This window comes from Aminomonas paucivorans DSM 12260, assembly GCF_000165795.1.
GTDB classification, from domain to species: Bacteria; Synergistota; Synergistia; order Synergistales; family Synergistaceae; genus Aminomonas; species Aminomonas paucivorans.
The window spans coordinates 1397812-1512287 of the sequence record NZ_CM001022.1; the positions used below are offsets into that span (position 1 = coordinate 1397812).

The window sequence follows — 114476 nt, forward strand, 5'->3', positions numbered from 1 at the left end:
AGCCGGGCAAGTGCAAGTCTCACCCGGAGCACGAGATCTACCCCTACCTGCTTCGCAGTGTCTCCATTGACAGGCCGAACCAGGTATGGAGCACGGACATCACCTACCTTCCCATGAACAGCGGCTTCCTGTACCTTGTGGCGGTGATCGACTGGCACAGCCGGTACGTCCTGTCCTGGGGACTGTCCAACACCCTGGACGCGACCTTCTGCATCGAAGCTCTGGAAGAGGCCCTGTCCCAGGGGACACCGGAGGGCGCCTCTAGAAATCCGACCATCTGCGACTGAAGGAGCCCCATCAAGGGTAGTACACTGAACCAATCGGGAGTCTCCCGGGAGAAGAAACACCGAAGCCCACCAGGAGAGGTGGTCCTGAGAAGATGCGCCAGGGGAAACTGTTCTTCGAAGAGATGGCCTATCAGCGACTGGACAAGGGTAAGGATCCCTTGGTGACCCTTGCGGAGACGGTGGACTGGCGTATTTTCGAAGAACCCCTTCGGGCCTTCCGGGAGAGCCTGCGGACCACCGACTCCCCTGCGGGTCGCAAACCCTTCGACCCCCTGTTGATGTTCAAGATCCTGGTGCTCCAGTCCTTGTACAACCTGTCGGACGACGCCATGGAATACCAGATTCGAGACCGCCTCTCCTTCCAGCGCTTCTGCGATCTTTCCCTGGAGGACCGGGTCCCCGACGCCAAGACGCTGTGGCTGTTTCGGGAACAGTTGACCCCAAGCGGGTCTGGTGGAACTCCTCTTCGCCCGGTTCGATGAAGCCCTTCGCCAGATGGGGTTGGAGGCCCGGAAGGGACAGATCGTGGATGCCTCCCTGGTCAGCGTCCCCATCCAGAGAAACAGCCGGGAGGAGAACCGACAGATTCGGGAAGGCAACCCACCCCAGGAATGGAGCGAAGCCAAGTCTCGCCAGAAGGACACCGAAGCGAGATGGACTGTGAAGAACGGCAAGAGCACCTTCGGGTACAAGAACCACATCGAGGCGGACGTCTCCTGCAAACTCATTCGGCGTTATGCCGTCACCCCCGCCTCGGTGCACGACAGCCAGGTTTTCAAGGAATTGCTGGATCCCGGGAACACCAGCAAAGACGTCTGGGCAGATGCGGCCTACCGTTCCGCTTCCCACCTGGAGTACCTGCGCCAGGAGGGGTACCGGGAGCACATCCAGAGGAAGGGGACCTCGGGGCACCCCCTGACCGGATGGGAGAAACAGGGCAACCGCACCCGATCTCGAACCCGCAGCCGGGTGGAACACATCTTTGCGGCCCAGAAACAGCAGGCGGGGACCCTTCTGCTGCGCAGCATCGGCCTGGCCCGAGCAAAGGCCCGCATCGGCCTTCGCAACCTGATCTACAACCTCCAGCGCTTCACCTACTTGGTGACGCAGGTCTACGTATGGGCCTGAGGGGCAAGAGTGGCCCCTGATCCCTGGGAAAAGCCCTCCAGGGGGAGAGCCGAGCCCCAGCAGAGCCTACATGGGGGTGCACCCCGTCTGTTGCACGCAAAAGCGGTTCGAAAAACGGGTTTTGTAGAGGTTCCCCGGAGATATTCAATACCGACCAGGGCAGCCAGTTCACCAGCAAGGCCTTCCTGGGGCCACTGAAGGACCGGGAGATCCGCATCAGCATGGATGGCCGAGGGCGAGCGTTGGACAACATCTTCGTGGAACGTTTCTGGAGGACCTTGAAGTACGAATGGCTCTACCTGAACGACTACCAGGAGGTTCGAGAGCTCAAGTTGGGACTTAGAGAGTATATGAAGTTCTACAACGAGCAACGGCTTCATTCATCGCTGCGCTACCGGACTCCACAGGAAGTGCACTTCACCACCCCGGGTTCCATGGCGGTCTGACCTTAACAAACCTTGCCGCTCCCGTGGTCTTGACATTGGGGTCCACCATATCGTGGCCCCAGCGTGGGCGGATCCGGACATCCAGGTGAAGAAGATCGAACTGGAAATGCGGGAGCGGTACGTCCCGTACAAGGGAATCTTCGCTGGGGAATTCCCCAAGGGCTTTCCCATGGGGATCGGGTCAGGGCTCTGTTATGTCGGTTCCGAAGCCGACGGATCCTCCCTCTTTGTCATGTTGACTGATCGGGGACCCAACGCGGATGCCCCTTCCTGGAAACAGGAGAAAGACACGTCGGTACAGCCCACGAAGCTCTTCCCCGCCCCTCGGTTTGTCCCTTCCCTTGCCACGGTGCGCCTGTCGGGCAACTCTCTTACTCTCCAGGGCGTGTCGGGACTTCGGGACCAAAAGGGCAAGGAGATTTCGGGTCTGCCCCTGCCCCAGGGAGCGGTGGGAAGCACCGGGGAATTGGGTCTGGACGACGCTCTTCGTCCCCTGCCCTCTGACCCGGCGGGACTCGACCCGGAAGGGGTTGTCCTGGACCCGAAGCGCAACACCCTCTGGATATGCGATGAATACGGTCCCTTCCTCCTGGAGATGGACCGGAAGGGGCGGGAGCTGCGTCGCTTCGCCCCGGGCAACGGCCTGCCGGAGATTCTGGCGAAGCGCCAGCCCAACCGGGGTTTTGAGGGCGTCGCCCTCACCCCCCAGGGGCGCATCCTGGCGGCGGTGCAGAGCATCCTCGACGTGGACGGAAACGTCAAGAAGAGCACCGCTCCCTTCACGCGCATCGTGGAGCTGGATCCGGACACGAAGGGGGTGCGCCAGTTCGCTTACCCCCTGGACCGAGAGGCTTACGCCAAGTGCGCCGACGCGAAGGTGGGGGACATCGTCTCGGTGGGGGAAAACCGCTTTCTCCTGGTGGAGCAGGGAGAGGGCAAGGACGGAAACATGCGGAACCGGATCTACCTGGTGGATACCTCGAAGGCCTCCGATCTCGGCGCTCTCGTCGTCCCGGGAAAGGACCTGGAGGCGGCCACAGACGGAGAACGGGAGACGGCGGGGTTGAAGATGGCCCGCAAAGTCCTGGTGGCGGACCTGCGCGCCCTGGGCTGGAATGTGGAGAAGGCGGAAGGACTGACGGTCCTTCCGGACGGGCGCTCCCTGGCGGTCTGTTCGGACAACGACTTCGGCCTCAAGCAGGTCCTTCTGGATCCCGCGCAGGACGAGAAGGGAAAGGAAGTCAGGAAGGCCCCCAGCTACACCGTGGACGGGTCGGGACAGTGGCGTCTCCGCGGCAAGCCCGTGGACACGAAGCTCGCCCTGGCGCCCAATGGAGAATCCTCGGTGTTCTGGGTCCTGACCTTGCCCAAGAAATTAGTCTCGTACTGACACGGGGAAGGGGGGCTTCTCTTTTCCTGTCTGCTCCTGTCTGCCGGAGGCAGGAAAGCCCTCCAAAGCCTGCGGATGTCCCGGTGACCTCTTCATGGGACCTCCTGGGGAATCGCTCTCAGGAAGAGGCCTTGGCAGCGTTCTGCCCAGGTTTCCCCGGAGCGGAGGTTCTTCCTGCCCCCCGAATCCCACCCCAGGCTCCGTCGCCAAGCCCCTGTCTTTTCCCTTTGAGCCCCTTCCCTGTGCCCAAGGGGGCAGGGGCTTTTTCTGGTGCACGATTCCGAAATTGTTTGTTCTGGTGCTTCGGTCCTGTGACGAGAGGCTCGGTTTCCCCTATACTCAATCCAGCTGCAATCTCACGTCCGGCCGAGTGGGCCGAAGGAGGAGACGCCCTTGTCCTGGAACCGTCTTGTTCGCACCCTGATGTTCGCCCTTCTGGGGGCGGCTCTTTGTTGCGCCCCCGCCCTTGGGACTCCCGCCGCCCCGGACGAGCCCTACCCGGCGGATGGAGCTTCCTCCGTGAGCCCTTATTCCCAGCTTCGCTGGGCCTGCGAGAGCGCCGACCAGTACGAGGTCTACCTTGGGACGACCCCGGACTTCCTCGACCCCGTGGGCACCGTAGCCACCAAGGCCTTCAAGCCCGTACCCATCTTTGCCCCGGGACACACCTACTACTGGAGGATCGTGGCGCTGGAGACCGGAACGGGGAAAAGTGCTCCGGGCCCCGTCTGGTCCTTCACCACGGGAACCGCCACGAACCTGCCCTCCAACCCCAACCCTCAGGACGGGGCCACGGAGGTCCGCCTTCACCCCACCATGACCTGGGACAGCGATGCCGCCCAATGGGTCGTCCGTTTCGGCACCTCCGAGACGGGGCTAAGCCAGACCCTGACCACCGCAGTGCGATCCTATTCTCTCAGCGAAGACCTGAAACCCGGCGTCCAGTACTTCTGGCAGGTGACGGCGATCTACCCGGGGGGCATCCTCCGGGACGGCCCCGTCTGGACCTTCACCGCCACCCGGACGGTCCCCCCGTCTCCGGGAGATCTCACCTGGGACAGCGGCGGCGGCTGCTCCGTCTGGGGTTCCGGCCTCTCCGGCGTGGGGGTCTTCCTGGCCGCAACGGGGGTTCTCCTGGCGTCCCGGCGCCGCAGGTAGAGGCGGGCCCCATGGCGGAAGTCCAGCGCCACCTTCGGCTGGGAGACCTGTTGGTTCAGGCGGGGGCCATCTCCGAGGTCAACCTGGAGTCGGCCCTGCAGGAGCAGAAGGGCTCCTTTCTGCGCCTGGGGGAGATCCTCCTCAAGAACGGCTGGCTCACGGAAAAGCAGCTTGCGGAGGCCCTGAGCCGCCAGATGAAAATTCCCCTGGTCTCGCTGGCCCGGTACCGCCCCAGTCCGGAGGCCCTCAAGATCATCCCCGAATCCCTGGCCCGAAGGCTGGAAGTGGTTCCTCTGAGCATTCTGGAGACCGAAGCCGTGTCCGTGGCCATGTCGGACCCCCTGAACGTTCTGGCTCTGGACGAGTTGCGCATGGTGACGGGCCGGAACATCGAACTCAGCGTCGCCACCGCCTCGGACATCCGTCGGGCCTTCGACCAGTTCTACCGCGTCCAGGCCAGCCTGGAGGAGGCCATGGTGGAGGTGATGGAGGACCGTAAATCCTCCGGGATCGGGACGGACGGCGGGCTGAACCTCCTGGACATCAGCGTGGACGACGCGCCGGTGGTGAAGCTGGTGAACAACATCCTGGAGCAGGCGGTGCGGGAGGGGGCCTCGGACATCCACATCGAGGGGTTCGAGCGGAACTCCCGGGTGCGTTTCCGCATCGACGGGACCCTCTTCGACGCCCTGGAGTACCCCAAGAACCTGCACCCCGCGGTGTGCTCCCGCATCAAGATCATGAGCGGCATGGACATTTCCGAGCGTCGTCGTCCCCAGGACGGCCGCCTGCTGGTGAAGATCCTCTCCCGTAAGGTGGACCTGCGCGTTTCGTCCCTTCCCGCCCTCTACGGCGAGAAGATCGTCATGCGTCTCCTGGATCAGGAGAACGCCATGGTGGGTTTGGAAAAGCTGGGCCTGGAACCCCAAGAGCGGGGGCTGGTGGAGGACATGATCGCCTACCCCTACGGCATCGTTCTGGTCACGGGGCCCACGGGAAGCGGAAAATCCACCAGCCTCTACTCCCTCCTGGAGATGCTCAACACCCCCCAGGTGAACATCATCACCGTGGAGGACCCGGTGGAGTACACCATCCAGGGGGTCAACCAGGTGCAGGTGAACGAAAAGGCGGGGCTGACCTTCAGCGAGACCCTCCGTTCCATCCTGCGCCAGGACCCGGACAAGATCATGGTGGGGGAGATCCGGGACCAGGAGACCGCCCAGCTCGCCATCCGGGCGGCCCTCACGGGACACCTGGTGCTCTCCACCCTGCACACCAACGATGCCCCCAGCGCCGTGGCCCGGCTGGTGGACATGGGCATCCAGCCCTTCATGGTGGCCTCCTCCCTGGTGGCGGTGGTGGCCCAGCGACTGGTCCGCCGCCTCTGCCCGGCCTGCAAGAAGGAACAGGTCCTCCCCCCGCAGGTGCTCAAGGGCTTCGGACTGCCGGAGGACGCGGTGACCTACCTTCCCGTGGGGTGCGAAGAGTGCCGAGGCACGGGGTACAAGGGCCGGACGGCCATTTTTGAAATCCTCCTGGTGGACGAGGACGTCCGCCGGGCCATCGTGGAGGAGCTTCCCTCCCACGCCCTCCGGCAGCTGGCGGTGAGCAAGGGCATGACCACCCTCCGTCAGGCGGGGATCCGCAAGATCCTGGCGGGGATCACCAGCGTGGAGGAAATGATGAGCGAGACCATGCAATAGGAGGCGTGGACATGGCGACCCCGGGTTTCCGTTCTCTGCTCTACGAACTCATCCGGCGCAGCGGCAGCGACCTGCACCTGGGAGTGGGCACCAGCCCCGCCGTCCGCGTGGACGGCACGCTGGTCTACCTCAACACCCCCGCCCTGACCCATGCGGACCTCCTGGAGCACCTGGGGGAACTGCTTCCTCCAGGGAAGGGGGAAGTGTTGGAACGAGAAAAGGAGTTGGACTTCAGCTTCTCCTACCTGGAGGGGAGCGAGTCCGCCCGGTTTCGGGTAAACTGCTCCTTCGAGCGGGGCAACCCGGCCGTGGCGCTGCGCATGATCCCCACCAACGTGCGCACCACCCGTCAGCTGTGCCTCCCCCCCTCGGTGGACCAGGTGGCAGAGCGGCTGCGGGGACTCTTCCTCGTCACGGGCCCCACGGGTTCGGGGAAGAGCACCACCCTGGCGGCCCTGGTGCAGCAGGTGAACATGACCCGGCCCTGCCACGTGGTGACCGTGGAGGACCCGGTGGAGTATCTGTTCCGCTCCGAGCGGGCCATGATCCACCAGCGGGAGGTGGGGACGGACACCCACTCCTTCGCCGAGGCCTTAAAGCGCGTGCTTCGCCAGGACCCGGACGTCATCATGATCGGGGAGATGCGGGATCTGGAGACGGTTTCCGCGGCGGTCACCGCCGCCGAGACGGGACACCTGGTGTTGGCCACCCTTCATACCCCCGACGCCCCCCAGACGGTGGACCGGATCGTGGACGTCTTCCCGTCCTACCAGCAGCCCCAGGTGCGGATGCAGCTTGCCAACATCCTGGTGGGCATCTGCTCCCAGCAACTCATCCCCCTTCCCGGAGGGGGCCGCACCGTGGCCACGGAGCTTCTCTGGGCCACCCCGGCGGTGCGCAACTGCATCCGGGAGGGCAAGACCTCCCAGATCAAGAGCCTCCTCCAGACGGGAGCCGCCCAGGGCATGCACACCATGGACCAGGACCTGGCCCGGCAGTATCGGGAGGGGGTCCTTCCCCGAGACCTGCTCCCCCAGTTCGCCTTCGACCCCAAGGAACTGGAAAGGCTCCTCCTCCCGGGGGGAGAGGGGGCGTTCTCTGGGTCCAGAGGCCCGTTGCGCAATTCCGAGACAACGCTATAATTATGTAGAGGATGATTATTTCAATAACCATCATCTTGTTTGAGGTGGTGCGGTGAACTTCCAATATCGAGCCCGAGGAGCAGGCGGCGTCGTGCAGACCGGCACGGTGGAGTTTGCCAACCAGGACGGGGCGGTGGACTGGATCCGCAAGCAGGGGTGGGTGCCCATCTCCGTCACCGAGGCGGGAGAGAGGGGCAGCAGCAAGAGCCGGCAGGGAACAGCCCGACGTTCCCTCTTCGCCCCGAGGATCCGCCTCAAGGACAAGGCCCTGGCCTTCCGGCAGATGTCCACCATGGTGGCCGCAGGCATCACCGTGGCCGGGGCGCTCAACATCCTGGAGGACCAGATCCAGAACAAGGCCCTGGCGGCGGCCTTCACCCGAGTGGGAAAGGGGGTGGCGGCGGGATTCTCCCTGGGGACATCCCTGCGCAGGGAAGCGGCCTTTTCTCCCCTCATGGTGGCGCTGATCCAGGCGGGGGAGGAAGGGGGCGTGCTGGACCTGAGCCTCCAGCGCCTCTCGGACTTCCTGGAAAAACAGGAAGCCCTTCGGCGCAAAGTCCTCTCCGCGGTCACCTACCCCCTGGTGGTGCTTCTGGTGTGCGCCCTGGTGATGGTGCTGCTGGTGTTCGTGGTGATCCCCAAGTTCTCCGCCGTCTTCAGCCATCTGGGGGTCCCCCTGCCCTGGGTTACGCGAGCCATGTTCGGCAGCGCCCTGTGGCTGAAAGACCACCTGCCCCATATAGGCGTCGCCCTTGCCCTGTCCACCCTGGGTCTCCTGGGGCTGCGTCGCCTGGAGAGCTTTCGCAACGCCTGGGACAAATGGAAGCTCCGCATGCCCCTCTTCGGGGACATCCTGTACAAAAGCGTCCTGGCCCGCAGCTTTCGCACCTTCGGAACCCTGGTGGCCTCGGGAGTGCCGCTGCTTCAGTGCCTGGAGATGTCCTCCCAGGTGGCGGACAACCACCACGTGGCCCGCTCGTACCTGACCCTGCGGGACGCGGCGGAGAAGGGCGTTCCCCTTCACGCGGTGGCCAAGAAGAACAAGCTCTTTCCCCCCATGGTGTGCCACATGATGGCCATCGGGGAGGAGACGGGAAAGCTGGAGGAGATGCTGGGGAAGATCGCCGACTGGTACGAGATGGAGCTGGAGGAGAAGGTCAAGCAGCTCACCTCCATCCTGGAGCCGGTGCTCATCCTCTTCGTGGGGGGCGTGGTGGCCCTGGTGGCCCTGGCCATCTTCCTGCCCATCACCCAGGCGATCCAAAGCATGATGTGAGCAAGAGAACCACAACACATAGAGGAGGTCGTTATCATGCGGAATGGTGCCCTGAAGAACCTGAGGGAACGGAAGCGCAAGGGATTCACCCTGGTGGAGCTGCTCATCGTCATCATCATCATCGGGATCCTTGCAGGAGCGATGTTGCTGGTGGCGGGGGCGGGAACGGATAAGGCGGAAGCCACGAAGATCGTCAGCGACCTGAGGTCTTTGAAGAGTGCATCGTTGATGTACTATGCTGATAAGAATTCATGGCCGTCTAAGATTGACGATATTAAGGATTATATGGATCGCGAGATTGGAGCAAATTTTACAATTACAAGTAAAGATGGAAACCCTTACGTACAGAGGACTGATATAGACAAGAAGGTTATTGTTAAGCTGAATGACATGGCAACTGCTTCGGGTATCAGCGTAGATGCTACCGCAGCTGCCATGAGGATTAAATAGGAACTGAAGGCCCTGTAATCGATTGACGCGCAGACATGCCTTTGCCCTGGTGGAATCCCTGATCGCCCTGGTGATTCTGACGATCGTCCTCTTTTCCCTGGCCGCGTCGGTGCTGTTTTCTCATGTCATGGCGCTGCACACGCTGCAGAAGGAGGGGGCCTACCGGGTGGGGCTGGAGGCGTTGGAGACGCTGGAGGCGGGGTCGATCCCCGTCTCCGGCGTCCTTCCCTACCAGGTCACGTTGGCCTCCGCAGACCTGGCGGAGGGACGAAGCCACACCGCCCGGGTCACCTGGCAATCCCCCCTGGGACCTCGGGAGACGACGTTGCAGAGGGTGGTGCCCCGAAATGCCTCCCTGGTCCCTTAGAACCCCCTCCCGTCCCAACCTTAGGGCCTTCACCCTGGTGGAGCTTCTGGTGACCCTTCTGCTGGCCGCCCTGGTCATGGGGGCCACCCTCTCCTTGCTTGCGGTCTACGTGCGCCACTTCCAGCGGGTGGACGCCCTGGCCTCGGCGCAGATGCGGGGGGAGATGGTGGCGGCCATCCTGCGCAACCCGATCCAGCACGCGGGTTTGGGGCTGTCCGACGACGTGCCCTCCCAGGTCTTTCCAGGCCTCGGGGAGGTCCAGACCTGGGGGCGGACCCTGGAGGCGACAAGCAACGACACGGCGCTCCGTGCGGTGTACGGGGTGCCCAGCGGACTGGTCCTGGTGGTGTCGGACAGCGTGACCCTCAAGGCTTCCGGCTCCAGCGGCGACACCGTCGCCCTGACCCTTTCCGCCCCCGTGCCTGCGGACATGGCGGAGGTCGACGGGACCCGCACCAAAGGGTGGGTGTTCTTCGCCGCCTCGGAGAAACCCCTGAGGGTGCAGGCCCTTGCGGGGGCCACCCTGACCCTGCGCAACCCCCAGAGCACCGACGTCACCCTGGCGCCTTACGACGAACTGCTTTGGGTGCGGGCCCTGCGGGCCACCCGGCAGGGGGACACCCTCTACACGGAGGACGTGACCCTGTCGCCCCCCGCTCCCCGTCTGGAGGAGGGCAGTCTCTCGGACCTGCGTTTCCAGGTGCAGGGGGGAACCTGTACGGTCCACGTCCTGGCATGCGGCCAGGGGGGAGAGGGGACCCCGGGCATCCCGCCGGGCTGGCCCGCCTCCTTCGGCACGGTCCTTCCCGCGGCCAAAGCCCAGGCCCCCCACGCCTACGTCCGGGCCGCCTGGAGGGTGCGCAATTGAGGCGTCCGGGATTTTCCCTGGCCCTGGTCATGCTGGTGCTGCTGGCGGGGATCGCCCTGGTGGGGGCGGCCTTCACCGTGGGGACGAACCTGTTCTCCACGACCCAGGGGGGGATCCAGCAGGAACAGCTCTACAACGCCGCCCAGGCGGGGATCACCCGGGGGGAGGCGTGGATTCTGGCCCAGACCTCCGCAGGAAAGTTCCCCCGTTACCAGGCCTCCGCGGACCTCTCCCCGGCGGGCATGGGGGCCAACAAGGACCTGGGGGGACGGACGGTCCCCTTCGGCAACCTGGTGGCCCACGGGGACAACGGGACGGGGGCTCCGGGGGTCTTCGCCTTCTCTCAGGAGGGATGCGAGGTGTTCTGCGTGGTCTACCAGACCAACTACCCCGTGACGCCGAACTACGTGCCGGGCATCCCCCCGAAGCTGGGAGCCATCGCCGCCCTCTCCGCCCAAAGCGGTGACGTGTCCCTGCAGCCCTCCAACCCCACCAGCGCCGGAGGCATGGGGAGCACGGGGTCGGCGGCGCAGGTGGGGGACCTGCCTGCGTACTTCCTCCGCAGCACCGCCACGAGGAAGAGCTTCCTCCACGGGGAGAATCTGTCCGTGACCCTGGAGGAAGCCCTGGAAGGAAGGGGGACGGCGCCATGAAAAAGCCCCACCTGTTAGGGTGTATCCTTGCGGCGGCTCTTGCCGCACTGGGGGCCCTCGCCTCCGGCAGCTTCGGCGACGACCCCTTGGAGCTGCACCCCTTCACCAAGGAGGCCCCCCCGGGGGTGGGGAACAACGAGCCCCCCAACGTCTTCATCCTGGTGGACACCAGCGGGTCCATGCTGTGGACCACTTCCGGGGACGTGAACGACGTGCCCGCACCGACGGGTCAGTATTCCGGTCCTCCGGGCAGTTATCCCATGCCTTACCTACTCCCGGATCCGGTAGAACATGAAAACCCTGTGTCTGGGGACAAATACTATTTTTACGAGTCCTCCGAGACCTGGTGTACCTACGGAGACGGATCGCAACCCTATTCTGGCCAGGCCTATTGGGGGAGGGACCTGGACCCGTCCAATAACATATGGAACAATGAGAACTGCTATGCCCAGGACAACGATCATTTGCGATACCAGAGCGGCAACACCGCCCGCCTTGTGCCCAACGATAGCCGAGCTTTCAAAATGAAGCTGGTGTTGTGGCGTCTGCTGCGTGACCGAGAGATCATTCGAAATGCTCGTGTAGGATTGGCAACCTACAAACAAACCCCAAAATGGGGGCCCGTAGCGGATTGGTACCGTGGAAAGGGAACTCCGTTGACTTACCGAGACAAATCCTGGCCCAACGGTCTTTTTGATAATAATTCGCACAGTGGTTTTTATACCTACACGTATAGCGTGCAAATTAGCAGGGGTGTCGATATTAGCGAGAACGAATCAAGCAAACGAGCCATGTTCCTCCAGGAGCCAGCGCCGCTTTATTCTGACGATTTGACCTTGCCTGCACGAAACCTAGTCACTCGCTGGTTTGACGGGATGGAGAGCGACAACAACCCGGAGTTTCGGTTCGATGGGAAACGTCCCCTTGTACAAGCTATTACCTATTCAGATGTTGACTACGAACACATATGGGTTTGGAATAAACACCTTGGTAAATGGGAAAAGAACATGAAGTATATCGAAATCTGCTACCCAACAGAGGGCTCATTGGCAGATCTCTTTGCTGCCCGCAAAGGTACACCAACGGAGAAGGGTACCTATGATCGTGCGGATAAGCTGAAGGACAGAAAGCCCCTCTACATCCAGCAGTGGTGTCAGGGGAACTACGCCATCGTTCTCACAGCGGGGGGACAGAATCGGGACAACCTGGACCCGGTGGCGGCGGTGAAAGCGCTTCACGATACCCGGCTCACCTACACAGGGTGGGGAAACGACCCGGAGGGGAAGCCCTACCGCTCCCAGCCCGTGAAGGTCTTCATCGTGGCCTTCGCCAATCCCGATCCCACCTCCCCCAAGGGACTGGCCCTGAAGCGGACTCTGGAGCGCATGGCGGACGTGGGGGACGACGGGGAGGAGAACGGCTCCGCCGTGCCCTTTTACGGCAACGACGTGAAGTCCCTGTTGGATTCCTTCAAGAGCATCTTCCGGATCATCCAGAACGCCAGCGGCACCGGGGGAGCCCCCCTGGTGAGCCCCCAGCAGGACGGCTCGGCGGAGGTGTTCTTCAACAGCTTCCTCCCCCAGGACCGGCGCCAGTGGGTGGGGGAGGTCACCTGCTGCACCCACGGGGTGACGGGAAACCTTCTGGAGAAGTGGCGGGCCTCCCAGAAGCTCAACGCCCGGTCCTACTCCACCCGGACCGCCTATGTGCCCGACTATGTCCAATCGGGCAATCGTGGTCTGTTGCCGGTGCAGTTCTCCGGGACTCCCCCCGTCCTGGCTCACGGGGCGGCTCTGGGGGAGAAACTGGGGCTTGCCCCGGTGACCCAGGGGGGGAAGACCGTCTCCGTGGGGGAGCAGGCGACCCTCTTCCTGCGGTGGCTGTTGGGGGACAAGACGGTGTCCCAGGGAGATCTGGGCATCCTGTGGAACGAGGACTACCCGGAGGACTATCCGGGAAAGAACGACCGGGAACGATACAAGCTCACCGACGCCTACCACGGGGGCATGGTGGAGGTGGGGAAGGGGACCCTGGCCTTTCCCGACCGGCCTTCCACTCTGTACGCCCAGACCAACCAGGGAATGCTTCACGCCTTCAAGGTGTCCGATGGGACGGAGCGTTGGGCCTTCATCCCCCCGCAGGTGATGGAGGGCAAGAGGCTGTTGGGACTCAAGCGGAACAACAATGCCTGGCTGCGCTCCGAATCCCTCCCCCGGTACCTGCTGGACGGGCCCATCGCCGTGGAGGACGCAACCTTCTCCGACGGCACCGTCCACACGGTGCTTCTGGGGCTCACGGGGCGTGGCGGGGCGGGGCTCTATGCCCTGGATGTCTCCGATCCTGATTCCCCCACGTTCCTCTGGGCGGTGGAGAACGACTTGTTCGCGTACGAGGCCTCCTCCGGCTCACCGAAACTGAAACCAAAGGAAGAAAGACAGGTGCTCCGCTGGTCTCGGGGTTCCACAGGGGTGACCCGGACGGCCTATGCCCACGCAGGTCTTCCCTTCTCCTGGAACTACCGAGAGCTGCTCTGGACGGTGGCCTACCCCCCCGTGGGCTGGGTGGAGGACGGCACGGGGAGGCGATACGTCTTTCTCCTGAGCAACGGGGCCAACCCCACCAACCTGCAGGGACCGGGGAACGCCAACGGGGCGGTCTACCTGGGGGATCTGCAGACCGGGGCGGTGATCGGGCGATATGATGAGGGTAAAGAAGCGGGAAAGGACAAAGGGGCCAGCGTCAGTCCCGGGAACTTCCTGGCTTCCCCCCTGGTTCTCAAAGAGGGGGATTCCCGCAAGCTGGGGACGTTCCTGGTGGGGGACGACCAGGGGGGAGTCTGGAGAGGAGTCTCAAGCTTTACCTCCACAGGGCGCTCCTTTACGAGGATTTTGTCTCCCAGCGTGTTCCCCGGTTCCCTGGGGATCGCCTATTCCCTGGCAGCGGGGGGACAATGGGGCGGGGTGTGGCTCTGCGGGGTGACGGGGGACGCGGAGGGGTTGGTCTCCGGCTCCAACACCCAGGGAGTGTTCTTCAGCGTCCGTCTGAGGGAGGCGGAAGCGGGGAACATTAAATCTCACACCGACCTGGACGAGGTTCTCCAGGGGGATCAGTCGGCCTCCGATTCCCCCAAGGGGTTCTTCCTTCGTTTCGAGCACGCCGCGGGTTTTGAGGAGCTGCCCACCACCCCGCCGGTGGTGAAGAACGGGCATGTGGTCTTCGCCACCTTCAAGCCCGACATGAGACCCTGCAAGGCGGGAAGCGCCCGCCTCTACTCCCTCAACCTGGCGACGGGACGGGGGGACTGGGAGGGGGAGCAGAAGTACCGGGAAGTGGAGAACGTGAAGATCTCCGGCCTGACGGTGCACGGAAACAAGATCTACGCGGGGGTGACGGCCCTGCTGGGAAACCCGGACGCGCAGCTCAAGGCGGCTTTCGGGGGCAGTGCCACCCGGAATCCCGGGTCGGGAAACCAGAACCTCCTGGTGCTGGACACCCCGCCGGGTTTCCCCAAGGATCCATCGTCCGCCAACGTGGGTCGGTACCATCGCCTTTTCTGGAAAAAACGTTTTTAGGTCGGGGGGATTCGTGTTGGGTTTCTTCCGCAAGAGGCGCAGGTCCGGAGCAGGGCTGTTCGCCTTCGGCACCACGATGCAGTACCTATCCCTGGGGGGGACGAAGGGCTCTTTCTCCGTGGAGAAATGCGTCGATCTGCCCCAGGAGCTTCCCCCTTCCCAGGGGGATCTGTTCGCCGATGCCGACACCCTGGAGGCCAACCTGCTCCGGCTGAAGGAACGGCTGGGCGGGAAGTGGGGGCCTCCCGTCTCCGTGGGCATCCAGGCCAAGGACGTGCTGGTGCGCATCGTGGAGATGCCCCGCCTGGAACCGGAAGACCTGCGGGACGCTTTCCGGTTCGAGTTCGACAAGTATTTTCCCTTCCCTGCCCAGGAGGCCTGTTTCGACATCGCCCCCATCGACCATCCTTCCGCCAGGGAAGGGGGAGACCAGGTCCATGCGGTGGTGGCGGCCTGCCGTCTTCACCCCATGGAGCTGTTCCTGACCGCAGCGGACCGCCTGGGCCTGGAAGTGGAGGCGGTGGAGCCCAGCATGTTGTCCCTCTTCCGCTGCCTTCAGGGACCGAACCTGCCTCCTGAAGAGGGGAACCTCTACGTCATGGCGGGGCTCCATTCGTCCCTCCTGGTGGTGGGGTACCGGGACCACGGCATCCTCTTCCGCAACGTGGCCCACGGGTTTCAGGAAAAGGAGCTGGAGGAGGGGCGGCTGCAGGCCTTCGCCCGAGAGGTCTACTCCACGGCGAACTTCTCGAACAGCCAGTTCCGCAACCTGCCCATCCGAAAGATCTATCTGGGAGGATACGGCAGCCGGTACGGCGAGGTCTTGAGGGAGGGGATCGAGAGCATGTCGGGGATTCCCGTCACCCTGGTGGACCCCTGGGACCTGTGGAACGTCCAGCGGCGCCCGGACCCGCCCCTCGGGTGGGAAGTCGTCCTGGGCCTGGCGCTTCGGAGCCAGGACCGGCCATGAGGGTTCTGCTGGATCTGCGGCCCCCGAAGCTGATCAAGCGGCCCGCATCCCAGGTCTCCTGGGTGCGGGTGCTTTTGGGGCTTCTGGGGGGAGGAGTGCTTTTCCTGGCCCTGGTAAACCTTGGGTACGGGACGTTCCGGGTGGTCCAGTTCCACCGGGAGGCGGCCCGGCTGGAACAGGAACGGCAACAGTTGGAGGCCCAGGCGGGAAAGCTGGGTTCGGAGGCGGAGCGATTGAAAAAACGCCAGGCCGACCTGGAGGGACAGCTTGCCTTTCTGCAGGAGGACCTGCCCTCCCTGGAGCTTCTGTCCGCCCTGGACGTGCTGACCCCCCAGGGGGTGTCCCTGGCGGGGCTCCAGCTTAAGGGAAAGGCCCTGACCCTTCGAGGGAGCGCGGAGAACCAGGACCAGATCGTGGCGTTCACCACGGCCCTTTCGGGACATCCCCTCTTCGCCAAGGTCCTGCTGCCCACTGCCGATCCCCCGGGGGAAGGGGAGACGACGGGGAGGCTTTCCTTCTCCCTGGAATGCGTGCTGCAGGACTGGAGCGCCTACCTGACGAAGCTGCGAAGCGGAGGGCCCTGAGGATGCGAAGAATCCAGATCCAACCTCTCTGGCTGCTGGCGATGCTGCTGCTCCTCCTGGTGGGGGGCGCCCAAGGGCTTCTCCTCCGGGAAGCCCGATCCTCCCAGACCCAGGTGGCGGAGCTGAACCTCCAGTGTTCCGCCCTGAACTACGCCAACGAGCAGCAGACCCTGCGCGTGGCGGGGCTGAAGGAGGCCCAGACGGTCCTTTCGGGAGTGCGCTACCGTCCCTTCGAGAACGCCGTGGGGCTGTACTCCTTTCTGGACGAACTCATCAAGGTCCACGGTCTGGAGCGGGGCAACGTGATCCCCGTGCCTGCCTCTCCCGGGCGGTTTTCCGTGCAGGTGGAGGTCACGGGGGACTACTATGGGTTGGTGAAGACCCTGGGGGCCCTGCGACAGGAGGAACGGGCGCTACGGGTGGAGGCCCTGAACGTGGACGCCCTTTCGGGGGATCGGGTGAAGGGAACCTTGACGCTGGGGACCCTGATGAAGGAGGTTCCCGCCCCATGAGCCGCAGAGAAGCCCTGGCAAACGACTGGAGAGACCTGAGTTTCCGCTTTCGGCAGACCACCCCGGCGGGAAGGCGCCTGAGGTTCGGGCTGTTTCTGCTGTTGTTCGCCTTGGTGGGACTGGAGGCGGGGGTCCTTCGGGAGCTTTGGAGGCTCAAGGCCGAGGAGCCCCGGGTCCTGCGGGGGAACCCCGCGGCGGAGGAAATGAAGGCTTTCCAGGAACGGCTGCCTCAGCAGAGGGCCTTCCTGGAGCACCGGGGCCGCTCCCTCCAGACCGCCCAGCTCGCCGAGGCGGTGGGGAGACGCCCCTTTGACGGAGGGGTGACGGTGCCCCTTCCCGCGCCGGAGATCCCGCCGGAGCCCGCCTGGGCCAATCAGCCCCCGCCTCCTCCCCCGGAGCCCCTGCCCCCCATGATCACCCTGAAGGCGGTGATGGTGCTGGGCAACAAGGCGGCGGCGGTGGCGGACATCGAGGGAGAGGCCCCGGCCCGGATCCTGAGGGTGGGTACGGAGTTCGGAAGCGGCCAGGGTCGGGTGGTGCGCATCACCCCGGAGGGGGTACGCATCAAGTGGCGGAGCCGCATCGAAGACATCGGGCTGCAGCCGTATTAGCCTCACACCTTCGGAGGAAAAGAGGGATGACCTTGCGGACATGGCGACGTACCATTCTCCTCCCTTTCCTGTGGGGGTGTTTGCTTGTAGGTGGTTTCCCCGGGGTTTCCGGGGCCGCGCCGGTTTCCGGAGACCAGGGACCGCTCATCCGGGACGTGTACGTGAATCAGGCGGGTTCGAACCTTTGCGTCCTGGAGATCGACGGGCTGGACCTGCCCGCACCGCAGCCTCAGAAGCAGCCTTCCTCGGACAAGGGGTTGCGCTTCCTCCTGGAGGCTCCCATGGACGACCAGGGTATGAAGAAGGACTTCTCCCTTCCCCTGGTTCGCTGGGTGTCCCTGGAGAAGGTGCCCCAGGGGACCTTGCTGACCGTTCGGGGGGACTATCCCCTAGACTGCACCTCCGTGACCGGCCAGGGGACCACCCGTCTGGTGTTCCAGCTTGCCCGACGGGAAGAGGCTGTCCCGACCCCCACGGAGGCGCCGCCGCGAAAGACCGTTTCGGGGCTGGACCCCCTTTCCTTATCCAACCCCGTTACCCTGTCCCTGCGGGACGCGGAGCTGCGGGACGTGTTCCGCATGCTGGCGGACCTTACGGGGTACAACATCCTCTGCGATCCCTCCGTGCCCCCGGGGAACGTCACCCTCACGGTGAAGGCGGTGCCCCTGCGGGAGGTGTTCGCCTACCTCATGCGGACCTATGACGTCACCTACGCGATGATGGGCAAAACGATCCTGGTGGGCAAGGCGGACCCCCTGGCCAAGGCACTGGGTCGGGAGGAGACCCAGGCCTTCCAGATCGCCTACGGGGACCTGAAGCAGATTCCCGGCCAGATCCAGACCCTCTTCGCCCTGGCCAAGCCGGTGGTGGTGGACGAGCGGCTGCGTACCATCTATGTGTCCGCCCGGAAGGACCAGATGGAGTCGATCCGCAAGTTCCTGGACAAGGCGGACCATCCGGGACAGCAGGTGATGCTCCAGGCCCGGATCGTGGAGATCGGGGACGACGGCAAGGAGGAGTTGGAATCCCTCATCAGCCGGGTCTACAAGAACTGGTGGTTCGCCTTCGACAACAACGGGGGGATGATCGGCTACACCCGCATCAACAAGCCGGACCTCTACGACGACGACGCCAACGACAACCGCATCGTCAAGCCCGGGGGACTGGACCTGAGCGTGGTGGCCCAGAACCCGGACCTGAACTTTCTGGACGCGGGGCTTCGCGCCCTGGAGACGGCCAACAAGGGGCGGATGCTGGCCAGCCCCTCCGTGGTGGTCCACGACGGGAAGAAGGCCAAGATCGCCCTTACGGAGAACGTGAAGTACATCTCCGCCCGGGATCAGGCGGGGAATCCCACCTATTCGGAAGAGCGGGTGGGCCCCACCATCGAGTTCACCCCCACGGTGGGTCGGGATCGGGTAATCACCATGGAGATGACCCTCAAGACGGGGGAGGTCACCAAGTACATCCGGGGCGGCATGGGGGAGCAGGTGCCCCAGACCAGCACCCGGGAAGTGAACTCCACCGTGCGCATCCGCAACGGGGAGCCCTTCGTGGTCGGGGGGCTCTTCCGGGACGGACAGACCCACTCGGAAAACAAGATCCCCATCCTGGGGGACATCCCTCTCCTGGGGGAACTCTTCCGAAACCGGACCACCCAGAAGATCCACACGGAGGTGGCTATGATCGTGATCCCCTACCTCCTGGACGTTCCCGCCTCGGGGGTGTCCAGCCGGAGCATTCTCCTGACGCCCTAAGCTGGCGGGGATGGGCACGATGCGCTATGCTACGGGGGAACGGAAACGATACGAGTTCATTCGGGAGGTTCGTGTATGGCACAAATCGTGGACACCAGCGACCTGCGTCCGGGCATGAAGATCAAGTGGGAGGGGGGCATGTGGACCATCCTGGAGTGCTCCCACCACAAGATGGGCCGGGGCGGCGCCATCGTGCGGGGAAAGCTGCGGAACCTGGAGACCGGGTCCGGGGTGGAGCAGTCCTTCAAGTCCGGCGAGCGGTTCGAGCGCATCATCTTCGATGAGAAGCCCGCGCAGTTCCAGTACCGGGACGGGGACCACTACGTCTTCATGGACATGGAGAGCTTCGATCAGGTCTTCCTTTCCGCCGAGTCCCTGGGGGACGCGGTGAAGTACCTGGTGGACAATCTGGAAGTGCAGTTCGAGATGTACGAGGGCAAGGTCATGGGGGTCGAGCTTCCCAACTCCATCACCATGAAGATCGTGGAAACCCCTCCCGGCTTCAAGGGGGACACCGCCTCGGGGAGCGGCAAGCCCGCCACCCTGGAGACGGGGTTGGTGGTCATGGTCCCCTTCTTCATCGAGAACGGCGAGGTGATCGTGGTGGACAGCCGCACCGGGGAGTACCTGGAGCGGTCCAAGAAATAGGGACGAGAGAGCCGAAAGGGGAGAGTGCCATGGCCGCAAGGGAGAAGATCGCCTATCTCAAGGGATTGATCGACGGGCAGAAGCCCGCAGACCCGGATACCGCGAAGCTGCTCGGGGCGGTGGTGGACGCTCTGGACGGCCTGGCGGACGATCTGGAGAACCAGGGGATCCGCCTGGAGGAGCACCGAGAGATCCTGGACGAGGTTTCCGAGTATCTGGACCAGATCGACGAAGACCTCTGTGCCTTGGAGGACCGCATCGAGTCCTGCGAGGACGAGGAAGAGGGGGAAGACGAAGAGGAGGACTACATCTCCGTCTGCTGCCCCCACTGCCGGAAGGACTTCTTCTACGACCCCACGGCCTACGAGGAGGACGAGGATCTCCTCTGCCCGCACTGCGGCGAACCTTTCAAACAGCCCGAAATCTAGGGCACGGGACGACACATCACGAAGGGGGATTCCAGCATGAGCGAATCGAACGAGCACATCGAGCCGAACATGCAGTACGACCCTGAGGCGGGGGGAGACCCCATGGTGGACCAGTCCGGTCTGGAGGGAAAGATCCGCATCTCCGAGGACGTCATCGCCCAGCTTGCGGTGAAGGCCCTTTCCACCATCGAAGGAGTGCAGCCCGCGAGCCCCGGCCTGATGGCGAACCTGCGTCTGGGCAGGAAGACCACCAACGGGGTGCGCATCTCCGTGGGGGACGGGGAGACTCCGGAGATCCAGGTGGATACCTACATTGCGGTAAAGTACGGCCTTCGCATTCCCGATGTGTGCTGGGACGTGCAGGAGGTCATCAAGGAGCAGGTGGAGCGGTTCACCGGCTACGGGGTGAAGGCGGTGAACGTCTTCGTCCAGGGAATCACCTTCCAGGACCGCAAGACCTCGGAGTACGCGGAGGTCGGTCCGGTGGATTCCTCCTTCGGCGACGAGGCGTAAGAGCCCCGTCTCGTTTCGGGCCGGCTACTCCCCCCCACGGAGGAGGGCCGGCCTTTGTGTTCGCAAGGGAGGGATGGTGCGATGCTCTTCCTCTGGAAGACCACTCGACTGGGCAAGATCTGGCTGGACGGGGAGTCCCTGCGTCGGCTGGTGACCCAGCGTCTGCCCGAGGGGTATGTGTGCCAGGAAGCCTCTTTCGTGGGGGACCAGGCGCTACTGCACCTCTTCGTCAGCCTGCCCGAGGGGGAGGACCCTCAAAAGCGCCTCCTCTGCTCTCAAAGGGTGGAGTCCTGGTTCCACCCTTCGGGGATCAAGGTACAGATCCACTGGACGGAAAGACGCCCCGAAGAACCCGCAAGCCCCGCAAAGGGGATCTGGAAGACCCCTCTTTTCTGGGCGGCGGCAGGTGCGGCGGTGGTGGCCCTGAGCCAGCTTGGTTTCAAGGGGATCCTCCGCTCCGTCCTCGCAGGGGTGTTCGCCTATGGAGCCGCCTGGGTCTGCCTGACCGAGGACGGGAAAAAGCTGGTCCAATCCATCACCAAGGAATTTCGGAGGTAACCGTTGAATCGACAGCTGATGCCGCAGAAGCGGCGACGTTCCCGAGAGATCGCCCTGCAACTGGGCTATGAAATGGACGTGCGCGAACGCCTCTCCGTGGAGGACGTTCTGGCCGCCTTCCCCTTGGAGGAAGAGGACCCGGAGATTCGGGACTACGCCTGCGCCCTGGTTTCCGCCCTTGACCGCCACAAGGGGGCCATCGACGAGCTGCTGCGGGAGCAGCTGGTGGGGTGGCGCCCGGAGCGCATGGTGGCGGTGGACCGGGCGGCCATCCGCCTGGCCCTCCTGGAGGGGGTCTTTGAGAAACTGGTTCCCCTGGCGGTGGCCATCTCCGAGGCGGTGGAGCTGGCCAAAACCTTCGGCACGGAGGACTCGGGGCGCTTCGTGAACGGCGTTCTGGGGCGCATCGTGCGTTCCCTGGAGCCCAAGGCGGGCTCGGATGCCCCCGGCGACTCCCCGTCTTCTGGATGTTGACGAGCTGACCGAACGGATCCGGGAACAGCTATCCACCCCGGAGTTCGGTCAGCTTTTCGTCAAGGGAGAGATCCAGGGGCTCAAGCACCATCCCAGCGGCCATGTCTACTTCACCCTCCTGGGGAAGAACGCCCGGGTTGCCTGTGCCCTCTTCCGATCCCAAGCGGAGCGGGTCCTTCTCTGGCCGAAGGAGGGGGACGAGACGGCGGTGCAGGGACGTCTGGACGTGTACCCACCCCGAGGCTCCTACCAGCTCCTGGCTTCCCGGATCTGGCCCCTGGGGGTGGGGGAACAGGCCCGGGCCAAGGAGCTGCTTCGGGAAAAGCTGAACCAGGAAGGCCTCTTCGACCCTCGCCTGAAACGCCCCTTCCCGCAGTACCCCCTCCGGGTGGGCGTGATCACCTCCCGTTCCGGAGCGGCGTTTCACGACGTCCGCCGCGTGGCGGCCCTCCGGTTTCCCCCCGCTCGGCTTCTCTGGATTCCCTCTCAGGTACAGGGCGTGGAGGCGGCGGACAGCCTGGTCCGCGCCTTTCGAAGGCTCCAGGGGGAGGAAGAGCTGGACTGCGTCCTCCTGGTGCGGGGGGGCGGCTCCCGGGACGACCTGAACCCCTTCGACGACGAAGGGGTGGTGCGGGCAATCCGGCAGTGTCCTTTCCCCGTGGCCGTGGGGGTAGGGCACGAGGTGGACCGGACGCTTTCGGACCTGGCGGCGGACCTCTCCGCACCGACCCCTTCCGGAGCGGCGGAGAGGGTGTTGCCCGACCGGGAGGAGTGCCTCCGCCGGATCCGTAGGGAACAGGAATCCCTTCGCGGACCGGTGGCTCGGAAGGTCCGCAGCCTGGGGGAGCGACTTCGCCTCTGTTCCTTCGCCCTGGAAAGGCCGCTTCGACGGCGCTTCCTGGACCCGAGGGTGGGGGATCTCTCCCGGAATCTGTCCCGTCTGCGCGAGGCGGCGAGGGCATGTCTGCGCGTCCAGCAGGACCGGCTTCGGTCGGAAATGGCAGCCCTGGACGCCCTGTCCCCCCTGGCTCCCCTGCGGCGCGGGTATGCCCTGGTGTCGTCCCCTTCGGGACGGCGGATTTCCCGGATCGCCTCGTGGGAGGGGGAGACGGAACTTCGAGTCCGCTGGCTGGATGGGGAGGCCCGTGTGCGGGTGCTTCAGGTGGAACGGGAGGAGGAAGGGCCATGATGCCCGAAACGCTGCGGTACCATCGGAAAGAAGAAGCGCTGGAGGTGTTGGACCAGAGGGCCCTGCCCTTCCAGGTGCGCCACCTTCGCTGCCGCAGGGCCTCGCAGGTGGCGGAGGCCATCGAATCCATGGCGGTGCGGGGGGCTCCCGCCATCGGCTTGGCGGCGGCCTTCGGTCTGGCCCTGGAGGCCCTCCACGCGCCGGAAGGGCTTCCCGAGGCCGCAGAGAGGCTGGCTCGTTCCCGCCCCACGGCGGTGAACCTCTTCTGGGCCCTGGAGCGGATGAGGCCCCTCTTCCCCCTGCCTCCCGAAGAACGGGCGGAGAAAATGCTCGCGGAGGCGGAAACCATGCTGGAGGAGGACCGGGAACGGAATCGCCGCATGGGCGCCTTCGGCGCCTCCCTTCTGCCCCAGACGGCTCGGGTGATCACCCACTGCAACGCCGGAGCCCTGGCCACGGGGGGATTCGGGACCGCCCTGGGGGTCCTGCGCGCGGCACGGGAGCAGGGGAAAGAGCTGGTGGTCTATGCGGACGAGACCCGCCCCCGGCTTCAAGGGGCCAGGCTGACGGCCTTCGAACTGTTCGAGGAGGGGTTCTCGTTTCAGGTGCTCTGCGACGGCATGGCCGCGGCGCTGATGCGGACCCGTGGGGTGGACGCGGTGATCACCGGAGCGGACCGCATCGCCCGCAACGGGGACTGCGCCAACAAGATCGGGACCTACGGCCTGGCGATCTGCGCCCGCCACCACCGCATCCCCTTCTACGTCGCCGCTCCCTGGTCCACGGTGGATCCTGCGACCCCCACGGGCGACCAGATTCCCATCGAGGAACGGGACGCCTCGGAGGTCCGTCGCATGGGGGAGGAACGCCTCTTCCCCGACGCCTACCCCGTGTGGAACCCCGCCTTCGACGTCACCCCGGCGGAGCTGGTCACCGCCATCGTCACGGAGACGGGGATCCTGCGACCGCCCTACGAGGAATCCATCGCCGGGTACGGGAAGAACCACTAAAATGGACATCCCTCCCCCACGACTCGGGGGAGAAGGGAACGACCTGAGGAGGGGACGGCAGTGGAAGAGTACCGCGTCGCGAACCGGGAACTGGCCCCCATGGGCTTCAAGAAGATCGACTGGGCATGGCACGCCATGCCCGTCTTGCGTTTCTTGGAGGAACGGGAAAAGGAACGGCTTCCCCTCCAGGGGGTCACCGTGGCCTGCTGCCTCCACCTGGAGGCGAAGACCGCCTGCCTGCTTCAGGTGCTTCATCGCCTGGGGGCCACTGTGGCCGCGGCGGGAAGCAACCCCCTTTCCACCCAGGATGACGTGTGCGCCGCCCTGGCCTCTTCGGGAGTCCACGTGTTCAGCCACCATGGCATGTCCGCGGCGGAGTATGGGGAAAACCTGCGCCGTTGCCTGGCGTGGAACCCCCAGGTGCTCATCGACGATGGGGGAGACCTGGTGGCCCTGATCCACGAGGAACGGCGGGACCTGATTCCCCGGCTTCGGGGCGGCTGCGAGGAGACCACCACGGGGATCAAGCGTCTGAAGGCCATGGAGGCGGAGGGAGCCCTGCAGTTCCCCATGCTGGCGGTGAACGACGGTCTGAGCAAGCACCTGTTCGACAACCGCTACGGCACGGGGCAGTCCGTCTGGGACGCCATCCTCCGCACCACCAACCTCCTGGTGGCGGGGCGGGTGGTCGTGGTGGTGGGCTACGGCTGGTGCGGCAAAGGCGTGGCCAAGCGGGCCTCCGGCCTGGGCGCCCGGGTGGCGGTGGTGGAGATCGACCCGCACCGCGCCCTGGAGGCCTTCATGGACGGATTCGAGGTCCTGGACCTGCGTCAGGCCGCTGCGGTGGGGGACGTCTTCGTCACCGTCACGGGAAACACCCAGGTGCTTCGGGAGGAGCACTTCCGTCTGATGAAGGACGGAGCGCTTCTGGCCAACGCGGGGCACTTCGACGTGGAGGTGTGCATCCCCCACCTGAAAGCCCTTTCCGTGGAGGTTTGGGACAGCCGCCCCCAGATCCGCTCCTACCGCATGGAGGATGGGCGGACCCTTCACCTTCTGGGGGAGGGACGCCTGGTGAACCTGGCGGCGGGGGACGGGCACCCCGTGGAGATCATGGACCTCAGCTTCGCCCTGCAGCTTCTCTCGGCGCTCCACGTGCACCAGAACGATCTGACCCCGGGGGTCCACAAGGTCCCGGAGGAACTGGACCGCCGGGTGGCCCGCGCCAAGTTGGACGCCATGGGGCTGCGTCTGGAGACGCTTACCCCGGAGCAGGAGACCTACCTGGCCTCCTGGAGGGAGTAGAGGGGGGAGTTCGTCATGGGGACCCTGATCCGCGACGTGGTGGCGTGGGATTGTCGCGAGGTGGCGGCGAAGCGGGCGGACCTGGTCCTGGAGGAGGGACGCATCGCGACGATCCTGCCTCCCGGAGAAGGGGAGGGGGAAATCCTCCTGGACGGGAAGGGACAGACGGCGCTTCTGCCCGGGTTCGTCAACGCCCACACCCATGCCGCCATGAGTCTGCTCCGTGGCCTGGGGGAGGAGCTTCCCCTGATGGACTGGCTCGAGAAGCGCATCTGGCCGGTGGAGAACAACCTCAAAGCGGAGCACGTCCGGGCGGGGACCATGTCGGCCATCCTGGAGATGCTCGCCACGGGGACCACCGCCTTTGCGGACATGTACTTCTTCATGGACCAGGTGGCGGACGGGGTGGAGGAATCGGGTATCCGGGCAAACCTCGCTCGGGGGCTGATCGGGGATGACCCGTGCAAGCTCAAGGACGGTCTGGCTCTGGCAGACCGTTTCCCCTCCGACCATCGTCAGGTGCGGGTCGATTTGGGACCCCATGCCCCCTACACCGTCCCGGCGGAGGTCCTGTCGAGGATCGGGGCCCTGGCGGTGGATCGGGGGCTGGGGGTCCATTCCCATTGGCTGGAGACCCAGTGGGAGTCGGGTTACTTCGCGGAGGAACTGAAGTGCGACCCCGTGGACCTTCTGGAACGCAGCGGCTTCTTCGAAGCCCCGCAGCTGGTGCTGGCCCACGGCGTGTGGTTCCGGCCGGAACACCTTCCTCGCCTTGCCCGGCAGAACGTGACGGTGGTCCACAACCCCTGCAGCAACCTCAAGCTGGGAAGCGGTCTGGCCCCGGTGGCGGAGATGCTGGCCCAGGGGGTGCGGGTGGCCTTGGGTACCGACGGGGCGGCCAGCAACAATCGTCTGGACATCTGGGGAGAGATCCGGGCCGCCGCGCTGGTGCACAAGGGATGGAAGCAGGACCCCACCCTGGTGACGGCCCAGCAGGTCCTCACTATGGCCACCCGAAACGGTTCCCTGGCCCTAGGTTTCGGGCGTTGCGGCCTTCTGGAGCCGGGCTTCGAGGCGGACTTCGTGGCGGTGGACCTGCGGCGCCCTCACTATGTGGGATGGGATGAGGAGAATCTGGCGGGCTACCTGGTGTACGCCGGGTCCTCCGCAGACGTGTGCGCCACCCTGGTGGGGGGGCGAGTGCTGTACCAAGGGGGATCCTATCCGAACCTCGACGCCCCGCGCATCCTGGAGAGCGCCCGGAAGGTGCGGCAAGAGCTGATCGAAGGCAAGTAAAACGCCCCCCGTCTGGCTGAGGGGGATCTGGAGGGAAGAACCCATGCAATGGCAACCTGCGGCAAAGCTCAGAGAACAGTTCCTTTCCTACTTCGAGGAGAAGGGAAGCAGGCGATATCCAAGTTTCTCCCTGGTCCCCGACGACCCGACGCTCCTGTTCACCATCGCCGGGATGGTGCCCTTCAAGCCTTACTTCCTGGGGCTGAAGACTCCGGAGGTGACCCGGGCCACCACGGCGCAAAAGTGCGTGCGCACCAACGACATCGACAACGTGGGCCGCACGGCCCGACACCACACCTTTTTCGAGATGTTGGGAAACTTCAGCTTCGGGGACTACTTCAAGGCGGAGGTCATCCCCTGGGCCTGGACCTTCCTGACGGAGCGGGTGGGGCTGGATCCGAACCGGATGTACGCCACGGTCTACCGGGACGACGACGAGGCGGCGGACATCTGGCGGAACTCCGTGGGCCTCGCTGCGGATCGGGTGATCCGCCTGGGGGAGGAGGACAACTTCTGGGCCGCTGGCCCCGTGGGGCCTTGCGGCCCCTGTTCGGAGCTGCTCTACGACCAGGGACCGGCGTTCTCCTGCGGTTCTCCGGACTGCGCCCCCGGGTGCAGCTGCGATCGATACCTGGAGATCTGGAACCTGGTGTTCATGCAGTTCAACCGGGACGAAGCTGGCGTCCTCACCCCCCTGCCCAAGAAGAACATCGACACGGGCATGGGGCTGGAGCGCCTCTCCTCGGTGGTGCAGCAGGTGAAAAGCGATTTTGAGACGGACCTTTTCCGCCCCCTGGTGGACAAGGCCTGCTCCCTTGCGGGGGTCTCCTACGGGGCGGGTCCGGGAAGCGATCTGGCGGTGCGGGTCATTGCGGACCACCTTCGGGCCACGGCGTTCATGATCGCCGACGGCATCCTTCCCTCCAACGAGGGGACGGGGTACGTGCTGCGCCGACTGCTGCGCCGGGCGGTGCGTTTCGGCCGTCTCCTGGACCTGCGGGAACCCTTCCTCCTGGAGCTGCTCCCCCAGGTGGAGGCCACCCTGGCGGATCCCTACCAGGAGCTGCTGAGGTACCGCTCCACCATCGCCCAGGTGGTGGACCTGGAGGAGCGCCGCTTCGGCCGTACCCTGGAGCAGGGAAGCGACCTTCTGGAACAGGAGATCGGGTGCACCAAGCGCTCCGGGGGGAAGGAGCTTTCCGGTGAGGTGGCCTTCGAACTCTACGACACCTACGGCTTCCCCGTGGAGCTGACGGAGGAGATGTGCTCCGAGGCGGGACTTTCGGTGGACCAGAAGGGCTTCGCCCAGGCCATGGAACGCCAGAAGGAGCGCGCTCGGGCTTCCAGCAAGCAGACCTGCGCCACCATGGGTTCCAACGCCTACACGGAGCTGGCGGACCGACAGGGCCCCACGGTCTTCCTGGGATACGAGATGGAGGAGGCTCGGGGAACGGTTCTGGCGCTCCTTCGGGACGGGGTCCTTCTGGATCGTGCCGAGGAAGGGGAAACGGCGGAGGTGGTGTTGGACCGGACGCCGTTCTATGCGGAGCGGGGCGGCCAGGTGGGAGACCAAGGAACTCTTTCCGGCGAAGGGCTGGAGGCGGAGGTGGAGGACACGGTCCACCCCTGCGGGGACCTGGTGGCCCATCGGGTTCGGATCCGAAAGGGCGTCCTGCTGCCCGGGGCGACCCTGGAGGCTCGGGTGGACGGTGCGCGGCGGGGGGACATCCGGCGGCACCACACCACCACCCACCTGCTCCACGAGGCCCTGACCCAGGTGCTGGGGGATCACGTGCGCCAGGCGGGCTCCCTGGTCTCCCCGGAGGGACTCCGCTTCGACTACAACCACTTCGCCCCCCTGACGCCGGAACAGATCCAGGAGGTGGAGGACCGGGTCAACGAGCAGGTCCTGAAGAACCTCCCCGTGACCACCCGGGAGACGGATCTGGAGACCGCCAAGGCTCTGGGGGCCAAGGCCCTCTTCGAGGAGAAGTACGGGGAACGGGTCCGGGTGGTCTCGGTGGAGGGGTATTCCACGGAGCTTTGCGGGGGCACCCACGTGTGCGCCACCGGGGAGATCGGCCTGGTGAAGGTTCACAAGGACGAGGGCATCGGGGCGGGGCTGCGGCGCATCCAGGCCACGTCGGGGCGAGCGTCCCTTCGCTGGTCTCAGGAAGTATCCACGGTCCTGCGGGACGTCACGTCCCTGCTGACGGTGGACCCGGACGCGCTCTGCGAGAAGACCGCCTCCCTCCTGGAGGAGCACAAGGCCCTGGAACGCAAGTGGAGACAGGCGCTGCTCCAGACGGAACTGATGCGTCTCGACGCGGTGGTGATGGGACGCAAGCGGGTGGGGGACGTGGAGGTGGTCATCTCCTTCTACGAGGACCTGGACACGGACCTGCTCCGGCAGATCGGGGACCAGGTGAAGGGACGCTTCCCCTCCTCCGTCTCCGTCCTGGCCACGAAGAACGCGGAGAAGTTCCTGGTGGTCATCATGGCCACCGACGAGGCGGTGGCCAAAGGGGTGCACGCGGGCAAGCTGGCCAAGTCCCTGGGAGCCCTCCTGGGGTGCAACGGAGGCGGCAAACCCCAGATGGCCCAGGTGGGCGGCAAGTTCACCACCCCCCTCAAGGGCCCCCTGGAGTCGGTTCCCCAGATGGTGGCGGAGCAGATGAAGGGATGACGCGCCGGTGACGGAGGGTCGGGTTCTCGCCCTGGACTTGGGGACGGTTCGGGTGGGGGTCGCCTTGAGCGACCCCACCCGCCGGTTCGCTCAACCCCTGGACGTCCTCCCCGCGCAGGAGAACTGGATCCAGAGGGTTCGGGAACTGGTGGTCACGCATCAGGTGACCCTGGTGCTGGTGGGATTGCCCACACGCACCGACGGGACCGCCGGGCCGGAGGTGGAACGGGTGCGAGGGTGGACGGAGGAGCTGCGCCAGGGGATCCCCCAGGTGCCCATCCAGTTCTACGACGAACGCTTCACCACCCGCATCGCCCAGCAGGCCCTCCTGGCGGGGGACGTCTCCCGCAAGGGGCGGAAGCAACGGGTGGACAAGGTGGCGGCGGCGGTGCTGCTGCAGGGGTTTCTGGACGGAGGCTGCACGGGTGGAAGGTCTTCCTGAAGGCGTCAAGCTGACCCCCATGCTGGAGCAGTACCTCCACTGGAAGAGACAGTACCCCGGGTACCTCCTCTTCTTCCGCATGGGGGACTTCTTCGAACTCTTCTTCGACGACGCCGTGGCGGCCTCGGAACTCCTGGATCTCACCCTCACCGCCCGGGACGCCGAAAAGGCCATCCCCATGGCGGGGGTGCCCCACCACGCCGTGGACGGATACCTGGCTCGGCTGGTGGAGGCGGGGCGTCGGGTGGCCCTGTGCGATCAGGTGACGGAACCCGACGGCAAGACCCTGGTGGAGCGGCGGGTGGTCCGGCTGGTCACCCCCGGGACCTTCGTGCCCCCCGAATCGGGACAGGAGGGGCTGCTGGCCGCCTGCATCCCCGGCAAGCCCTGCTGGGCCCTGGCCCTTCTGTCCATGTCCACGGGACGGTTCGAGGCGGGAAACCTGCCGGAGCAGGAGGCCCGGTCCTACCTTCTTTCCTTTTCCCCCCAGGAGACCCTCGTCCCTCGGGGGCTGGAGGGTTTCTCCCTGGAGGGTCCCCTGGTGGAGCGGGAGAGGGACCTGTTCTCCGTGACCGCAGCGGAGGCCCTCCTGAAGCACCGCCACGGAGTCCTTTCCCTGGAGGGGTTCGGCTTCGAGCCCCGGGACGCCGCCCTGGGAGCGGCGGGGGCAGTGCTTCGGTACGTGGAGGAGACCCAGTTCGGCAGGACGGGACACCTGCAGACCCTCCGGCGCATCCAACCCCGATCGGGGCTTCTGCTGGACCCTTCCTCCCAATGCAACCTGGAACTGGTGGAGGGGCGGGGCGGATCCCTCTACGGCATCCTCAACCGCTGCAAGACCCCTCTGGGGAGGCGGCTCCTTCGGGAGTGGATCCTCCATCCCCTGAACGACCCCGAGGCCATCGAGCTGCGCCAGGAGGCCGTGCAGGCCCTGGTGGACACCCCGTCCCTTCGGGAATCCCTTCGACGGGTCCTCGAAGGGCTCCCGGACGTGGAGAGGGCCCTGTCCCGCCTGCACCTGAACACCGGGGGACCCCGCGATCTGGGGGCCTGCCGGGATTTTCTCAGCCGCCTTCCGCGCCTGGAGTCCTTTCGGGACCGGCCCCCCCTTCTCCCCTGGCTGCCCGAACCCTGTCCGGGGAGGGAGGAACTGGGGGAGTCTCTGTCACGAGCCCTGGAGGAGACCCTTCCCCGCAACCTCCGGGAGGGAGGGGTCATCCGTCCCGGACACGATGGAGAGCTGGACTCCCTGCGCCAGTGCCTGGGAGACGCGAAGGGATGGCTTCGGTCCTACGAGGAGGGGGAGCGGGCCCGCACGGGGATCCGCAACCTCAAGGTGGGGTTCAACCGGGTGTTCGGCCACTACATCGAGGTGGGGAAGGCGGCGGCGGACCGGGTCCCTGGGGAATACCAGCGCCGGCAGACCCTGGTGAACTGCGAACGCTACGTTACCGAGGAGCTGCGCACCTTCGAGGATCGGCGCTGCGGCGCCGAAGGCGCCCTGGCGGAGCGGGAGGAACGTCTTTGGAACGACCTGCTGACCCGGACCCTCTCCCGAACCGCGGATCTGCAGGCCGCAGCCCGCAAGGTGGCGGAGCTGGACGTGCTGCACGGCTTTGCCGAGGTGGCCGCCGCCCGGGGCTACTGCCGCCCCCTGGTGGACGAGGGGGAGACCCTGTCCATCCGGGGGGGACGTCACCCCGTGGTGGAAGCCGCCCTGACCCCGGAACCCTTCACTCCCAACGACCTGGAGCTGGACGGAGACCAGCGGAGGATGATCCTCCTCACGGGGCCCAACATGGCGGGGAAGTCCACCTTCCTGCGCATGGGAGCGCTGCTCGTCCTCATGGCTCAGATGGGCTCCTTCGTCCCGGCGGAAGAGGCCCGGATCGGGCGCATCGACCGCCTCTTCACCCGCATCGGGGCCCGGGACGACCTCAACCGAGGGAAAAGCACCTTCATGGTGGAAATGATGGAGACCGCCCAGATCCTCAACGGCCTGGGACCAAGAAGCCTGGTGATCCTCGACGAGATCGGTCGGGGGACCTCCACGGACGACGGCATGAGCATCGCCTGGGCGGTGATGGAGTTCCTTCAGGAGGAAACGGAGCTTCGTCCCAAGGTCCTCTTCGCCACCCATTACCACGAACTCACCGCCCTGGCGGAAAAACTGCCGGGGGTCCGCAACTGCAGCGTGGCGGTGGAGGAGACCCCCCGGGGGCTGGCCTTCCTCCATCACGTGGTGCCCCGCCCCGCCAGCCGCTCCTACGGAGTGGACGTGGCCCGGCTGGCGGGGTTGCCCGAATCGGTGCTCCTGCGCTCCCGGGAACTCCTGTCCCGATTCGAGGCTCGCCGTAGGGAAGGGACGGAGCTGCTTCCCCAGGAGGAACGCCCCCGGAGCGGGGAAACGGGACAGCGCCGCCTGTTCGACGTGGACCTGGAGGCCCTGCTGGAGGAACTATCGCTCTGCGACCCGGATCGCATGACCCCCCTTCAGGGTCTGGAGACCCTGTACCGTCTCCGGGAGAAGGGACGCATGATCTGGGGGAGGGACAAGGCATGACCATACGCAGGCTCTCGGAGGACGTGTTCCAGCGCATCGCCGCGGGGGAGGTGATCGAACGCCCCGTTTCGGTGTGCAAGGAGCTTCTGGAGAACGCCCTGGACGCGGGGGCTTCCCGGATCTCCGTGACCCTCCTGCAGGGAGGAAAGACCTCCCTGATCGTGGAGGACGACGGCTGCGGCATCCCCTTCGACGAACTCCCCTTGGCGCTGGAACGCCATGCCACCAGCAAAATCTTCTCCCTGGAGGACCTGGACCGGATCGGCACCCTGGGCTTTCGCGGGGAGGCCCTGGCGAGCATCGCCACCGTGAGCCTGCTGGAGATTCGCAGCCGGGCGACGGGGGAGGATCGGGGCGGGATGATCCGAAGCGAGGGGGGATCGGTGGTGCTCCACCAGCCCCTGCCGTGCCCTGAGGGAACCCGCATCCAGGTGGAGGAGCTGTTCTTCAACCTTCCCGCCCGCCGCAAGTTCCTCCGCGCCCCAGGAGCGGAGACCCGCAGGGTGGGGCAACTGATCCAGGAGATGGGGCTGATCCACCCGGAGGTCCGGCTGACTCTGCGGTCCGAGGGACGGGTGCTCTTCGACACCGAACCGGGGAGGGACACGGAACGGGCCCTGCGGGACCACTGGGGCTGTGGAGCCGCCCGCTCCCTCTCCGTCTCGTCGGGGGGGGTGGAGGCGGAACTGTGGTGGAGCGGTCCCAAGGAGGGACGAACCCCTCTGGTCCTCTTCGCCAACGGCCGCCGGATTCAGGATTCGTCGGTGAGGGGAGCCCTGCTCGCCGGAGCGGGAACCTGCGGGGGGGATTGGCTGGTGGTCCTGCGTCTGCCCCCGGAGGATCTGGACGTGAACGTCCACCCCGCCAAGACGGAGGTCCGCTTCCGCCGTCCCGGGGAGGTCTTCGACCTGGTGCGTCGCGGCGTGGCGAAGCTGGTGGAGGGGGGGACCTTCGGGGATCACTGGGTTCTCCCGGGCGTCCCTGACCTCTCGTCGCCCCCGTCGTCCGGAGAACCCTACCGGGAAAGGACTTTCCCCTCTTCCCCCGCCCCGAACCCGCCCTCCTGGGATCGGGCCTTCCCCCAGCGGGTGGCGGAGGCTCGGACATTCGGCGCCCCCCGCTTGGGGTCCCTGTTTCCCCCCCTGGAAAGGGGCGAGGGAGCCCCTTCCTCCCGAGCCCCGTCGCTTGAACCCGAAGCGGTCTACCTGGGGCAGGCCCAGAGAGGGTATCTGCTCTTCGACGGCCCCTCGGGGCTGTGGGTGCTGGACCCCCACGCGGCGCAGGAACGGATTCTTTACGAGCGCCTGCGAAGCTCCTGGGGACGGGGGACCGTACAGAGCCTCGCGGTTCCCGTGGACCTTCCCGGTTCCCTGGCCCCCACGGTGGAATCCTGTCGCCCGGACCTGGAGGGTCTGGGTTTCCGCTTTCAAGCCCCATCGCAGGAGACCCCGGAGGGTTGGAAGGTGACGGGGATTCCCCACCTCCTGGCGCTGTACCCCCTGGCCCCCCTGGACTGGCTTCGCCTGGCCCTGGCGGAGGAGGGCGTCGCGGACCCCGCGACGCTGGTGAAGCGCATGGCCGACCGGGCCTGCAAGGCCTCCTTGAAGTTGGGCGAGAGGCTCCAGGAAGAGGAAGCCCGGACGCTGCTCCGGGACCTGCGGGCCTGCGAGACCCCCTATGCCTGTCCCCACGGAAGACCCACCCTCTTCACCCTTTCCTGGGAGGAGATCGCCTCTCGCCTGGGAAGGTCCTCCTCATGACTCGGCCTCAGGAGACCACCCTGGCCCTGATCGGCCCCACCGCCGTGGGGAAGACGGAATTGAGCCTCCATCTGGCGGAGGAGGTGGGGGGAGAGATCCTGTCGGTGGACTCCCGCCAGGTGTATCGGTACCTGGACGTGGGGACCGACAAGGTCTCACCGGAGACCAGGAAACGGGTCCTCCACCACGCCATCGACGTGGCGGATCCCGACGACCCCTTCTCCGTGGCGGATTTTCTGGCCCTGGCCCGAGACGCGATCCGGCGCATCCGGGCCCGAGGGCGCATCCCCCTGTTGGTAGGGGGGACCCCTTTTTACTACAGGGCCCTGGAGGGCGGCCTGCTCTCCCAGTCGCTGCCCTCGGACGCGCAGGTCCGCAGCCGTCTGGAGGAGGAGGCCCGAGAACGGGGCAGAGAGATCCTCCACGGGGAGCTGGCCGCCCTGGACCCGGAAGCGGCGCGGCGCATCCACCCCCGGGACGTGCACCGTACCGTCCGTGCCCTGGAGATCTTCCGGTGCAGCGGACAGACCCCCAGCTGGTGGTATGCCCAGGGCAAGACCCTGGGGGGAGAGTTCCGCATCCGTTACGTGGGCCTGATCCGGCCCCGAGAGGAGCTTTGGCGGCGCATCGAAGAGCGGGTTCGCTTCCAGTTCTCCCACGGGTACCCCGAGGAGGTCCGGTGGCTTCTGGACCAAGGTTACGACCCGCGTCTGCCGTCCCTCCAGGGGTTCGGGTACCGGGAACTGACCGCATGGTGCCGGGGGACGATGACCCTGGAGGAGGCGCTGGAGGGGGACATCCGCGCCACCAAGGCCTTCTCCCGAAGACAGATGACCTGGTTCCGGCGATTTACTCCCTGCGTGTGGTATGATCTTTCAGAAAGATCCCGCGAGGATGTCCAACAATCCCTGCGGGAGGCGGTCATTCCGTAACCTGGGAGGCAACCACGGACGACGTGAAACTGATCGTAGCCAACCCCACGGGGCTCTGTTTCGGCGTGCGCAGGGCCATCGAGCAGCTGGAAACCACCCTTCAGGACAACCGGGAAGTGTTCGCCCTCGGCAGTCCCATCCATAACCCCCAGGAAGTGGAGCGACTGGAAAAAAAGGGCCTTCACGTGGTGGAGACGCCCGAGGAAGTCCCGGAGGGGGCCGTGGCCTTCATTCGGGCTCATGGCGTCTGTCCCGAGACCCACCGGAGGTTGGAGGCCCGCTGCCGCGTCGTGGTGGACGGGACGTGCCCCTTCGTGCGCAACGCCCAGGCTCGGGCACGCTCCCTGGCGGAAGAGGGGTACCCGGTGCTGATCCTGGGAGACCGCAACCACCCCGAGGTCCAGGGGATTCTGGGGTACGTGAACGGGACGGCCCTGGTGGTCTCGGAAACCGAAGAGCCCGAGGGGATCCTGCAATCCCTCCCCAAGGAACGGATCGGTGTTCTGAGCCAGACCACCCAGAAGGTGGCGGCCCTTTCGGATCTTGTGGGGCGCCTGGTCTCGTGGATTCCGGAGGTTCGAGTATATAATACGATCTGCCGAGCCACGTTGGCCCGCCAGGAGTCGGTCTGTCGTCTGGCCGCCACGGTGGACGGCATCCTCATCATCGGAGGACGCAACAGCGCCAACACGCGGAAGCTGGCGGAAATCGCCCGGGATGCGGGAGCACCGACCCTGTGGATCGAGCACGCCGGAGAACTGGACCGCAGTTGGCTGGAACAAATGGGTTCCGTCGGAGTGGCCGCCGGGGGAAGCACCCCCGACTGGTTGATCCGGGAATTGATCGAAACGCTAGAGAAACTGTAGGTCGCGAGGAGGATGGAGAGGTTATGGTGGACGAGTTGATCAGGGAAGGTTCCGAAGCGTACGAACCCGAGACGGAAACGATGGAGAGCATCATGGAGCAGTTCGACTCCGTGGATATCCATCGCGGGAAGGTTGTCGAGGGGACCATCGTCGATGCACGGGAAGACGGCTGGCTCGTGGACGTGGGCTACAAGTGCGAGGGTTTCCTGCCCCGCCGGGAGTGGACCCACCGGGTCCTCGTGGAGACGGTGGGAGAACCCCAGGTGGGTGACCGGGTTCGCGTTCAGGTCACCAACGTGGGGCAGGGCGAGGATGCCCAGCTCAGTCTGAGCCGGTGGCGGTGCGAGTTCGACGAACGCTGGACGAACCTCGAAGAGAAGCTCGCCGAGAGCGAAATCCTCCAGGTCCAGGGGATCCGCAAGGTCAAGGGCGGGCTCATCGTGGACTGCTGCGGCATCGAGGGCTTCATCCCCATCTCCCACCTGGCGGAGGAAGGGCGGGGCATCAACCCCTCCCGGCTGCTGGAGCAGGCCTTCCCGGTGAAGATGATCGAGAAGGACCGGCGTAAGCGGCGCCTGGTGCTCTCCCGGCGGAGCATGCTGGAGGAGGAGCTTTCCTCCCTGCGGGAGGACTTCTACGCCAACGTGCACGAAGGCGACGTGCTGGAGGGCGACGTGAGCAGCATCACCTCCTTCGGGGTCTTCGTGAACCTGGGAGCCCTGGAGGGTCTCGTCCACATCAGCGAGCTCTCCTGGCAGCGGAACGCCAAGGCCCGGGACCTGGTGAACAAGGGAGACCACGTGAAGGTCAAGGTCATCGGCATCGACCGGGAGACCAACCGCATCTCCCTGAGCATCAAGCAGACCCTGGACGATCCCTGGTTCACGGTGCACGAACGGTGGCAGAAGGATGCCCGCACCGAGGGCACCGTGACCAACCTCACCGACTTCGGCGCCTTCGTGGAGATCGAGCCCGGGGTGGAGGGGCTCGTCCATATCGGCGACCTGAGCTGGAGCCGCATCAAGCATCCCCGGGAGGTCCTGAAGAAGGGCCAGAAGATCGACGTGGTGGTGCTGGACGTGGACACGGACCGCAAGCGCATCAGCCTGGGCTTCAAGCAGCTTCACGACCCCTGGCGGGACGTGGAGGAGCGCTACGGCAAGGACCAGATGGTCAACGTGAAGGTGGTCCGCCTGGCGGACTTCGGCGCCTTCGTGGAGCTGGAAGAAGGGGTGGAGGGACTGATCCACATCTCCCAACTGAGCCGCCAGCGGGTGGACAAGCCCCAGGACGTGCTTCAGGAAGGACAGGAAGTGGAGGCCCGCATCCTGGAGGTCAACCCTGCGGAGCGGCGCATCCGCCTGAGCCTGCGCCCCCAGTCGGAGGAGCCCGCGGAGGAACCCCGCCGGCGGGACGACGACCGCAAGAAACGTCGCAGCGACGGCGACCACGGCTCTTCCTCCCCCAAGAACTACTTCCCCCAGGAAGAAGCCTCCGTCACCATCGGGGACTTCCTGAAGTTCAACCAGTAAACCCAGAGCAGAAGAAAGGTTGCGGGCCGATTCGGCAGAATCGGCCCGCACATTCGAGAACATGGCAAAACTATTGGACATCTGCGTCTTTCCCGATCCCGTCCTCCGTGTTCCCACGGAAAAGGTGGCGGACTTCGGTCCGTCCTTTCAGTCTTTTCTGGAGGACCTCTGGAACACCATGTACCTGCGGGACGGTGTAGGGCTGGCGGCCCCTCAGGTGGGCATCTCCCGGAAGGTCACGGTGGTGGACGCGCAGGGTCAGAAGTTCGTCCTGGCCAATCCGGAGATCCTGGAGCGGGAGGGCGAGACGGTCGCCGAAGAGGGATGTCTCAGCTTCCCGGGGATCTTCGTCCCCGTGCTCCGACCCACCCGGATCCGCCTCCGTTACCAGAACGAACGGGGCGAGCCCGTGGAGAGGGAGGTCGTGGATTTCCTGGCCCGGGTCTTCTCGCACGAGATCGACCACCTGAACGGACGCCTCCTGATCGACCACGTTTCCCCCCTGCGGAGACAGTTCATCCAGCGCAAGCTCAGAAAAGCGGCGAGCGAGGCGGATCTGCCGTGACGATCCCCGCTTCCTGGGCTGTGGTCAGCTCCGGCCCCTTCGGAGCCCTTTGGCTGGAGGAACTGCTTCGCCTGGGCGCGACCCCCCTCTGGGTGGTCTGCGGCGCACCGAAGCCCTCCGGCCGGGGCCTCAAGATGCACCCGCTGCCCGTGGAAGAGGTCGCCAGGAAAGGAAACCTGCCCCTGTTCTCCTCCCCCCGGCCGGAGGAGGAGGCTTTGCGGCTTTGCTCCGAGCCCCAAGGGAGCGATCCCGGGGCGTCCCTCCCCCAGGTGCTCTTCGTGGTGGACTGCGGCAGGGTGATCCGCGAACCCCTGCTCTCTCTCCCCCCTCAGGGCTGTGTGAACCTTCACCCCTCCCTCCTTCCGGACCTGCGCGGCGCCGCTCCCATCCCGCGCTCCCTGCTCCGGGGCGACCAGACGACGGGGACCACCCTCTTCCGCCTGGTGGAGGGCATGGATGCAGGTCCCGTCTTCGCCCAGCAGACCCTGACCGTGGACTCCGAGGACGACGCGGAAACCCTCTCCAAACGCCTGGCGGCTCTGTCCGCCCGCCTGGCCTGGGATTTCCTGCAGAATCCTCCCGCTTCCCCCACCCCCCAGGACGAATCGAAGGCCACCCAAGCCCCGAAGATCCTTCCCCACGAGACCCGCCTTTCCTGGGGGCGCCCAGCTTGTGAGATCGGCTGGGCCATCCGGGCCTTCTCTCCTAGACCAGGGGCTTGGACCCTTCATCGGGGCAAACGGCTTCGGATCCTCCGCGCGACCCCCCTGGCACCCGAGGAGCTGCCCGTTTCGCTTCTCCCCGGGCAAATCCATCTTGCCCCCAAGGCCCCGGTGGTCTTCTGCGGAAGCGGGGCGCTGGCCCTCCTCTCGGTGCAGCCGGAGGGCAAAGCCCCCATGTCGGCACAGGACTGGATTCACGGGGGGCGCCTTCGGGAGGGGGAGGGATTTGACGAGGAAGGGGAGTCCACGTCATGATCCACAAGCTCGGGGAAACGCCGGGAATCGAGACCTTCGAGGAACGGAAGGTCCTCTACCGAGGACGCATCCTGACCCTGGCGGTGGATCGGGTGCGCCTGCCCTCCGGGGCGCCTCGGGATCGGGAAGTGGTGACCCATGCCCCGGCGGCGGCGGTGCTTCCCCTACCGGACGAGCGCACGGTCCTGCTGATCCGCCAGTACCGTCACCCTGCCCGCCAGGTCCTCTGGGAGATTCCCGCAGGATTGGTGGAGGAGGGGGAGTCTCCGGAGGAGACCGCCGCTCGGGAGCTTCAGGAGGAGACGGGATTCGCCGCCCGCCGCTGGGAGACGGGGCCGCGGTTCTTCACCTCTCCCGGCTTCAGCGACGAGGTCATCCACCTGTTCGTGGCCCGGGACCTGACCCCTTCCCCCCTGCCAGGGGACGAGGACGAGTGGATTGCCCCGGTCGCCGTCCCCGTGCAGGATCTGGAGCAGATGATCCGTTCCGGCGCCTTCGTGGACGGCAAGACCCTTTTGGCGCTCTCCTGGTACCTCGGCCAGTGCCGCACCCGGGAAGGCTGAAGACCGCCGCTCCTTCCGGGGGGACGTCCCTCTGCCTCCCCTTCGAATCCTTCCTGACGTACCTTGCCCTGGAGCGAGGGGCCAGCGAACACACCCTGCGGGCGTACCGCTCCGACCTGACCCATTTCGAGGATTTCTGCGCCCGCCGGGGAAAACCCCCTTGTCCTCCCGAGGAGAACGAACTGACCCTCTTCCTGCGGGAACTGCAGCGACAGGGGTTGGCTGCAAGCAGCGTCCAGCGCCGGGCAGCCTGCCTTCGTTCCTTTCTCCGCTTCCTTCAGGAACAGGGGGAACCCGCAGCATCGCGGGAACCCCTCTCCCTTCCCGACCGCCCCGCTCCCCTGCCTCAGATCCTGACGGAGGGGGAAGTGGGGCGTCTGCTGGAAACGTGTGACGGCAGCGCCTCCCTGGACCTGCGGGACCGGGCCCTCTTCGAACTGATCTACGGCTGCGGCCTGAGAGCCTCCGAGGCCTGCTCCCTGCGACTGCGCGACGTGGACTTCACCGGGGGAACCCTCCGGGTTCAGGGGAAGGGCAACAAGACCCGCATCGTCCCCCTGTTGGGGGAGGTGCGCAAGGCGGTGGAGCGCTATCTCGCGGCGGGTCGGGGGGAAGCCCCGGGGGATCCGGAAGCCCTCCTCCTTTCCCGAAACCGCCGTCCCCTCCGAAGAGAGGACCTCTGGCGCATCGTGCGCCGTCGGGGCGTCCAGGCAGGCATCCCCTCCAGCCGCCTCCACCCGCACATCCTCCGCCACTCCTTCGCCACCCATCTGCTCCGGCACGGCATGGACCTCCGCACCCTGCAGAGCCTGTTGGGACACGCCTCGCTGGGGACTACCGAAAAATACACCCACTTTGACCAGGAGCTGCGGGATGTGTACGATCGAGCACATCCCCGGGCATGAGAGAGGAGAGAGAAGATGACCCCTCGAGAAAAGGTTCTAGAGGCGCTGGAGAGCCTGCGCCGTCACAGGACGTCCGGACCGGAGGCGATCCTCGTCCTGGGTTCCGGCCTGGGAGGTTTCGTGGATTCCCTGCAGCGCCCTCAGTGCGTTCCCTACGAGGACATCCCCTGGTGGCCTCGCTCCACTGCCCCGGGACACCAGGGCAAGCTGCTCCTGGGGGAGTTCGAGGGGCTGCGACTCGCGGTCCTTCAAGGGCGGGTTCACTACTACGAAGGCTACTCCCTGGAGGAGGTGACCTTCCCCATCCGGGTGCTGGGGGAGTGGGGAGCCCGGGTCCTCTTCGCCACCAACGCGGCAGGGGGCATCGATCCCACCTACCCAGCGGGGCAGTGGGTCACCCTGGAGGACCACATCAACCTCCTGGGGACCAATCCCCTCATCGGTCCCAATGAGGACGCCTGGGGACCTCGCTTCCCGGACATGACCGAGGCCTATGACCGGGAACTGCTCTCGGTCCTCCAGAAGGCCTCCGAACAGACAGGGGTCTCCCTGCGCCGGGGGGTCTACGTGGCCTTCCCCGGCCCCTCCTTCGAGACCCCCGCGGAGATCCGCATGGCCCGGACCCTGGGGGCATCCCTGGTGGGCATGTCCACGGTGCCCGAGGTCATCGTGGCCCGCCACATGGGCATGCGGGTCTGCGCCCTGTCCTGCGTGGCCAACCCCGCGGCGGGCATGGGAGACCAGAAACCCCTGAGCCACGAGGAGGTCCTGGAGGAAGTGGGCAGAGCCTCGGGGCAGCTGGAACCGCTCCTTAAGGCCTTTTTCCGGGAGCTGCGCCATGTCCTTTGACGTCCTCCCCTTCATCGAGACCAAGCGGGACGGGGGAGAGCACGCCCCCGGGGAGATGAAGGCCTTTGTGGAAGCTCTCCAGACGGGGAAGGTGAAGGACTACCAAGTTTCGGCGTGGCTGATGGCGGCGTTCCTGCGGGGGCTGTCCTCGGAGGAGCGCCGCTGCCTCACGGAATGTCTGGCCGATTCGGGGCGACGCATGGAGCTGCCCCCCTCCATGGCCTCCGTGGACAAACACAGCACCGGAGGGGTGGGAGACAAGACCACCCTGGTGCTGGTCCCCCTGGTGGCCTCCTGCGGGGTTCCGGTGGCCAAGCTCAGCGGCCGGGGCCTGGGTTTTACGGGAGGCACGGTGGACAAGCTGGAGGCCATCCCGGGGATGAGGACCCACCTGGAGATGTCCGTCTTCCGCAGCCAGGTGGAGCGCATCGGCTGTGCCGTGAGCGGCCATTCGGCGGAACTGGCCCCCGCGGAGGGAAAGCTCTACGCCCTGCGGGACGTGACCGGGACCGTCCCCTCCAAGGACCTCATCACCACCAGCATTGTGAGCAAGAAGATCGCCGGAGGTGCCCGATCCTTTGTCTACGACGTGAAGTGGGGCAACGGAGCCCTGATGGAGCGGTTCGAAGAAGCGGAGCAGCTGGCCCGGCTCCTGGTGGACCTCTCGCGTTCCCTGGGCCACCCCAGCCGCGCCCTCCTCACCAGCATGGAGCAGCCCCTGGGGCAGTGGGTGGGCAACGCGGCGGAGGTCCGGGAGGCCGTGACGATCCTTCAGGGAGGCGGGCCTGCCTCCACCCGGGAGGTGTGCCTCGCCCTGGGAGGGGAGATGCTCTGCCTGGCGGGAGCCGTTTCCACCCCCGAGGAGGGGGAGAAGCTCTGCGCGGCAAGCATCGGGAAGGGGAAGGCCCTGGAGAAGTTTCGCCAGCTCCTGGAGGCCCAGGGGGGCGATCCGAGGGTGCCCGATGCCCCCGAGGCCCTGTTGCCCCTGGCGGAGGACTCCCTTTCCCTTGCGGCCGTCGGAGAGGGCTGGCTGGCCTCCGTCCCCACCCGCAGGCTGGGAGAGGCGGTGCGTCGCCTGGGAGGGGGGCGCCTGACCCAGACGGACACGGTGGATCCCGGGGTGGCCCTCCGGCTCCACAGGAACATCGGGGACCCCGTTTCCCCGGGCGAACCGCTGGCGACCCTGTACGGCCGGGACAAGGCGCGCCTGGAGGAGACCCGGAGGGCCCTGGAGGGGACCTTCGTGATCTCCCCGCGTCCCGTGGAACCGGTCCGGTGGGTGCGTCGCAGGCTGGGATGAGCCGAAGGGAGAACCCTCTTTCCCCTGACTCGGGGGCCCTGCGCGATCGGGACAGGGAAAACCACCTGATCGCCTTCCTCCCGCTGGTCCGTTCCTGGGCCCGCAGGCTCTGCGGAGGGGACGAGGCCTTCCGGGAGGACCTGATCCAGGAAGGCCTCGTGGCGATTCTGAAGGGTCTGGACGCCTTCTCTCCCGAACGGGGCCCCCTGCCTCCGTTTTTGGGAGCCTGCGTGCGCAATCGCCTCCTCTCCGTCCTGCGACGCTACCGCCGGGAGCGGCGGGTTCTGCTGTTCGGGGAGGTCCCCCCGGAGGTGGAACGAAACGCTTCGGAGGACGCGCCGGGGACGTGGGAGTGGGAAGGAGACCTGGAGCGCCTCCGAACCCGCCTCTCCGAAAAGGAGACGGTGGTCCTGGCTGCCTACCTGGAAGGGGGCAGCGTGGCGAAAGCCGCGGGTCTGCTTCGTTGGCCCCGCAAAGAGGTGGACAACGCCCTTCAGCGGGTACGCCGGAAGGCGCGCCTCCTGGAGAGTCCCCCGGTCTCCTCGGGACGCCTTGAAAGGGATGGAAGAAACGGGTAGGATGTCTGCGGCACCCATGCAGTTTCGGAGGCGAGTCGTGGCTGGTGCTGCGTCCGGGCTTCAAACCCGGTGGGAGTCGGTTCAGCCGGCTCCGGTGGGTTCGATTCCCACACGCCTCCGCCATTCTGCCCCTTTTGCGCCAGGTAGCGGCGCGAAAGGGTTCTTTTTTGTGGCGGGAGAGAGTCGAGGGAATGATGGAGACGACGAAGGAAGGCCTTTTCCTGACGCTGGAGGGCATCGACGGTTGCGGAAAGAGCACCCAGGCCGGGAGGCTGGCCTCCTGGCTGCGGGAGCGTGACCCTCGGCGCCCCGTCCTCTGGACCCGGGAGCCCGGAGGGTGGCCGGGGGGAGCGGACTTTCGCGAACGGATCCTTCGGGGACAGTGGGAACACCCCTGGAGCGAGGTCTTCCTGTTTCTGGCGGATCGGTGCGAGCACGTCCTGCGGGAAATCCTTCCCGCCCTCGCAAGGGGAGAGCAGGTCCTGTGCGAGCGCTACCACGATTCCACCCTGGCCTACCAGAGCTTCGGACGAGGTCTTCCCCTGGAGGCGCTGCGCCGCTTCTCCCGGGACTGCCGTTTCCCCCTGCCCCACCGCACCCTCCTTCTGGATCTCCCCGTGGAGGATGCCCTGCGGCGTCTTCAGCAGCGCGAAGGGGCAGCGGACCGTCTGGAAGGGGAGGGCAGACCTTTCCTGGAACGGGTTCGTCGGGGGTTTCTGTGCCTTGCGGAGGCGGAACCGGAGCGGTACGCCGTGGTGGATGCCCGGGGAGACGAAGAACAGGTGTTCGCCCGATTGTGCCGCGCCGTGGAAGAGAGGACCCTCCCATGAAGGTAGAGGGGCCGAGGAAGCCGCGAAGCGACGCCGCAGGCGCCGCCTCCGGGGATGCCAAGGGGAGACAGGGATCTCCCGGGGCGACCACGGCGGGACAGGAATCGGCCTTCCAGAGCACCTTCGAGGAGATGGAGGCGGTCCGGCTCATCGAAGAGCTGGAGCAGGTGGGAGACCGCCTTTCCCGCTATCCTTCCCTTTCCCTCATGGCCCGGTATCGGGGGCTGGTGCGTCTGCTGCTTCGCAAGGCCCAGGAGGGCATTCGGGTGCGAAGGGATTTTCGCTGGCGCAGAACGGAACGGACCCTCTACGTCCTGATCCAGCGGACCGATTCGGCCCTTGAGGAGATGGAGGAGATCCTCCGGAGGGAAGGCGACAGGACGCGCCTCCTGGACCTGGTGGAGGAGGTCAAGGGATGCCTGATCTCGATGCTCTCCTGAAAGCCAGTCCGGATTGGGCGCGCCTTGACCGAAGGATCGCGGGGAAAAACCTTCCTCAGACCCTGGGGTGTTTTCTTCCCGCGACCCACTGGGAGAGTTTTCTGGGACGGGTAGCGGCAAGGGTGCTAGCGGGTGAGGAGGCGGTTGCGGCCTTCTCCGAAGGGGAGGCAGCTCATCCGGACCTTCTCCGCTACGGGACTCCGGACCAGCCCCCGGGCATCGAACAGTGCCGCCCCTTGGGGGGAGACCTGTCTCTGGCCCCGGTGACGGCATCCTTTCGCCTGGGAGTGGTCTTCTGCGCCGACCGGCTCTCCCTGCCGGCAGCCAACAGCCTCCTGAAGGTGGCAGAGGAACCGCCGGAACACGGAAGGCTCCTGCTCCTGGCGGAACGGGACGCCCTGATCCCCACCCTTCGAAGCCGCCTCACCCCGTTTTTCTTCTCCGCCCCAGAGGAGATCCCCGCCGCGCCTTATCCTGACTCGGAAGAAGCATGGCTCGCCTTCCTGGAAAGGCACAGCGCCCCCGAGTCGAACCGCCGCAGCGCCTCGGCGGACCTGCGGGAAGAGCTGCAGGCCTGGACGAGGTACTGCCTGGAGAAGGGCGCCTACTCCCAGGCGGACACGCTGAACCATCTTTCGGAAATCCTGTCCGGGATCCCTCTCGCCTCTTCCATGGCGACGGATCTCGTGGCCTTGACCCTAGGGGAGGGATTGCAGCTTGATTCGTTCTTTGGCCCTGTTCGGGAAGCCTAGGTACCTGGGAATGCTCTCCCTGCCGGACGACGCGGACATACCCCGGGGGGAGACGCTGCTGGTCCAGTCTCCCCGGGGGGAGGAAATGGCCGTTCTGGTGGGGACCCTGACGGCGGATCGGGAGAAGGCCCTCCGGTCCATGCGGGTCCACCAGGATCCTTCGGAGGGCAAAAGCTCCGAGCCTGCAGCCTTCGACCTCCAGTTCCTCTCCGTGGCGGGAGAGGAGGAGGTGAACCGCATGGAGGAGCTGCGAGCGGAGGAGGGGCCCATCCTCCTCCGCGCTCGGGAGATCCTCAAGGGACACCAGCTCTCCATGAAGCTCATCGACGTGGAGTACCTGGTGGACCGGAAAAAGCTGTTCTTCTACTTCACCTCGGAGCAGCGGGTGGACTTTCGGGCCTTCGTGCGGGATCTGGCCAAGGAACACCGCACGCGGATCGAAATGCGCCAGGTGGGGGTCCGGGACGAGGCGAAGATCATCCGCGGCCTGTCTCCCTGCGGGCGCCCCTGCTGCTGCAGCTACTGGCTCCAGCAGTTCGCCCCCATCTGCATCCGCATGGTGAAGGAGCAGAACCTGGCCCTTAACCCCACGAAGATCTCCGGAATCTGCGGCCGTCTCATGTGCTGCATGAGCTACGAACATCCGGTCTACCGGGAACTCTGGTCCGGATTGCCCAACCCGGGCTCCAAGATCAAGACCCCCATGGGAAACTACGTCCTCCAGGGGGTGGACCTGCGCACCCGCTCGGTGCGCTGCAGCGCCCCCATGGGGGGAGACCGGACCGTGCCGGTGGATCGCTTCCAGGAGTTCCGGGAGGCGGTGCTGGCAGGTCAGGACTGGGATCTGGCCCCGAAGGGGGAGGGGGCTCGGCAGAACGGAGAATCTTCCCGTCCCGGCCGCAGGGAGGAAGGGGGACGCCCCCGGCGTTTCGAGAAAGGCGACTCCCCCCGCCCCCGCAAGGGTGCGGCGTCCCAGCCGGAGGCCCCCTCCCAACCCCCTGTTTCGGCAGGTTCGGGCGGGGCCGCTCCGGGGCAGGACGAGACGGCGGCTCCGTCGAAAAAGCGCTCCCGCAGAAAGCGCAAGCGCCCCTCGGGCAACAAGGAGCTTGCGGCCGTCGGGACAACCCCGGGGCTTCAGGAAGGGACTTCTCAGGAAGCCCGTCCTCCCCGCCCTCCCAAACCGAGGCAACCGGGAGAGGGGAAAGGCGAAGGGAAACCGCGCCCGCAAGAGGGGACGGGCTCCACCCCGCCCCAGGGGGAGGAAGGGAAGAAACCCTCCCGCAAGCGGCGCAGGCGTTCCCGCAGCAACCGCCCCAAGGAGGGAGCCCCGGGAGCGGAAGCGGGGACTCCCCCGAGGGGCAGCGACGGAGGTGAAGGGCAATGAAGGGACTCTGGAAGGGGTTCTGGGATAAGGTCAAGGACATCCGGTCCCGGTGGGAGTACGGCGTGGCGGGGCTCTTCTCCGACGACCCGGTGAGCGAGGAGTTCTTCGAGAAGCTGGAAGAACACCTCCTGGCGGGGGACGTGGGGCTGGAGCTGACGGAGTCCCTGCTGGAAGACCTTCGTTCCTTCGCCAAGAGGGAGAAGGTGGGCAAGGCCTCGGACCTGAAGCAGCACTTCGCCCAGGAGATCAAGGACACCCTGCAGCGGGTCCCCAAAATGGGGGAACCCCTTTCTTTCGACGGCCCCCTGGGGGTGATCCTCCTCGTGGGGGTCAACGGCAGCGGGAAGACCACCACCGCCGCCAAGCTGGCCGCGTCCTTCCGGAAACGGGGGGAGACGGTGGTGCTGGCCGCCGCGGACACCTTCCGGGCGGCGGCTATCGACCAGCTCCGCATCTGGGGAGAGCGCACGGGGACCCGGGTCATCGCCCAATCCCCGGGGAGCGACGCGGCGGCGGTGGTGTTTGACGCCCTCCAGGCGGTGAAGTCCGTCGGCCGGGGCGTGGTGGTGGTGGACACGGCGGGGCGCCTGCACACCAAGCACAACCTCATGGAGGAACTGACGAAGATCCACCGGGTGGCCCGCCGGGAGGTGGACCCCTCCTGCATCGAAACTCTCCTGGTGCTGGACGCGGTGACGGGGCAGAACGGCCTCGTCCAGGCGGAGACCTTCCACGCCGCCTTCCCCCTGACGGGCTTCGTGCTCACCAAATTCGACCACACTGCCCGGGGGGGAATCCTCCTCTCCCTGGCCTCCCGTCTGGCCCTTCCGGTTCGATACGTGGGGCTGGGGGAAAAGGAGGAGGACCTGGATTCCTTCGACGTGGACTCCTTCGTGGAGGGGCTGCTTTCTCTGAAACAGGAGGTCCCCTCGGATGCTTGAGGTGGATGGATCGCCCCTCCTGGAAGCCCGCCTTCAGGAGGTACTGCGGCATCTGTTCCGCAGCGGGGCGGATTGCCTGGTGCATCGAAACGCCCAGGGGATCCTGACCCTTCACAAGGACGAACTGATTTCCTCCATGGAACGGGACGGTGCCCTGCGCCTTTGTGACCTCCTGGCCCGATTGGAGGACCGAAGGGGGGAGCTGCTGCCGGATATGGGATCCCCGGAGCGCCTTTTGCTCCTGGAGGGGGAGACCCTGTCCCTCCTCATGGCGGAGGAGCTGCGTCAACCCCACCGAACCGCCTCGGACCTCCCCGAATGGTGGAGTGTCCCCCTGCCCCTGATCCGTCTCCGGAAAGACAGGGCGGAGCGGAACGAAACGGCGGAAGCCCATTTCCCCGACGGGGAATCCCTGGCCCGGGAAGTGCGCGGGGCCCTCTCGTCGCAGGACCTTCTCTGCCACCTGCCCGCCCGGGGGGGGGAGGAGCGCACCCTGGCGCTGCACCCCCTGACGGAGGACGTGGTCCTTCTGGAGGACATCACCGCGGACTGCACCGCCGCAGAGGAACTGGCCTGGTGGGCGGCGGTGGGACACTCCCTGGTGGAACGGCTGCGGCAGAACGGCATCCGGACGGGACGGTTCTCCCCGGAGGACGACCTGCCCCAGGACGGAGAGGTGATCTCCTGCCTCTGGGAGGGGGACCTGCTGGGATACCTCCACATCCCTTGCCCGGAGCCGGAGAAGCCCGAGGAGGCTGCCCCCGGTGGGACCAAGAGGAAGACTGCTCGTCGGCGTCCTGCTGCCGGCCAGTGATCCCGAATGGGAGGCTTGGGTCCGGGCGGGGATCCGCCGGACCTGGGGACCTCCCCAGGAGGAAGCGGGACCGTTCCCCTTCCCCTGGACGGATTACTACGGGGAGATCGCTCCTCGGCTGGAGCGGCGTTTCTGGGCCTTCCCGGGGCTTCGGCCTCAGGAGCACCTGGCGGATTGGAAGCTTCAGGCCCAGGCCCTGGAACGGGAAAGCGGCAACCCGAGGAGGATCAACGTGGACCCGGGGTATCTGGAGGGGGCGAAACTCCTCCTGGCCTCGCGAAAGAACCACGCCCACCGGATCTACCTCCGGGACGGGATCTACGGGGAGGTCACCCTGACGTGCCGGGGAGGCCGTTTCACCCCCTTTCCCTACACCTTTCCAGATTATCGAAGCGGCCTGTACGATCCCTTCCTGCGGGCCCTGCAGCGTGAATGGAGACGCCTTCTCCGGACCGAAGGGGCCGAGAGAGCGGAGAAACAGAGAAAGGAGCCGTCGGCATGATCGAACGCTATGAGACCCAAGAGATGCGCCGGATCTGGTCCGAGGAGAAGCGGTTTGACCTGTGGCTTCAGGTGGAGCTGGCGGTCTGCCGGGCCTGGGCCCGGGACGGGGTCATCCCCCAGGAGGCCTTGGGGGAGATCGAGGCCAAGGCGGGCTTCGACATCCCCCGCATCCGGGAGATCGAGGCGGTGACCCAGCACGACGTGATCGCCTTCGTCAGCTCCGTGGCGGAGAAGATCGGCGAGGCGGGACGATACGTGCACCTGGGCCTCACCAGCAGCGACGTCATCGACACCGCCTCCTCCCTACAGCTCTGCCAGGCCGCAGATGTGCTCCTGGAGGAGCTGCAGTCCCTCCGCAGGAGCGTCGGGGCGCTGGCATCGACCCATCGCCTCACCCCCTGCGCGGGGCGGACCCACGGCATCCATGCGGAACCCACCACCTTCGGACTGAAGCTCCTCAACCACTACGCGGAGCTGGGGCGGGACCACGCCCGCATCGCCGCCGCGACGGAGGAGATGCGGGTGGGAAAGATCTCCGGGGCCGTGGGCACCTACGGTAACTGTCCCCCCCACATCGAAGCCCGGGTCTGCGAGGAACTGGGTCTTCGGGCGGACCCTGTATCCACACAGATCATCCAGCGGGACCGCCACGCGGCGCTGGTGGGTGCCCTCGCGGTGATGGGCGGCTCCCTGGAGCGCCTGGCCCTGGAGATCCGCCACCTCCAGCGCACCGAGGTCCTGGAGGCCCTGGAACCCTTCGGCAAGGGCCAGAAGGGCTCCTCCGCCATGCCCCACAAGAAGAACCCCATCCTCTGCGAGCGGATCTGCGGCATGGCACGCCTCCTGCGGGGCTACGCGGGCACGGCCCTGGAGAACATCGCTCTCTGGCACGAACGGGACATCAGTCACTCCTCCGTGGAACGCATCCTCTGGCCCGACGCCTTCCACCTGGGCCATTACATGCTCCGCACGCTGAAGAAGGTCCTGGACGGGCTGACCGTGGACCGGGAACGCATGAGCCGGAACCTGGACCTCACCCACGGCCTTCTCTTCAGCGGACGGGTGCTCCTGGAACTCATCGACCGTCTGGGAATCTCCCGGGAAGCGGCCTACGCCCTGGTGCAGGAACAGGCACTCCGGTGCTGGGAAGAGGGCAGACCCCTCCTGGAACTTCTGCGGGAGGACCCGCGTCTCCAGGGTGTCCGGCGGGAGGACCTGGAAGCCCTCTTCCAGATGGACCACTTTACGAGGTATGTCGGGGAGATCTTCTCCCGTTTTCCCGAGCTGGGTTGAAGTTCCCCGGCACAATCAAAGGAGGTGCTGCACGTGTCTGTCCCGGAACGCAACATGGCCCTCGAGCTGGTTCGGGCCACCGAGTCCGCAGCCATTGCCGCAGGGCGATGGATGGGTCGAGGAGACAAGAACGGAGCGGATGGGGCTGCGGTGAACGCCATGAGGTACATGCTGAACACCATCCACATGGACGGGGTGGTGGTGATCGGCGAGGGGGAGAAGGACGAGGCCCCCATGCTCTTCAACGGCGAAAAGCTGGGCACGGGAGACGCTCCCCAGGTGGACATCGCCGTGGATCCCATCGACGGCACGAGGTTGTGCGCGGAGGGGCAGCCCAACGCGGTAAGCGTGGTGGCGCTGGCGGAGAAGGGGACCATGTACAACCCCCAGCACATCTTCTACATGGACAAAATCGCCACGGGCCCTCAGGCCGCCGACGCCATCGACATCGAAGCCCCGGTGGAGGAGAACATCCGCCGGGTGGCCAAGGCTTGCCACAAGGCGGTGGAGGACGTGACGGTGGTGGTTCTGGACCGGCCGCGCCACGAACACCTGATCCGCTCCATCCGCAACGTCCGCGCCCGAATCCGTCTGATCCGGGACGGAGACGTGGCGGGAGCCCTCATGACCTGCAAGGCGGAAAGCGGCATCGACCTGCTGGTGGGGGTCGGCGGTTCCCCCGAAGCGGTCATCACCGCCTGCGCCATCAAGTGCGTGGGGGGAAACATGCAGTGCAAGCTCTGGCCCCGCAACGAGGACGAGGCCGCCCTGTGCCGGGAGAAGGGCATGGACCTGAACCAGGTCCTCACGCTTCAGGACCTGGTCTCCAGCGACAACGTGTTCTTCGCCGCCACGGGGGTCACGGACGGGGAGTTCCTCAAGGGCGTCCAGTACCAGGGGGACATGATCAAGACCACCTCCCTGGTGATGCGCTCCAAGAGCGGCACCCTCCGTTACGTGGAGGCGCTGCACCAGCTCCGCAAGCTGGAGAAGATCAGCGGCATCGACTACGCCCCGAAGAGCTGACACGAGGCGACAGACAAAGGGGAGGGCGGGCCGTTGCGGCCCGCCCTCCCCTTTGTCCTAACCTGCGATTCGTGTCCCTAGACCCGCTTCCACCTCGGCCCCTGGGGGGTATCCTCCAGCAGGATGCCCCGCGCGAGAAGCTCGTCCCGGATGGCGTCCGCCCGGGCGAAGTCCCGTCCCTTTCGGGCGGCCTGCCGTTCCTGGATCAGCCGGTCCACGTCCTCCTCCAGGCTCTCCTCCGGGGCAACCCCCAGGATTCCCAGAATGTCCTCCACTTCGAGGAAGAAGGTCTTTGCCTGTCCCAGGGCCTCCAGGTCCGCATCGGGGCGCTCTCCCAGGGAGGAGTTCACCCCCTTGACCACGTCGAACACCACCCCGATGGCCCCTGCGGTGTTCAGGTCGTCGTCCAGGGCGGCGAGGAAGCGCTCCCGTCCCTCTCGGAGCATCCGACGAAGGGCACCGTCCGGTTCGGCAGAGGCGCTGCGGTGTCCCAGGGCGAACTCCAGCTCCGTCCACCCGTTCCGCAGCCGCTCCTGGGCCGCCGTGGCCTGCATCAACCCCTCCTCGGAGAAGTTGATGGGGGAGCGATAGTGGGCGGAGAGCATGAACAGGCGGATCGCCAAGGGAGGAAAACGCTTCCGGGCCTCCCGGGCGGTGAGGAAGTTCCCCAGGGACTTGGACATCTTCTCCTTGTCGATCATGAGGTAGCCGTTGTGCACCCAGTAGCGGACGAAGGGCTTCCCCGTGGCGGCCTCAGACTGGGCGATCTCGTTCTCGTGATGGGGGAAGATGAGGTCGCAGCCCCCGCCGTGGAAGTCCAGGGTCTCCCCCAGGTGCCGGCGGGACATGGCGCTGCACTCGACGTGCCACCCCGGACGCCCCATCCCCCAGGGGCTCTTCCAGGCGGGTTCTCCGGGCTTTTGGGCCTTCCAGAGGGCGAAGTCCAGGGGGTGGCGCTTGCGCGGGTCCACCTCCACCCGGGCGCCGGACTGAAGCTCCTCCAGGCTCTGTTTCGAGAGGACCCCGTAGGCGGGATAGCTCTTCACGTCGAAGTACACGTCCCCCTCCACCGCGTAGGCATGACCCCGGTCCAGGATGGCCTGGATCAGCTCGAGAATGGCGGGGATCTCCTCCGTGGCCCGGGGATGGACTGTGGCCCGGCGAACTCCCAGGGCGTCGGCGTCCTCGAAGTACGCGGCGATGAAGCGTTCCGCCAGCTCGGGCACCGAAATGCCCAGCTCCGCCGCCCGGCGGATCATCTTGTCGTCCACGTCCGTGAAGTTCTGCACGTAGGTCACCGTGTATCCCTGATGCTCCAGATACCGCCGCAGGACGTCGAAGACGATGAAGGGACGGGCGTTCCCGATGTGGAAGAAATCGTACACCGTGGGGCCGCACACGTAGAACCGCACCTCCCCGGGGTTCTGGGGAACGAAGACTTCCTTCCTGCGGGTCAGATCGTTGTAGACTGCAAAGGCCACGAGGGCACCTCCTCGGATGAGCTGTTCCGTTGTGCTATCCTATATCACGTTTCGTGGCCCTGCAAAGGACCGGAGCTACTCGGGGAGAGAGGCCGCCCGCGACAAGCGGGCTTTGGGGGCGGGAGAGGAGCCAGGGTGTCCAGGGAGAGGGTTCTCGAACAGGTTCGGCAGCTGCCTGACCGACCGGGAGTGTATCTGATGCACGACCGGGAGGGCCGGGTGATCTACGTGGGCAAGGCGAAGTCCCTGCGCAAGAGGGTGTCCTCCTATTTCCGACACGGGGGGTTCGCCTCCCCCAGGCTTCGCAAGCTGGTGGAGTCCATCGAGGACCTGTCCACCATCCGCACCGGTTCGGAGGCGGAGGCCCTGATCCTTGAGGCCCGGCTGATCAAGCAGTACCAGCCCTTCTTCAACGTGGAGCTGAAGCTGGGGGAGCGCTACCCCTACCTCAAGATCACCGACGAACCTTTTCCGCGCCTCGTGGTCACCCGCTATCGCGGCCAGGACGGGGCGCTTTATCTGGGACCCTACGTGCGGGTCTCGGAGCTGCGGACCCTCCTGCGGTTCATCGAACGCTTCTTCCCCCTGCGCACCTGCAAGGCTCCCTGCGATCCGAACCCGAGCCGAAGGCCCTGCATGAACCACGCCCTGGGACGGTGCCTTGCCCCCTGCGCGGGCCTCTGTACCGAACAGGAGTACCGGGAGCGGGTGGCGGACGTGGCCCTGCTGCTTCAGGGGAAGGGGACGGACCTGGTGGAGCGCCTTCGATGTCGGATGAACCAGGCGGCCCGCAACCTGGCCTTCGAGGAGGCTGCCCGGCTTCGGGACACCATCCGGGCCATCTGGCGCATCGGGCGACAACAACCCCGCGTGGCGGCCCCGGGGGAAGACGAACCCTGGCAGGCCCTGCTTCGGGTGCAGGAGGCCCTGGGACTGCCCACCCTGCCCTGGCGCATCGAAGGCTACGACATCTCCCACACCGCGGGGGGACAGGAGGTAGGGGTTCGGGTGGTCTTCGAGCAGGGAAGGCCCAACCCTTCCCTCTATCGGCGATTCCACTTGGACGAGTCTCTGGGGGGGGACGACTTTCGGGCCCTGCGGGAAACCCTGAGCCGCCGTTTCCGGAAAAACCCGGGTGGGAAACCCGCCTTGGGGGAGGACGACCCCAGGCCGCAACTGGTGCTCATCGACGGGGGACCGATCCAGTTGGAATTCGCCCGGGAAACCCTGGAGGGGCAAGGCGTCTTCACGCCCCTGGTGGCCCTGGCGAAGCGGGAGGAGGAGCTGTTTCTGCCCGGAAGGGCAAACCCCCTTCGCCTCCCCCGGGAGGATCTGGCGCTGCGCCTTCTCCAGCAGGTGCGGGACGAGGCCCATCGGTTCGCCGTCACCTCCCACCGCTCCCGCAGGGACAGGCTGCTCCGGGCGAGCAGGCTGGAAAGCATCCCCGGAATCGGAAAGGGAAAGGCTGCCCAGCTGCTTTCGCGCTTCGGGAGCACCAAGGCCATCGCAAGGATGGCCCCGGAGGACTTGGCCCGGACACCGGGGATCGGAACCGTACTGGCCCAAAGGATCCTGACGGCTTTGAAGGAGGAACAGCGTTGACCCAGTGCACGAAGACAGAGACCCTGCCCCTTTCGGAAAGACGGGAACACCAGTACTTCATGCACATGGCCCTGAGCCTGGCGCTCCGGGGCACCGGCTTCGTGAGCCCGAACCCCCGGGTCGGGTGTGTGGTGGTTCGGGAAGGGAAAGTGGTGGGATGGGGGTACCATCGTCGCTACGGCGGCCCCCACGCGGAAGTGGAGGCCCTCCGCCGCGCCGGAACGTTGGCGGAAGGGTCCACGGTCTACGTGAACCTGGAACCTTGCAGCCACCAGGGCAAGACTCCTCCCTGCGCCCCTCAGCTCGTGGAGGCGCGGGTGGCACGGGCGGTGGTGGGGATGAGGGATCCCAACCCCCGGGTGGACGGGCGGGGCATCGACCTGCTCCGGGACGCGGGGATCGAGGTGTTGGAATCGGTCCTTCCGGAGGAGGCCCGTTGGATCAACCGAGGTTTCATCCGACGCATGACCCGGGGACGTCCCTGGGTCACCCTGAAAGGGGCCCTGTCCCTGGACGGCACCACGGCCCTGGAATCGGGGGAAAGCCGCTGGATCACCGGCCCTCTGGCCCGGGATAAGGCCCATCTCCTGCGGGGGGAACACGACGCGATCCTGGTGGGAGTGGGAACGGTGCTCCTGGACGATCCGGAGCTGACGGTTCGAAGCGTGGAGGGGGTCTGTCCCCGCCGCGTGGTCCTGGACGGGGCCCTGCGGACCCCACAGACCGCCAAGGTGCTCGCCTCCGGAGGCTGCACCTTCTTCACGGAGCAGGATATGCCCCAGGGGGCGGGCCAGAGGTTGGAGGAGCGAGGGGCGGAGATCTGCCGGGTGCCCCGGGGACCGGAGGGGGGGCTATCCTTGGTCCCCGTGCTGGAACACCTGGCCTCCGCGGGGATCAACACCCTCCTGGTGGAGGGTGGCGCCCGGGTCGCCGGGTCCTTCCTCCGGGAGAAGCTGGTGGACGAGGTCTCGTTGTTTCTTGCCCCCAAACTCCTCGGCCGGGGGCTCCAGTTGGGAGAAAGCTGGGGGTTGGAGCATCTGGACCAGGGCTTTGACCTGCGCTCCTGTCGGATCCGTCAGGCGGGAGAGGACCTGTGGCTTGAAGGAGTCCCCACGTGTTCACCGGCCTTGTAGAGGCCACGGGACGGGTCCGGAACCTGCGCCCGGAGGCCCGGGGACTGTGGAGCCTTGCCCTGGAGACGGAGACGGCCTTCTGCGAGTCCCTGAAGGCGGGGGATTCGGTCTGTGTCTCCGGCGCCTGCCTCACCGTGGTGGGGATGGGCAAGGGGATCTTCCAAGCCCAGATGATGGCCGAAACCCACAGGAGGACCACCCTGGGAACCCTGCGTCCCGGGGATCGGGTGAATCTGGAGCGGGCCCTTGCCTTGGGAGGTCGGTTGGACGGCCACCTGGTGCAGGGACACGTGGAGGGGGTCGGCACCCTGGAGCGGGGGGAAGACGAAGGGCCGACCCGGTTACTGACCTTTTCCCTCCCGCCGGAACTGGTCCCATTCTTGGTTTCCAAGGGCTCCGTGGCGGTGGACGGCGTCAGCCTCACGGTGATCGAAGCGGGGCGGGAGCGCTTCTCCGTAGGCCTGATCCCCACCACCCTGCAGGGGACGACCCTGCAGGGCCTGAAACGGGGAGACCGAGTCAACCTGGAGACAGACCTCGTGGGGCGCTACCTCTACCGTTTCTGGGAGTGTCGGAACCTGGAACCCTCGACGTCCGGAAAAAGGGAACCCTCCGGGCTGAACTGGGATAAACTACAGCAATATGGCTGGGACCAGGGGGGGAAACGATCATGAGCACGGAAACGATGGACGGGGTGCTGAGCAGCGTCGATGTGGCCTTGGAGGCCCTCCGGCGGGGGAACATGGTCATCGTGGTGGACGACGCCCAGCGGGAGAACGAGGGAGACCTGGTCATGGCGGCGGAGCACTGCCGGGCCGAGGACATCAACTTCATGGCCCGGTTCGCCCGGGGGCTCATCTGCGCTCCCGTGGACGAAGAGACCGCACGGCGACTCGCCTTGGACCCCATGGTGGAACACAACACGGACCTGCACTGCACCGCCTTCACGGTGAGCGTGGACGCGAAGGACCGGACCACCACGGGAATCTCCGCGGCGGAACGAGCCATCACCGCCCGGCTCCTGGCGGACCCGGAGGCCCAGTCGGAGGACCTCCGGCGCCCGGGACACCTCTTCCCCCTGATCGCCCGTCGCGGCGGGGTGCTGAAGCGGGCGGGGCACACGGAGGCGGCGGTGGATCTGGCCAAGCACGCGGGGCTGCGCCCCGCGGGGGTCATCTGCGAGATCATGAACGAGGACGGCACCATGGCCCGACTCCCCCAGCTGGTGGAGTTCGCTCGGGTCCACGAGCTGCCCATCATCTCCATCGAGGATCTGATCCGCTTCCGTCGCCGGGAGGACCGACTGGTGCGCCGGGAGGTGGAGATCCATCTGCCCACCGCCTACGGCGACTTCCGCCTGGCGGCCTACCGGTTCCTCCTGGACGAGAACCCCGAGCGGGTGCACCTGGCCCTGATCAAGGGGGACATCCGCAGCCGGGAGGACGTGCTGGTGCGGGTCCACTCCGAATGCCTCACCGGAGACCTCTTGGGCTCCCTGAGGTGCGACTGTGGCCCCCAGCTCCACCGGGCGCTGGAGCGCATCGAGGAGGAGGGCGTGGGGGTGCTCCTCTACATGCGCCAGGAGGGCCGGGGCATCGGCCTGCTGGCCAAGCTGAAGGCCTACGAACTCCAGGAAAAGGGGATGGACACGGTGGAGGCCAACGAGGCCCTGGGATTCGATGCGGACCTGAGGGACTACGGCGAGGGAGCCCAGATCCTGGCGGACCTGGGGCTGCGGCGCATCCGTCTCCTCACCAACAACCCCCGGAAAATCATCGGCCTGGAGGGCTACGGCCTGGAGGTCTCCGAGCGGGTTCCCCTGGAGATCGCCCCCAACCCCCACAACGAACGGTATCTCAAGACCAAGTCCTGCAAACTGGGACACTACCTGCACGTCTAGAGGAGGCTTGGATCATGCGCGTGGTTTCTGGCAAGCTGGTCGGGTCGGGACTTCGATTCGGCATCGTCGTCTCCCGTTTCAACGAACTCATCTCCGGAAAGCTCCTGGAGGGGGCCAAGGACATCCTGGTGCGCCACGAGGTGCGCCATCAGGACATCGACGTCTTCTGGGTCCCCGGGGCCTGGGAGATCCCCCTGGCGGTGAAGGAACTGGCCCTTTCGGGGCGCTACGACGCCCTTCTGGCCTTGGGGGCGGTGATCCGAGGGGACACCCCCCACTTCGACTACGTGGCCGCGGAGACCAGCAAGGGGCTGGCCCACGTGGGGCTGGAGCATCGGATGCCCGTGGCCTTCGGGGTACTCACCTGCGACGATCTGGAACAGGCGCTGCTGCGGGCGGGAAGCAAGGCGGGCAACAAGGGGGTCGATGCGGCTCTGGCGGCCCTGGAGATGGCCCAGCTCCTCAGGCAGATCCGTACCCCGGAAGAGGCCCAGTGACATGTTGGACCTGAAGTGGGTCCGGGACCATCTGGAGGAGACCCGGACCTTCCTGAAGAACCGAAACCATAGCTTCGACCTGGACGGACTGATGCAGGTGGAGGAACGGCGCCGATCCGTGCTGGGGGAGGCGGAAACCCTCCAGGCCCGGCGGAACGAGGGATCCCGACGGGTCGGGGCCCTTCGCGGGCGCGGCGAGGACTCCTCCGCGGCCATGGAGGAGATGCGCCTCCTGGGGGAACGGGTCAAGGAGCTGGAGACGGAACAGAAACGGCTGGACGAGGCGCTGGTGGACCGGATGCTCCAGATCCCCAACCGACCCCACGAAAGCGTCCCCGTGGGAGCCAGCGAGGAGGACAACCCGGAGGTGCGCCGCTGGGGAATCCCTCGCTCCTTCCCCTTCGAACCGAAACCCCACTGGGAGCTGGGCGAGGCCCTGGGAATCCTGGACTTCGAGCGAGGGGTGCGCCTGGCGGAAAGCCGCTTCGTGGTCCTCAAGGGCTGGGGAGCCAGGCTGGAGAGGGCCCTGACCCAGTTCATGCTGGATCGGCACACCCAAAACCACGGCTTCCTGGAAATCGCCCCTCCCTACCTGGTGAACTCCAAGACCATGAGGGGAACGGGACAGCTTCCCAAGTTCGCCGAGGACCTCTACCGGTGCAGCAACGACGACCTCTGGCTCATCCCCACCGCGGAGGTGCCCATGACGAACCTCCACGCCGGGGAGATCCTGCAGGAGAAGGAGCTTCCCCTGTACTACACCGCCTACACCCCCTGCTTCCGCCGGGAGGCGGGGACCTACGGTCGGGACATGAAGGGGATGCTGCGGGTCCACCAGTTCGACAAGGTGGAGCTGGTGAAGCTCTGCCGCCCCGAGGACAGCTACGAGGAGCTGGAGAGCCTCACCCGGTGCGCCGAAAGCATCCTCCAGGACCTGGAACTTCCCTTCCGGACCATCTGCCTGTGCACCGGGGACATGGGCTTCTCTGCCGCCAAGACCTACGATCTGGAGGTCTGGATTCCCTCCCAGAACTGCTACCGGGAGATCAGCTCCTGCAGCAACTGCGAGGATTTCCAGTCCCGCCGCATGGACACCCGATACCGTCCCGAGGGAGGGGGAAAGCCCCGTTTCGTCCACACCCTCAACGGATCGGGCATCGCCGTGGGGCGTTGCCTCATTGCCCTCCTGGAGAACTACCAGGAGGAGGACGGGGCCGTGAGGATCCCCCAGGCTCTGGTTCCCTATCTGGGAGGGAAGGAACGTCTCGTCCCTTGAAGGAAGCGGGTCAGTCGCAAGCAATTCTCTGGGGATCAGGGAACGACGCGCTCCGCCGCACCCTGATCCCCCACGAACCCTCCGAGGGGAGGTGCGCCGCGCCGTGTTCTCTCTAGCTCCCGAGGAGATCCACCTGCTCACCGTCCTGGGGGCCCTGGCGGTGGTGTGCCTTCTGGTCCAGCGGTTCTTCAAACCCTATCTGGAGAGGGACCAGTATTACTACCTCAAGGACATCACCCTCATCGGCGCCTGGGCACTGTGCGGCATTTGGTCCCAAAGCCCCCTGCTGCGAGCCACCATCACCGCAGGGGTGGCGGCGGCCCTGCTGGGCTTCTGCCAGCGGGTCCAGAAGAAGTGGGATCTTCGTCCGGGCTTCTGGCTCATCGGCCTGGGCCTCGCCCTGTGGGGCCCGCGCATCACCTTCTTCGGCCTCCCCCAGGGGGCCTTCCACTACCTGTCCGAAATCCCCTCCCTGCTGGTGAGCGCCTTCTGGATCGGCCTCTTCCCGTGCCTGTTCCAGGAGATCGACGAGGTCCCCGGCCTGGGGGGAACCCTGCTTGCCGCAGGGTGGACCCTCATGCTGGCGGTGACCCTGTTGGCCTCGGGGGGGTGGAACGACGCGGTCTTCGCGTCCCTTACGGGCTTCGTCTTCATCCTGGTTTTCTGGAGTCGCCACATCCACGTCTACCGCCGTCTGGGGGAACCTCTGGCCGCCCTGTGGGGAACCCTCATGGCGGGCACCGCCATCCTGGGAGTCACCAAGGGGCTGACCTTCTCCACCCTCCTGGTTCTCCCCCTGGGGCTCTTCGCCCTGCCACTGCTGGAGGCGTCCATCCACCTTCTGAGCACCGCCTTCGCCTCCCGCAGGACGGGCAACCTGGTGCTCTACCGGCTCCTCATCAATCAGGGGGTGGACCACCCCACGGCGGTGCACACGGTGACGGCCCTGTGCACCCTCCTGGGTCTCTTCGTGGTCTCCGGACAGATGGGGTTTTCCTCCGTCCCCTTCGTCCTGGCGGGACTCCTTTTCCTCTGCGTCTCTTCGGTGGTACTCTGGGCCTTCCTCTTCCGGAGGAATCCCCATCCGGAAAGGCGACCCCGAATCTGGGGAGCGGTGGTGGACAACGTGTCCCTCCACTATGCTCTGGGGAAGGTCCGCAGTTGGGTGGGAGGGGGCGAACCCCACCGCATCTTCACCGTGGACGCCCTGGCGGCCCTGCGAAGCCGCTCCGATGAGGCCTATCGGGAAGCGGTGGGGGAGGCGGACCTGGTGCTCCCCGACGGCAAGGGGCTGATCTGGGCGTTCCGCTTTCTGGGAACCCCCATCCAGGAGCGCCTGCCGGGGGTGGAGTTCGTGGAACACCTCTGCCGCCAGGCCTCCGGGGAGGGGTGGCCGGTCTTCTTCCTGGGAGGCAAGCCGGGGATTGCGGAGAAGGCCGCCCGTGCCCTGGGCGAACGACATCGGGACCTGGTCGTGGCGGGCTGTCGGGACGGCTACTTTCGACCTTCCGAAGAACCGGAAGTCCTGGAGGCCATCCGCAACAGCGGGGCTCGCGTCCTTTTTCTGGGACTGGGGGTCCCTCGGCAGGAGCTCTGGCTGCACCTCCATGCCCGCACGGCGCCGGGAAGCCCCGCGGCCCTTCCGGGGATCGTGGGGATGGGAATCGGGGGAAGCATGGATGTCCTCTCCGGGGAGCTGCGTCGAGCCCCCGCGCTATGGCAACGGTGGGGGATGGAATGGCTCTACCGCACCCTGCAGGAGCCTTGGCGGTGGAAACGGGTGATCCGCCTGCCCCTGTTCGTCCTGCTGGTCCTCTGGACCCGACTGGTGGGGGATTCGCTTGCTAAGGAACAAGAAGATTCGGGCTCGAACCGACAAGGAGGTTTCTGATCGTGAAGATGGACAAACTGCTGAAGCAGGCACAGCGCATGCAGGCCCAGATGGCCTCTCTCCAGGAGGAATTGGCGAAGGTCACCGTGGAGGGGACCTCCGGGGGCGGTATGGTGCGAGCCTCCGTCAACGGGCATGGAGACCTGCTGTCCCTGAAGATCGCCCCGGAAGTGATCGACCCCCAGGACCCGGAGATGTTGGAGGACCTGGTCCTGTCGGCGGTGAACGAAGCCATCCGGAAGAGCAAGGATCAGGCCAACGGCCAGGTGAACCAGCTCACCGGGGGGATGAGCTTCCCGGGCTTCTGAGCCCTAGCCTCCCATGGATTCCCTTCCGTATCTGGACCAGCTCATCGAACGGTTTCGGGCCTTCCCGGGGGTGGGGGAGAAGAGCGCCCGCCGGATGGCGTTCTTCCTTCTCCAACAGCCCACCCCGTGGGTGGAGTCCCTGGCGGAGATCCTGCGCGGGGCCCGGGAACACATCCACCCCTGCCCGATCTGCGGGGCGTTGACGGACCGGGACCCCTGCCCCCTCTGCTCCGATCCGGGACGCAGGTCGGAGCTGCTCTGCGTGGTGGAGACCCCGGAGGATTGCATCGCCCTGGAGCAATCCGGCGTGTTTCGGGGCCGCTACCACGTGTTGGGGGGGCGGGTCTCCCCCCTAGAGGGGGAGCAGATCCCCCCGGAGCGTCTGGACGCTCTTCGGCAGCGCATCCAGGACGGAGGGATCGGGGAGGTCATCCTCGCCATGAACCCCCGCGTGGAGGGAGACCTGACCGCGTTCACCGTACAGGAAAGCCTGGCGGGGCTCCCCGTGAAGCTGAGCCGCCTGGCCTGCGGCCTCCCGGTGGGGGGAAGCATCGGATTTGCCGACCGGGTCACGCTTCACGTGGCCATGGAGGCGCGACAACCCTTCTCCTCCGAGGAAATCTGAGAGAGGCCGCACGATAAAACAAGGCAACAGAACCATCGAAAGGAGTGGTCAAATGGCAGAGTCAGGAATGGTTCGGATCGTCCGCGGCACCTTGCGTTCCTTGTTAACTCTCCTGGGCGGGGTTGCGGGGTACCAGATCGCCCAGTTCATCATTCGGGAAAGCTGGTGGCCCCAGATCACCCAGCCCCACCCTGTGGGTTGGATTAGCCTCTGCGTGGTCCTGTTCGGCCTGTTCGGCTTCATACTTTCTCCTCTTTTCTGGCTTGGGCTGGGCAAGTTCGGCCAGCTGTTCGAAACACACCTGCAGACCGTGGGCCTCCCGGAGATCTTCGTGTCCCTGTTGGGCCTCATCCTGGGACTCCTGGTGGCCAACCTCATCGCCCTCCCCATGGCGGACATTCCGGGGGTAGGGGTCTACGTGGCGGTGCTTCTGAACGTCTCCCTTGGGTACCTGGGGGTGCGCCTCTGCGTACGCCGGCGCGAGGACATCTGGACCTTCCTTTCCTCCGTGGGGGGCATTCGGGAACGTCTTCCCTTCAAGGGACGGAGGCGGGAAAAGGGAACGACGAAGGAGGACCCGCGGGAGGACGGGGAAATAGAAGCCCCGGAAAGGCAGGTCCCCAAGATCCTCGACACCAGCGTCATCATCGACGGCCGTCTCCTGGACGTGGCGACCACAGGCTTCCTGGAGGGGCCGCTTCTGCTGCCCCGGTTTGTCCTTTCGGAACTGCAGGCGGTGGCGGACAGCACCGACCCGGTTCGACGCACCCGGGGCCGCCGGGGGCTGGACGTGGTGAACGACCTCCAGAAGATTCCCGGACTGGTCCTGGAGATCCGGGAGGTCACCCTGAAATCCCTGGGACGGGACGTGGTGGACGAGGCCCTGGTGGTCCTGGCCAAGAGGCTTCAGGGAAAGGTCCTGACCACGGACTACAACCTGAACAAGATCGCCCAGATCGACGGGGTCCCGGTCTTGAATGTCAACGACCTGGCCAACGCCCTCAAGCCCATGCTGCTGCCCGGCGAGGCAGTGAGCGTGGACATCATCCGGGAGGGCAAGGAACCCCATCAGGGGGTCGGGTACCTGGACGACGGGACCATGATCGTGGTGGAGGAGGGAGAGCGCTTCATCGGGAGAAGGGTGGATGTGGTGGTCACCTCCATGCTTCAGACCTCCGCCGGAAGGATGGTGTTCGGCCGCCTGAGAAGGGAACGCCCATGACCTCTTCCTGGAGCTTCGTGGTCGTGGCCGCCGGTCGGGGTTCGCGCCTCGGGGGCCTTCCGAAGCAGCTTCGCCCCTTGGGCGGACGCCCCCTCTGGGCCTGGAGCGTGGAGACCGCAAGGACTCTCCGGAAGGAGGGACACCTGCGGGAATGCGTCCTCGTGGTCCCGGGGGATCTCGCCGAGACCCCGGCCTTTCGAGACCTTCCCCGCCCGGGAGAGGGCGATCTGCCCCTTCGGATCGTCCCGGGAGGGGAACTGCGGGGAGACTCCGTTCTGGCGGGGCTGGATGCCTGCACGGGAGATTGGGTCCTGATCCACGATGCGGCACGCCCCTTTCTGTCCCCGGCCCTCTGCCGAAACCTCATGGCGGCGGCGGAAGAGACAGGAGCCGCCGTTCCGGTGCTCCCCTGCGCCGACGCCCTCAAGGCGGTGGACCCGGCCACCGGAGCCATCCTGGGCCCGGTGGACCGGGGAGGTCTCCGCCGCACCCAGACCCCCCAGGCCTTCCCCCGCCTGCCCCTGCTGCGGACCCTCCGGGAAGCGGGCGGAGAGGTGCTGGATGAGGCCCAGGCGTGGTTGGACGCGGGGCGTCCCCTGACCCCCGTGGAGGGAGATCCGAGGACGTTCAAGATCACCGATGCCTGGGATTGGGAGGTGGCGGTCCAGATGGCGGAAAAGACCCGGTCGCACCGCTGCGGCCACGGTTTCGACGTGCACCCCCTCGTTCCGGGGCGCCCCCTGATCCTGGGGGGCGTGAGGCTGGAGGGGGCCCCCCTGGGACTGGACGGGCACTCGGATGCCGACGTGATCTGCCATGCCGTGGCGGACGCCCTTCTGGGAGCGGCGGGGGAACCGGACATCGGTCTGCTCTTTCCCGCCACGGAGGAGCGCTACCGGGGGGCCGACAGCCTGGAGCTGCTCCGGCAGGTGGTCGCTCGGGTGCAGGGCAAGGGGGAAATCCAGTGGGTGGATGTGACCCTGCAGGCCCAGATCCCGCGCCTGAAACCCCATCTGGAGCGGATCCGCGCAAACCTGGAAGGGGTCTTTGCGTTCCGGGATGGAGACGTTTTCCCTGGACAGGATCGTAGGATCGTGAACCTTAAGGTAAAATCGGGGGAATCTGTAGGATCCGTGGGGAGGGGAGAATGCATGGTCTGCCACGCCATCGCCACCTTGGTCCTGGATTCCCGATGAGACGCCGCGCCCTTTGGCGAGTTCCCCTCCTTCTTCTGGCGGCCGTGGCATACCTGTCAGCCGGGGGAAGGGCTTCGGCGGACACCGCCTCGGAAGCGATCCCCGACGAGAACTCCGTGGTCTGGACCGTGGAGGGGGAGGAGATCTGGCGTTTCCCCACGACCTTCCAGTCGGAGGTCCAGGAGGGGGCAGATCGGCTCCGCGAGCGGGTGGATCGGGGTTTCCCCCTGTCCTCCCTGCGCGTCGTGGAAAGGGATCGCCAATGGTCCCTGGTTCTGGGGAAGGAGACCATTCTCCAGGCCCGCAGCGAGCACTCGGGACTTCTCCGTCTGCCTTCCAGAGCCGTGGCTCTCTTCTGGCTTTCCCGCCTTTACGAGGCCTTGGGAAAGGAACATGCGGACCCCCTGACGGCGAAGCACACCCTGAGGGGTGCCCACGTCGCCCGGGGGACCGTCTCCTGGTACGGAGGGGATTCCTTCGTGGGGCGGCGGTTCGCCAACGGGGAACGCTACCAGGGGTCGGAACTGGTGGCGGCGGCCAAGAGCCTCCCCTTCGGGACGTTGGTCCGGATCCGCAACCTGGAATCGGGCAGGACCGTGGTGGTTCGGATCGTGGATCGTTTCATGGAGCATCGAGGTCGAATCCTGGACGTCTCCAAGACCGCTGCGGAGGTCTTGGGCTTCAAGAATCGAGGAGTGGCCCAGGTGGCCGTGGAGGTCATCGGGTGCGTGAAGAAAGTCGGCGGTCATTGACGGAGTCGCGGTTTCCCGAAAAGGGAAGCCGCTTTTTTCAAGAACCCGGAGGTGTTTTCATGTCTTGGGAGAATCGCTTTGCGCCCTATGACGGTTTTACGTTCGACGATGTGCTTCTTGAGCCCGGATTCAGCGAGGTGCTGCCTTCCCGGGTGGACGTGCGCAGTCGCCTGACCCCGCAGATCGACCTGAACATCCCCATCTGCAGCGCCGCCATGGACACGGTGACGGAGGGACGGCTGGCCATCGCCATGGCCCGCGAGGGGGGCATCGGAATCCTCCACCGAAACCTGCCCATCGAGCGCCAGGCGGCGGAGGTGGACAAGGTCAAACGATCCGAATCGGGGGTCATCGTGGATCCCTTCTTCCTACACCCGGAGGATCAAGTCCAGGACGCGGTCAACCTCATGGAGCACTACCACATCTCCGGAGTCCCCATCGTGGACGAACGGGTCCGTCTGGTGGGGATCATCACGAACCGGGACCTGCGGTTTGTCACGGATTACCAGCAGCCCATCTCCGCGGTGATGACCCGGGACAACCTCATCACCGCCTCCCTGGGCACCACGCTTGAGGACGCGAAGAACATCCTCATGCACCACAAGGTGGAAAAACTTCCCATCGTGGACCCGGAGGGCAAGCTGAAGGGTCTCATCACCATCAAGGACATCCAGAAGGCCAAGGAATTCCCCAGCGCCGCCAAGGACGAGCACGGGAGGCTGCGCGTGGGGGCCGCCATCGGGGTGGGACAGGACGCCTTCGCCCGCGCGGAAGCTCTGGTAAGGGGAGGCGTGGACGTGCTGGTGGTGGACACCGCCCACGGACATTCCGCGTCGGTCATCGAAACGGTCCGCAAGCTTCGGGGGCTCTACCCGGACCTGCCCCTCATCGGCGGCAACATCGCCACGGGGGCCGCCGCTGAAGCCCTCATCGACGCGGGAGCCGACGCGGTCAAGGTGGGCATCGGCCCCGGATCCATCTGCACCACCCGCATCGTGGCGGGCATCGGGGTTCCTCAGGTGGCGGCGGTCCTGAACGTGGCACGGGTGGCTCACGAGCGGGGGCGCATGGTGGTGGCGGACGGAGGCATCCGCTACTCCGGGGACATCGTGAAGGCCCTGGCCGCGGGGGCGGACGTGGTGATGATCGGCTCCCTCCTCGCAGGAACGGAGGAAAGCCCCGGAGAGGTGGTCATCTCCCGAGGTCGCTCCTTCAAGAGCTACCGGGGCATGGGCTCCCTGGGGGCCATGCGGGAAGGGTGCAGCAAGGACCGATACTTCCAGGAGGGAACGGTGGAGGACAAACTGGTTCCCGAGGGCATCGAAGGCCTGGTGCCCCACAAGGGGTCCCTGTCCTCGGTTCTCTACCAGATGGTGGGGGGGATTCGATCGGGCATGGGCTACGTGGGAGCCGGCACGGTGCAGGCCCTCCAGACGGAGAGCCGTTTCGTCCGCATCACCGCCGCCTCGGTGAAGGAAAGCCACCCGCACGACATCACCATCACCAAGGAGGCGCCGAATTACTGGGTCGAATAGGGGGGGGTTCGATGCGGGTCTTTCACCTCGATGCGGAAAGGCTGAACGTGTACCGGGAGGGGGTCCTCCTCCTCCCGGACCTGGAACTGGACGTCCTGGGAGATTCGCTGCTGGAGACGGATTTGGAGACCACCTTCTTCCTGGGCATGGACGACTGGTGGGATGACTTCGTCGCTGAGGAGTGTCTCTGAGTCTGCTCTTGTTCTCTTTCTCGAATTGTGGTAGGCTGTCCCGGGTTTCGGAGAAACGTGCGCGACGTCCTGAAGAGTGGGGAAACCCCACTCTTTTTTTCGTTTCGGAGAGGAAGTGCTGGCTTTGACGAGTCCTCTTCGACCTCCCCTGGAGGCCGAATTCAGGAAGCTGGTGGGTGGATTGGGCTACCAGTGCCTTGCCCTGGAGAAGGTGCGCGAGGGGGGACGCCTGGTCCTCCGCCTGACGCTGGACGTCGAGGGGGGAATCTCCCTTCAGGACTGCGAGACCGCGGCGAGAGAGGTCAATGCCTTCCTGGACGAACACGACGAGGCCTTTTCGGAACCCTTCTTCCTTGAGGTCAGCTCCCCCGGTCCGGAGCGCCCCCTGGTCCGCCTGGAGGATTACCGCCGCTTCCGGGGCGAGTGGATCCGCATCTCCTGGAAGAACGGAAAGAAACGGGTCCTGTGCATCGACGACGTGGGGGAGGACGGGGTGGTCACCCTCCGTTCCCGGGAAGGGGAGGTTCTCCAGCTCCCTTGGACGGAAATCCGTCGCCCGCGCCTGCATCCGGAGGTCTAGACCCGGAGCCCCCTCGGGCTCCTTTTGGCTCTGCCAACCGCACCGGCAAAGGAGGTAGGTAGCCATGCAGCTCGGAAGGGATTTTGTCCGCGCGCTGCGCCAGATCGAAAGCGAAAAGGGACTCTCCGAGGAGATCATCGCCTCCAGTCTCGAAGCGGCCCTGGTATCCGCCTACAAGAAGTTCAAGGGTGGCAACCAGACCGTGGAGGTGTTCCTGGACTTTGAAAACGGTGAGATCTCCCTCTGCGAGGTTCGCCAGGTGGTGGGGGAAATCGAGAACCCCGATCAGGAAGTGACCCTCGACGAGGCTCACGCCATGGGCTTTGCGGATGTGGAGTCGGGCGACGTGATCCGCATCGAGGTCTTCCCGGAGAACTTCGGGCGCATCGCCGCCCAGACGGCTCGCCAGGTGATCATCCAGCGTCTGAAGGACGCGGAGCGGCAGGTGATCTTCGAGGAATTCGCCGACCGGATCGGCGACCTGGTCACCGGATCGATCTTCAAGACCGAAGGGGACCAGATCCTGGTCCGGGTCAACGAGCGAACCGAAGCGATCTTGCCCCGGGAGGAACGGATCGTGGGGGAGGCGTACCACCCCGGCGACCGCCTCAAGTTCTTCCTCCTGGACGTGCGCCAGACCACCCGAGGTCCCCGCATCGTGGTCTCCCGGACCCATCCGGGACTCCTTCGTCGCCTTCTGGAGCTGGAAATCCCGGAAATCCAGGAAGGGACCATCGAGATCCGGAACATCGTGCGGGAGGCGGGTGCCCGAGCCAAGGTGGCGGTAGCCTCCCTGGATACCAACGTGGATCCCGTGGGGGCCTGCGTGGGAAGCCGGGGAACCCGCATCAAATCCATCAGCGGGGAACTGGGAGGGGAACGCATCGACGTCATCGTCTGGAGCAGCGACCCCCTGGCCTACGTGCGCAACGCCCTCTCCCCGGCGAAGATCGCCAAGATCGAACCCATTCTGGAGCAGGAGAAGGCACTGAGGGTCTTCGTGCGCCCGGATCAGCTCTCCCTGTCCATCGGGAAGGCGGGGCAGAACGTCCGGTTGGCGGCCCGCCTGACCGGCTGGAAGATCGACATCAAGGTCCTGGAGCCGGAGCGCCTGCCGACGCTCAAGGACCTCTTTGAAGATATAATCACGGATACCGGAGACTCCCTATGGGAGGACCCGAAAAAGGACTGACCCGGCGAAAGCGTCCCCGTACCTGCGTGGGTTGCGGGGCCGAATCGCCGAAGAGGGGGCTGCTTCGGGTGGTGCGTGGTCCGGATGGCAAGGTGGCCTACGACCCCACGGGCAAAGCTCCCGGCAGAGGAGCCTACATCTGTCCCGACGCGGAGTGCCTGCGCCGGGCGAAGAAACGGAACGCCCTTGCACGAACCCTGAAGGTGCCTGTCCCCGAATCGGTGTACGAAGAACTGAAGCCCTTCTGCCCCGAGAAGACGGAGGATGACCCCTGATGGAAGGCGGACCGAAGAGGGAAGAGCGGATCCTCGGGTGCCTGGGAATCCTACGCCGGATGGGCGCGTTGGTCCCCGGGCAGGACCGGGTGGAAAGAGCCCTCCGCTCCTCCGGCAAGTGGCTGGTGCTCTTCGCGGAAGACACCAACGGTGCGGTCCTGCGGCGCCTCGGCGCCCTGGCTGCGCGTCAAGGAGCGACGATCCGCCCATTGAAGGGAATCGACCGGAGACTTCTCGGCGAGAGGTTGGGGCTTCGCCCCGTGCAGGTGCTTGCGCTCCCTGCGGACGAACCTCTCGCGGAACGGCTCTCCGGGTGGTGCGACGAGGGGAGCGATGTGCATGAGCAAAATCAGGGTGTATGAACTGGCCAAAATGCTGGACAAGACCAACAACGAACTGGTGGACCTCCTGAAGGAGCTGGGAGTGGAGGTCAAGACCCACATGAGTTCCATCGAAGCGGACGTGGCGCAGCTGGTGGAGGATGCCGTCAGGGGGACGAAATCCCCTGCGGCAACCCCCGCCGCGGGGGCACCCAAGCCTTCGGAGGTCCCCGTGGTTCCCCTGCCCGAAGGTGCCTCCGTGGGGGATGTGGCCAAGCTTCTGGGGCAGGCTCCCGGAGCGGTGGTGAAGGTTCTGGTGGAAAAGGGCCTGATGACCCCCGCAAGCGCTCCTGCGGATGAGAAAGTCCAGGAAATCCTCGGGGCCCACTTCGGGGTGACCTTCCACCGGGGGCCCGTGGCGGCCTCGGCGGAAGCCCCTCGTCCCCAGGAAGGGGAGGCTCCTGCGAAGGAAGAAACCCCTCGTCCCGTCTCCCCCGTCAAGAAGCCTCAAGGCACGAGCGAAGCTTCCCGGGCCGGTCGTGTGCCCCGCCCCCCCATCGTCACCGTGATGGGGCACGTGGACCACGGGAAGACCACCCTCCTGGACTTCATCCGCAAGACCCGGGTGACGGAGAAGGAAGCGGGGGGCATCACGCAGCACATCGGCGCCTCGGTGGTGGACTACAACGGGAACCCCATCGTCTTCCTGGACACGCCGGGACACGAGGCGTTCACGGCCATGCGGGCCCGGGGAGCCCAGGCCACGGACATCGCCATCCTGGTGGTGGCGGCGGACGACGGCGTCATGCCCCAGACCCTGGAGGCTTTGAACCATGCCAAGGCAGCTGGGGTCCCCATCATCGTGGCAGTCAACAAGGTGGACAAACCCGACGCCAGGCCGGATCGCGTCCGGCAGCAGCTCTCCGACTACGGACTCGCGCCGGAGGAGTGGGGTGGCGATACGGTGATGGTGGACGTGGCAGCCAAGTCCGGCATCGGGGTGGACCAGCTTCTGGAGATGGTCCTCCTGGTGGCGGAGATGGGGGAGCTGAAGGCGGACCCCGGGGACGAACCCCAGGGAACGGTCATCGAGGCCAATCTGGACAAGGGCAAAGGTCCCGTGGCCACGGTGATCGTCCAGGAAGGCACCCTTAGGAGGGGACACGTGATCCGCACCGCCTCCACCTGGGGAAAAATCCGCGCCATGCTGGACGCCAACGGTCGCTTCATCGACGCCGCCGGCCCCAGCACCCCCGTGGAGATCCTGGGCCTAGAAGGGGTTCCCCAGCCGGGCGAGGTGTTCTACAAGGCGGAGGGAGAGCGGGAAGCCCGGGACTATCAGTCCCTCCAGGTGCAGGAGAAACGGGAACAGGAGGCTCGCAAGAGCAGTCGCCTCACCCTGGAGCAGCTCTACGAGAAGATGCAGCAGGGGGATACCCCTCAGCTGAGCCTGGTGCTCAAGTGCGACGTGCAGGGTTCCGTGGAGGCCTTTCGCTCCTCCCTGCAGAAGATGGCCACGGAAGACGTGGGGATCAGCATCGTCCACGAAGGGGTGGGACGCATCTCCGAATCCGACGTGATGCTCGCCTCCGCATCCAACGCCGTCATCATCGGATTCAACGTCCGCCCTGACGCGAACGCAAAGAAGATCGCAGAGAGCGAAGGGGTTCAGATCCGCCTGTACCGGGTGATCTACGACGTGTTGGACGACGTGAAAGCGGCCCTGGAAGGGCTCCTGGCCCCCACGATCCGGGAAAAGATCCTGGGTCAGGCGGAAATCCGCGCGGTCTTCAAGGTACCCAAGATCGGCAAGATCGCCGGTTGCTACGTCCTGGAGGGGTTGCTCCGCCGCAACGCCAAGGTCCGCCTCATTCGGGACGGCGTGGTGTTCTGGGAAGGCGCCCTCACCAGCCTGAAGCGCTTCAAGGACGACGCCCGGGAAGTGGCGGCGGGGTACGAATGCGGACTGAGCTTCGCCAACTTCCAGGACTTCCGGGAAGGCGACGTCATCGAAGACTACGAGCTGGTGAAAGAAAAGAAGCACCTCGACTGAGGGGCGCGGTTTCATGGCCCGCCCCCGGTGTTGGATGGGGCTCTGCCGGGTGGACCTGTTCATCCCCGGAGCCTCCAGTCTCAAGGACCGGCGTTCCGTGGTCCGATCCCTTTTGGAACAGTGTCGCCGCCGCTTCAACCTTTCCGCGGCGGAACTCGGCCCGGATGGAAGCCACCAAGAAGCCTCCCTCGCCTTCTCCCTTGTCGCCTCCTGCTCCTCGGAGGCACAGGGGAGAATGGCAGCCCTGGAATCGTTCCTTTTACGGAGCGAAGAGGTGGGGCCTTTCGAAATCCTCCACCGGGAACAAGAGGTTTGGTGTGATGACGACTTTTCGCCTGGAACGGCTGAATCGTGAATTTCTTCGGGAGATCTCCCTTCTCCTCCAGTCTCGGATCAAGAACGCCCAGGTCCACGCGGCGGTGCTTACCCAGGTGGATTGCTCCAAGGACCTGAGCCACGCCAAGGTCTTCTTCACCACCTTGGATCCTGCGGAGAAGGAGCCCACACTCAAGGCCCTTCAGGACGTGGCGGGCCTCCTTCGGAGCTGTCTGGGCAAGCAGATGCGCCTGCGCAAGATCCCGGAGCTGCATTTTTACTACGATATGACGGAGGAAAGAGCCCGGTCCGTGGAGGCTCTTCTGGATTCCCTCCGCTCCAAGGAGGCTCCGACCCCTCCGGGAAAGACCGAGGCTTCGTGACCCCCCGCGCCCAGGTACGGGAACACCTCCAGTCCTTTCCCCGGTGGATCCTGATTTCCCACGAGAAACCCGACGGGGACACCTTGGGTTGCGCCTCCGCCCTCTACGCCCTCGCCCGGCAGCAGGGAATCGAGGTGCGCTGGTGGGGCAAGGACCCCCTGCCCTCCCTGTACGCCTTTCTTCCCGGCTCAAAGCGGTACGAGACCGTACAGGACGCCTCCGCCGCCCGCTCCGCGTTGGGGGACGATCCCTGGCTCTGGGTCTTCCTGGACACCAGCAGACAGGATCGTTCCCTGCCCGGCCTTCCCGTCCCTGCCCAGGGAGACCTGTTCCTGAACCTGGACCACCATGGGGACAACGATGCCTTCGGGGACGTGAACTGGATCGATCCTCAAGCCGCAGCAGTGGGGGAGATGGTGACGGATCTCCTCCTGGACGGGCCTTGGGATTGGGGACAGGACGTGGCCACGGGGCTTTACGTGGCCCTATCCACGGACACGGGATCCTTCCGCTACGAATCCACCACCGGGGCGACCCATCGCGCCGCCGCCGCCCTCCTGGACCGAGGGGTGGATCTCTCCACCGTGGAGGATGGCCTCCATCGGCGTTTCCAACCGGGAACGCTCCACCTCTGGGGGGCGGTCTTAAGCCGTTCCCGCTTCGGCAAAGACGGCTCGGTGGTGGTTTCCTGGGTGGAGGAGGAGGACTACCGGATCCATCACAGCGACCCCTCGGAGACGGAGAACCTGGTGAACCTGCTCCTTTCCCTGCGAACCGCCGTCATCGCCGCCCTGGTGACGCCCCACGAGACGGGTTCTCGCGTCAGCCTCCGCACCCGCCCTCCCGTGGATGCCCGCGCCCTGGCCTCCCGCTTCGGAGGAGGCGGCCATCCACGAGCCGCCGGATTCCGCATGGCAGAGACGCCCTCTCAAGCCACAGCTCGTCTTCTGGAGGAGTTTTCCCGACATGACGTCTTCGGGCATCCTGCTACTCGATAAGGCCGACGGGACGCGAAGCACCGCATGCGTGGATCGGGTCCGCACCATCCTGGGTCGGAAGACAAAGGTGGGACACGCGGGCACGTTGGACTCCACCGCCTCGGGGCTGCTGGTGCTTCTGGTGGGCAAGGCCACGCGCCTGGCCTCCCTGGTGATGTCTTTCCCCAAGGTATACCAGGCTTCGATCCAGTGCGGTGTCACCACCAGCACGGATGATCGATCCGGGGAGGTCCTCTCCCGCCGCCCCTTCGACCACGTCCACCCGGAAGGGATCCGAAGGGTCCTGCCCGGATTCCTGGGTTGGCGGTCCCAGGTCCCCCCTCAGGTGTCCGCGGTCCACGTGGCGGGGCAGCGGGCCCACGACCTGGCAAGGAAAGGAGTCGCCCCGGAGCTTTCTCCCCGTCCCGTGTTCCTTCGTCGGCTCGACCTGACGGGATTCGACCCGGCCTCCGGCCGCATGGAGCTGCGCGTCCTCTGCAGCAAGGGAACCTACGTGCGCTCCCTCGCCCGGGACCTGGGAGAGCGGTTGGGCTGTGGCGCCCACCTGGCGGCGCTTCGGCGAACCCACATCGGCCCTTGGGCCGCAGACCAGGGCCTTCCCAGCGACCAGGCTTTCGGTGCTTCCTCGGGCTTTCTTCGAGAGGCCCTCCTGCCGCTCGACTCTCTGCAGCGTGCCTTGCCGTCCTATCGAGCCGGTGCAAAGGAGGCGGAGGCCTGCCTCCACGGAGCGCCCCTCCGCCTGGACAGACTTCAAGCCGTCGCACCCGGAACCTGCCCGTCCACGGGGCTGGTCCTGGTCCTGCACGGTCACGGCGTCTCCCTCTACCGCCCGGCCTACGAAGGAGATCAGCCGATCCTCGCCTGCGAAGCTAATCTGGGGGAACCGGAGGCTCTCCTCTCATGATCCTCGCCCTGGGCTCTTTTGACGGGTTCCATCGGGGACACCAGCTTCTGCTCCAGGGCGCACGCAAACGCGCCGCGGAGAAAAAAACCCCCTGGGGGGTCCTGACATTCTCCTGCCACCCCCAATCCGTCCTGCAGGGGCACCCCTATCCGCTCCTCTTCCTGGAGAAGGAACGGCAGCTTCTGGCCGCATACTGGGGAATCCCCCGATTCCTCGTCATTCCCTTCGACCGTGCCCTGGCGGAGCTCTCTCCGGAAGGCTTTCTGGACTACCTGGATCGCCGTTTTTCTCCCACCGGGCTGGTGGTGGGGGAGAACTTCCGTTTCGGAAAGGGAAGAGGGGGGACGCCGGAAATCCTCCGCCGTCTCTGCGACGCCCGCCATTGGTCCCTGGACGTGATCCCTTCCCTGTACTGGCAGGACCGCCCCATCAGCAGCAGCCAGATCCGAGAATCCGTTCGCTCTGGCAGGCTGGAGGAAGCCGCTGCCTGCTTGGGGCACCCTTTTCTGGTGCAGGGAACGGTGACTCGGGGGGATCAGAGGGGACGGGAACTGGGATTTCCCACGGCCAATCTCGCCCTGAAACCGGAGAAGATCGTGCCGGATCGCGGCGTCTACGGCGCATGCGTCTGGGCGGAAGGAGCTTGGTGGACAGGAGCCCTTAACGTGGGGTTCAATCCTACCTTCGACGGGATACGGGGGCTGCGCTTCGAAGTGCACCTGTTGGGCGCCTCCCTGGACCTGTACGGCAAACCCCTTTGGGTCTTCCCCCTCCGCAAGGTTCGGGAGGAACTCCGGTTTCCCGACAGGGGCAGCCTGATCCGGCAGATGGAGAAGGATGTGGAGACGATCCGTCGCTGGAAAGCCCAAAAGGATTCCTATGCCTGTTTCTGGGAAACCCTGCACGGACTGCTGACCTCGCCCTCGGAACCTCTTGCAGGGCAGCCCCCTTTTCCCGACTCTCCCGCTGCCATTCCGGAAGGAGAGACCTCTCCTGGCAGAGATTGCTTACCCCGTGGGGTAGGACGCTGCGGTCCGGAGAACCGCTGACGGCATGCCCTTATCCCCTTGCACCGGGAGGGGATTGGTCTGGTCTTTTACAACGAAGGCCGCGGATTTTCTCTTTATCGGGATCACCTTGAGATGAACGGTTGTTTCCTCTGAAAACCGACAATTGAACCGAGGCCGAAGGCGTGTTAAGATCGACGACGTGCCTTTGCGGGCCTATAGCTCAGCAGGATAGAGCGACGGCCTCCTAAGCCGTAGGTCGCCAGTTCGAATCTGGCTAGGCCCGCCAGCTCCTCCTTCACAGCCCCCCGCCTCGGGGGGGAAGGGAGGCCACGTCTTTTTGCGATGCTACCGGTTTCGACCTACAATCCCCTTCTTCCTGCTCTGCAGCATCGCCGCCTTCTTCTGCTGGCCTGTGGACCAATTGGTTGTGTCGCTGCAGGGGACCCCGTTTCTGCGGAGATCCGTGCCTCCCGGCCAGCGACTGGTGTTTCGATCCATCCACTCCGTACAGAAGACGCCTCTGGAAGACGAACTGGTGGTGTCCGGAGGTCGGTTATGGGGTTGGGAGGAACGAACTCAGTCCCACAACGCGGGGCTTCCCACGGAGGCCCCGCGCAACGGAACCTTTCTGATGGTCCCGCCCTGGATGCATATTCGCGGGGGACGCAGGGTCTTTGTCCCTCTGCGCTATCGGGTGGGAACCGATGCCCTGGGAGTCAATCGCCTGCGGATCCCCCCGGAGGGGGAACGAGATCTGTACCGCCTGTGTCCGGGTCAACTCCTGACGTTTCAGGTTCATCGAGGGCCTTTGGGGATCTGCTGGATCCCTTCGCCGCCAAGAAGGACCGAAATAGCACGAGAGGGGGTGGGGTGGCGTCGCGTCCAACCGGGTGAAACTCTTCACGGAGTACGTGGTACGGCATGCGCACCACACGAAACGGAGGGATAGGTTTGAGCGAGAACGTAGAGCCGGAAGTAGTGGGGGCTGTTCCCCCCACGGAAAAGGAATCCATCGACTTTGAAGAACTTATGCGCAAGTACGACACGGAGGCCCGATTCCGAACCCTGAAGGGGTGGCAGGCCATCCTAGTCACGGTCATCGCGGTTTCCATGTCCCTCTTTCATATGTACACGGCCGGTTTTGGCCTTCTCTTGGCCATCAAGCAGGGAGCGGTGCACCTGGCCTTTACCCTCGGCCTAGTCTTCCTTCTGTACCCGGTCTCCCAGAAAGCATCGAAGAACTCCATCCCCTGGTATGACTTCCTCCTTGCGGGGACGGGAGTCTACGCAGCTCTTTACCTGGTGATCTTCTTCGACGCCCTCACGGCCCGAGCAGGCTTACCCACCCCCATGGACCTAGCCATGGGGTTTGTCCTCGTGGCACTGCTTCTTGAAGCGACGCGACGCATCTCCAATCCCGTGCTGCCCATCATCGCGGTGGTTTCCCTGCTTTACTGTTACTTCGGACGTTACATGCCCGACATGTTCGCCCATCGGGGATTCAACATCCCCCGCATCGTCAACCACATGTACCTGGGCACGGAGGGCGTTTTCGGAGTCCCCTTGGAGGTCTCGTCCACCTTTGTGTTCATGTTCATCCTCTTCGGCTCCGTGCTGGAGAAGACGGGGATGGGCAGGTTCATCATCGACCTGGCCATGGCCCTGGCAGGTTGGTCCACCGGAGGCCCCGCCAAGGTGGCTGTCCTGAGTTCCGGACTCATGGGAACCATCTCCGGTTCTTCCGTGGCCAACGTCTGCACCACCGGCATGTTCACCATCCCCCTGATGAAGAGCGTGGGCTACAAGCCCTACTTCGCCGGGGCCGTGGAGGCCGTGGCTTCCACGGGTGGACAAATCATGCCCCCCGTCATGGGAGCGGGGGCGTTCATCCTGGCCCAGTTCCTTGGGGTGCCTTACATTGAGGTTGCCATCGCCGCCATCGTCCCCGCGCTTCTGTACTACTTCGCGGTTATGGTCCAGGTGCACTTCGAGGCCACGCGACTGGGACTCCAGGGGCTTCCCCGCAACCAGCTGCCCGCGCTGCTGCCCCTGCTCAAGTCCCAAGGCTTCCTGCTGATCCCGCTCATCGCCATCATCTACTTCCTTCTGGCGGGGTATACCCCCCTGAAGGCGGCGTTCAACGGAATCGTGGTGAGCTATGTTCTCTCCTTCCTGAACAAGGAAACCCGGCTGACCCCGGTGCGCCTCAAGGAGGCCTTTGAGGCGGGAGCCAGGGGGGCCATCGGTGTGGCCTGCGCCTGCGCCTGCGTGGGCATGGTGGTGGGCATGGCCACCCTCACGGGGCTGGGGCTGCGCATCGCCGGAGCCATCGTAACCCTGGCGGGAGGCAAGCTTCTTCCCACCCTGCTTCTCACCATGTGCGCCAGCATCCTTCTGGGAACGGGGCTTCCCACCACGGCGAACTTCATCGTCACCAGCATGATGGCCGCACCGGCGCTGCTGCAGTTTGGCGTGCCGCCCATGGCGGCGTACATGTTCGTCTTCTACTTCGGCATCGCGGCGGACCTGAGCCCCCCCGTGGCCCTGGCAGCCTACGCGGGAGCAGGCATCGCCGGAGCAGACCCCATGAAGACGGGCTTCACGGCATTCAAGCTCGCCCTGGCGGGCTTCCTGATCCCGTATATCTACGTGTACAACCCCATGCTGCTGCTCATCGACTACCATCCCTTGGAGTTCGGGCAAGCGGTGGTGACGGCCATGATCGGCGTCTTTCTCCTGGCCATGGCCACCATCGGCTTCTACAAAGCACAGATGGCCTGGTACCTTAGGATCCTTGCCATGGCAGGAGCGCTGCTTCTCCTGATCCCCGGCACCAAGACGGACCTCACCGGGCTTGCCATCCTCGCGGCCGTCCACGTCCTTCAGACCATGAAGGCGAAGAAGAACCCGCCCGCGCCAGCGGTTTGAGGAGAGCCCCGAGCCCCTTCCGGACTTGACGGTTCGTGTATAATCGGATCGCAGGAGCGCCCCTTGCGCGAAGCAGGGGGCGCTCCGTTCATCAAAGGGGGTAGCGCCATGTCCAAGGACTACAAGGATTCCCTGTGTCTCCCCAAGACAGACTTCCCCATGCGGGCCAATTTGGCCCAAAGGGAACCTCAGTTTCTCGCCTTCTGGGAGGAGCACGGCATCTACCAAAAGCAGCAGGATCAGAGGGAGGGAAGCCCGACCTTCGTCCTCCACGACGGCCCTCCCTACGCCAACGCGAACATCCATATCGGCACGGCGTTCAACAAGATCCTCAAGGACTTCATCCCGAAGTACAAGGCCATGCGGGGGTTTCGTGCCCCCTACGTCCCGGGCTGGGATACCCACGGCCTTCCCATCGAGCTGAAGGTCCTGAAGGAACAGGGGCTGGACAAGGACAACGTGGACCCAGTGGAGCTTCGGCGCCGCTGCACCTCCTATGCCCACCAGTTCATCGACATCCAGAGGGAGGAGTTCCGACGCCTCGGGGTGCTGGGCGACTGGGAAAACCCCTACCTGACCTTGCGACCGGAATACGAGGCCGCCCAGCTGGGGGCCTTCGCGGACATGGTGGAAAAGGGGCTGGTCTACAAGGGGCAGAAGCCCGTCTTCTGGTGCACCGACTGTCAGACCGCCCTGGCGGCGGCGGAGATCGAGTACGAAGACGAGTCTTCTCCCTCCATCTACGTGGCCTACCCTTTGCCGGAAGTGGAGAAGCGCTTTCCCGAGCTGGCCGGTCGGGCCTGTTCGGTGGTGATCTGGACCACCACCCCCTGGACGCTCCCCGCCAGCCTGGCAGTAGCCCTGCACCCTGGCTACCGGTACGCCTTCTTCTCCGCGCCCGAGGGAAAGGCCTTCCTGATGGCCACGGAGCTGAAGGAAGCCTTTGAAAAGGCCTGCGGGCTGTCCCTGGAAGAGGAGCTTCTTTCCCTTACCGGCCGGGACCTGGAGGGAGTGGAGGCGCTTCATCCCTTCTACGAGGAGCGGCGGGTTCCCCTCGTCCTAGCGGACTACGTGGTTCTGGACTCCGGGACGGGCTGCGTCCACACCGCCCCCGGACACGGGGTGGAGGACTTCGAAACGGGGGTTCGTTACGGTCTGGAGATCCTCAACCCCGTGGACGACCGGGGGGTCTTCCTCCCCGACACCCCCCTGGTGGGGGGGCTCTCCCTGGACGACGGCGCCGCCGTGGTCCTGAAGACCCTTTCCGACTCGGGGCGCCTGCTGGGGCGGGGCAAGATCCTCCACTCCTACCCCCACTGCTGGCGCTGCAAGAAGCCCGTCATCTTCCGGGCCACCGCCCAGTGGTTCGTCTCGGTGCAGCAGTTCCGCGATCAGGCCCTGAAGGCCATCGAGGAACAGGTCCAGTGGGTCCCCGTCTGGGGTCAGGACCGGATCGGCAACATGGTGCGGGATCGCTCCGACTGGTGCATCAGCCGCCAGCGGGTCTGGGGAGTCCCCATCCCGGCGTTCTACTGTCGGGACTGCGGGAAGCTCGTCCTGGACCCGGAGAAGATCCGACGGGTGGCGAAGCGGGTCAAGGAGCAGGGAAGCGACATCTGGTGGCAGGAGTCTCCGGAAGCGCTCCTGGGAGACCTCGCCGTATGCCCTCACTGCGCCTCCCGCAACCTCCGCAAGGACACGGACATCATGGACGTGTGGTTCGACTCCGGCGTCAGCCACCTGGCGGTTCTGGAGACCCGACCGGAGCTTTCCTGGCCTGCGGACCTCTACCTGGAAGGCAGCGACCAGCACCGGGGCTGGTTCCAGACGTCCCTTCTCACCAGCGTGGCCACTCGGGGATCTGCCCCCTTCCGCACGGTGCTCACCCACGGCTTCATCGTGGACGGGGAGGGGAGGAAGATGTCCAAGTCCCTGGGGAACGTCACCCGCCCCCAGGAAGTGATCGACCGGTACGGTGCGGACATCCTGCGGCTTTGGGTCGCCTCCACGGATTACCGAGGGGACGTGCGCATCTCCGAGACGATCCTGAAGAACCTGGTGGAGACCTACCGGAGGATCCGCAACACCGCCCGTTTCCTCCTGGGCAACCTGGAGGGCTTCGACCCCCAGAAGCACCGGGTGTCCCGAGGGGACATGGAGCCCCTGGACCTGTGGCTTCTGGCCCGTCTCCAGGACCTGGTGGAGCGGGTCACCAAGGGCTACGAGGACTACGAATTCCACGTGCCCTCCTTCCTGACCCACCAGTTCTGCGACAACGAGATGAGTTCCTTCTTCCTGGACGTGAGCAAGGACCGCCTCTACGCGGACCAAAAGGGCGGCCTTTCCCGACGCAGCGCCCAGACCGTTCTGTGGGAAACCCTCACCACCCTCTGCAGGCTCCTGGCGCCGGTGCTGAGCTTCACCGCCGAGGAAATCTGGCAGAACCTGCGGGCTTTCGACGCCTCCCTGCCGGAGAGCGTTTTCCTGAGCGATTGGCCCGCACCGAACCTGGAGGGGATCGATCCGGAGACCGCCCCGCGATGGGGGAGGCTTCTGGAGGCGCGGGGGGCGATCCTTCGAGCCCTGGAGAATGCCCGGGGGGCGGAACTCATTGGCAACGCCCTCGAAGGAGAGGTGGAGGTTTCCCTGGGAGACCGGTACGGGGATCTGCAGGGGCTTTTCGACGTACCCACCTGGGAGATGGTGTGCCTGGTCTCCGCCTTCCGCTTCGCGGAGCTTCCCAAGGAAGGCGACGGAATCTTTCACGATGAGGAAACGGGCATCACCGTGCGCGTTTCCCGCAGTCCCCACGAGAAGTGCCCCCGCTGCTGGAAGAGAAAGCCCGAGGTGGGGGAGGATTCCCTCTGCCGTCGCTGCCAGGATGTGCTGTCTCACGGAGCCTGAGGATCGTTTCCCGGACGGGGAACTCCCTGAAACGAACGTCGAGGAGGCGCAGGAGGACCTTCCCCTCCAGGGGGAGGGGCCCTGCGTCTTTTCCGTTTCCCCCAGCTACCAGGACCATCGGCTGGATTACTTCCTCTCCCGTGAACTGGGGACCAGTCGAGCCTTTTCGACGAAGCTGATCCGGGATGGACAGGTCTCCGTTTCCTGGTGTCCCCGGGTCAAGCCCTCCATGAAGGTCCTGCCCGGAGGGAGCGTCACCGCCGTGGTCCCTCCTCCGGAGGAGTTGGACCTCGTTCCGGAGGACGTCCCCTTCCGGGTGGTGTATGAAGACGCGGATCTGATTGTGGTGGACAAACCGGCAGGACTGGTGGTCCACCCCGCGCCCGGGCACTGGCGGGGAACCCTGGTGCACGGGCTTCTGTTCCGCTACCCGGACATGGAGGCCCTCAACGGGGTCCGACGTCCCGGCATCGTCCATCGCCTGGACGCCACGACCTCGGGCCTCCTGGTGGTGGCCCGAAACGGCCTGGCCATGGAGGAACTGGTGCGCTGCTTCAAGCAGCGCACGCTGCGGAAGGAATACCTGGCCCTGGCCCACGGTCGCCCCCAACTGCCGGAGGGGGAGATCCGTCTGCCCATCGGACGGGATCCCAAAAACCGCAAGCGCATGACCATTCTGGAAGGGGGGAGGGACTCCCTCACCCGGTACCGGACCCTCTGGACCCGAGGAAGGATCAGCTTGCTGCTCTGCCAGCTTTGTACCGGGAGGACCCACCAGATCCGGGTGCACCTCAAGGCCCTGGGGTGCCCCCTGGTGGGGGATCGGGTCTACGCCCCGGGGCGGGAAACCCCCTTCCATCCGGACCGGGTGTTTCTGCACGCCTGGAAACTGGGGTTCTCCCATCCCCGAACGGGAGAACCCCTACTCTTCAGATCCCCTCTCCCGCCGGACCTCCTTGAAGCTCTCGAAGCACTGTTTCCCAGGACTTCGGCTCCACCAGAAGGCTCTTGAAGATGCTGTAGCGGGCACCGGCAATTCCGTGATCCGGCAGAGAGCGCACGTGCTTTCTTTGGGTGTAGTCCACCCAGACCTTCCCCGATCCTTTCCCTCGGCTGTACCAGGCCGCAAGGGCCGCTACCCGCACCAGAACCCTCTCCTCCGGGGGACCGTCCACCCCGTCCTCCCGTCGGAACAGGACGTGCGCCCCCGGCACTCCCTGGGCATGGAACCACCAATCTTCCGGCTTGGCCGTCCGGAAGGTGAGCTGTCGGTTTCCCCGGGCGCTCTCGCCGAGGTACACCGTCCCTCCCGCCTCCGCGACCCGTGCCTGCCTATAGGCAGGAGGCTTGGGTCCCTTCTTCGGAGCGACCTCCCTTTGGACCCCCAGATCCCGGGCCAACTCCTCCAGGGCCTCCGCACGGTCTGCCGATTCCAGGAGAGCCTCCTGTTCCTCCAGCGTGGCCAGTTCCGCCGCCAGAAAGCCCTGGCGCTTCAGCCCCGCCTGATGCCGGGACCAGGCTTTCCTGTACTTGCTGAAGTACTCGTTTGCCGTCTCCACAGGGGAAAGGCCGGGAATCAAGGGGACCTGGATCTCCGGGGCCTCGGGAGCTTCCCAGTCCGTCACGGCAGCGACGGTTGCCCCCGGAGGGACCCTGTGGGCCTCCGCCAGAAGCAAGGTCCCCCACCGACGATACCGTTGGATCGGGGCCGGCTCTTCCCTCCGGTCGTCGGAAGGACGTAGCTGGGAACGAAGCGCTTCCATGCGTCCCCGCAGGACCTTGCGGATCTCCCGTCTTCGCCTATCCAGAAAACCGTCCCGAAGGGGCAGAAACACGGCGCTTCGGGTCGCCTCCAGGGGATCGCATACCGGGAAAGCGTCCTCACCGGCAACGGGCGAGGCTTCCGGCGGCAGCAGCAAGAGACCCTCGCCCCGAGGGAGGGCAAACCACAGGAACCGAAGCGGTTCCGCACCCTCTGCATAAAGGCGCTCCCCCAAGAGATTTCCCAGCCGCCCTCCCTCTTCTTCGCCCCTTTCCTGAAGGTACCGGAGGAGGGGTCTTCCCACTCCCTCGGGGGCTTCGCCGGAGGCATCCCGGGGTAGGGGAGGAGGAGGCACGTAGGGGGCTCCCGGCAGGAGGGTCCGATACCGGTTGACTTCCGGATAGACCCGCCTCGCCACTTCCAGGATCGTGCCCTTTTCGTCCACCAGGGAAGCGTTGCTCTGCCTCTCCGTCCCCTCCAGAACCAGGGAGTAGCTTTTGGCATACCCCGCCGCCAGGACCCTGCGGAACCCCAGGATCAGGACCCGATCCTTCTTCCACTGACAGACCTCGTGGAGCACGGCGCCCCCCAGGTGGCTCCGCAGCGCTTCGTGGATCACCGGGGTTTTCCCGCTTCGGCGCAGCCACTCCCTGCGCTCTTCCGGCAAAACCCTGCAAAGACCGCACCGACGAGGATCCCAGGAGAAGAACCAATGCTCCCGGCGCCGATTCCCCCCCAGGGAGAGGAACACCCCCTCTTCGGAACCGTCGGCGGACTCCACGTGAAGCCCCAGAGCTCGGGTACGAATCCATTCCTCTTGGAGCCTCGTCCATTCCGGACCCAGGGCCATGTGGTCCATCCCCTCTCCAGGTCCCCCTGTCGGGAACCGCACCAGAGGCACCCTATCACGGGCTTCCTTTGCTTGACAAGGCAAGGGGAGCGGACTAGAATGCTCCTTGTGATTTCGGCGGGGCTGTAGCGCAGAGGGAGCGCGTTTCCTTCGCACGGAAAAGGTCGGGGGTTCGAGTCCCCCCAGCTCCACCAGCTTTGAACGTCTCAACCCCACTCGGGGCGTAGCGCAGTTTGGTTAGCGCACCTGCTTTGGGAGCAGGGGGTCGAAGGTTCGAATCCTTTCGCCCCGACCACTCTGGTTGTTGGTGGGGCGGGAATAGCTCAGTTGGCTAGAGCGATGGCCTTCCAAGCCGTAGGTCGCGGGTTCGAATCCCGTTTCCCGCTCCAAACTCTTCCGTTTGAGCGCCTGTAGCTCAACTGGACAGAGCAACGGACTTCTAATCCGTAGGTTGGAGGTTCAAGTCCTCTCAGGCGCGCCAAGAATTGCTCCGTTCCAAGGCATCCTTTGAGACGGTGAGCGTAGCTCAAGTGGTCAGAGCACTGGACTGTGGCTCCAGGGGTTGGGGGTTCAAGTCCCCTCGCTCACCCCAGCCTCACCCTGAGCGGGCGCCCGTAGCTCAGTGGACAGAGCGGCAGACTTCGGATCTGTTGGTCGCGGGTTCAAATCCTGCCGGGCGCGCCAGCTTTTTGTTGTTTCCGTGTGGACCGTTAGCTCAACTGGCAGAGCACCTGACTCTTAATCAGGGGGTTACAGGTTCGATTCCTGTACGGTCCACCATTTCCTTTTTCTTTCCTTCCTGTACTTCCATGCGAGAGTGGTGGAACTGGTAGACACGCGGGACTTAGGATCCCGTGCCCCGTGGCGTGGGGGTTCGATTCCCCCCTCTCGCACCATGGGATCGTTTTGTTTTGCCCCTCCTTCCCTTGCCCCCTTGCGGTATGATGGTTTCACAACCAAACAAGGAGGCAACCTCATGCGACCGCCTTTGAAGGGCTACTGCTATCCTCTCACCCCCTCCGGAACCTCCTCCCTCGTGGGTCCCCCTCCTTGGCATTATGCCACGGAGTACCTGAACCTGCTCTTTCGTGCCGACCCGGACAAGGTGGCTCCCTTCCTGCCCGAACCCCTGGAACCGGGCCCCGATCCCGGCCTCGGATACGTGGCCTTCAGCCAGTGGTGGTCCCTCTGGCAGGACCGGCCAGACCTCGCGGCAACCCATCCCGAACGGACCCAATACCGGGAAGCCGCCGTCTGGGTCGGCTGCTCCTATCGGGGAAGGCCGGGGCAGATCTGCCTGTTCATCTGGGTGGACAACGATTTCAGCCTGGCCCGGGGTTGGTTCATGGGCTTCCCCAAACGACTGGGAGCCATCGAGTTCAGCGAGTACCATCCCCTGAACTCCCTGATGCCCCCCCTCGAATCGGGAACGGTCCTTCGAGGGGCCGCCCTTGCCCACGGGGAGCGGCTTATGGAGGGGACCCTGACGCTCCGGGATCGGATCAGCCCCCAGGAACTTCCCTTCCCCCTGGCCCGTCCGCTCTTCCACATCCGCCATTTTCCCAGCATCGAAGCGGGGGCCCCTCCCTCGGTGCTGGAGCTGGTGGAACTGGGAGCGGAGAACGTCCGTTTCGGCGAGGAGGTCTGGAGAGGGGAGGGAACCCTCCGGCTCTTCCCGTCGGACCTGGAGGAGCATACCGCCCTGGGGAAACTGGAGGTCCTGGAAGGATACCACTACCACAGCGGCTACACCTTTCCCGGCGGGAAGGTGCTGCACCGTTGGAGCTGACGGCTCCATGATCCTGGGAATCGGCCTGGATCTCTGCTCCATTGCCCGGATGAAACGGGCAATCCAGAATCCGGGCTTTCAGGTGCGCGTCTTCTCGGAAGAGGAAATCCAGTACGCCCGGAAACACCCTCGACCGGAGGTTCCCTTTGCGGCGGCCTTCGCGGCGAAGGAGGCCTTCGCCAAGGCGGGGGGGTGGGGGCTTGCTTCCGTGGGGCTCCAGGGGGTATCGGTCACCCGCACCCCCCGTGGGCCTCGACTTGTCTTGGACCCCCCGAACCTCGAACGCCTCCGGGAACGAGGAGCGAGCATCGGCCTCGTCTCCCTGACCCACGAGGGGGAATACGCGGCGGCGGTGGTCCTTCTGGAGGGAAACAACCATGCTCAGGACCTATGACCCTTCTCTTGTCCGGGAAGCGGACCGCATCGCCCTGGAAGAGTACCGTTTCCCCGGAGCCCTGCTCATGGAAAATGCAGGCGCCGGGGCGGCTCGTCATCTTCTGGAACGCTATCCCGGTGCCCGCTCCGTCGCCGTCCTCTGCGGAAGGGGCAACAACGGGGGCGATGGCTTCGTGGTGGCTCGACACCTGGGAGCTGCGGGACGGGAGGTGAAGGTCTACCTGTCCTGCCCCCCCGAACACCTCACGGGAGACGCAAAGGATGCCTTCGCACGATACTGCCGTTTCTTTCCGGAACCCATCCCGTCCGTGACCCTCTCGGACGAGGAACTGCGCGTCACCTTGAAGGCCCAGGACCTGTTGGTGGACGCCCTCCTGGGCACGGGCGGCGGGGGAGAGCTGCGGGGGGAAATCCTTCGCCTCGTCCGGGCAGCGAAGGGACTGCATCCCCTGGTCTCCCTGGACGTTCCCACGGGGGTGGATGGGACTTCGGGGGCCACCGGGCAGGATGCCTGTACCGCCGAGGAGACGTTGACCTTCCTGATCCCCAAGCCGGGGCTCTACCTCCCCCCCGGCTATCAACACTGCGGAGAGATCCGCATCCAAGACCTGGGCGTCCCCGCCGATCGCCTCCTGCCTCCCCAGTGCTCCTGCTCCGTCTTCGGGCGGGAGGATCTGCTAGGGTGGCTTCCTCCCGTCCCCCCGGACCTTCACAAGGGAGCACGGGGACTCGTGACGATTCTGGGCGGTTCCGCACGCTACGGCGGCGCCCCCTTCCTTGCCTGCTTGGGAGCCCTGCGCGCGGGAGCCGGGTGGGTTGCCGTCGCGGCGCCGGAGGAAGGCTGCCACACCTACGGCTCCCTCGTCCCGGAAGCCCTCCTGGTGGGCGGCACAACCGACGCGAAGGGCTCCCTCACCCCGGAGATCCTGACCGGTCCCCTGGAGGAATACCTCTCCCGGAGCGGTTCCCTCGTGATCGGCCCCGGCCTGGGAAGGGACGAAGGAGCTTTGCCCCTCCTCTCAACGCTGCTGTCGAAATGGGAGGGACCGACGATTCTGGACGCCGACGCCCTTCGCCTCCTTCCCCTTCTGCCCGACCCCCTCCCCCCCTGCCCGAACCGTTGGATCACCCCCCACGAAGGGGAAGCGGCGTTCCTCCTGGAAGAAACGCCCCACTGGGTGAGGGAACACAGGAGGGAGGCGGCGGAACGCCTTTTCCTCCGGTACGGCCCGGTGGTCCTGAAGGGAGAGCGAACCCTGGTGCGATCCCAAGAAGGTCTGTTCCTCCTGCAGGGGGGGAGTCCGGGCCTCTCCGTCTCCGGCTCGGGAGACGTGCTTTCCGGTATCCTGGGTGCCCTCCTGGCCCGCCCCATCCCCGCGCACCAGGCAGTGCTCCTGGGGGTCCTCCTTCACGGGATCGCCGGGGAAACCCTTTCCCACACCCGAGGAGCAGAAGGCATTCTGGCCCGGGAGATCGCGGAGGCCATCCCCCTCCTGATGCGCAGACAAGAGGAAGACCATGCGTAGACGTCCCCGCATCGACTGGGAGGAGGAGGCAAAGAAATCCCGCCAAAGCAGGATCCGAGGGCTTCGGTTCACCCTCCTTGGGTTTCTTGCCGCCCTCGTGGCCCTCGTGGGCGCCAAGGCGCGAAACCCCCAGCTTCCCCTTCGCTCCCCCCTGATGGTCCTGGGGGCTCTGGTCGTGGGCACCCTGCTGATGATCGCCCTTCTGGCGAGGCAGGATCGTTCATGATCCCACATCCCACCTGTCTTTCCCTTGATTCAGCGGAGGAAACCACACGGCTTGGAGAGGCTTTGGCCGCAGCGCTGTTCCCGGGCCTCCTCGTCTGCCTGCGGGGAAACCTCGGGGCAGGAAAGAGCACCTTGGCGCAGGGCATCGGCAGGGGACTTGGCCTCCGCCGGATGGCCAGCCCCAGTTTTGTCCTTCTGCGGGAGTATCCCACGTCTCCGCCTCTCGTACACGGAGATCTCTACCGTCTGCAGGAAGAGGAAATCCCGTCGCTTCATCTGGATGAATATTTAAGCCAGGGGTACGTGGTCCTTCTGGAATGGGCAGAACGCTTTCAGGCAACGGTTTTTCCCGATCGCTGGGATCTGTGCCTGGAAACGCCTTTCCTGGACGATCCCGACCAGCCTTTTGACCGGAGGATCCTTCGGGCATGGGGACACTCTGCCGCCAGCCTTTCCTCCCTGGAAAGGGGGATCCATCGCTTCACAAGTCAGGAACAGGAAAGGAAAGGACAACGATGAATCTAACCCTGGGTATGGACACCTCCTGCGGCAACACCGTCTTGGGACTGGCGGAGGGGGGACGCCCCATCTTCGAAGGACAGTACGACCTGGGGAGAACCCAGGCTGCCCAGCTGCCTCGTTTGGTCCGCCAGATCCTCCAGACCTTCCAGCGCCCTCTGGAGAGCCTGGAGACTCTGGCGGTTACCGTGGGCCCCGGAGCCTACACGGGACTTCGCATCGGGGTCGCGTATGGGACGGCCCTGGCGGATGCCCTGGGCATTCGCGTCGTCCCTCTGTGCACCCTGGAAGTGCTGGCCGAGGAAATCCCCTTTCCCGACACCACCGTCGCCTCCTTCCTGAAGGCGCGGAAGGGACATCTCTACGGGGCCCTTTACCGCAGAGAGGACAAGTGCCTTTCCATTCTGACCCCACCGCGGTTCGTTTCTGAACAAGAGTTCCTGGAAACCCTGAAAGATCTTCCTCCCGGGTTTCTCGTAGGCCCCCACCTGGAGGACGAAATTTTTGCACGCAATTTTTCTTGGAGGCATCTTCGACGAACCTGCCCACGAGGGTCTCTCCTCGCCCTTCGGGGAGAGGAGGCGGCACCAAGGGCTCTGAACCCTTCCGAAGTCCGGATCGACTATCTGAGGGAACCGGATTTCGGGCCAAAGGGTTGTTTTTAACGGGCGGGGAGAGTATTATATGTTTTATACAGCATTCTTATCGTTAGTTTCGTATCGATCTGTTCTGGGTACTTTTGTTTAGGAGGTGGGGCGACGCAGGGTTGCGGCTTCGGGGGTACCTATCTGTTCTCATCTGCAAGGAGGGATACAAAGGAATGCACCTGATCGACGAACATCCGATCTTGGAGTACCGCCACGGGCAGCGGGTGAAGTTTTCGTTTGACGGCCGGGAGATGGAGGGGTACGAAGGGGAGCCCATCGCCATGGCCCTTCACGCCAACGGAGTGCGGATCTACCGGGAGACGCCGGAGATGAAGCGTCCTCGTGGGTTCTTCTGCGCCATCGGGAAGTGCAGCAGCTGTTTCATGGTGGTGGACGGGGTTCCGAACGTGCGGACCTGCGTGACCCCCCTGACGGCGGGGATGAACGTCCAGACCCAGCGGGGCAAGGGCACCGTGGCCCTGGAAGAAGCCTAGGGGGGCAGGGGAGAATGAAGACCACCGACATCCTGGTCATCGGCGGCGGGGCCGCAGGGCTTTCCGCCGCAGCGGAGGCGGCCTCCGCGGGCGCGAAGGTCACCATCCTGGAAAGCGACCTCCAGCTGGGAGGCCAGCTTATCAAGCAGACCCACAAGTTCTTCGGGAGCAAGGACGAGTACGCCGGCACCCGGGGCTACAAGATCGCGGACATCCTCCTGGAGGAGATCCGGTCGGCGGGGGATCGGGTGGAAGTGCACACCAACACCACCGTCACGGGGTACTACCGGGAAGACGGCACCATCACCGCCATGCGGGGAGAAGAGGAGTACTTCCGGGTCCAGGCCAAGAAGGTCGTGGTGGCCACGGGGGCCCAGGAACGCCTCATCCCCTTCCCCAACAACGACCTTCCCGGGGTATACGGCGCGGGAGCCGTGCAGACCCTCATGAACGTCTACGGCGTCCTGCCGGGCAAGCGGGTCCTCATGGTGGGGGCGGGGAACATCGGCCTCATCGTCAGCTACCAGCTCATGCAGGCGGGAGTGGACGTGGTGGCGGTGGTGGAAGCCATGCCCAAGATCGGCGGCTACTGGGTGCACGCCGCCAAGATCCGCCGCCTGGGGGTTCCCCATCTACCTCCAGCACAGCATCAAGGAAGCCTACGGTAAGGACGTCATCGAAGGGGCCACCATCCAGGAAGTGGACAACACCTGCAGCGGCATCGGGAACGAAAAGCGCATCGACTGCGACATCATCTGCATGGCCGTGGGCCTGTCGCCCACCACGGAACTCTGCTGGCAGGCGGGATGCGCCATGCAGTACGTCCCCCAGCTTTGCGGATACGTCCCCAAGCGGGACCGGACCATGCGGACCAGCCACCCGGACCTGTGGATCGCCGGAGACGCCTCGGGGATCGAAGAAGCCAGTGCGGCCATGGTGGAAGGTCGCATCGCGGGCCTGAACGCCGCCGCGAGCCTGGGCCTTCCCGTGAAGGCGGAGGGCATGAAGGAATACTGGCAGCGCCTGGACCACCTCCGGGCGGGAGAAGTGGGAGAGAAGATCCGCTCCGGCATCGGCCAGGTACTCGTGGACACCTGGGAGGGCAAATGACATGACGGACAACGAAAAACTCTTCAACAGCGGCGTCCTCACCGACACCCGCCCCGGGGCGGTGCTGCCCCCGCAGGACCTCTGGGAGACCAAGAAGAACGGCCTGGTGGTCATCGAATGCCCCCAGCGGATCCCCTGCAACCCCTGTCACACCAGCTGCCCCACAGGGGCGGTGGTCCCCTTCGAGGACATCAACGACGTGCCTCGGATCGACTACGCCAAGTGCACCGGCTGCGGCATGTGCGTGGCCAAGTGCCCGGGGCTGGCGTGCTTCGTGGTGGACCTCACCTGGGGAGGCCCGGACCAGGCCCTCATGAAGCTCCCCCACGAAATGCTTCCCCGCCCGGAGAAGGGGCAGAAGGTGCACTGCCTGGACCGGACCGGCGCCACGGTGTGCGAAAGCACCGTGGAGGCGGTGACGGAACCGTGGAAGGACCGGACCCTGGTGGTGCACGTGGGCGTTCCGAAAGACCAGATCGGCCAAGTCCGCGCCGTAAGGGTGGTGAAGTAGCATGAGCCAGGTCATCCAGAAGGGCCCGGTGTGCGACAACGAAGAGGTCAAGCAGAAGCAGCGGGACATCGTCATCTGCCGCTGCGAGGAGATCACCCTGGGGGAGATCCAGGACTGGATCGCCAAGGGTTACGACACCTTCGACGAACTGAAGCGGGTGCTCCGGGTGGGCATGGGCCCGTGCCAGGGCCGAGGCTGCCAGGACATCATCCTCCGGGAGGTGGCCCGCATGACCGGACGTCCCGTGGCTCAGGTCCCCTCCGGCACCGTCCGGCCACCCGTCAAACCCATCAAGCTCGGCATCCTCGCCGCGGGAGGGAAAGACTGATGGAGTGGAAGAACACGGCGGACGTGGTGGTCATCGGCGGCGGCGTGCAGGGCGTCGCCACAGCTTACAATCTCGCCAAGCTCGGGGTGAAGAACGTCGTCCTCCTGGAGAAGAACACCGTGTGCTCCGGCTCCACGGGGCGCTGCGGCGCAGGCATCCGGGCCCAGTGGGGCACGGAGATGAACTGCCGTCTCGGACTGGCCTGCCTGGACATCTTTGAGCAGCTGGACGACGAACTGGGCATGAGCGTGGGTCTCAACCAGTGCGGCTACCTCATGGTGGCCTACCGGGACAGCGAGTTCGAGACCCTCAAGAAGAGCATGGTGCTCCAGAACAGCCTGGGCATCAAGACCAAGGTGGTCTCCAAGGAGGAGGCGCTCGCCATCTGTCCCGGCCTTTCCGCCGACGACGCGGTGGGCTTCACCTACCACGATCGGGACGGGCACGCGGACCCCTTCCTCACCACCTTCGCCTACCAGGAGGCTGCCAAGCGCCTGGGGGTCACCATCCACAAGTTCACGGAAGTTACGGGTATCCAGGTGGAGAACGGCCAGGTGGTGGGCGTCAAGACCAACCGGGGCGACATCTCCACCCGGGCGGTGATGAACTGCGCCGGGGCCTACGCTCAGTTCATCTCCGAGATGGCGGGGGTGAAGATCCCCAACTTCTCGGAGCGCCACGAAATCATCATCACCGAGCCCGTGGAGTTCGGGGTCTGCCCTCCCATGCTCATGAGCTTTTCGGGAAACTACTACATCCAGCAGAGGCCCCACGGTTCTATCATCGGCGGCTGCAGCCCCGAGGGGCATCCGGAGGATTTTGAGAACAAAAGCAGCGCCGATTTCCTCCAGCACATGTCCAAAACCTTCGTGAAACTGCTTCCCCGCACCAAGGGCATCCGGGTGGTGCGTCAGTGGGCGGGACTCTACGACATGACCCCGGACCGTCAGCCCGAAATGGGGGAAACCGACGTGAAGGGGTTCTACCTCTCCACGGGCTACTCCGGGCACGGGTTCATGTTCGGCCCCATCAGTGGCAAGCTGATGGCGGAACTCTACACCAAGGGGACCACCTCCATCGACATCTCCATGCTGGACTACCATCGCTTCGAGCGAGGCGAGCTGATCAACGAACCTGCGGTGGTCTGATCCGCTTCGGGAACCCAATCGGGTGAAACGTGCAGAGGTGGGAGGCATAGCCTCCCACCTCTGCTTGTGCGGCTCTTGTGATACGGTTTATTCATAATGTTCAATTCGATTCAACATATAGAATACGATTGTGACTTGCCCCACCTTGTCCGCGCTGGCATAATCGAAACCGTGTGAACCCAGGGAAGGTTTCGCGGATGAACTGTAGGGAAGGAAGGTGGATTCTTTGGCGAAGAAGTTTTCCGTGCTCATCAACAAAAAGTGGTGCAAGGGCTGCGGCCTCTGCATCGCCATCTGTCCCAAGAAGGTGCTTGAGCTGGATTCCAAGGTCAAGTGCGAAGCCGTCCGGACGGATGACTGCATCGGCTGCCGTCAGTGCGAGAACATCTGTCCCGATTTTGCCGTCACCGTGAAGGAGCGTGAGGAAGATGCCTAAGGTGGATTTCTGGCAGGGCAACAAGGCCATTGCCATGGGCGGCATCGCGGCGGGGTGCCGTTTCTTTGGGGGATACCCCATCACCCCCTCCACGGAGATCGCGGAGGTCATGGCGGAGGAGCTCCCCCGTCTGGGTGGCAAGTTCATCCAGATGGAGGATGAAATTGCCGGCATTGCCGCAACCATCGGTGCCTCCCTTACCGGAGCCAAGGCCATGACGGCCACATCGGGCCCCGGGTTCTCCCTGAAGCAGGAGCACCTGGGCTACGCCTACATCGCCGAGATTCCCCTGGTGGCGGTGGACATCATGCGGGGTGGCCCTTCCACCGGTCTTCCCACCAAGGTGTCCCAAGCGGACGTGATGCAGGCTCGCTGGGGAACCCACGGAGACCACGGCACCATTGCCTACGCTCCGTCCTCCATCCAGGAGAGCTTCGAACTCACCGTGAAGGCCTTCAACATGGCGGAACGATTCCGTCAGCCCGTGCTCATCATGTCCGACGAGATCATCGGACACATGCGGGAGAAGATCGTCATTCCCGACAGCGTGGAGACGGTGGACCGGAAACGTCCCACCGTGGCTCCGGACAAGTTCGTCCCTTACCTGGCGGATCCTTCCGACGACGTGCCCCCCATGGCCGCTTTCGGAGATGGGTATCGCTGGCATGTGACGGGCCTGACCAGCAACGACTGGGGCTTCCCCACGAACAACACCGAGGAGATCGACAAGAAGGCCCAGCGGATCATCCGCAAGGTCGACCGCTTCCGCAACGACATTGTGGAGTACCAAGAAGAGGGAACGGAGGACGCGGAGGTCCTGGTGGTCTCCTACGGCTGCGTGAGTCGCTCCGCCCTTCGGGCGGTGCGGGAACTCCGCGCCAAGGGGATGAAAGTGGGACACCTTCGCCCCGTCACCCTGTGGCCCTTCCCGGACGTGGAGATCGAAGCTCTCGCCTCCAAGGTCAAGCGTATCCTGGTACCGGAGCTCAACGCAGGGCAGATGGTCCTTGAGGTGGAGCGCGCGGTCCACGGGAAGGCGGAAGTGATCTCCAAACCCCTCATCAACGGGGAACTGTTCAAGCCGGCCCAGCTCATGGCCGCCATTGAGGAGGTGGCGTAACCATGCCTCGCGAAGACGTGATGCCCTGGCTCCGTACTCAGTTCATGCCCCATATCTGGTGCCCCGGCTGCGGCCACGGCATCATCATGCACGCCATCATCCGCACCCTGGCGGCACTGAAGAAGAACCCCGAGGAGACGGTGATCTCTTCCGGGATCGGCTGCTCCAGCCGGATGCCGGGCTATATCAACGCCTGCACCCTTCACACCACCCATGGTCGGTCCCTGGGCTTCGCCACGGGAGTCAAGCTGGCCAAGCCGGAACTCACCATCGTCAACGTCATGGGTGACGGGGACTGTTCTGCCATCGGCGGAAACCACTTCATCCACGCCTGCCGCCGCAACATCGACATCACCGCCGTGGTGATGAACAACAACATCTACGGCATGACGGGCGGCCAGGCTTCCCCCACTACCCCGCAGGGCGCCTTTGCCTCCACCACCCCCTACGGGGCCATCGATCCCCCCTTCGACCTCTGCAACCTGGCCATCGGCGCAGGAGCGACCTTCGTGGCCCGAGCCACCATCGCCCAGCCCCAGCTCTGCGAAACCCTGATCCGAAAGGGCATTGAGAACAAGGGCTTCTCGGTGGTGGAGATCGTGACCCACTGCCACACCCAGTTCGGCCGCAAGAACAAGCGCAGCCGGCCCATCGACAACTTCAACTTCTTCAAGGACAACAGCGTCATGAAGGCCAAGGCCGACACCATGAGCGCCGAGGAGCTGAAGGGCAAGATCGTCATCGGAGAGCTGATGCACCGGGAGGGGGAGGAATACACCCACCGCTACCAGCAGCTCATCGAGCGGGTAAGGGGGTAGCTTCGCCATGAGTGAGCGTTTCGAGATTCGTCTCGCCGGTTCCGGCGGACAGGGCGTCATCCTCGCGGCGGTGATCCTCGGAGAGGCCGCCGCTCTCATGGAGGAGGGTCTCCACGCGGTGCAGAGCCAGGCCTATGGTCCCGAGGCCCGGGGCGGCGCCTCCAAGTCCGAGGTGGTCATCTCCCGTGGGGAGATCGACTACCCCAAGGCCACGTCCCCCAGCCTGCAGGTGATCCTCACCCAGAAGGCCTGCGATGAGTACTCCCACGATACCCAGAAGGGTGCCATGGTGCTGCTGGACGATTTCTTCGTCACGGAGCCTCCGAAGCTGGATGCGGAGATTTTCCTTCTTCCCATCGTCCGGACTGCCCGGGAGGAACTGGGGAGGGAAATCGTCACCAACATGGTGGCCCTGGGAGCGGCAGCTCGCGCCCTGGAGCTGAAGGGCATGATGAAGCCCGAGTCCGTCAAGAAGGCCATCCTGAACCGGGTCCCCAAGGGAACCGAGGAACTGAACACCAAGGCCTTCGAAGCGGGCTACCGCATGATGAAGGACAAGAAGTAAGACAGGAGAAGACTGGCGGGGGAGGGCGCGACTCGGCGCTCCTCCCCCGCCTTCGCATTCCATGATGAACCGTGGAGACATCCTCAGGCTCCGCATCGATACCCTGAACAGCGAAGGGGAAGGCATCGCCCGGGAAGAGGGCGGTTCCTTCGTGGTCTTCGTGCCCGGCGCGCTGCCCGGAGAAACCGTGGACGGGCGGATCCTCCTCCGTAAGGCCCGCTATGCCCGAGCCCAGATCCTCCAGGTCCTGTCCCCTTCTCCCGACCGCAGCACCCCCTCCTGTCCCCTGGCGTCCCGCTGCGGCGGCTGCCAGCTTCAGCACGCCTCTTACCCCTTCCAGCTTCGCGCCAAGGAGGAAGCTCTCCGGGACGCCCTCCGACGGCTCGGAGGACTGGACGACTCCGCCGTTGAGCCCTGCGTACCCTCCCCCCGAGTTCTGGGCTACCGCAACAAGGTCGTGCTTCCGGTCCGTTGGACTCCCGAAGGCGGCTCCGCCCTCGGGTTCTATCAACGGCGGTCTCACCAGGTCGTCCCCCTCGTCTCCGGTTGCCCGGTTCTGGAGGAACGGCTCCATTCCCTCCTGAGCCTTGCCCTCCCCTTTTTGAAGGACCCGATTCTTCAGCCCTATCGGGAAGGGACTCGCCCCTCCGGATTCCTGCGCGAGGTGGTGGCCCGCTGCGGCTCCCGAACCGGCGAATCGGCCCTGTGCCTGGTGGTGCGTCGCACGCCGGAGCGAAGAGAGGAGACGTTCCTGAAGGCGCTTCACCACCACCTGAGCGAGACGCTGCCTGGTTTTCGAGGAACGGCGCTGCACATCGCCCCCCAGCCGGGGAACTTCATCTGGTCCGGCACGACGCGACCTTTCCTGGGAGCCACGGACCTCCATGAATCCCTTGGACCCTACCGCATCCGCTTCGAGGTTTCCTCCTTCTTTCAGGTCAACAGCCTCCAGGCGGAGCTCCTCTACGAGGACGTGCTGGAAAGCCTGGGGGAGGAAGCGCAAGGGCACCTCCTCGAACTCTACAGCGGGGTAGGAAGCCTTTCCCTCTTTCTGGCCTCCCGGGCCCGCTCCGTCCAGGCAGTGGAGGAGTGGCTTCCCGCCACCGAGTCCCTGCAAGCAAACGCCGCAGCCCACGGTCTGGAACAGCGTCTATCGGTCCTTTCGGGCAAGGCGGAGGACGTCCTGGAAAAGCTGGCCAGAGACTCCTTTGACGGCGTGGTGCTGGATCCTCCCCGTGGGGGATGCCATCCCAAGGTGTTGGAGCGCATCCTGGACCTAGACCCCAAGAAGGTGGTCTACGTCTCCTGCAACCCCGCCACCCTGGCCAGGGACCTTCGCATCCTGGTGGACGGGGGATTTCGGATCCGGTCCCTTCGCCCCTTCGACCTGTTCCCCCAGACGGCCCACGTGGAGACGCGAGCCCTCCTGACCCACTGAGCAACCCAGCAGTTTTCCCCCCTCCGGGGTGATGAGCCCCCTGCTTTGCTGCGCTTCCAGGTTGATTCTCCTTCCGCACGGGGCATTCTTTGAGATACCCATTCCCCCGGCCTCGGTTGACAAACCCCTCCAGGACCGGTAAAATCCCTGCCGTTGGGTGGTTAGTTCAGGGGCAGAACGCTTCCTTGACGCGGAAGAGGTCAGAGGTTCAATTCCTCTACCACCCACCATTGGACATGCGAGCGCCCTACGGGGCGCTCTTTTCATATCTTCCTGTGCTATACTACCGTCTGTTCTTCCGTGGTTCGTCAGGAAGGGATCGTGCCGAAAGGGGTTGTGGTCAGTGAAATCCGAGATTCTGTCCCAGGACCGAAACATCCTCGTCATCAAGTCCGAGGTGGAGGCCGATTCCTTCGCCAAGGCAGTGTCCGACGCTGCGCGGGATCTTTCCCGCAAGGCCAATCTGAAAGGGTTTCGCAAAGGCCACGTACCCCGAAAGACCCTGGAGCTTTTCTTCGGCAAGGAAACCCTGTACCAAGAAGCTCTGGAGCGCCTGCTTCCCCGGGTGGTGGACGAGCTCCTCCAGGAATACGACCTGGTCCTCATCGACGAACCCAAGATCCAGATGGGGACCGTAGAAGAAGGAAAACCGCTGGATGTGGAGTTCACCTTCGAGGTTCGGCCGGAGGTAACCCTTCCTAACCCCGAGTCCCTCACCGCCACCCGGTCCCTGCACACCGTGGACGAGGACCTGGTGGACCAGCAGATCCAGAAGGTCCTGGAGATGAACGCGACCCTTCACCCCCTGGAGGAGCAGCGGACCGTCACGCCGGAGGACATCGTGGACCTGCGCTACAACTCCTACGTCCTCGAAGGGGAGAAGCAGGAATCCTTGGAGACGGACCAGAAGTCCCCGGTGGAGCTGCAGAACCCCTCCCTGCGCCGGGAGATCGCGGAAGCCCTGGCGGGCAAGAGCGTGGGGGAAACCTTCGACCTGGACCTCCCCGTGGATTCGGACTATCGGGACCCCCGCGTAGCGGGCAAGACGGTTCGGTATTCCATGACGGTGGAGGGGCTCCTGCAGCGGGTGGTTCCGGCCTTGGACGATGAAACCTCCCACAAACTGACCAAAGGGGAATGCCCCACCGTCGACGCCTTCCGCACCCGGGTTCGCCGGGACCTGGAGTCCGCTGCGGCAGACCATGCCACCGATTCCCTACGGGCTTCCGCCGTCAAGGCTCTGTGCGACGGAGCCCAGGTGGATCTGCCCGATTCGTTGGTGAAACGCCGCACCCAGGAACTTCGGAAGGATCAGGAGGAACGCATCAAGAAGGAAACGGGGCTGGAATGGCAGTCCTTCATCCAGCAGGCGGGGCTCGAGGAAACCCAGCTCCTGGCGGACCTGGAGGTCAAAGCTCGGGAGGACGTGAAGCGAAGCCTTGTCCTGGAGGCTTGGGCAGATCAGGAGAACATCCAGTGGACCCCCGAGGAGATGAACCTGGAGATCCAGGGGATGGCCAAGGCCATGGGGGTGGAGACGGACCGTCTGAAGTCCTTCATCCTCTCCAACCAGGAGCGCTTCGGGGAGATCGCTTCGAAGCTCCGCGGGCGAAAGGCCGTGGATTCCCTGGTCTCCAAGGTGAAGGTGGAGGACCGCCAGGTCAAGGAGGACTTCGCAGAAGCTCAGGTCACCCCGGCGGAGGAAGCCCCTCATGCGTGATGTTCCGGCATCCCGCGCCGCCCTGGTCCCCTATGTGGTGGAGCAGACGGGACGGGGGGAGAGAACCTACGACATCTACAGCCGTCTCCTGAAGGACCGCATCGTCTTCCTGGGGGAGGAGATCGAGGAGCACATGGCCAACCTGGTGGTGGCCCAGCTTCTCTTCCTGGAGAGCGAGGATCCGGAGAAGGACGTGTACCTGTACATCAACAGCCCCGGAGGGGTGGTCACGGCGGGCATGGCGATCTACGACACCATGCAGTACATCAAGTGCCCCGTGTCCACCATCTGCACGGGCCAGGCCGCGAGCATGGCTGCGGTCCTTCTGGCGGGAGGTGCCAAGGGCAAGCGCATCGCCCTTCCTCACGCGAGGATCATGATCCACCAGCCCCTTGGGGGAGCCCAGGGACAGGCGACGGACATCGAGATCCAGGCCAAGGAGATCCTGCGCCTCCGCGAGGTCCTCAACCAGATTCTGGTGGACCACACGGGGCAGCCCGTGGAACGGATCAAGGCGGACACGGACAGGGATTTCTTCATGTCCGCACCCGAGGCCGTAGCCTACGGCCTTGTAGACAAGGTCATCGACAAGCGCTGACCGACGGCCCCGGGACGAGACGAGAGCGGAGGGTGCCCCGTCAGGCCGGGACGCCCTCTCTTTTTGTTTGGGCCCTCATGGAGTAGAATGGCCGATGATTCCGCCGCCGGCAGGCGGGGAAACCGAGGTGGAGACATGTTTCAATACGAAAACGGTGATCGCGACGGAAAGCGACGCAGAGTTCGCTGTTCTTTTTGCGGGAAAGGTCAGGATGAGGTCGCCAAGCTCATCGCCGGTCCCGGGGTGTACATCTGCAACGAGTGCATCCATCTCTGCAACGTGATCCTCAAGGACGAGGCGGAGGGGCGGGAGAACCCCGCAGAGTCGGGCATCCCCGCCCTGGGCAAACTGCCCAAGCCCGAGGAGATCAAGGCTTTCCTCGACCAGTACGTCATCGGGCAGGAGCAGGCGAAGAAGGTCCTGTCCGTGGCGGTCTACAACCATTACCAGCGCATCAGCAGCCCCCAGGACGGGGACGAGGTGGAACTCCCCAAGAGCAACGTGCTCCTGGTGGGCCCCACGGGATGCGGCAAGACCCTCTTGGCCCAGAGCCTGGCGAAGCTGCTGAAGGTGCCCTTCGCCATCGCCGACGCCACCACCCTTACCGAGGCGGGATACGTGGGGGAGGACGTGGAGAACATCCTGGTCCGACTCCTCCAGGCGGCGGATTACGACCCCAAGACGGCGGAGCGGGGAATCATCTACATCGACGAGATCGACAAGATCTCCCGGAAATCCGAGTCTCCCTCCATCACCCGGGACGTCTCCGGGGAGGGAGTCCAGCAGGCCCTGTTGCGGATCCTGGAAGGTACCCTGTCCAACGTGCCGCCCAAGGGAGGGCGAAAGCATCCAAACCAGGATTTCATTCAGATGGACACGAGGAACATCCTCTTCATCTGCGGAGGCGCCTTCGATGGCCTTGAACCCATCATCGCCCGTCGTACCCGACGGAAGGTGATCGGCTTCGGGGGGGAACTCTCGTCGGGACAGGACGCGGAGGAGCGTAACGCCCTCTTCCGGGCCATCCAGCCGGAGGACCTCATGTCCTACGGCTTCATCCCCGAGTTCGTGGGCCGTCTGCCCGTGGTGGTGCCCCTGGACTCCCTGGACGAAAACGCCCTCACCCGCATCCTTCGGGAACCCAAGAATGCCCTTCTGCGGCAGTACCAGAAAGTCTTTTCCCTGGAGGGGGTGGAGCTGGAGTTCACCCTGGAGGCTGTTCGGGCCGTGGCTCGCCGGGCGCTGGAACGCAAGACCGGCGCGAGGGCCCTCCGTTCCATCCTGGAATCCACCATGCTGGAACTGATGTACGACCTTCCCTCCCAGGCCGCCCGGGTGGGCAAGGTGCGCATCGACGAAGACGTCATCCTGGGAACGGGAAGCCCGGTGTATCTTTCCAAGGACGACCAGGAGGTCGCTTGATGTCCCTCCTCCTGCCGGTGCTCCCTATCCGGGACATGGTGCTCTTTCCCGGGGTGATCGTCCCCCTCTTCGTGGGACGCCCCCGGTCCCTCAAGGCCATCGAGGAAGCGACGCTGCAGGACAAGAAGCTTTTCGTGGTCTCCCAGAGGGACGTGAGGGTGGACGATCCGGGACCGGAGGACCTCTACCGGGTGGGGACGCTCTGCCAGGTCCTTCAAGTGGTCCGCATCCCCGATGGGACCACGAAGGTTCTGGTGGAAGGCAACCTCCGCGCCCAGGCCTCGGACTACGACTTCCAAAGAGAGTTCGTGAGCGCCGAGGTAGACCCGCTGGAATACGAGGAGCCCTATTCCTCCGGGACGGAACCCCTGCGTCGCACCGTGCTGGAACAGTTCGAGCGGTACGTGAACCTACACCCCAAGATCCCTTCGGAGGTTCAGGTCTCCCTCGCGGGTGTGGAGGATCCCTTTCTGGCCGCAGACCTGGTGGCTTCCCACCTGCTGGTGCGCATCCAGGAAAAGCAGGCCCTTCTGGAGATCCTAGATCCGGAAAGGCGCTTGGAGGCAATCCTCAAGAGCCTTCTGCGGGAGAACGATCTTCTGGAGATGGAACACAGCATCCATGATCGGGTTCGACAGGAAATGGAGAAGGGTCACCGGGAGTACTACCTGAAGGAACAGCTCAAGGCCATCCAGGAGGAGCTGGGACAAGGGGAGGGCCCCGGGGAGATTGAGGAGTACCGCCATCGCATCTCCAAGGCCAAGATGCCCAAGGAAGTGGAGCGAAAGGCTCTTCACGAACTGGATCGTTTCTCCAAGATGCCTCCCATGTCCGCGGAGGCCACGGTGGTGCGGACCTACATCGACTGGCTCGCGGACCTTCCCTGGCAGCAGCAGTCCAAGGACCGTCTGGACGTGGAACTGGCCAGAACGGTCCTGGACGAGGATCACTACGGACTGGATGAGGTGAAGGGGCGCATCCTGGAGTTCCTTTCGGTGCGCAAGCTGGCGGGGAAGGAAATGCGGGGGCATGTGCTCTGTTTCGTGGGTCCCCCCGGCGTGGGAAAGACCTCCCTGGCCCGGTCCATCGCCCGGTCCCTGAACCGGCGCTTCGTCCACATGTCCCTGGGGGGTATCCGGGACGAGGCGGAGATTCGGGGACACCGGAGGACCTACGTGGGGGCACTCCCCGGACGCATCCTCCAGAAGATCCGCCAGGCGGGGACCCGGAACCCGGTGCTCCTCCTGGACGAAATCGACAAGGTGGGCAGCGACTTCCGAGGGGACCCCTCCGCGGCGTTGCTTGAGGTCCTGGACCCGGAGCAGAACCACGCCTTCACGGACCATTTCCTGGAAGTCCCCTTCGACCTTAGCCGGGTCATGTTTCTCACCACCGCCAACGTCACCCACTCCATCCCCCGGCCCCTGCTGGACCGCATGGAGGTGATCTCCATCCCCGGGTACGTGGCGGAGGAAAAGGTCCACATCGCCCGACGCCACCTACTGCCCAAGATCCTCCGGGAGAACGGCCTGGAGGATCTGGCCCCGCGCATCACCGATAGGGCACTGGAGAAGATCATCGGGGACTACACCCGAGAGGCGGGGGTGCGAAACCTGGATCGGCAGCTCTCCCGAATCGCCCGAAAGCTGGCGCGGCGGATCGTGGAGAACCAGGAGCGGAAGGAAACCCCTCCCGTCCGGGTCACCATCGGACCGCAGCAGCTGAAGACCTTTCTGGGAGCGCCCAAACTCCACGACACATGCCTTCCCCAGGAACCCCCCGTCGGAGCGGCGGTGGGACTTGCCTGGACCGAATCGGGGGGGGACGTGCTCCTCATCGAGGCGGTACACATGAAAGGCAAGGGACACGTCACCTTCACGGGGAATCTGGGAGAGATCATGCAGGAATCCGCCCAGGCCGCCTTGGGGTATCTGCGCGGGCACGCAGAGGAGCTGGGGTTGGGGGAGATCCGCTGGGACGAGACGGATCTGCACGTCCACGTCCCCGAAGGAGCCATTCCCAAGGACGGCCCCTCCGCCGGGGTGACCCTGGCCTTGGCCATGCTTTCCTCCCTCCTGGAAAGGCCTGTCCGCCCCGACGTGGCCCTCACCGGGGAGATCACCCTGAGGGGAGCGGTGCTCCCCGTGGGAGGCATCCGGGAGAAGTGCCTGGCCGCCAAGCGCCAGGGGATCCGGGAGGTGATCCTCCCTCAGGCGAACCGGGTGGACGTGGAGGAGATGGCCCCCTGGGCCAGAAAAGGCATGTCCTTCCATTTCGTCTCCCAGGCTCGGGAGGTCTTCCACCTGGGGCTGCTGGGTCCGGGCGCCTCACCCGCCGATCCGGCGGTGGAGGAGGAAGGGAAGTGAACCCCTGGAGGGGCGTCCTGCGGACCACAGCCTACGAGGCGCCCCAGATCCCTTCCCTCGCCCTGCCGGAGATCGTCATCGCAGGACGGTCCAACGTGGGCAAGTCAAGCCTCATCAACGCCCTTTTGGGCGCCAAGGTGGCCCACGTGAGCGGAACCCCCGGGAAGACCCGGAGCATCAACTTCTTTGACGTTTCGGCCACCCCCCCCTTCTGCCTGGTGGATCTGCCGGGTTACGGGTTCGCTGCAAGAAGCAGGAAGGAGCGAGGCTCCTGGGGAGTGGTCATCGAGCGCTACTTCGAGCTTCGTCGTGCCGTCCTGGCGGTGCAGCTGGTGGACTTTCGCCACGGGCTGCTGGGAAACGACCGTCAGTTGGAGTCCTTCTTCGAGGCCCTGAACCTTCCGGTCTGCGTGGTGTTCACGAAGGTGGACAAGATCGCCCCCACAAAACGGGCGGCGGTCCTGTCGGGATACCGAAGAGAGGGATTTCGTACCACCCTGGAACCGGTCCTGGTGTCCTCCCTGAGACGGGACGGTCTGGAAACCCTGCAGGAGACGATCCTGGGCTGGGTAGCCCGACAAGCCCCCTCGGAAGCGGAGGAATCGGCTCCTCGTCGTTGTTGAAGACAAGCAACCAGCCCCAAAGGAGGCCACGCCCAATGGAAACATCCAAAGAACCCCTGGGAAAGAGCTACGATCCCGCACCCATCGAAGACCGCTGGTATGAGGAATGGCTGCGGCAGGGCCTGTTCCACGCCGACCCCGCCTCCCCCAAACCCCCCTTCAGCATCGTCATCCCCCCGCCTAACGTCACCGGGTCCCTCCACATGGGACACGCCCTGAACAACACCCTCCAGGACGCCATCTGCCGCTACAAACGGATGAAGGGCTTCGAGGTTCTCTGGCTCCCCGGGACGGACCACGCGGGCATCGCCACCCAGAACGTGGTGGAGCGCAGCCTGGCGACGCAGGGCGTCTCGCGCCACGATCTGGGGCGGGAGGCCTTCGTGGAGAAGGTCTGGGAGTGGAAGGAACAGTACGGCAGCCGGATCATCAGCCAGCTCAAGAAGCTGGGGGCCTCCTGCGACTGGGACCGGGAGCGCTTCACCATGGACGAAGGGCTATCCCAAGCGGTCCGCCAGGTCTTCGTGGAACTCTACCGCAAGGACCTGATCTACCGGGGGAAGTACCTCATCAACTGGTGCCCCCGGTGCCGCACCGCCCTCTCGGACCTGGAGGTGGAGCACCACGAGATGGACGGGACTCTCTACAAGGTGGCCTATCCCTTCGTGGACGGCAAGGGGGAGGGACACGTGGTGGTCATGACCACCCGGCCGGAGACCATCCTGGGGGACGTGGCCATCGCGGTGCACCCCCGGGACGAGCGTAACCGACCCCTCATCGGCCGGACGGTGCGGGTCCCCCTGGTGGGACGGGACATTCCGGTGATCGAAGACAACATGGTGGACCCGGAGTTCGGAACGGGATGCGTGAAGATCACCCCCGCCCACGACCCCAACGACTTTCTGGTGGGACAGCGTCACGGCCTGGAGGCCATCCAGGTCATCGACGACCAGGGGTGCATGGCCGAGACGGCGGGGGTCTACGCGGGCCTGGATCGCTTCGAGGCCCGGGAACGGATGGCCCAGGACCTGGAGGCCTCCGGGGCGCTCCTCGAAAAAGTGGAGCATCGTCACTCCGTGGGACATTGCTACCGTTGTCAGACCCTGGTGGAACCCTACCTCTCGGAGCAGTGGTTCGTCCGGGCCAAACCCCTGGCGGACGCGGGGGTCAAGGCGGTCCGGGAAGGGCGGATCCGCTGGGTCCCCGAGAACTGGGTGAACGTGTACTACCAGTGGATGGAGAACATCCGGGACTGGTGCATCTCCCGACAGCTCTGGTGGGGGCACCGCATCCCTGCCTGGTACTGCGAGGACTGCGGCGCGGTGATGGTGGAGGAGACCCCCCCTCAGCGCTGCGAGAAGTGCGACTCCTCGCGGCTCCGACAGGATGAGGACGTGCTGGACACCTGGTTCTCCAGCGCCCTGTGGCCCTTCTCCACCATGGGCTGGCCGGAGAAGACGCCGGAACTGGCCCGCTTCTACCCCACGGGGCTCCTGACCACGGGCTTCGACATCATCTTCTTCTGGGTGGCCCGGATGGTGATGATGGGGCTGGAGTTCATGGAGGAGGTCCCCTTCCGGAACGTGTACATCCACGCCCTGGTGCGGGACGAGAAGGGACAGAAGATGAGCAAGTCCAAGGGGAACGTCATCGACCCCCTGGACGTGATCGACCGGTTCGGGGCCGACGCCCTGCGCCTCACCCTGGCCTCCCTCACCGTGCAGGGACGAGACATCTACCTCTCCACCAACAAGATCGAGTCCTACCGGTTTTTCCTGAACAAGCTCTGGAACGCCAGCCGCTTCGCCCTGCTGAACCTTGAGGGGACAGACCCGAACGGGACGTTCCGGGAGGAGGACCTGCGCCTTCACGACCGCTGGATCCTCACCCGCCGGGGCGAGGTCATCGAGGAGATGGGTCGCCTGCTGGAGGGCTACTTCTTCGGAGAAGCGGCCCGGTTGATGTACGACTTCGTCTGGACGGAACTCTGCGACTGGTACCTGGAACTCTCCAAGCCCGCGCTGCGGGGCGACGAGGGAGAAAGCCGCAAGGCGGCCACGCAGGGCGTCCTGCTCTCGGTGTTCCGGGACGTGCTGCTCCTCCTGCACCCCTTCGTGCCCTTCGTGACGGAGGAGCTGTGGCGCTCCTTCCCCTTCGATCAGGAGTTCCTGATCCGTCAGCCCTGGCCCGAAGCGACGCCCAGGCAGGACCAGGACTCCGTTCTGGCGGACATGGGGACCCTGCAGGAGGTGGTGCGAGGGATCCGCAACCTGCGTTCCGAGGCCCGCCTCACCCCCCAGCAGACCGTGAAGACCCTCCACTGGCGCTTCAAGGAGGCGAAAACCCTCCGTCTTCTGGAGGAGAACGGGGACCTGGTGAAGCTCCTGACCCGGGTGGAGACCTTCTTCCTCCTGGAACCGGACGCCGCCAAGCCGGAAAAAAGCCTGGCCCTGCTCTTGCCCCAAGGGGACATCTTCCTTCAGGTGGGAGATCTCCTGGATGTGGAGAAGGAGGTCCAGCGCCTCCGGGGAGAGGAGAAGAAACTCCAGGGAGAGATCGCCCGTTCGGAGAGCAAGCTCTCCAACCCGTCCTTTTTGGAGCGGGCCCCGGAGGACGTGGTGGCCAAGGAGCGGGAGACCCTGGAGGAGGCCCGAGCCCGACTCGCCCGGGTGGCGTCCAACCTGGAGAGCCTCGCCTCCTGACCTTCATGGACGAGCTTCTTGCCTTCGAGGAAATCGAGCGACAACTGATTTCCCTGGCGAGCCCCGGCATCCGACCGGGGCTCGCCCGCCTTTCCCGACTCCTTCAGGGCTTGGGCCACCCGGAACGTCGCTTCCCCTCGGTCCTCCTGGTGGGCACCAACGGCAAAGGCTCCACCGCCGCGACCCTGTCCTCCTGCCTTCGAGAGGCGGGGTATCGGGTCGCCCTCTACACAAGCCCCCATCTGGAATCCCTGGGGGAACGGCTTCTCCTAAACGGCGATCCGCTGCCTTCCTCCTCCTGGCGGACCTCCCTGGAGCGTATCGAACCCCTCCTGAGGGAGGACCGCCGTCTGGCATCGGACCGCCCCTCCTACTTCGAGATCCTCACCGCCCTGGCGTTCCACCGGATCGCCGAGATCGCCCCGGACCTGGCGGTGGTGGAGGCGGGCATGGGGGGACGCCTGGACGCGACGAACGTTTTGGGGGATGTGCGCGCCACGGTCTGCACCCCCTTGGGACTGGACCACCAGGAGTACCTGGGAGGCACCCTGGAGGCCATCGCCGCAGAAAAATTCGCGGTGCTGCGCCCTGGCGTCCCCGCCCTCTATGCGGGGGGGGGGACGGGTTTGAACGAGCGCTTCCGGAAACAGGCGGCCCGTGTCGGGGCCCTTCCCTGGATCCACGAAACCGCCTGCCGCCTGGACCTCCTCGACCTGACCCTCCAGGGCGTGCGGTTCCATCGGGAGTGCGACGGACGGCCTCCTCTTCGGCATCTGGAGTTCCCCCTTCCGGGACTGCACCAACCCACCAACGCCTCCCTGGCTCTGGGAGCGCTGGAACACCTCTCTGTGTCCTTTCCCCGCTTGGGGGAGGAAGCCCTGCGAAAGGGGCTCCGGTCCACCCGCTGGCCCGGACGGATGGAGTGGTTTCCCCGCGGGGAGGGCGGCCTGCTCCTGGACGGAGCGCACAACCCCCACGGCGTGGAGGCCCTGGCCCGGAGCCTGGAGGCCATGAGGACCCGGCGCTCCTCCTGGGGCCTCGTCTTCGCCGCCATGGGGGACAAGGAGATCGCCCCCTCCCTTCGTCGCCTGGCCCCCCTCTTCGAGACCCTCTGGTGCACCACCGTCCCCCGGTGCCCTCGGGCCATGGCGGCGGACGCCCTGGCAAGGGTGGCCCGGGATTCCGGCTGGGCCGACAGGGTGGAGGTGGAACCCGACCCGGCAGAGGCGGTTTCCCAGGCGTTGTCCCGCTTTCCCTCCGTAACCGCCTGCGGCAGCCTTTTCCTCGTGGGGATCCTGCGAGGCCACAGGGCGAACTTTCTGGGAGCTGCATCTTGACCTCCCCGGGATGGGAGCGGATCCGCCTGGGTGATCAGGAATGCCTTCGCGTCGTCTTTCCGGAACCCCTGGAAGGACACCTGAGGGCGTACTTCGTGCTGAAGGGCCCCTGGACCGCAGGAACCCGCGGCAACCCCGAGGAGATCCTGAAACGGAGCCGCGACCTCCGGTCATCGGAACCGGACCTTCCGGAACGTTGGATCGCCCCGGTGCAGCGTCACGGGATCGGCATCCTCCAGGGTGATCGGGCCTCTGTCCTGCCTCTCCGTCCCGATGGCGACGGGGTGTTTCTGAAGGCCCCGGGGGCGGGCCTCCTCCTGCGTTACGCGGACTGTGTGCCCGTCCTCCTGGCGGGACGTCTCCCTCGTCCCTGGGCTCTGGGACTCCATACGGGCTACGCGGGGGTGACGGAGGATCTGGTGGGAGCGGGATTCGAACGGCTCTTCGGCCACGAGGGGCAGGACGGGGAAGACCTCTGGGCATGGATCGGCCCGGGCATCGGGAAGTGCTGTTACGTCCGGGACGAAGACGACCCGGGCACGGCCCGAGGCAAAAGACGCTTGCCCCCCGCCTGCTGGGACGAAGAAGAAGGCGGCAAGGTCCGTTTCGACCTGAAGGGAGCCCTGCAGCTTCAGCTTCGTCGGCACGTTCCGGAGGAACGGATCTTCGACTGTGCCCTCTGCACGGCCCACGAGGGCGCCCACTGCCTTTCCTACCGTCGAGGGGACCAGGAAGACAGGATGGCCCTTCTGGCGTGGATCCATCGGTGCATTCCGCCCTTTCAGGCCACATCTCCTGCCTTTGAGGGGAAAAAGAAAGCAGAAGGGACACCATCCCCTTGAGGCGCCGCTCCGACGTGGCGCCCAGGGTTCCGTCCCCAGAGGAGTGATCGCATGTCTGCCGTTCGTGTCGGCGTCGTAGGAGTGGGACACCTGGGAACCCACCATGCCCGGGTCTACACGGAGATCTTGGGGGCCCAGCTTGTGGGAGTGGTGGACGTGAACGAGGAGCGGGCCGCCACGGTGGGGGAGTTCCTGGGCGTCCCCCACTTCGATGACTTTCGCCGGTTCCTGGACGTCGCGCGCCCCGACGCCATCAGCATCGTGGTCCCCACCAGCATCCACTATGAGATCGCCAAGGAAGCCCTGGAGCGGGGGATCCACCTCCTGGTGGAAAAACCCGTCACCACCCGGGTGGAACAGGCGGAGGACCTGCTGCGCCTGGCAGGGAGGAACAACCTGGTCCTGCAGGTGGGGCATGTGGAGCGGTTCAACAGCGCGGTCCAGCACGTCCGGGACTTCGTGAAGGAGCCCCTGTTCATCCAGACCCGCAGGATGGGCCCCTTCTCCCCCCGCATCAGCGACGTGGGAGTGGTGCTGGATCTGATGATCCACGACATCGACATCATCCTCTCCCTGGTGAACTCGGAAATCCGCGACCTCTCCGCCATGGGAAGGAGGGTCCGCACGGACCACGAGGACATCGCCTCGGCGCAGATCTCCTTCGCCAACGGGACCATCGCCCAGATCCTGGTGAGTCGGGTATCGGAAAAGCGGCTGCGACAGATGGAGATCATGGAGCCGGAGCGCTACATCACGGTGAACTTCGAAACCCAGGACGTCTCCATCCATCGGTGCGTTCGGGAAAGCGGCACCGGCCTGGTGGAGATCGTGGAACACCCCGTGTTCCCCAAGCAGGAACCCTTGAAGATGGAACTGCAGCACTTCGTGACCTGCGTCCGGGAAGGCCGACAGCCCCTGGTGGGGATTCGCGACGGCAAGAGGGCTCTGGAGATCTGCATCGCCGTCCTGCGCCAGATCGGCACCGCGTCCTACGAAGAATCCCGCGGCCTTGTCTCGTCCCTCTGAACGAAAGAGGGGGCCCGTCCTTTCGATCCAGAAAAGCTGGGGGGCTTGCCCTCCAGCTTTTTTTTGATACCGTCGACATTGGGAGTGACAGACCGCGCTTCCGAGAGGAGAGAACCCACTTGGCGATCTACCAAAGCCCCAAACCATCGAGGTTGCGCCAAGGTCTGGTGGTCTTCGTCGTGACCCTGGGCGCTCTGCTGGTGGTGTACGCAGCGGCGATCCTCACCGTGCCCCCCAAGGTCTTTCGGGATAACGTCATCCTTCGCCTGATCTACGAGAAACACACCCAGGCGGTGCATTGGTTCAAGGATTGAGAGACGGGAAAGGAAGGTCCGGCATTGAAGCTCAACCCGGTCAATCTGCAGGCGCTTCTCGCCCTGGCGCTCTTCGGTGGGGCGCTTCTGGTGTCAAGGGCAGTGATGAACATCCACAGGGGAACCTGGCCAGGGGGAGAGGGAATGATCCTGTACCTCCGGACGCTCCTGGGTTTTCTCATGGCTGCGGCCATCACCCTGGGGTTTTACGCCTTTGCGGGAAAGGACATCCTCTCGGGATGGTGAGGGGGCGATGAAGCCGCGAATCCGCCTCTCCTGGTGGGGCTTCCTGCTGCTGTTTCTGACCCTTTGCAGCGCAACGGCTCCTGCGGAGGCTGTGGGGATGCCCGCAGCCGACCGGCGGGGTGCGGAGCGCCTCTTCCTCCTGGCGTACCAAGACTATCTGCAGGATCGTCCCTGGTCCTGCATGGCTCTGTTGGCGCAGGCCCTGAAGAAGAACACCTACATGGTGGACACCTACCTGCTTCGCGCTTTGGCCCAACGCAGGGTGGGGCTGCTGGGGGAGGGCGCCGGATCGCTGGAAGACTATCTGGAGGTCCGTCGTGAGGACGCTCGGATTCGGCGGGTGGCGACCACCATGAGGGGAGAGCAGCGCACCCTTCGGGAGCTTCTGTACCCCCGGGAGAGCGGCTTTGCCGTCTCGGTGCTGGAACGACGGGCCCCGGAAATCCTTCCCCTTCCCCTGTGGAATCCCCTGGTCTGGAGCGGTCTGGCAGGAGGTGGGAAATTGCGAAGCATCGGGGACACCCTCTTGCTCCCGGACACCTTGGGCAACCGGGTCCACCTGTTCGAGCTGGGTGAGAGGGCGGAGCATCAGTCCCTCTCCACCCCTGAACCCGCGGTGATTCTGCCCCTGTGTCCCTCCCGGGGCTGGATTCTGGGTGCCCGTGGCAAGGTCCACGAGGTTTGGAAAAACCCCCTGAACGACCAGTACGAGACGAAGCCCCTGGGGGATTTGGGCAAAACCGTGACGGACGCGGTATTTCTCTCCTCGAAAGGGCTGGCGGTGGCGGACCGCCTCGGGAATCAGGTCCATTTCTTCCGTCGGGGTAATTGGGTACCCTATGCCTCCTGGTCCCCCGAGGAGAAGGGGAAAGGCCCCCTCTTCGAGCCCGTTGCCCTGGACCTGGCGGGACCCTTTCTCGCCGTGGCGGATCGGGGCCGAGGGGAGGTTCACGTCCTGGACGTCTTCACCCTCCAGGTGCGAGAAGTGCTCTCCTTGCCCCTGGTGCGCGACGTGGCGTGGAACCACGAAGGCGGTCTCTTCCTCCTCACGGAGGACGGCAAGCTCTACCGGACGCCGCCCCTTCCCCTGCGTGGGCGTCCCCTGGAGCTTCTTGCGGAGGGGTTGGAGGATGCCTGGAGCCTTTCCCTCGTCCGGGGACGCCTTTTCGTGATGAGCCAGGGTGGACGCCGCTGGTGGGTGGGGGACCTGGGACCGGACCAGAAGGCGCAGGTCGGCTTCCTCAGCCTGGACAACCTGCGGATCGAGAAACGCATGGGGATGGAATGGCTCCGCATGGAGGCGACCCCCGGGTCTCCCTTCCCGGAAGGGGTCGCTCGTGCCAATCCCCAGGTGCATTCGGTGTGGCAGAACGACCTCCTCACCAGCACCCTCAAAACCCTGACCCTTTCGCGCAACGCCGAGGGGATCCTGGCCCTCTCGCCGGAACCCGTCCAGGGGGGGATGGAATGGGGCCGCGCCTCTCGGCTCTCCGCCCTGTGGGCCTCCTTGGAAAGGCGATCCCGCAACGGCAAACCCCTTCCCCCTGTCCTGCTCCTGGACTCCCGCCTTCGGGTGGAGGAGTCGGACTGTCTGCGCCTGCTGGGCTTTGCCCTGCTCCGAGGCATCCGGGTGGACCTGCTCTGCCGGGAACGCCCCGCACCCCTTCTCCTGGACCGCGTCCGCAGGCTGACCGGCGGGGTCCTCTGTGTGGACGACCCTGCGGAGGGGCTTCCTCCTGTCCGCCACGCCCGGTGGGAGATTTCCCTTCCCCTTCCGGCCCGGGACGTCCCTTTCGGCACTCCCTCGGAAGCCCTTCTGTCGGTCTTCGGGGATGCCCTGACCTACCAGTTTCGGGATTGCGTGCCCCTCTGGCCCAACCTGGTGCCGCAAAAACGCTGAATGTTCCATCGATTCGTCCGCCTTCGCAGGCTCGCTTCGGGGTGTATGATGAGCCGGTGCACGCATCACTTTCTGAAGGAGCGTTGACTGTGGACCAACTAATCCAACGGGCCCTCAGCGGGGAACCTCGATCCGTCGCCCGCCTCATCAGTCTCGTGGAAAGCGATTCCCCCTTCGTAGAACGGGTGATGAAGCAGCTCTACCCTCACTCCGGAAAAGCCCAGATCATCGGCATCACGGGAAGCCCGGGGGCAGGGAAAAGCACTCTGGTAGACAAACTGATCCGCAGGTTCAAGAAAGACGGGAAACAGGTGGGGATCATCGCCGTGGACCCGTCGAGCCCCTTCTCCGGGGGGGCCATCCTGGGAGACCGACTGCGCATGCAGGACCACGCCCTGGACCCGGACGTGTTCATCCGCAGCATGGGGACCCGGGGTTCCCTGGGGGGAGTCAGCCGGGCAACCCATGAGGCGGCTCTCATTCTGGATGCCTGCGGCAAGGACGTCATCCTCATCGAGACGGTGGGGGTCGGCCAATCGGAGATCGACATCGTCAAGATCGCCGACACGGTCTGCCTGGTCCTGGTCCCCGGCATGGGAGACGACGTCCAGATCATGAAGGCCGGAATCATGGAGATTGCGGACGTCTTCCTGGTGAACAAAGCGGATCGGGAAGGGGCAGACAAAGTGGTGGCGGATGTCCGCATCATGCTGGACCTGAGCCCCCAGAAGGCTTGGCGTCCCCCGGTGCTCAAGACGGCGGCGGAAAAAGACACGGGAATCGACGAAGCCGCAGCGGCCATCGATTCCCACAGCGCTTTCCTTCAGAAGACCGAGGAGGGCCGGATGCGCCGCTACGCCCGACTGGAGATGGAAGTGGAGGGAATCCTCCGCAGGGAGATCGCGTCCCTGGTGGAACGCGCCTGGGCGGAGCGAAAGGATCAGGGGGTCCTGGAGGCATTGGAGGAACGTCGCATGGACCCTTACTCTCTTGCGGGAGACCTGCTGGACGGAGTTTTCTCCGCCAGGGGGTAGTTCGAAGCGGCAGGACGGGACGCCCTCGGGGACAGACCATCGGTGATGGCTGTCCCCTTTTTATGGGATAATGACCCCGAGAAGTCTCCTTTCGGGAGGACAAGCACAAGGAGGTCATGGATCATATGCGATTGGCCATCGGTTCGGACCATGCGGGATTTCCCCTGAAGGAACGCCTCAAGTCCCATCTGGAGGGGGCAGGGCACGAGGTCCAGGACGGAGGAACCTGCTCCGCCGAGACCCGGGTGGACTTCCCCGACTGGGCGTTCAAGGTCTCCGAACTCGTGGTTTCCGGGAAGGCGGAGCGAGGGATCCTGGTGTGCGGCAGCGGCATCGGCATGAGCATCGCCGCCAACAAGGTTCCGGGAATCTACGCCGCCCTCTGCCACGACATCTACGGAGCCCGGCTTTCCAGACTGCACAACAACAGCAACGTCCTGGTCCTGGGAGGCCGGGTCACGGGAGAGGACCTGGCCCTGGAGATTCTGGACACCTGGATGGCCTCTCCCTTCCTGGAGGATCGCTACCGGGTCCGGCTTCAGAAGATCCAGGACTACGAAAGCCGCGTCTCCCCAGGGGCCGCGGGCCCGGGAAAGGCAGGCGGTTTGGGGCGGGTGTTGGTCATCGACCACCCCCTCATCCAGCACAAGCTGGGTCTGGTGCGCGACAAGAACACCTCGGTCAAGGATTTCCGGGAACTGGTTCAGGAGATCGCCGGCCTGATGGTCTACGAGGTGACCCGATCCCTCTCCCTGGAGGAGATCGAGGTACACACCCCCCTGGGCCCCACCAAAGCCTTCAGCCTGTCGGGCAAGAAGATGGCGGTGGTCCCGGTGCTTCGGGCAGGGCTGGGGATGGTGGAGGGGATCCTGCGGCTCATCCCCAACGCCAAGGTGGGACACATCGGGCTGTACCGGGATCCCCACACCTTGGAACCGGTGGAGTATTACTGCAAACTTCCCGGAGACATCGAGGATCGGGATATCTACGTGGTGGATCCCATGCTGGCCACCGGGGGCTCCGCCGCCGCAGCCATCGAACTGGTGAAGCGCCAGGGGGGCAAGCGCATCTCCCTGGTCTCCCTTATCGCCGCTCCGGAAGGGGTGGAGCGGGTCCGGGGCCAGCATCCCGAAGTGGACATCTTCACGGCAGCCCTGGACAGCCACCTGAACGACCACGGCTACATCGTCCCGGGCCTGGGGGACGCGGGCGACCGGCTGTTCGGGACGAAATAAGCGAGCCATGAAACCGATCCTGCCTCGTATCGGGATGCGGCGTCCTGCCGGAGGAGTCGAGGCGCATTGAAAAGCTCCCTGACGGTGGCTCTGTGCACCTTTCTCTGGAGCCTGGTGGCCACCCCCGTTTCCATCGGCCTGTCTCGGATGTTCCGCCTTTTGGACATCCCGGGAGGCCGCAAGACCCATGAGGACATCACCCCCCGCGGGGCGGGCATCGTGCTTTGGATGGGCTTCCTCCTCTGGTCCCTGGTAGTCGGAGGGAGGGGACTTACCGCGCCCTACGTGGCCACAGGAGCCACGGGGGTCTTTTTGGTGGGCTACATGGACGACATGCACCCTCTCCCGCCCCTGCTGCGGCTGGCCCTCCACCTGGCGGCGGCCTTCTGGGTCACCCTGCCGCTGCCTGTAGCCCCGACGGAGAGGGTGCTTCTGGGTTTATGGATCGCTGGCCTGACCAACGCCTTCAACCTCATCGACGGCATGGACGGTCTCTCCTTGAGCCTTTCCCTGGTGACCATCCTGGTAGCCTGCGCCTTTTCGGGCCCCCTCACCTGGCTTCCCTTCGCAGGGCTGGTGGCGGGAGTCCTGGTGTGGAACTTCCCCCATGCCCGCACCTTCCTCGGCGACGGGGGCAGCACGCTCCTGGGGTTTCTGTGTTCCTCCCAGCTCGCCTGGGATCTTTATTCCGTCCCCCAGCGGACGGGTTTGTGGATCTTCGCGGGGATTCTGGTCCTGGTAGGAGGCGTTCCGGTGCTGGACACCTGCGTCGCCATGGGCAGAAGGATCCTGCTGGGCCGTTCCCCCTTCTCTCCAGACCGGGGACACGCGCACCATCGCCTTCTGGACCGGGGGGTCTCCAAGGGGACGACCCTGGCCCTCCTGTCGGCGGGCCATTTGGGATTGGTCAGCCTGGGTTTTTTTCTGGCATGGCCTTAGCACGAACGAATCGTCACCATCACGGAGGAGGAGCACGTTCATGAGCGACCTGACCCCCTATCGGGTGGTCTGCGTGGTGGGCACCCGCCCGGAAGCCATCAAGATGGCTCCGGTGGTGTTAGCCCTGCGGGAAGACCCCCGTTTCGAACCCTTTTTGCTGGCTACGGGGCAGCATGCGCAAATGCTCTACCAGGCACTGGAACCCTTCGGTCTGGTTCCGGA

107 protein-coding genes, 11 tRNA genes and 4 pseudogenes (1 of these 122 running past the window's edge) are annotated in these 114476 nt (G+C 65.3%); 120 read left to right on the top strand and 2 right to left on the bottom strand.

Features of this window, described 5'->3' with window-relative positions:
• From APAU_RS06520 to glpX, 51 genes and pseudogenes are all read left to right on the top strand, one after another.
• A pseudogene (locus APAU_RS06520) lies at window positions 1–254 on the top strand (transposase); the annotation flags it as partial.
• Window positions 255–379: 125 nt separating this feature from the next.
• Window positions 380–1415: pseudogene (locus APAU_RS06525) on the top strand (IS5 family transposase).
• 125 nt (window positions 1416–1540) lie between these two features.
• A pseudogene (locus APAU_RS13535) lies at window positions 1541–1861 on the top strand (transposase); the annotation flags it as partial.
• 232 nt (window positions 1862–2093) lie between these two features.
• Window positions 2094–3251 (top strand): esterase-like activity of phytase family protein, encoded by a 1158-nt coding sequence (locus APAU_RS06535; protein WP_232207697.1) that lies wholly within the window; start codon window positions 2094–2096, stop codon window positions 3249–3251.
• Window positions 3252–3770: 519 nt separating this feature from the next.
• Window positions 3771–4409: a fibronectin type III domain-containing protein gene (locus APAU_RS06540; protein ID WP_156789450.1), complete on the top strand. Its 639-nt coding sequence runs from the start codon at window positions 3771–3773 to the stop codon at window positions 4407–4409.
• A gap of 11 nt (window positions 4410–4420) precedes the next feature.
• The gene (locus tag APAU_RS06545) at window positions 4421–6112 is read left to right on the top strand and encodes a GspE/PulE family protein (RefSeq protein WP_006300930.1); all 1692 of its coding nucleotides are present in this window, start codon (window positions 4421–4423) and stop codon (window positions 6110–6112) included.
• A gap of 11 nt (window positions 6113–6123) precedes the next feature.
• Window positions 6124–7254, top strand: a complete 1131-nt coding sequence (locus tag APAU_RS06550; protein WP_006300931.1) for a type IV pilus twitching motility protein PilT — start codon at window positions 6124–6126, stop codon at window positions 7252–7254.
• 91 nt (window positions 7255–7345) lie between these two features.
• Complete coding sequence (locus APAU_RS06555; protein ID WP_232207698.1) at window positions 7346–8530, top strand: type II secretion system F family protein; 1185 nt, start codon at window positions 7346–7348, stop codon at window positions 8528–8530.
• Window positions 8531–8566: 36 nt separating this feature from the next.
• Window positions 8567–8980 carry a prepilin-type N-terminal cleavage/methylation domain-containing protein gene (locus APAU_RS12565; RefSeq protein WP_006300933.1) on the top strand — a complete coding sequence of 138 codons (414 nt, stop codon included), beginning with the start codon at window positions 8567–8569 and terminating at the stop codon, window positions 8978–8980.
• Window positions 8981–9002: 22 nt separating this feature from the next.
• Complete coding sequence (locus tag APAU_RS13540) at window positions 9003–9347, top strand: type IV pilus modification PilV family protein (RefSeq protein ID WP_006300934.1); 345 nt, start codon at window positions 9003–9005, stop codon at window positions 9345–9347.
• A complete protein-coding gene (locus tag APAU_RS06570) occupies window positions 9328–10215 on the top strand; it encodes a prepilin-type N-terminal cleavage/methylation domain-containing protein (protein WP_006300935.1) in 888 nt (295 codons plus the stop codon). Before APAU_RS13540 ends, APAU_RS06570 begins: the two co-directional genes overlap by 20 nt.
• Window positions 10212–10868, top strand: a complete 657-nt coding sequence (locus tag APAU_RS06575; RefSeq protein WP_006300936.1) for a hypothetical protein — start codon at window positions 10212–10214, stop codon at window positions 10866–10868. The genes APAU_RS06570 and APAU_RS06575 overlap by 4 nt, the downstream gene beginning before the upstream one ends.
• A 1046-nt stretch (window positions 10869–11914) precedes the next feature.
• Window positions 11915–14440, top strand: coding sequence for a PilC/PilY family type IV pilus protein (locus APAU_RS06580; protein WP_050792486.1), 2526 nt, complete (start codon window positions 11915–11917; stop codon window positions 14438–14440).
• 13 nt (window positions 14441–14453) lie between these two features.
• Window positions 14454–15410: a type IV pilus biogenesis protein PilM gene (pilM, locus tag APAU_RS06585; RefSeq protein ID WP_006300938.1), complete on the top strand. Its 957-nt coding sequence runs from the start codon at window positions 14454–14456 to the stop codon at window positions 15408–15410.
• Window positions 15407–15994 carry a PilN domain-containing protein gene (locus APAU_RS06590; protein ID WP_006300939.1) on the top strand — a complete coding sequence of 196 codons (588 nt, stop codon included), beginning with the start codon at window positions 15407–15409 and terminating at the stop codon, window positions 15992–15994. Before pilM ends, APAU_RS06590 begins: the two co-directional genes overlap by 4 nt.
• A gap of 2 nt (window positions 15995–15996) precedes the next feature.
• Window positions 15997–16506 (top strand): hypothetical protein, encoded by a 510-nt coding sequence (locus tag APAU_RS06595; protein WP_006300940.1) that lies wholly within the window; start codon window positions 15997–15999, stop codon window positions 16504–16506.
• Window positions 16503–17117: a hypothetical protein gene (locus APAU_RS12570; RefSeq protein ID WP_006300942.1), complete on the top strand. Its 615-nt coding sequence runs from the start codon at window positions 16503–16505 to the stop codon at window positions 17115–17117. Before APAU_RS06595 ends, APAU_RS12570 begins: the two co-directional genes overlap by 4 nt.
• Before the next feature lie 155 nt (window positions 17118–17272).
• Window positions 17273–18874 carry a type II secretion system protein GspD gene (locus tag APAU_RS06605; protein ID WP_232207699.1) on the top strand — a complete coding sequence of 534 codons (1602 nt, stop codon included), beginning with the start codon at window positions 17273–17275 and terminating at the stop codon, window positions 18872–18874.
• Between the two features lie 75 nt (window positions 18875–18949).
• Window positions 18950–19522, top strand: coding sequence for an elongation factor P (gene efp / locus APAU_RS06610; RefSeq protein ID WP_006300944.1), 573 nt, complete (start codon window positions 18950–18952; stop codon window positions 19520–19522).
• Between the two features lie 29 nt (window positions 19523–19551).
• On the top strand, window positions 19552–19950 hold the full coding sequence (locus APAU_RS06615; RefSeq protein ID WP_006300945.1) for a CD1247 N-terminal domain-containing protein: 399 nt from the start codon (window positions 19552–19554) through the stop codon (window positions 19948–19950).
• Window positions 19951–19986: 36 nt separating this feature from the next.
• On the top strand, window positions 19987–20463 hold the full coding sequence (locus APAU_RS06620; RefSeq protein ID WP_006300946.1) for an Asp23/Gls24 family envelope stress response protein: 477 nt from the start codon (window positions 19987–19989) through the stop codon (window positions 20461–20463).
• An 81-nt stretch (window positions 20464–20544) separates the two neighbouring features.
• A complete protein-coding gene (locus APAU_RS06625; RefSeq protein ID WP_006300947.1) occupies window positions 20545–21021 on the top strand; it encodes a hypothetical protein in 477 nt (158 codons plus the stop codon).
• An 18-nt stretch (window positions 21022–21039) separates the two neighbouring features.
• On the top strand, window positions 21040–21495 hold the full coding sequence (nusB, locus tag APAU_RS06630; RefSeq protein WP_040344959.1) for a transcription antitermination factor NusB: 456 nt from the start codon (window positions 21040–21042) through the stop codon (window positions 21493–21495).
• A complete protein-coding gene (xseA, locus tag APAU_RS06635; protein WP_006300949.1) occupies window positions 21461–22684 on the top strand; it encodes an exodeoxyribonuclease VII large subunit in 1224 nt (407 codons plus the stop codon). Before nusB ends, xseA begins: the two co-directional genes overlap by 35 nt.
• The gene (gene mtnA, locus APAU_RS06640; RefSeq protein ID WP_006300950.1) at window positions 22681–23694 is read left to right on the top strand and encodes an S-methyl-5-thioribose-1-phosphate isomerase; all 1014 of its coding nucleotides are present in this window, start codon (window positions 22681–22683) and stop codon (window positions 23692–23694) included. The genes xseA and mtnA overlap by 4 nt, the downstream gene beginning before the upstream one ends.
• Before the next feature lie 60 nt (window positions 23695–23754).
• Window positions 23755–24999 (top strand): adenosylhomocysteinase, encoded by a 1245-nt coding sequence (locus tag APAU_RS06645; RefSeq protein WP_006300951.1) that lies wholly within the window; start codon window positions 23755–23757, stop codon window positions 24997–24999.
• 15 nt (window positions 25000–25014) lie between these two features.
• A complete protein-coding gene (locus APAU_RS06650) occupies window positions 25015–26295 on the top strand; it encodes an amidohydrolase (protein WP_006300952.1) in 1281 nt (426 codons plus the stop codon).
• Window positions 26296–26338: 43 nt separating this feature from the next.
• Entirely contained in the window at window positions 26339–28981 is a 2643-nt protein-coding gene (gene alaS / locus APAU_RS06655; RefSeq protein WP_006300953.1) for an alanine--tRNA ligase, read from the top strand.
• 7 nt (window positions 28982–28988) lie between these two features.
• Window positions 28989–29423, top strand: a complete 435-nt coding sequence (ruvX, locus tag APAU_RS06660; protein WP_006300954.1) for a Holliday junction resolvase RuvX — start codon at window positions 28989–28991, stop codon at window positions 29421–29423.
• Window positions 29407–31986: a DNA mismatch repair protein MutS gene (mutS, locus tag APAU_RS06665; RefSeq protein ID WP_006300955.1), complete on the top strand. Its 2580-nt coding sequence runs from the start codon at window positions 29407–29409 to the stop codon at window positions 31984–31986. The genes ruvX and mutS overlap by 17 nt, the downstream gene beginning before the upstream one ends.
• On the top strand, window positions 31983–33746 hold the full coding sequence (gene mutL, locus APAU_RS06670) for a DNA mismatch repair endonuclease MutL (RefSeq protein ID WP_006300956.1): 1764 nt from the start codon (window positions 31983–31985) through the stop codon (window positions 33744–33746). The genes mutS and mutL overlap by 4 nt, the downstream gene beginning before the upstream one ends.
• A complete protein-coding gene (gene miaA, locus APAU_RS06675) occupies window positions 33743–34678 on the top strand; it encodes a tRNA (adenosine(37)-N6)-dimethylallyltransferase MiaA (RefSeq protein ID WP_006300957.1) in 936 nt (311 codons plus the stop codon). The genes mutL and miaA overlap by 4 nt, the downstream gene beginning before the upstream one ends.
• Window positions 34679–34701: 23 nt before the next feature.
• Window positions 34702–35544: a 4-hydroxy-3-methylbut-2-enyl diphosphate reductase gene (gene ispH, locus APAU_RS06680; protein WP_006300958.1), complete on the top strand. Its 843-nt coding sequence runs from the start codon at window positions 34702–34704 to the stop codon at window positions 35542–35544.
• A gap of 23 nt (window positions 35545–35567) precedes the next feature.
• Window positions 35568–37076 (top strand): 30S ribosomal protein S1, encoded by a 1509-nt coding sequence (locus APAU_RS06685; protein ID WP_006300959.1) that lies wholly within the window; start codon window positions 35568–35570, stop codon window positions 37074–37076.
• Window positions 37077–37137: 61 nt separating this feature from the next.
• Window positions 37138–37641, top strand: a complete 504-nt coding sequence (gene def, locus APAU_RS06690; RefSeq protein ID WP_040345805.1) for a peptide deformylase — start codon at window positions 37138–37140, stop codon at window positions 37639–37641.
• On the top strand, window positions 37638–38618 hold the full coding sequence (locus tag APAU_RS06695; RefSeq protein ID WP_006300961.1) for a methionyl-tRNA formyltransferase: 981 nt from the start codon (window positions 37638–37640) through the stop codon (window positions 38616–38618). The genes def and APAU_RS06695 overlap by 4 nt, the downstream gene beginning before the upstream one ends.
• The gene (locus APAU_RS06700; RefSeq protein WP_006300962.1) at window positions 38615–39181 is read left to right on the top strand and encodes an NUDIX hydrolase; all 567 of its coding nucleotides are present in this window, start codon (window positions 38615–38617) and stop codon (window positions 39179–39181) included. Before APAU_RS06695 ends, APAU_RS06700 begins: the two co-directional genes overlap by 4 nt.
• Complete coding sequence (gene xerA, locus APAU_RS06705; protein ID WP_006300963.1) at window positions 39160–40086, top strand: site-specific tyrosine recombinase/integron integrase; 927 nt, start codon at window positions 39160–39162, stop codon at window positions 40084–40086. Before APAU_RS06700 ends, xerA begins: the two co-directional genes overlap by 22 nt.
• Before the next feature lie 15 nt (window positions 40087–40101).
• Entirely contained in the window at window positions 40102–40935 is an 834-nt protein-coding gene (locus tag APAU_RS06710; RefSeq protein ID WP_006300964.1) for a purine-nucleoside phosphorylase, read from the top strand.
• On the top strand, window positions 40925–42235 hold the full coding sequence (locus tag APAU_RS06715) for a thymidine phosphorylase (protein ID WP_006300965.1): 1311 nt from the start codon (window positions 40925–40927) through the stop codon (window positions 42233–42235). Before APAU_RS06710 ends, APAU_RS06715 begins: the two co-directional genes overlap by 11 nt.
• Complete coding sequence (locus APAU_RS06720) at window positions 42232–42813, top strand: sigma-70 family RNA polymerase sigma factor (RefSeq protein ID WP_006300966.1); 582 nt, start codon at window positions 42232–42234, stop codon at window positions 42811–42813. The genes APAU_RS06715 and APAU_RS06720 overlap by 4 nt, the downstream gene beginning before the upstream one ends.
• 26 nt (window positions 42814–42839) lie before the next feature.
• A tRNA-Sec gene (locus APAU_RS06725) sits at window positions 42840–42936 on the top strand.
• Between the two features lie 71 nt (window positions 42937–43007).
• The gene (gene tmk / locus APAU_RS06730; protein ID WP_006300967.1) at window positions 43008–43643 is read left to right on the top strand and encodes a dTMP kinase; all 636 of its coding nucleotides are present in this window, start codon (window positions 43008–43010) and stop codon (window positions 43641–43643) included.
• Window positions 43640–44083 (top strand): DUF327 family protein, encoded by a 444-nt coding sequence (locus tag APAU_RS06735; protein ID WP_006300968.1) that lies wholly within the window; start codon window positions 43640–43642, stop codon window positions 44081–44083. The genes tmk and APAU_RS06735 overlap by 4 nt, the downstream gene beginning before the upstream one ends.
• A complete protein-coding gene (locus APAU_RS06740; RefSeq protein ID WP_006300969.1) occupies window positions 44059–44835 on the top strand; it encodes a hypothetical protein in 777 nt (258 codons plus the stop codon). Before APAU_RS06735 ends, APAU_RS06740 begins: the two co-directional genes overlap by 25 nt.
• The gene (locus tag APAU_RS06745) at window positions 44801–46219 is read left to right on the top strand and encodes a PSP1 domain-containing protein (protein ID WP_006300970.1); all 1419 of its coding nucleotides are present in this window, start codon (window positions 44801–44803) and stop codon (window positions 46217–46219) included. The genes APAU_RS06740 and APAU_RS06745 overlap by 35 nt, the downstream gene beginning before the upstream one ends.
• A complete protein-coding gene (gene ftsY, locus APAU_RS06750) occupies window positions 46216–47160 on the top strand; it encodes a signal recognition particle-docking protein FtsY (RefSeq protein ID WP_006300972.1) in 945 nt (314 codons plus the stop codon). Before APAU_RS06745 ends, ftsY begins: the two co-directional genes overlap by 4 nt.
• Window positions 47153–47974, top strand: a complete 822-nt coding sequence (locus APAU_RS06755) for a hypothetical protein (RefSeq protein ID WP_006300973.1) — start codon at window positions 47153–47155, stop codon at window positions 47972–47974. Before ftsY ends, APAU_RS06755 begins: the two co-directional genes overlap by 8 nt.
• Entirely contained in the window at window positions 47925–48476 is a 552-nt protein-coding gene (locus APAU_RS06760) for a DUF4416 family protein (protein WP_006300974.1), read from the top strand. The genes APAU_RS06755 and APAU_RS06760 overlap by 50 nt, the downstream gene beginning before the upstream one ends.
• Complete coding sequence (purB, locus tag APAU_RS06765; protein ID WP_006300975.1) at window positions 48473–49771, top strand: adenylosuccinate lyase; 1299 nt, start codon at window positions 48473–48475, stop codon at window positions 49769–49771. Before APAU_RS06760 ends, purB begins: the two co-directional genes overlap by 4 nt.
• A gap of 33 nt (window positions 49772–49804) precedes the next feature.
• Window positions 49805–50797 carry a class II fructose-bisphosphatase gene (gene glpX, locus APAU_RS06770; RefSeq protein ID WP_006300976.1) on the top strand — a complete coding sequence of 331 codons (993 nt, stop codon included), beginning with the start codon at window positions 49805–49807 and terminating at the stop codon, window positions 50795–50797.
• A 77-nt stretch (window positions 50798–50874) separates the two neighbouring features.
• Here glpX and cysS read toward each other — a convergent pair whose 3' ends face one another.
• On the bottom strand, window positions 50875–52278 hold the full coding sequence (cysS, locus tag APAU_RS06775; RefSeq protein ID WP_006300977.1) for a cysteine--tRNA ligase: 1404 nt from the start codon (window positions 52276–52278) through the stop codon (window positions 50875–50877).
• A 135-nt stretch (window positions 52279–52413) separates the two neighbouring features.
• On the opposite strand from cysS, the gene APAU_RS06780 reads away from it, so the two are divergent.
• The 29 genes from APAU_RS06780 to APAU_RS06910 all read left to right on the top strand — a co-directional run bounded on the left by APAU_RS06780 (window position 52414) and on the right by APAU_RS06910 (window position 81280).
• On the top strand, window positions 52414–53880 hold the full coding sequence (locus tag APAU_RS06780; RefSeq protein WP_006300978.1) for an excinuclease ABC subunit UvrC: 1467 nt from the start codon (window positions 52414–52416) through the stop codon (window positions 53878–53880).
• A complete protein-coding gene (ribD, locus tag APAU_RS06785; protein ID WP_006300979.1) occupies window positions 53877–55013 on the top strand; it encodes a bifunctional diaminohydroxyphosphoribosylaminopyrimidine deaminase/5-amino-6-(5-phosphoribosylamino)uracil reductase RibD in 1137 nt (378 codons plus the stop codon). The genes APAU_RS06780 and ribD overlap by 4 nt, the downstream gene beginning before the upstream one ends.
• Window positions 54995–55687: a riboflavin synthase gene (locus APAU_RS06790; RefSeq protein WP_006300980.1), complete on the top strand. Its 693-nt coding sequence runs from the start codon at window positions 54995–54997 to the stop codon at window positions 55685–55687. Before ribD ends, APAU_RS06790 begins: the two co-directional genes overlap by 19 nt.
• Entirely contained in the window at window positions 55684–56913 is a 1230-nt protein-coding gene (locus APAU_RS06795; RefSeq protein WP_006300981.1) for a bifunctional 3,4-dihydroxy-2-butanone-4-phosphate synthase/GTP cyclohydrolase II, read from the top strand. Before APAU_RS06790 ends, APAU_RS06795 begins: the two co-directional genes overlap by 4 nt.
• Window positions 56914–56927: 14 nt before the next feature.
• Window positions 56928–57410: a 6,7-dimethyl-8-ribityllumazine synthase gene (gene ribH, locus APAU_RS06800; protein ID WP_006300982.1), complete on the top strand. Its 483-nt coding sequence runs from the start codon at window positions 56928–56930 to the stop codon at window positions 57408–57410.
• A gap of 1 nt (window position 57411) precedes the next feature.
• Window positions 57412–58686 carry a serine--tRNA ligase gene (serS, locus tag APAU_RS06805; RefSeq protein WP_006300983.1) on the top strand — a complete coding sequence of 425 codons (1275 nt, stop codon included), beginning with the start codon at window positions 57412–57414 and terminating at the stop codon, window positions 58684–58686.
• Window positions 58687–58789: 103 nt separating this feature from the next.
• Entirely contained in the window at window positions 58790–60577 is a 1788-nt protein-coding gene (locus APAU_RS06810; protein ID WP_006300984.1) for a WecB/TagA/CpsF family glycosyltransferase, read from the top strand.
• 2 nt (window positions 60578–60579) lie between these two features.
• Window positions 60580–60885, top strand: a complete 306-nt coding sequence (locus APAU_RS06815) for a YbaB/EbfC family nucleoid-associated protein (protein WP_006300985.1) — start codon at window positions 60580–60582, stop codon at window positions 60883–60885.
• Between the two features lie 13 nt (window positions 60886–60898).
• Entirely contained in the window at window positions 60899–61510 is a 612-nt protein-coding gene (recR, locus tag APAU_RS06820; RefSeq protein ID WP_006300986.1) for a recombination mediator RecR, read from the top strand.
• A 67-nt stretch (window positions 61511–61577) separates the two neighbouring features.
• Entirely contained in the window at window positions 61578–62732 is a 1155-nt protein-coding gene (locus tag APAU_RS06825; protein WP_040344964.1) for a PIN/TRAM domain-containing protein, read from the top strand.
• Window positions 62729–63928: a 2-C-methyl-D-erythritol 2,4-cyclodiphosphate synthase gene (gene ispF / locus APAU_RS06830; protein WP_006300988.1), complete on the top strand. Its 1200-nt coding sequence runs from the start codon at window positions 62729–62731 to the stop codon at window positions 63926–63928. Before APAU_RS06825 ends, ispF begins: the two co-directional genes overlap by 4 nt.
• A gap of 44 nt (window positions 63929–63972) precedes the next feature.
• Window positions 63973–64680 carry a septal ring lytic transglycosylase RlpA family protein gene (locus APAU_RS12575; protein ID WP_232207701.1) on the top strand — a complete coding sequence of 236 codons (708 nt, stop codon included), beginning with the start codon at window positions 63973–63975 and terminating at the stop codon, window positions 64678–64680.
• Between the two features lie 59 nt (window positions 64681–64739).
• The gene (gene guaB, locus APAU_RS06840; RefSeq protein ID WP_006300990.1) at window positions 64740–66215 is read left to right on the top strand and encodes an IMP dehydrogenase; all 1476 of its coding nucleotides are present in this window, start codon (window positions 64740–64742) and stop codon (window positions 66213–66215) included.
• An 11-nt stretch (window positions 66216–66226) separates the two neighbouring features.
• Window positions 66227–66406 carry a hypothetical protein gene (locus APAU_RS06845; RefSeq protein ID WP_006300991.1) on the top strand — a complete coding sequence of 60 codons (180 nt, stop codon included), beginning with the start codon at window positions 66227–66229 and terminating at the stop codon, window positions 66404–66406.
• Between the two features lie 124 nt (window positions 66407–66530).
• Entirely contained in the window at window positions 66531–66986 is a 456-nt protein-coding gene (gene rimP, locus APAU_RS06850; protein ID WP_006300992.1) for a ribosome maturation factor RimP, read from the top strand.
• Between the two features lie 64 nt (window positions 66987–67050).
• Window positions 67051–68178, top strand: coding sequence for a transcription termination factor NusA (gene nusA, locus APAU_RS06855; RefSeq protein WP_006300993.1), 1128 nt, complete (start codon window positions 67051–67053; stop codon window positions 68176–68178).
• Window positions 68154–68453 carry an RNase P modulator RnpM gene (gene rnpM, locus APAU_RS06860; RefSeq protein ID WP_006300994.1) on the top strand — a complete coding sequence of 100 codons (300 nt, stop codon included), beginning with the start codon at window positions 68154–68156 and terminating at the stop codon, window positions 68451–68453. The genes nusA and rnpM overlap by 25 nt, the downstream gene beginning before the upstream one ends.
• A 59-nt stretch (window positions 68454–68512) precedes the next feature.
• A complete protein-coding gene (locus APAU_RS13315; protein ID WP_156789452.1) occupies window positions 68513–68815 on the top strand; it encodes a hypothetical protein in 303 nt (100 codons plus the stop codon).
• On the top strand, window positions 68793–70826 hold the full coding sequence (gene infB, locus APAU_RS06870) for a translation initiation factor IF-2 (RefSeq protein ID WP_040344966.1): 2034 nt from the start codon (window positions 68793–68795) through the stop codon (window positions 70824–70826). The genes APAU_RS13315 and infB overlap by 23 nt, the downstream gene beginning before the upstream one ends.
• 34 nt (window positions 70827–70860) lie before the next feature.
• Window positions 70861–71181 carry a DUF503 domain-containing protein gene (locus tag APAU_RS14890; protein ID WP_083806862.1) on the top strand — a complete coding sequence of 107 codons (321 nt, stop codon included), beginning with the start codon at window positions 70861–70863 and terminating at the stop codon, window positions 71179–71181.
• The gene (rbfA, locus tag APAU_RS06875; RefSeq protein ID WP_006300998.1) at window positions 71147–71524 is read left to right on the top strand and encodes a 30S ribosome-binding factor RbfA; all 378 of its coding nucleotides are present in this window, start codon (window positions 71147–71149) and stop codon (window positions 71522–71524) included. The genes APAU_RS14890 and rbfA overlap by 35 nt, the downstream gene beginning before the upstream one ends.
• A complete protein-coding gene (locus APAU_RS06880) occupies window positions 71521–72522 on the top strand; it encodes a DHH family phosphoesterase (RefSeq protein WP_006300999.1) in 1002 nt (333 codons plus the stop codon). The genes rbfA and APAU_RS06880 overlap by 4 nt, the downstream gene beginning before the upstream one ends.
• The gene (gene truB / locus APAU_RS06885) at window positions 72491–73426 is read left to right on the top strand and encodes a tRNA pseudouridine(55) synthase TruB (RefSeq protein WP_006301000.1); all 936 of its coding nucleotides are present in this window, start codon (window positions 72491–72493) and stop codon (window positions 73424–73426) included. The genes APAU_RS06880 and truB overlap by 32 nt, the downstream gene beginning before the upstream one ends.
• Entirely contained in the window at window positions 73423–74475 is a 1053-nt protein-coding gene (gene ribF / locus APAU_RS06890; RefSeq protein WP_006301001.1) for a riboflavin biosynthesis protein RibF, read from the top strand. Before truB ends, ribF begins: the two co-directional genes overlap by 4 nt.
• 170 nt (window positions 74476–74645) lie before the next feature.
• Window positions 74646–74722: transfer RNA gene (locus APAU_RS06895), tRNA-Arg, on the top strand.
• Window positions 74723–74920: 198 nt separating this feature from the next.
• Entirely contained in the window at window positions 74921–75385 is a 465-nt protein-coding gene (locus tag APAU_RS14895) for a DUF1850 domain-containing protein (protein ID WP_198003995.1), read from the top strand.
• A gap of 2 nt (window positions 75386–75387) precedes the next feature.
• Window positions 75388–77364 carry a TRAP transporter permease gene (locus tag APAU_RS06900; protein WP_006301002.1) on the top strand — a complete coding sequence of 659 codons (1977 nt, stop codon included), beginning with the start codon at window positions 75388–75390 and terminating at the stop codon, window positions 77362–77364.
• A gap of 108 nt (window positions 77365–77472) precedes the next feature.
• Window positions 77473–80268 carry an isoleucine--tRNA ligase gene (gene ileS / locus APAU_RS06905; RefSeq protein WP_006301003.1) on the top strand — a complete coding sequence of 932 codons (2796 nt, stop codon included), beginning with the start codon at window positions 77473–77475 and terminating at the stop codon, window positions 80266–80268.
• Entirely contained in the window at window positions 80246–81280 is a 1035-nt protein-coding gene (locus tag APAU_RS06910) for an RluA family pseudouridine synthase (RefSeq protein ID WP_006301004.1), read from the top strand. Before ileS ends, APAU_RS06910 begins: the two co-directional genes overlap by 23 nt.
• Here the strand turns inward: APAU_RS06910 and APAU_RS12580 are convergent.
• A complete protein-coding gene (locus APAU_RS12580) occupies window positions 81198–82880 on the bottom strand; it encodes an NFACT family protein (RefSeq protein ID WP_198003996.1) in 1683 nt (560 codons plus the stop codon). The two genes, APAU_RS06910 and APAU_RS12580, sit on opposite strands and share 83 nt — an antisense overlap.
• Window positions 82881–82999: 119 nt before the next feature.
• Between APAU_RS12580 and APAU_RS06920 the strand changes: the two genes are divergently transcribed.
• The 40 genes and pseudogenes from APAU_RS06920 to wecB form a co-directional block, all read left to right on the top strand.
• Window positions 83000–83074: transfer RNA gene (locus APAU_RS06920), tRNA-Ala, on the top strand.
• Between the two features lie 23 nt (window positions 83075–83097).
• Window positions 83098–83175: transfer RNA gene (locus tag APAU_RS06925), tRNA-Pro, on the top strand.
• A gap of 17 nt (window positions 83176–83192) precedes the next feature.
• A tRNA-Gly gene (locus APAU_RS06930) sits at window positions 83193–83269 on the top strand.
• Between the two features lie 15 nt (window positions 83270–83284).
• A tRNA-Arg gene (locus APAU_RS06935) sits at window positions 83285–83361 on the top strand.
• Window positions 83362–83395: 34 nt separating this feature from the next.
• Window positions 83396–83472 (top strand) — tRNA-His (locus APAU_RS06940).
• A gap of 16 nt (window positions 83473–83488) precedes the next feature.
• A tRNA-Arg gene (locus tag APAU_RS06945) sits at window positions 83489–83564 on the top strand.
• A 20-nt stretch (window positions 83565–83584) separates the two neighbouring features.
• Window positions 83585–83660, top strand: a tRNA-Lys gene (locus APAU_RS06950).
• A 31-nt stretch (window positions 83661–83691) separates the two neighbouring features.
• Window positions 83692–83776, top strand: a tRNA-Leu gene (locus tag APAU_RS06955).
• Between the two features lie 80 nt (window positions 83777–83856).
• On the top strand, window positions 83857–84669 hold the full coding sequence (locus APAU_RS06960; protein ID WP_006301006.1) for an acetoacetate decarboxylase family protein: 813 nt from the start codon (window positions 83857–83859) through the stop codon (window positions 84667–84669).
• A gap of 7 nt (window positions 84670–84676) precedes the next feature.
• Window positions 84677–85063 carry a holo-ACP synthase gene (locus APAU_RS06965; protein ID WP_006301007.1) on the top strand — a complete coding sequence of 129 codons (387 nt, stop codon included), beginning with the start codon at window positions 84677–84679 and terminating at the stop codon, window positions 85061–85063.
• Window positions 85047–86591, top strand: coding sequence for a bifunctional ADP-dependent NAD(P)H-hydrate dehydratase/NAD(P)H-hydrate epimerase (locus tag APAU_RS06970; RefSeq protein ID WP_006301008.1), 1545 nt, complete (start codon window positions 85047–85049; stop codon window positions 86589–86591). Before APAU_RS06965 ends, APAU_RS06970 begins: the two co-directional genes overlap by 17 nt.
• Window positions 86584–86817 (top strand): hypothetical protein, encoded by a 234-nt coding sequence (locus APAU_RS06975; protein ID WP_006301009.1) that lies wholly within the window; start codon window positions 86584–86586, stop codon window positions 86815–86817. The genes APAU_RS06970 and APAU_RS06975 overlap by 8 nt, the downstream gene beginning before the upstream one ends.
• Complete coding sequence (gene tsaE / locus APAU_RS06980) at window positions 86814–87335, top strand: tRNA (adenosine(37)-N6)-threonylcarbamoyltransferase complex ATPase subunit type 1 TsaE (RefSeq protein WP_006301010.1); 522 nt, start codon at window positions 86814–86816, stop codon at window positions 87333–87335. Before APAU_RS06975 ends, tsaE begins: the two co-directional genes overlap by 4 nt.
• Entirely contained in the window at window positions 87332–88000 is a 669-nt protein-coding gene (gene tsaB / locus APAU_RS12585) for a tRNA (adenosine(37)-N6)-threonylcarbamoyltransferase complex dimerization subunit type 1 TsaB (RefSeq protein WP_006301011.1), read from the top strand. The genes tsaE and tsaB overlap by 4 nt, the downstream gene beginning before the upstream one ends.
• A gap of 155 nt (window positions 88001–88155) precedes the next feature.
• Window positions 88156–88476 carry a (2Fe-2S)-binding protein gene (locus APAU_RS06990; RefSeq protein WP_040344970.1) on the top strand — a complete coding sequence of 107 codons (321 nt, stop codon included), beginning with the start codon at window positions 88156–88158 and terminating at the stop codon, window positions 88474–88476.
• A gap of 14 nt (window positions 88477–88490) precedes the next feature.
• A pseudogene (locus tag APAU_RS06995) lies at window positions 88491–89586 on the top strand (NAD(P)/FAD-dependent oxidoreductase).
• 1 nt (window position 89587) lies between these two features.
• Entirely contained in the window at window positions 89588–90097 is a 510-nt protein-coding gene (locus APAU_RS07000; protein ID WP_006299802.1) for a 4Fe-4S dicluster domain-containing protein, read from the top strand.
• Between the two features lies 1 nt (window position 90098).
• Entirely contained in the window at window positions 90099–90425 is a 327-nt protein-coding gene (locus tag APAU_RS07005; protein WP_006301012.1) for a (2Fe-2S)-binding protein, read from the top strand.
• Window positions 90425–91573, top strand: coding sequence for an NAD(P)/FAD-dependent oxidoreductase (locus APAU_RS07010; protein WP_006301013.1), 1149 nt, complete (start codon window positions 90425–90427; stop codon window positions 91571–91573). Before APAU_RS07005 ends, APAU_RS07010 begins: the two co-directional genes overlap by 1 nt.
• A gap of 226 nt (window positions 91574–91799) precedes the next feature.
• On the top strand, window positions 91800–92009 hold the full coding sequence (locus APAU_RS07015) for a 4Fe-4S dicluster domain-containing protein (RefSeq protein WP_006301014.1): 210 nt from the start codon (window positions 91800–91802) through the stop codon (window positions 92007–92009).
• Window positions 92002–93129 (top strand): 2-oxoacid:acceptor oxidoreductase subunit alpha, encoded by a 1128-nt coding sequence (locus APAU_RS07020; protein ID WP_006301015.1) that lies wholly within the window; start codon window positions 92002–92004, stop codon window positions 93127–93129. Before APAU_RS07015 ends, APAU_RS07020 begins: the two co-directional genes overlap by 8 nt.
• A gap of 2 nt (window positions 93130–93131) precedes the next feature.
• Window positions 93132–93947 carry a 2-oxoacid:ferredoxin oxidoreductase subunit beta gene (locus tag APAU_RS07025; protein WP_006301016.1) on the top strand — a complete coding sequence of 272 codons (816 nt, stop codon included), beginning with the start codon at window positions 93132–93134 and terminating at the stop codon, window positions 93945–93947.
• 7 nt (window positions 93948–93954) lie between these two features.
• Window positions 93955–94512, top strand: a complete 558-nt coding sequence (locus APAU_RS07030; RefSeq protein ID WP_006301017.1) for a 2-oxoacid:acceptor oxidoreductase family protein — start codon at window positions 93955–93957, stop codon at window positions 94510–94512.
• A gap of 61 nt (window positions 94513–94573) precedes the next feature.
• Window positions 94574–95950 carry a 23S rRNA (uracil(1939)-C(5))-methyltransferase RlmD gene (rlmD, locus tag APAU_RS07035; RefSeq protein ID WP_006301018.1) on the top strand — a complete coding sequence of 459 codons (1377 nt, stop codon included), beginning with the start codon at window positions 94574–94576 and terminating at the stop codon, window positions 95948–95950.
• Between the two features lie 155 nt (window positions 95951–96105).
• Window positions 96106–96180: transfer RNA gene (locus tag APAU_RS07040), tRNA-Val, on the top strand.
• A gap of 113 nt (window positions 96181–96293) precedes the next feature.
• A complete protein-coding gene (gene tig, locus APAU_RS07045; RefSeq protein WP_006301019.1) occupies window positions 96294–97670 on the top strand; it encodes a trigger factor in 1377 nt (458 codons plus the stop codon).
• Window positions 97663–98268 carry an ATP-dependent Clp endopeptidase proteolytic subunit ClpP gene (clpP, locus tag APAU_RS07050; protein WP_006301020.1) on the top strand — a complete coding sequence of 202 codons (606 nt, stop codon included), beginning with the start codon at window positions 97663–97665 and terminating at the stop codon, window positions 98266–98268. The genes tig and clpP overlap by 8 nt, the downstream gene beginning before the upstream one ends.
• A gap of 135 nt (window positions 98269–98403) precedes the next feature.
• Entirely contained in the window at window positions 98404–99690 is a 1287-nt protein-coding gene (gene clpX / locus APAU_RS07055; RefSeq protein ID WP_006301021.1) for an ATP-dependent Clp protease ATP-binding subunit ClpX, read from the top strand.
• A complete protein-coding gene (lon, locus tag APAU_RS07060; protein ID WP_006301022.1) occupies window positions 99690–102056 on the top strand; it encodes an endopeptidase La in 2367 nt (788 codons plus the stop codon). Before clpX ends, lon begins: the two co-directional genes overlap by 1 nt.
• Window positions 102053–102679 (top strand): ribosome biogenesis GTP-binding protein YihA/YsxC, encoded by a 627-nt coding sequence (gene yihA, locus APAU_RS07065; RefSeq protein WP_006301023.1) that lies wholly within the window; start codon window positions 102053–102055, stop codon window positions 102677–102679. Before lon ends, yihA begins: the two co-directional genes overlap by 4 nt.
• A gap of 35 nt (window positions 102680–102714) precedes the next feature.
• On the top strand, window positions 102715–105381 hold the full coding sequence (locus APAU_RS07070; RefSeq protein ID WP_006301024.1) for a valine--tRNA ligase: 2667 nt from the start codon (window positions 102715–102717) through the stop codon (window positions 105379–105381).
• 5 nt (window positions 105382–105386) lie between these two features.
• On the top strand, window positions 105387–106718 hold the full coding sequence (locus APAU_RS07075) for a bifunctional folylpolyglutamate synthase/dihydrofolate synthase (RefSeq protein ID WP_006301025.1): 1332 nt from the start codon (window positions 105387–105389) through the stop codon (window positions 106716–106718).
• Window positions 106715–107560: a polyphenol oxidase family protein gene (locus APAU_RS07080; protein ID WP_006301026.1), complete on the top strand. Its 846-nt coding sequence runs from the start codon at window positions 106715–106717 to the stop codon at window positions 107558–107560. Before APAU_RS07075 ends, APAU_RS07080 begins: the two co-directional genes overlap by 4 nt.
• A gap of 51 nt (window positions 107561–107611) precedes the next feature.
• Window positions 107612–108586, top strand: a complete 975-nt coding sequence (locus APAU_RS07085) for a Gfo/Idh/MocA family protein (protein ID WP_006301027.1) — start codon at window positions 107612–107614, stop codon at window positions 108584–108586.
• Between the two features lie 119 nt (window positions 108587–108705).
• Complete coding sequence (locus APAU_RS07090) at window positions 108706–108900, top strand: hypothetical protein (protein ID WP_006301028.1); 195 nt, start codon at window positions 108706–108708, stop codon at window positions 108898–108900.
• Window positions 108901–109153: 253 nt separating this feature from the next.
• Window positions 109154–111046 carry an NHL repeat-containing protein gene (locus APAU_RS07100; protein ID WP_006301030.1) on the top strand — a complete coding sequence of 631 codons (1893 nt, stop codon included), beginning with the start codon at window positions 109154–109156 and terminating at the stop codon, window positions 111044–111046.
• Between the two features lie 89 nt (window positions 111047–111135).
• On the top strand, window positions 111136–112080 hold the full coding sequence (gene meaB, locus APAU_RS07105; protein WP_006301031.1) for a methylmalonyl Co-A mutase-associated GTPase MeaB: 945 nt from the start codon (window positions 111136–111138) through the stop codon (window positions 112078–112080).
• Window positions 112081–112205: 125 nt separating this feature from the next.
• The gene (gene upp, locus APAU_RS07110; RefSeq protein WP_006301032.1) at window positions 112206–113315 is read left to right on the top strand and encodes a uracil phosphoribosyltransferase; all 1110 of its coding nucleotides are present in this window, start codon (window positions 112206–112208) and stop codon (window positions 113313–113315) included.
• A 66-nt stretch (window positions 113316–113381) separates the two neighbouring features.
• Window positions 113382–114254 carry a glycosyltransferase family 4 protein gene (locus APAU_RS07115; protein ID WP_006301033.1) on the top strand — a complete coding sequence of 291 codons (873 nt, stop codon included), beginning with the start codon at window positions 113382–113384 and terminating at the stop codon, window positions 114252–114254.
• Between the two features lie 40 nt (window positions 114255–114294).
• Window positions 114295–114476: the 5' end (the start) of a non-hydrolyzing UDP-N-acetylglucosamine 2-epimerase gene (wecB, locus tag APAU_RS07120; protein WP_006301034.1), read on the top strand. Its footprint extends 973 nt past the window's final position; 182 of the gene's 1155 nt are visible here — the first part of the coding sequence; the start codon lies at window positions 114295–114297; its stop codon lies beyond the right edge, outside the window.

Coding starts and splice junctions, on each gene's coding strand:
- APAU_RS06550 (WP_006300931.1), top strand. CDS start 6,124: ATGGCGACCCCGGGTTTCCGTTCTCTGCTCTACGAACTCATCCGGCGC.
- APAU_RS06700 (WP_006300962.1), top strand. CDS start 38,615: ATGATCCACAAGCTCGGGGAAACGCCGGGAATCGAGACCTTCGAGGAA.
- APAU_RS07085 (WP_006301027.1), top strand. CDS start 107,612: ATGTCTGCCGTTCGTGTCGGCGTCGTAGGAGTGGGACACCTGGGAACC.
- rlmD (WP_006301018.1), top strand. CDS start 94,574: ATGATGAACCGTGGAGACATCCTCAGGCTCCGCATCGATACCCTGAAC.
- APAU_RS12580 (WP_198003996.1), bottom strand. CDS start 82,880: ATGGCCCTGGGTCCGGAATGGACGAGGCTCCAAGAGGAATGGATTCGT.
- miaA (WP_006300957.1), top strand. CDS start 33,743: ATGACTCGGCCTCAGGAGACCACCCTGGCCCTGATCGGCCCCACCGCC.
- nusA (WP_006300993.1), top strand. CDS start 67,051: ATGCAGCTCGGAAGGGATTTTGTCCGCGCGCTGCGCCAGATCGAAAGC.
- APAU_RS06845 (WP_006300991.1), top strand. CDS start 66,227: ATGCGGGTCTTTCACCTCGATGCGGAAAGGCTGAACGTGTACCGGGAG.
- APAU_RS06715 (WP_006300965.1), top strand. CDS start 40,925: ATGTCCTTTGACGTCCTCCCCTTCATCGAGACCAAGCGGGACGGGGGA.
- APAU_RS12565 (WP_006300933.1), top strand. CDS start 8,567: ATGCGGAATGGTGCCCTGAAGAACCTGAGGGAACGGAAGCGCAAGGGA.
- APAU_RS06615 (WP_006300945.1), top strand. CDS start 19,552: ATGGCCGCAAGGGAGAAGATCGCCTATCTCAAGGGATTGATCGACGGG.
- APAU_RS06740 (WP_006300969.1), top strand. CDS start 44,059: ATGCCTGATCTCGATGCTCTCCTGAAAGCCAGTCCGGATTGGGCGCGC.
- APAU_RS06990 (WP_040344970.1), top strand. CDS start 88,156: ATGCACCTGATCGACGAACATCCGATCTTGGAGTACCGCCACGGGCAG.
- clpX (WP_006301021.1), top strand. CDS start 98,404: ATGTTTCAATACGAAAACGGTGATCGCGACGGAAAGCGACGCAGAGTT.
- APAU_RS06795 (WP_006300981.1), top strand. CDS start 55,684: ATGAGCACGGAAACGATGGACGGGGTGCTGAGCAGCGTCGATGTGGCC.
- ileS (WP_006301003.1), top strand. CDS start 77,473: ATGTCCAAGGACTACAAGGATTCCCTGTGTCTCCCCAAGACAGACTTC.
- alaS (WP_006300953.1), top strand. CDS start 26,339: ATGCAATGGCAACCTGCGGCAAAGCTCAGAGAACAGTTCCTTTCCTAC.
- APAU_RS14890 (WP_083806862.1), top strand. CDS start 70,861: ATGGGGCTCTGCCGGGTGGACCTGTTCATCCCCGGAGCCTCCAGTCTC.
- serS (WP_006300983.1), top strand. CDS start 57,412: ATGTTGGACCTGAAGTGGGTCCGGGACCATCTGGAGGAGACCCGGACC.
- APAU_RS06570 (WP_006300935.1), top strand. CDS start 9,328: ATGCCTCCCTGGTCCCTTAGAACCCCCTCCCGTCCCAACCTTAGGGCC.
- ispF (WP_006300988.1), top strand. CDS start 62,729: ATGACCTCTTCCTGGAGCTTCGTGGTCGTGGCCGCCGGTCGGGGTTCG.
- recR (WP_006300986.1), top strand. CDS start 60,899: ATGGATTCCCTTCCGTATCTGGACCAGCTCATCGAACGGTTTCGGGCC.
- APAU_RS06710 (WP_006300964.1), top strand. CDS start 40,102: ATGACCCCTCGAGAAAAGGTTCTAGAGGCGCTGGAGAGCCTGCGCCGT.
- APAU_RS06720 (WP_006300966.1), top strand. CDS start 42,232: ATGAGCCGAAGGGAGAACCCTCTTTCCCCTGACTCGGGGGCCCTGCGC.
- efp (WP_006300944.1), top strand. CDS start 18,950: ATGGCACAAATCGTGGACACCAGCGACCTGCGTCCGGGCATGAAGATC.
- APAU_RS06650 (WP_006300952.1), top strand. CDS start 25,015: ATGGGGACCCTGATCCGCGACGTGGTGGCGTGGGATTGTCGCGAGGTG.
- APAU_RS07075 (WP_006301025.1), top strand. CDS start 105,387: ATGGACGAGCTTCTTGCCTTCGAGGAAATCGAGCGACAACTGATTTCC.
- tsaB (WP_006301011.1), top strand. CDS start 87,332: ATGAATCTAACCCTGGGTATGGACACCTCCTGCGGCAACACCGTCTTG.
- APAU_RS07020 (WP_006301015.1), top strand. CDS start 92,002: ATGCCTAAGGTGGATTTCTGGCAGGGCAACAAGGCCATTGCCATGGGC.
- APAU_RS06595 (WP_006300940.1), top strand. CDS start 15,997: ATGCGAAGAATCCAGATCCAACCTCTCTGGCTGCTGGCGATGCTGCTG.
- truB (WP_006301000.1), top strand. CDS start 72,491: ATGACGTCTTCGGGCATCCTGCTACTCGATAAGGCCGACGGGACGCGA.
- guaB (WP_006300990.1), top strand. CDS start 64,740: ATGTCTTGGGAGAATCGCTTTGCGCCCTATGACGGTTTTACGTTCGAC.
- APAU_RS06685 (WP_006300959.1), top strand. CDS start 35,568: ATGGTGGACGAGTTGATCAGGGAAGGTTCCGAAGCGTACGAACCCGAG.
- APAU_RS06970 (WP_006301008.1), top strand. CDS start 85,047: ATGCTCAGGACCTATGACCCTTCTCTTGTCCGGGAAGCGGACCGCATC.
- ftsY (WP_006300972.1), top strand. CDS start 46,216: ATGAAGGGACTCTGGAAGGGGTTCTGGGATAAGGTCAAGGACATCCGG.
- tmk (WP_006300967.1), top strand. CDS start 43,008: ATGGAGACGACGAAGGAAGGCCTTTTCCTGACGCTGGAGGGCATCGAC.
- APAU_RS13315 (WP_156789452.1), top strand. CDS start 68,513: ATGGGCGCGTTGGTCCCCGGGCAGGACCGGGTGGAAAGAGCCCTCCGC.
- APAU_RS06755 (WP_006300973.1), top strand. CDS start 47,153: ATGCTTGAGGTGGATGGATCGCCCCTCCTGGAAGCCCGCCTTCAGGAG.
- mutL (WP_006300956.1), top strand. CDS start 31,983: ATGACCATACGCAGGCTCTCGGAGGACGTGTTCCAGCGCATCGCCGCG.
- APAU_RS06965 (WP_006301007.1), top strand. CDS start 84,677: ATGATCCTGGGAATCGGCCTGGATCTCTGCTCCATTGCCCGGATGAAA.
- APAU_RS07070 (WP_006301024.1), top strand. CDS start 102,715: ATGGAAACATCCAAAGAACCCCTGGGAAAGAGCTACGATCCCGCACCC.
- nusB (WP_040344959.1), top strand. CDS start 21,040: ATGCCGCAGAAGCGGCGACGTTCCCGAGAGATCGCCCTGCAACTGGGC.
- APAU_RS07025 (WP_006301016.1), top strand. CDS start 93,132: ATGCCTCGCGAAGACGTGATGCCCTGGCTCCGTACTCAGTTCATGCCC.
- APAU_RS12570 (WP_006300942.1), top strand. CDS start 16,503: ATGAGCCGCAGAGAAGCCCTGGCAAACGACTGGAGAGACCTGAGTTTC.
- purB (WP_006300975.1), top strand. CDS start 48,473: ATGATCGAACGCTATGAGACCCAAGAGATGCGCCGGATCTGGTCCGAG.
- APAU_RS06825 (WP_040344964.1), top strand. CDS start 61,578: ATGGTTCGGATCGTCCGCGGCACCTTGCGTTCCTTGTTAACTCTCCTG.
- APAU_RS06535 (WP_232207697.1), top strand. CDS start 2,094: ATGTTGACTGATCGGGGACCCAACGCGGATGCCCCTTCCTGGAAACAG.
- def (WP_040345805.1), top strand. CDS start 37,138: ATGGCAAAACTATTGGACATCTGCGTCTTTCCCGATCCCGTCCTCCGT.
- APAU_RS06620 (WP_006300946.1), top strand. CDS start 19,987: ATGAGCGAATCGAACGAGCACATCGAGCCGAACATGCAGTACGACCCT.
- APAU_RS06735 (WP_006300968.1), top strand. CDS start 43,640: ATGAAGGTAGAGGGGCCGAGGAAGCCGCGAAGCGACGCCGCAGGCGCC.
- mtnA (WP_006300950.1), top strand. CDS start 22,681: ATGATGCCCGAAACGCTGCGGTACCATCGGAAAGAAGAAGCGCTGGAG.
- APAU_RS06960 (WP_006301006.1), top strand. CDS start 83,857: ATGCGACCGCCTTTGAAGGGCTACTGCTATCCTCTCACCCCCTCCGGA.
- APAU_RS07100 (WP_006301030.1), top strand. CDS start 109,154: ATGAAGCCGCGAATCCGCCTCTCCTGGTGGGGCTTCCTGCTGCTGTTT.
- tsaE (WP_006301010.1), top strand. CDS start 86,814: ATGATCCCACATCCCACCTGTCTTTCCCTTGATTCAGCGGAGGAAACC.
- rnpM (WP_006300994.1), top strand. CDS start 68,154: ATGGGAGGACCCGAAAAAGGACTGACCCGGCGAAAGCGTCCCCGTACC.
- xseA (WP_006300949.1), top strand. CDS start 21,461: ATGCCCCCGGCGACTCCCCGTCTTCTGGATGTTGACGAGCTGACCGAA.
- APAU_RS07005 (WP_006301012.1), top strand. CDS start 90,099: ATGAGCCAGGTCATCCAGAAGGGCCCGGTGTGCGACAACGAAGAGGTC.
- APAU_RS06625 (WP_006300947.1), top strand. CDS start 20,545: ATGCTCTTCCTCTGGAAGACCACTCGACTGGGCAAGATCTGGCTGGAC.
- APAU_RS07030 (WP_006301017.1), top strand. CDS start 93,955: ATGAGTGAGCGTTTCGAGATTCGTCTCGCCGGTTCCGGCGGACAGGGC.
- clpP (WP_006301020.1), top strand. CDS start 97,663: ATGCGTGATGTTCCGGCATCCCGCGCCGCCCTGGTCCCCTATGTGGTG.
- APAU_RS06975 (WP_006301009.1), top strand. CDS start 86,584: ATGCGTAGACGTCCCCGCATCGACTGGGAGGAGGAGGCAAAGAAATCC.
- ribF (WP_006301001.1), top strand. CDS start 73,423: ATGATCCTCGCCCTGGGCTCTTTTGACGGGTTCCATCGGGGACACCAG.
- ribH (WP_006300982.1), top strand. CDS start 56,928: ATGCGCGTGGTTTCTGGCAAGCTGGTCGGGTCGGGACTTCGATTCGGC.
- lon (WP_006301022.1), top strand. CDS start 99,690: ATGTCCCTCCTCCTGCCGGTGCTCCCTATCCGGGACATGGTGCTCTTT.
- APAU_RS07000 (WP_006299802.1), top strand. CDS start 89,588: ATGACGGACAACGAAAAACTCTTCAACAGCGGCGTCCTCACCGACACC.
- APAU_RS07010 (WP_006301013.1), top strand. CDS start 90,425: ATGGAGTGGAAGAACACGGCGGACGTGGTGGTCATCGGCGGCGGCGTG.
- APAU_RS06910 (WP_006301004.1), top strand. CDS start 80,246: ATGTGCTGTCTCACGGAGCCTGAGGATCGTTTCCCGGACGGGGAACTC.
- upp (WP_006301032.1), top strand. CDS start 112,206: ATGCGATTGGCCATCGGTTCGGACCATGCGGGATTTCCCCTGAAGGAA.
- APAU_RS06545 (WP_006300930.1), top strand. CDS start 4,421: ATGGCGGAAGTCCAGCGCCACCTTCGGCTGGGAGACCTGTTGGTTCAG.
- APAU_RS06590 (WP_006300939.1), top strand. CDS start 15,407: ATGAGGGTTCTGCTGGATCTGCGGCCCCCGAAGCTGATCAAGCGGCCC.
- infB (WP_040344966.1), top strand. CDS start 68,793: ATGAGCAAAATCAGGGTGTATGAACTGGCCAAAATGCTGGACAAGACC.
- rbfA (WP_006300998.1), top strand. CDS start 71,147: ATGACGACTTTTCGCCTGGAACGGCTGAATCGTGAATTTCTTCGGGAG.